Origin of the sequence: Enterobacter cloacae complex sp. 402C9 (assembly GCF_050030745.1) — a bacterium.
In the GTDB taxonomy this organism is placed as follows: Bacteria; Pseudomonadota; Gammaproteobacteria; order Enterobacterales; family Enterobacteriaceae; genus Enterobacter; species Enterobacter intestinihominis.
In genome coordinates this window covers 1,440,481-1,555,296 of sequence record NZ_JBLGUW010000001.1, presented here as the reverse complement: position 1 = coordinate 1,555,296, position 114,816 = coordinate 1,440,481, and the positions used below count along the sequence as shown (strand labels likewise).

Here is a 114,816-nt window from a genome sequence, read left to right as displayed (position 1 = left end):
ATCGCTCTTCTGAAACCGGAATTTATTTAGGTCCCATGTATGCGTTCACATATCGCGTGCAATAGTATTGAGGTTATTGACGGTGGATATCACTACCCTTGCCCGTAAATGGGGCTCAAGACTACTTAAGGCCGTCTGGTTTGTGTTAATTAGCTTCCTGGCAGGACGTATGCTGGGTCCTTCAACAGCTTATATTAACCACGACGTTGCGACTGCTATTTGCGGCTTCATCTATGGTGATATTAATGCGGAGACAATGTACGAAACATATACAAATATTGTTATTTTGATTCTGTTAACATCTGCAACGATCGTCTGTCTCATAACATTGAAGATATTCAACAAAACCAGGAATCATTAATCTTCTAATCCCGCCCTGTCTGTGGCTCAAAGACGACGGCTCAACGTAGTGGTACTTCTCTAAGGGCATTTATTTGCCCTTATTGCCCTTCCCTCACTCGCCACAAACATATATGATTTAGTGTATATGAAAAAAACCACGCAGGATCGCCAGATGCTTCACCCCGTTCAGCTCTTCAAAACCCTCTCCGACGAAACGCGGCTCTCCATCGTCATGCTTCTGCGTGAGGCGGGCGAGTTGTGCGTCTGCGATCTCTGCTCCGCTACCAACGAGCCGCAGCCGAAAGTCTCCCGCCATATGGCATTGCTGCGTGAGGCCGGGCTGGCCATCGACCGTCGCGAGGGTAAGTGGATCTACTACCGTCTCTCTCCCAACATGCCTGCATGGGCGGCAACCGTTATCGACACCAGCTGGAACTGCCTGCGAGAAGAGACACGTATGAAGCTGAAAAACCGCCTCCCGGGCTCGTGCTGACCACAACACATTCACAAAAACAGATATAACGGAGTAAAAGATGTTTCTGGCAGGGGCTATTTTTCTGTTTACGCTGGTACTGGTGATCTGGCAGCCCAAAGGGCTCAGTATCGGCTGGAGTGCCACCATTGGCGCCGCGCTGGCGCTGGCGAGCGGTGTGATCCACGTTAACGATATTCCGGTGGTCTGGAACATCGTCTGGAATGCGACGGCCACGTTTATCGCGGTAATCGTTATCAGTTTGCTGCTGGATGAGTCCGGTTTTTTCGAGTGGGCGGCGCTGCACGTTGCTCGCTGGGGAAACGGTCGCGGGCGGTTGCTGTTTACCTGGATCGTGCTGCTGGGTGCGGCCGTGGCGGCGCTGTTCGCCAATGACGGTGCGGCATTGATCCTGACACCTATCGTTATCGCCATGCTGCTGGCGCTGGGGTTCAGCAAGCAGGCCACGCTGGCGTTCGTGATGGCGGCGGGATTTATCGCCGATACCGCCAGCCTGCCGCTGATTGTCTCCAATCTGGTCAACATCGTCTCAGCGGACTTCTTTAAGCTGGGCTTTAGCGAATACGCCTCGGTGATGATCCCGGTTGATATCGCCGCAATTGCCGCGACGCTGGTGATGCTGCATCTGTTCTTCCGCAAGGAAATACCGCCGGAATATGACCTGGCAAAACTCCGCGAGCCCGCACGGGCCATTCACGACCTGCCGACGTTCAGAACGGGCTGGATCGTGCTGCTGCTACTGCTCGTCGGTTTCTTTGTGCTTGAACCTCTGGGTATCCCGGTCAGCGCTATCGCAACAACTGGCGCGCTGATTTTATTTGCCGTTGCGAAACGCGGGCACGCCATTAACACCGGGAAAGTGCTGCGCGGCGCACCCTGGCAGATCGTTATCTTTTCGCTGGGGATGTATCTGGTGGTGTATGGCCTGCGTAATGCCGGGCTGACGGAGTCTCTTTCAGGCGTTCTTGATCGCTTAGCCGGACACGGACTCTGGGCCACTACGCTGGGAACCGGATTTATCACCGCCTTTCTGTCATCCATAATGAACAATATGCCAACGGTATTGATCGGCGCGCTCTCCATTGAGAGTAGTGCGGCAACAGGTTTGATTAAGGAGGCGATGATTTACGCTAACGTGATTGGCTGCGATCTGGGGCCGAAAATCACCCCCATCGGTAGCCTGGCTACCCTGCTATGGCTTCATGTGCTGGCACAGAAAAACATGACCATTACCTGGGGCTACTATTTCAGGACGGGCATCATAATGACGCTGCCGGTTCTGTTTGTGACGCTCGCCGCGCTGGCGCTACGTCTCTCCTTCACACTGTAATGAGTAACGGATATGAGCAACATCACTATCTACCACAACCCGGCCTGCGGCACGTCGCGCAATACGCTGGAGATGATCCGCAACAGCGGTACGGAACCCGAAATTATTCTCTATCTTGAGAACCCACCGTCGCGTGATGAACTGACCAGGCTGATTGCAGACATGGGGATTCCCGTGTGCGATCTGCTGCGCAAAAACGTCGAGCCTTACGAGCAACTGGGCCTTGCCGGGGGAAATTTCACCGATGACCAGCTTATTGATTTCATGCTGCTATACCCCATTCTGATTAACCGTCCGATTGTGGTGACGCCGCTGGGTACCCGCCTGTGCCGCCCTTCTGAAGTCGTTCTCGACATCCTTCCGGACGAGCAAAAAGGGGCATTTACAAAAGAAGATGGCGAAGTCGTCGTTGACGCCAGCGGGAAAAAAATCTCCTGACATCAGGCGTGGCCGGGGCGAGCGCTATCAGACGGTATCCTCGCCTGCAATCCGTCCCACTATCGCCCGGATCTCCTCCCGGGTTAACGGCGACCGGTCGGTTACAAAATGCAGCGTCATCCCCTCGATAAACGCATCCAGCGCACGGGCGGTGGCCGGATCAAACCACTGCTCAAGCGTAGTCTGGCTCATCTTCATCCAGTCCTGCATCACCGTTTTCAGCGCGGCGCTGCGGTGCATAAAAGCGTACAGCTGATACATCAGCGCCATATTGTGTGGCGTGGTCACGGCTGAACTGTGGATCAGCGTGGTAATGGCCTCGCACGCCCTCTCCCGCCCGGTCACCCCCGCGAAGAAATCCCGGTACTGCTGAGACATCTGCTGCGTAAACCACGTGAACGCCTCCTCCAGAAGCGACTCCATCCCGTCGAAATAGTAGGTCATCGACCCCAGCGGTACGCCTGCACAGGTGGCAATTTTGCGGTGCGTGACGGCATGAATACCGTGCTCAGCAATGGTGTCCAACGTCGCCTGGAGTATCTTCTCGCGGCGGTTAGGGTCGTTTGGTGGTCTGCTCATAAAATCCTCATCCGGTTTATGTACAAATGTACACAAAGTTGCTAGTGTTGTCGCTATTGTTGTACTTCTGGTGCTGATCCCAATGACGCTAACTTCTCCTCGCAAAGCCCTGCATCTGCGCATGTGGGCGCTGTTTATGTTCTTCTTCATCCCCGGGCTGCTGATGGCTTCCTGGGCAACGCGCACCCCGGCAATCCGCGATACGCTATCCGTCTCGACGGCGGAGATGGGGATCGTGCTGTTTGGCCTGTCGATTGGCTCGATGAGCGGCATCCTCTGCTCGGCCTGGCTGGTGAAGCGCTTTGGCACGCGCGCGGTGATCCGTACCACCATGTGCTGCGCCGTGGTGGGAATGTTCGCTTTGAGCGTGGCGCTGTGGTTCGCCTCGCCGCTGATGTTTGCCCTTGGGCTGATGGTATTTGGCGGCAGCTTTGGTGCGGCTGAAGTGGCCATTAACGTCGAGGGGGCCGCCGTCGAACAGGCGATGAACAAAACGGTGCTGCCCATGATGCATGGCTTTTACAGTCTCGGCACGCTGGCGGGCGCGGGCGTGGGGATGGCGCTGACGGCGCTGGGCATTGCGGCCAATGTGCACATTTTGCTGGCGGCGCTGGTCTGTATTATCCCGATCCTCACCGGCATCAGGGCTATTCCCGCAGGCACAGGACAACACGCCTCGGACGAACAGAAGTCTGCGGCAAAAGGGTTGCCCTTCTATCGTGATTTCCAGCTAATGCTGATTGGCGTGGTGGTGCTGGCGATGGCATTTGCTGAAGGCTCCGCCAACGACTGGCTACCGTTGCTGATGGTGGACGGGCACGGATTTAGCCCCACCTCCGGCTCGCTGATCTACGCTGGATTTACGCTCGGCATGACCGTCGGACGCTTTACCGGCGGCTGGTTTATCGACCGTTACAGCCGCGTGGCGGTCGTCCGTGCCAGCGCCCTGCTGGGTGGGCTGGGCATCGCGATGATCATCTTTGTGGATGTGGACTGGATTGCCGGTGTGTCGGTGATCCTGTGGGGGCTGGGCGCCTCCCTTGGCTTCCCGCTGACCATTTCCGCTGCCAGCGATACCGGTCCCGATGCGCCGACGCGCGTGAGCGTTGTGGCGACCACGGGCTACCTTGCCTTCCTGGTGGGGCCACCGTTGCTTGGATTCCTCGGTGAGCACTACGGGTTGCGCAGCGCCATGCTGGTGGTGTTAGGGTTAGTGATTATTGCCGCCCTGGTGGCGCGTGCGGTGGCAAAACCGGAAGCAGAACAAACGACAATGGAGAAGGGATATGAGCGTTAAACTGATTGCAGTCGACATGGATGGCTCCTTCCTGAGCGATGCGAAAACCTATAATCGCGCGCGTTTTCTGGCGCAGTACGCGCGCATGAAAGCGCAAGGCATCCGTTTTGTGGTCGCCAGCGGAAACCAGTACTACCAGCTGATCTCATTTTTCCCCGAGATCGCCCATGAAATCGCCTTCGTCGCCGAAAACGGCGGCTGGGTGGTGGATGCGGGCGAAGACGTGTTTAACGGCGAACTGTCGAAAGAGCATTTTCTGACCGTCGCCACCCTGTTAAACGACGTGCCCGGCATTGAGATAATTGCCTGCGGAAAAAACAGCGCCTACACGCTGAAAACGTATAACGACCTCTTCAAAGAGATTGCGGCGAAATACTATCACCGCCTTGAAAGCGTCAGCAGCTTTGACAACCTCAACGATATTTTCTTCAAGTTCGGGCTTAACGTCTCTGACGACGAAATACCGCGCATTCAGGCGCTGCTGCATGAGAAGCTTGGCGACATCATGGTGCCGGTGACCACGGGTCACGGCAGTATCGACCTGATAATCCCTGGCGTGCACAAAGCTAACGGCCTGCGGATCCTGCAAGCGCGCTGGGGCATTGAGGACAGTGAAGTGGTGGCCTTTGGCGACAGCGGTAACGACGTGGAGATGCTGCGCCAGGCTGGGTTTGGCTTCGCGATGGCCAACGCCAGACCGCATATAAAGGCTGTGGCCCGCTATGAAGCGCCGAACAATAATGACGAAGGGGTGCTGGACGTGATTGATATGGTGCTGGAGGGGAAGGCGCCGTTTAATTGATTCCGTGCGCTCTGGTGCCTTCACCCTAACCCTCTCCCACAGGGCTGAGGGTTCCCCACAAAATAATGCCTGCACAGATGGCCCCCTCTCCCTTGAGGGAGAGGGCTGGGGTGAGGGGGAACATACGGCTCTGGTGGTCATTCCGTTCACTTTATGTTCCTTGCTACTCTGTCACGACATGACCGGTGAACGTGCCAGGGTGGCTCAGTCGCCACCACCCTGGCGACCCGGGCTTCCGGCGGAAAATCGCCGCTTCGCGGTGCCTTCGGCTTATTCCTTCCGGCTTATCGGGGACGGGCGGAGGTAACATCCCTGTAAAGCCCGCCCTCTCGGCGCATCCCTGCGCCTCGCCCCGGCCTACAGGAAACGCCTCAGCGATTTACAGCCGGACCGAGGCATCGCTGAAAGCCCTCAGTTATTCTGAGGCGACGTTATCGCTTTTGCTTTCAAATTACTGGGGATCCCTCAGCCCACAGGGAGAGGGAACTGTCCCGAGCTCGCCCAACGGGGAGAGGGAATAAGGATTACGGTTGCAGTGCGCTTCCGACGCGTTTGTCCTTCAGGAACACCACCATCAGCCCTACCCACAGCACACCGTTTGCGAGGTTGAACAGGCTGAACAGCCCGTTACCGCCGAAAGCATAGGCATGTTTGCTCACCTCAATACCGACGGTGAAAATCAGCATTTGCAGCATCCCCATCGCGGCAGACACCGTGCCTTTACTCATTTCACTGGCGAACAGCGTCAGGCGCACCAGGCCAGCATTCGCCACGCCGATACCAAACGCGTAAACACTCAGCCCCGCCGTCATCCACAGGTACGCATGAGACGAGGCTACGGTCGCCACCGCCGCGATAATCAGCCCTGCCGCTATGGGCCAGCCGCCCAAAATAATCAGCGAACGCACGGTACGGCGCGACGTCAGACGCGCCAGCACCAGGTTACCGATAATCAGCGCGCCAAAAATCGGCACCTGTAACAGGCCATACTCATAGCTGCTAAGCTGTTCGCCGCTGATGATAATGACCGGCGACTGGGCAATCCACGCCAGCAGCGGCAGGCTGACAAAGCCCGTCGCCAATGCGCCCGCGACAAAACGGCCATTTTTCAGCACCGCCTTATAATCCCGCCCCAGCTCTTTAAGCGAGAGCTTTTCGCCCAGGCGGGTGGCGGTTTCCGGCATCGCACGGTGCAGGCCAAAGAAAGAGATAGCCGCAAGCGCGGCAAAGAGGACGAACATCCCCTCCCACGGCGCGACGTGAACCCATGCGGCTCCCACCAGCGGCCCAAGAAGCGGTGCAATCAGCGCCACGTTTGCCATCAGCGCGGTAATTTTGATACACACCGCCTCCTCAAACGACTCCTGAATAGCGGCATAGCCCACGGCGCCAATAAAGCACAGGCTCACGCCCTGAAGGAAACGCAGCAGCGTGAACTGCTCAATACTCTGCGCCAGCAGCGTGGCGAGACAGGTGACGATAAACCACACTACGCCCGTCAGCATCACCGGACGGCGGCCAATACGATCCGACAGCGGCCCTAACAGCCACTGTAAAAACATGCCGCCCGCCAGATAGGCGGTCATGGATGTCGGCACCCACTCAATACCTGCGTTGTACTGCTCAACCACAGCCAGCATGCCGGGCTGGATCATGTCGTTGCCGATGTAGGTAGAGAATTCGTAAAGCACCAGACACAGAGGAAAAAGTAACGCCTGACGACCCAGACGATTACCGGAAGAAGAACGGTTTATCATGCAATCTCTTTAGTATGAAAAAATCGCGATGAGTGTAATGAATTACCGCTGTCTGAGATAGCAAATTAACGTGAAAAAACAGAAATAACGCACTTATCGTTGTTGTTTAAGGTTTCCTTAAGTTGCCCTCCCTATGATAGTGCTATTTCACGTTATTGACCGAAACTATGACACACGCCGTCAGCCCTTCAGAATTATCTAAGTTACCGACAAATAAGACAAAACGTCTTTACCGTTTGCCTGCCCGCTTTTATGGTTATCAACTTTTCGTGCTTATTGCCCTTGCGGTGCTTTTTACCTGGCTTTCGCGCGATGAATCGCTTGACCGATGGATAACCGGTTTCTGGTATGACGCAGCGACGCATCATTTTCCGCTACAGCAAAACCCGCTGCTGGATCTGCTGAACCATCGGCTGGCGAAATATGTGACCATTGTTATCGCTGCCGCATCGCTGATATACGGCGCTTACAAACGCAATGCCCGACTGGTAACGGCCGCGCTTCTGATGGGGCTGGGTGCGCTGGTAGTAGGGGTGCTGAAAAGCATAAGCCACCACAGCTGTCCGTGGGATCTGGTGGAATATGGCGGCAGGTCCGTTTCGTATCCCCTGTTCAGCGCCGTTCCGGCAGACAGCGGACCGGGACGCTGCTTTCCCGGCGGCCACGCCTCCAGCGGGTTTATGGTGATGGGGCTGTTTTTTGCCTTCTGGCGTGAACGTCCGCGCCTGGCATGGTCCTTTGTCGCGTCAGGCGTTGTTATGGGGCTGGTGATGGGCTTCGGGCAGGTCATGCGCGGCGCGCATTTTTTCTCTCACAACCTGTGGGCCGGGTGGTGGGTCTGGTTTTCCCAGGTGCTGGTTTACGGGCTGGTTTCCGCCCGGTTTGCTAAAGAGTAACGAGATTATGTTAGAAAATCTGAACTACGAACTGTTTTACCTGCTCAACGCCACGCCGTCGTCACCGGAATGGATGATCGATCTCGCCACCTTCATTGCGAAAGATTTGATTAGCATTGTACCGGCGCTGGCGGTGATCCTCTGGTTATGGGGACCTCGTACACAGGTCATCGCCCAGCGCCATCTGGTGATCAAAATGGCAATGGCAATTGGCGTGAGCGTGCTGGCAAGCTACGTGCTGGGTCACGCCTTCCCGCACGATCGTCCGTTTGTCGATCGCGTCGGCTACAACTTCCTGCACCATGCGCCGGATGACTCGTTCCCGAGCGATCACGGCACGGTGATCTTCACCTTTGCGCTGGCCTTCCTGTTCTGGCATCGCCTGTGGTCCGGCATGGTGCTGATGGGCGTGGCAGTAGCCATCGCCTGGTCCCGCGTCTACCTGGGGGTGCACTGGCCGCTGGATATGGTCGGCGGTTTCCTGGTGGGGCTGATGGGCTGCGTCAGCGCAGCCATCCTGTGGAGCCTCTTTGGCCCGGCGCTTTATCGTGCATTATCACAGGCCTATCGCGTTCTGTTTGCTCTTCCGATCCGCAAAGGCTGGATACGTGACTAACCCCGGTCCGTCAGGTTACACTTGAGCCCCCGCCCTGCGGGGGCTCACTTTTTTAGCCCGAGGATCTATGGAAACACGTCGCGATGACCGCATTGCTCAGCTGCTTCAGGCGCTGAAGCGCAGCGATAAGCTGCATCTTAAGGAAGCCGCTTCCCTGCTTGGCGTGTCTGAAATGACCATTCGTCGCGATCTGAACAGCGACAGCGCCCCCGTTGTGCTGCTTGGCGGGTATATTGTTCTGGAGCCGCGTAGCGCCAGCCATTATCTGTTAAGCGATCAAAAAACACGCCTGGTGGAAGAGAAGCGCAAAGCCGCGCGGCTCGCCGCCTCGCTGGTGCAGCCGCATCAAACGTTGTTTTTTGACTGCGGTACGACAACCCCGTGGATCATCGAGGCCATCGACAGCACCGTTCCCTTTACCGCCGTCTGTTATTCGCTAAATACCTTCCTGGCTTTGCAGGAGAAACCAGCATGCCGGGTGATTTTGTGTGGCGGCGAGTTTCATGCCAGCAACGCCATCTTCAAGCCGCTGAATATTCAGGACACGCTGAGCAATGTATGCCCTGATATCGCCTTTTACTCTGCGGCGGGCGTGAATGTGAAACAGGGGGCAACCTGTTTTAATCTTGAAGAGTTACCGGTGAAACAGTGGGCGCTCAACGCCGCGCAGCAGCATGTGCTGGTGGTTGATCACAGTAAATTTGGCAAGGTCCGTCCGGCAAGGATGGGAGAACTGTCGCGCTTTGACGCCATCGTCAGTGATTGCCGCCCGGATGACGAGCTGGTGGCATACGCGAAAGCGCAGCAGGTGAAGTTGATGTATTGAGGTTATGCCGGGTGGCGGCTTCGCCTTACCCGGCCTACGTTCGAGCCGTTGTAGGCCGGGTAAGGCGAAGCCGCCACCCGGCAAAAACTTAGCTGAACCAGCTGCCAAACCAGCCGTGGAATTTCATTAACACAAAGTCCCACATCCGGCTGAAGAAGCCGCCCTCTTCCACCGCTTCCATTACCACCAGCGGACGCTGCTCAATAGATTTGCCGTTAAGCTGGAAATCTATCGTCCCGACCACCTGACCTTTTTTCAACGGTGCGGTGAGCTGTGGCTCGGTCAGGGTATAGCTGGCTTTCAGGTTTTTCAGCTGACCGCGTGGAATGGTGACGGAACCCGCTTCACCCGCTCCCAGGTTCACTTCACTTTGATCACCAAACCAGACACGCTGGCTGACGAAGGTGGCGTCCGGCTTAATCGGCGTGACGGTTTCAAAGAAGCGGAAACCCCAGGTCAGCAGTTTTTCGGATTCGTTAAAACGAATACGGTCGGTTTTCGTTCCCAGCACCACTGAGATCAGGCGCATATCGCCCTGCGTCGCAGAAGCCACCAGGTTGTATCCGGCCCCGGCAGTTGTACCGGTTTTCATGCCGTCCACGTTAACGTTACTACTCCACAGCAGACGGTTACGGTTAGGCTGGCGGATATTGTTGAAGGTGAACTCTTTCTCTTTATGGATAGCGTACTCATCCGGCACGTCATGGATCAGCGCTTTGCCCAGCAGCGCCATATCGCGCGCGGTACTGAACTGACCCGGCGCATCCAGGCCGTGAACAGTTTTAAAAGTGGTATTGGTCAGACCCAGTTTTTTCGCGTAGCCATTCATCAGCCCAATAAATGAGTCCTGACTGCCCGCGACGTAATCGGCCAGCGCAATACAGGCATCATTTCCCGACTGAATAATGACCCCTTTATTCAGATCGGACACGGAGACCTGGTCGCCAGGCTTCAGGAACATCACGGACGAGCCGCGCAGCGCCGGATTACCGGTCGCCCAGGCATCTTTCCCGACGGTGACCATGTCATTCAGCTTGATCTTGCCCGCTTTCAACGCCTGGCCGACCACATAGCTGGTCATAATTTTCGTCAGGCTCGCCGGGTCGAGTTTTTCGTCGGCGTTACCTTCCGCCAGCACTTTCCCGCTGGCGTAATCCATCAGGATCCAGGCGCGCGCATCAACAGGCGGCGCTTCGGGCGCTGTCTGTTCCGCCGCATGGAGCGTTGGGGCAAAAAGGAAAAGCAGCGCCGAGCCTGCCGCCAGGCTGCGCAGAGAGGAAGTTTTTTGCGTCATAAATGCCACCCGAGTGTCCATTCTAAAAATCACGTCACAATCACCGTGTCGCAAGAAGCGATGAGTAATAGCGCACTACAGCCTTCAAAGAAACCTGTTCCAGGTAAAGTTTTTAAAGTTTATGCAATAACATTCAGATACGCTTTGATTGCGGTGTTTTTTTTAGCATCTGTTGCGTAATTGTTAGGTTTATCTCACCATGGCGAAAAGCTGACTCGGATTCACATCTCATCGGGAGTAAATATGATTACGCTGTGGGGCAGGAACAATTCGACCAACGTGAAAAAAGTGCTCTGGACGCTGGAAGAGCTGGATTTACCGTTCAAGCAGGTTATGGCGGGCCTGGAGTTTGGCGTGAATAAAGACGCGGACTACCTGGCGATGAACCCAAACGGACTGGTGCCGCTACTGCGCGATGACGAGACAGACGCCACGCTGTGGGAGTCTAACACCATCGTGCGATACCTCGCCGCGCAGTACGGCCAGGGTCGGCTGTGGGTAGAAAATCCAGCCCAGCGCGCGCAGGGCGAAAAATGGATGGACTGGGCAAACCAGACGCTTTCCCCAACGCACCGCGTGATCCTGATGGGGCTTATCCGTACGCCGGAAGCCGATCGTGATTATCCCGCCATTCATGCCGCCCAGGACGCGTGCGAGTCGCTGTTTGCGATGATGGACGACGAACTGGCGAAGCATACCTGGTTCTCCGGCGACACGTTCGGCGTGGGCGATATCGCCGTCGCCCCTTTCGTCTGGAACCTCACTAACATGGGTCTCAGCTGGACCCCGCGCCCTCACCTTCAGCGCTGGATCCAGCAGCTCAGCGAGCGCCCGGCGTATCGCAACGTGGTGATGATCCCGGTGACCTGATTACGACCCGGACGGGCTGACTTTCCAAAGCTGCCCGTCCGTCTCGTCGGTCAGCACGTACAGATAACCATCCGGCCCGACGCGCACATCGCGAATTCGATGATCTTTATCCCCAAGAATGCGCCCGTCCTCCGTCACGGTATTGCCCTTCACGCTCAGCACGATGACGTCTTTCTCCTTCAGCGCGCCGATAAACAGCTTGTTTTTCCATTGCGGGAAGACGTCGCTGTTGTAGAACGCCATGCCGCTGACGGCGGGCGACACTTTCCAGACAAACAGCGGTTTTTCAGTGCCCTCAACGTGCTCGCCTTTCGCTTCCGGGATTTTCAGGCCGCTGTAGTTGATCCCGTGCGTCGCCATCGGCCAGCCGTAGTTTTTGCCTTTTTCAGGAATGTTGATCTCATCCCCGCCGCGAGGGCCGTGTTCATTAAGCCACAGCGCGTCGCTCCACGGGTTCATCGCCATCCCCTGCGGGTTGCGAATGCCGTAAGACCAGATTTCAGGCCGTGCACCGGCGGTGTTCACAAACGGGTTATCCGGCGGCACTTTCCCGTCCTCCGTCAGGCGCACCACCTTGCCCTGAAGCTTATCCAGATCCTGCGCCGTCGGGCGCTGGTTGTTTTCACCCAGGCCAATAAAGAGATGGCCTTTGCCGTCGAACACCAGCCGTCCGCCAAAGTGGTTGCCAGTAGAGAGCTTCGGCATCTGTCGGAACACCACCTGGAAGCCCTCAATGCGCGAGAGGTCATCGCTCAACCGCCCGTACCCCACCGCGGTACCCGCTTTTCCATCATCACCCGCCTCGGCGAAGCTGAGCCAGATCCGCCGTGATTGTTCAAAATCCGGGGCCAGCACCACGTCCAGCAATCCGCCCTGGCCGCTCGCCCAGACCTTCGGCACGCCGACAATCGGATCGGAGAGCCCTTTCCCTGCCTGCCAGTGCTTAAGCTGCCCGTCTTTTAGCGTGATCAGCAGCCCCTTATTATCAGGCAGAAACGCCAGCGACCAGGGGTGATCCAGTTTTGTCTGTAGCACGTCGACCTTAACCGTCTCGGGCGCCGCAAGCAGCGAAAGCGGGAATAACAGTACAGGGAGGAAAAGCAGCGAGGATCGAGGCATAACGCACTCCTTTATCGGCATATGGCTTAAAGATTAGCCACTGTTCCCGGGTGCGTTAACACTTTTACAAAAGCTTAATCAAAAGGGGGAGTTGCCTCCCCCAGGTTCAGTGTCGGGCAAGCGTTTCCGGCTTGTTCAGACACATGATGCAAAGCGCGAGCGTGGTCAGGCAGTTTTCAAGCTTCTCCGCGTTAACGGCAATAAAATTCGGGCAGTCGTGACGTCCGTTCATCAAACAGACCCCTGCGATGGAAAGCACCTCGGCGGCGCGGCGCAGCGCCACTAATTCGTTTTCAGCGCAGTGCGCTTTCAGGATGGGTGCTTTTTCACGCATGAAATTGCAAAGTTCAAAGAAATTTTCACGCAGATTTTCGCTTTCGCTGACTGACATATACCCTTTCGCCTTGAGGAGTTGCAGATATGCAGCCAGGTCGATTCGGGCGTTGATCAGCTTGTTAAGCAGATCGCGTTTCAGTCTGTCAACGGACATGCTATTTCCTCCTCTGTCAGCCATGTTACCCTATTAATAATAAGGTCATTTTTTGTACAATGTGATGCCTGAGATCAATAAACGATAACTGATTAACATTCTTTACAATGTTACAACGATTGCCCGCCTCAACTGCGCCATCAAGAGTGTATAAATCCCCCGCGATACGCTGTAAAATCCCGCCCTGATAACTCCATAATTGATGAATTTTTAACCTATGAGCAATGTTACGCACCCGCCGAAAATCGGCTTTGTCTCCCTGGGCTGCCCGAAGAACCTGGTGGATTCCGAACGCATCCTGACTGAACTTCGCACTGAAGGCTATGACGTGGTGCCAAGCTACGACAACGCCGACATGGTGATCGTCAACACCTGTGGGTTCATCGACAGCGCGGTCCAGGAGTCACTGGAAGCCATTGGTGAAGCCCTGACGGAAAATGGCAAAGTGATTGTCACCGGCTGCCTGGGCGCGAAGGTGGATCAGATCCGCGAAGTGCATCCGAAGGTACTGGAGATCACCGGCCCGCACAGCTACGAGCAGGTGCTGGAACATGTTCATCACTACGTACCAAAGCCAAAGCACAACCCGTTCCTGAGCCTGGTGCCGGAACAGGGCGTGAAGCTGACGCCGCGCCACTATGCTTACCTGAAAATTTCCGAAGGCTGCAACCATCGCTGCACCTTCTGCATCATCCCGTCGATGCGTGGCGATTTGGTGAGCCGTCCGATTGGCGAGGTGCTGGCAGAAGCCAAACGCCTGGCCGACGCGGGCGTGAAGGAGTTACTGGTCATCTCCCAGGACACCTCCGCCTACGGCGTGGACGTCAAACACCGCTCCGGCTTCCATAACGGCGAGCCGGTAAAAACCAGCATGGTTGGCCTGTGCGAGCAGCTTGCTAAGCTCGGGATCTGGACGCGTCTGCACTACGTCTACCCTTACCCGCACGTTGACGACGTGATTCCGCTGATGGCGGAAGGCAAAATCCTGCCGTATCTGGATATCCCGTTACAGCACGCCAGCCCGCGCATTCTGAAGCTGATGAAGCGTCCTGGATCCGTTGACCGCCAGCTGGCGCGCATCAAGCAGTGGCGCGAGATCTGCCCGGATCTGACCCTGCGCTCCACCTTCATCGTTGGCTTCCCGGGTGAAACCGAAGAAGATTTCCAGATGCTGCTCGACTTCCTGAAAGAAGCGCGTCTGGATCGCGTGGGCTGCTTCAAGTACAGCCCGGTTGAAGGCGCAACGGCCAACGAGTTGGCGGACCAGGTACCGGAAGAGGTCAAAGAGGAACGCTGGAACCGCTTTATGCAGCTGCAACAGCAGATCTCTGCTGAACGCTTGCAGGAGAAAGTGGGCCGCGAAATTCTGGTCATTATCGACGAAGTGGACGAAGAAGGCGCGATTGGCCGCAGCATGGCGGATGCGCCTGAAATCGACGGCGCGGTGTACCTGAACGGGGAAACCAACGTCAAGCCGGGCGATATTATTCGCGTGAAGGTTGAAAACGCCGACGAGTATGATTTGTGGGGCAGCCGGGTTTAATCTTTAACCCCTCACCCCGGCCCTCTCCCCAAAGGGGCGAGGGGGAACAGACCGCACCGAGCAGTCCCCTCTCCCCTCAGGGGAGAGGGTTAGGGTGAGGGGTAAGTTCCTGCAAAAACCTACCCCTTAATCCGCGGATCCAGCGCGTCGCGCAGCCCATCCCCCAGCAGGTTAAACGCCAGCACGGTCAGGAAAATCGCCAGGCTCGGGAAGATCGCCACGTGCGGGGCGATCACCATATCCGCCCGCGCCTCGTTCAGCATCGCGCCCCACTCCGGCGTCGGCGGCTGTGCGCCTAACCCCAGAAACGACAGGCTGGCCGCCGAGATAATCGACACGCCTATGCGCATGGTGAAATAGACCACGATAGACGAGACCGTTCCCGGCAGAATATGGCTGAACAGGATAGTGGCATCGCCGGCTCCCATGCTGCGGGCCGACTCGATAAAGGTCTGCTGCTTCAGCACCAGCGTGTTGCCACGTACCAGGCGCGCGAAAGCGGGAATCGTGAATACCGCCACGGCGATGATGACGTTCGCCATGCCGCTGCCCATCACCGCCACCACGGCAATCGCCAGCAGAATACCGGGAAAGGCAAACAGCACGTCGCAGATACGCATGATGATGCGGTCCCACCAGCCTTCATAGTACCCGGCCACCAGCCCAAGCACGGTGCCAATCGCTGCGCCCATCAGCACCGCAAAGACCCCGGCCGCCAGCGAGATCTGCGCCCCTACCAGCACGCGGCTGAAAATATCGCGCCCGAGCGAGTCCACGCCAAACCAGTGCATCATCGACGGTCCATCGTTCAGCCGGTCGTAATCGAAGTAATTTTCCGCATCAAACGGGGCTATCCAGGGGGCGATAATCGCCACCAGGATCAGCAGTAACACAAACAACCCGGCGACCATAGCGACGGGCTGACGACGGAATCGACGCCAGAACTCAACCCACGGGGTGCGAATATGGTCCGGCCTGATCCCCGGCATAGCGTTTAAAATGGCCTGGCGACGCCAGTTCAGTAATCGCATCTTACTTATACCTGATGGCCGGGTTAATGGCGGCGTACAGCACATCCACCACTAAGTTGATAAGAATAAACTCCAGCGAGAAAAGCAGAACTTCAGCCTGAATAACCGGATAGTCACGCATATCGACCGAGTCGACCAGCAGGCGCCCCAGCCCCGGCCAGTTAAAGACCTTCTCAACCACGATAGAGCCGCCCAGCAGGAAGCCGAACTGTAGCCCCATCATCGTGACCACCGGGATCATCGCATTACGAAAACCATGCTTCAGAATGACCCATTTCTCACTCACCCCTTTTGCCCGCGCGGTGCGAATGTAATCTTCGCTCAGCACGTCGACAAAGGAGGCGCGGGTGAAACGGGCCATCACTGCCGCAACGGCTGCGCCAAGCGTCATAGAGGGCAGAATGTAGTGCTTCCAGGTGTCGGCCCCGACGGTGGGCAACCAGCCCAGCTCGACGGAGAAAATCTGCATCAGCAGCATACCCAGCGCAAACGCCGGGAAAGAGATACCGGTGACCGCCAGCGCCATACCGAGCTTATCCGGCCAGCGGTTGCGCCAGACGGCGGCAACGATTCCCGCGCCCAGGCCAAACACAACCGCCCAGCTCATACTGGCAATCGTTAACCAGAAGGTAGGCATAAAGCGGCTGGCAATCTCCTCCGACACCGGACGACGCGACACCATCGAGATGCCGAAATCGCCCTGAAGGACATTGCCAATGTAGCGCAGAAATTGCCGATACAGCGGCTGATCAAGACCGAGCTGTTTACGCACCAGTTCGATAACCGTGGCATCCGCTTCCGGTCCGGCAATCAAACGCGCCGGATCGCCGGGCAGCATGTGGACAAACAAAAACACCAGCACGGCCACAATCAGCAGCGTCGGGATAAGCCCCAGCAGGCGTTTACACACATAATTCAGCATGAGTATTATTTCAAATCCGCGTCATCAAAGCTAAAGCCCGTATCCGGCATGATGTAAAAACCGGTCAGCGCTTTGTTGTGGGCTGAGACCAGTTTTTCCACCACCAGCGGCACCCACGGCGACTCTTTCCAGATAATGTCCTGCGCCTCTTTGTACAGGCGCGCTTTCTCTTCCGGTTTGGTGGTTTTCAGGGCATCGGCCAGATCCTTATCCACCTGCGGATTACTGTAGAACGCGGTATTGAACAGCGTTGGCGGCCAGTTCTGGGAAGCAAACAGCGGCGACAGGGACCAGTCCGCTTCACCGGTTGAAGCCGTCCAGCCGGTGTAGAACATCCGCACGCCGCTCTCTTTCTGTCCTTTGCCTTCCACTTCCGCCGCGCGCTGTCCGGCATCCATCGCCGTGACCCTGGCTTTAATGCCCACCTGCGCCAGCTGCTGCTGGGTAAATTGCAGCACCTTCTGCGCGGTACTGTGGTTATGCGACGACCACAGCGTGGTGCTAAAGCCGTTCGGATAGCCCGCCTCTTTCAGCAGTTCCCGCGCTTTCGCCGGATCGTACGGCCACGGCTGATAGCTCTGCGCGTACTCAATGGTTGGCGGCATTACGCCCGTCGCCGGGGTGGCGTAGCCTGCAAAGGCCACCTTCACCAGTGCCTGGCGGTTAATGGCGTAGTTGATGGCTTCGCGCACCTTCGGGTTATCAAACGGTTTCTGCGTGACGTTCATGCTGATGTAGCGCTGCATAATCGACGGGCTGGCCACCAGCTCCAGCTTGCTGTTTTTCGCCAGCAGCGCTGCCTGTTCGTAGGGGATCGGGAAGGCAAACTGCGCTTCGCCGGTTTGCAGCATCGCGGCGCGGGTATTGTTGTCCACGACCGGCCGCCAGGTGAGGGTATCCAGCTTCGGCAGCCCCGGCTGCCAGTATCCGGCGAATTTCTTCACCTTCACAAAATCGGTCTGGTTCCAGGTAAGCAGTTCGTACGGTCCGGTCCCCACCGGGTGGAAGCCAATCTCTTTGCCGTATTTCTTCAACGCCGCAGGGGAAATCATCACCGTCGCGGGATGCGCCAGGATATTGATAAACGCCGAGAACGGCTCTTTGAGGGTGATCTTCACCGTCGCCGGATCAACCGCCTCGGTTTGGGCGATATTTTTATACAGGTTGTAGCGCTTAAGACCGTTTTCCGGATTGCTGGCTCGGTCCAGGTTGACCTTAACCGCCTCGGCGTTGAAGTCGGTGCCGTCCTGGAACTTCACGCCGGTACGGAGCTTAACGGTATAGACCAGCCCGTCGTCCGACACGGTATAGCCTTCCGCCAGCACGTTTTTCAGCTTCATCTCGCGGTCCAGGCCGAACAGCCCCTGGTAGAAGGATTTTGCCACCGCCTGAGAAAGGGTGTCGTTAGCATCATACGGATCCAGCGTCGTGAAGTTAGACCCCACAGCCACCACCACGTCTTTCGCCGCGATCGCGGGGGCGGCGGCCAGCGCAGCCGTCACGCTCGCGGCAAGCAGCCATTGACGAGCAACAAAAGGAACCATTGTGTTCTCCTGCCTGTTGTAAGTTATAACCGCGAGAATGCATTGCCCTGACGCGGGGGTGCGACAAAATGACCGGGACCGACTTCACGCAGCGCCACGCGCTCCAGAGTTTCGCCCCGTTTACGAATATTGCTCGGCATTTCGTCCTGCAACAGCACGCGCTGGGCGTGACGATGCTCAGGATCGGCAACCGGTACGGCGGCCATCAGCTTGCGGGTGTACGGATGCTGCGGGTTTTCAAATACTGCCCGACGGGGGCCAATTTCAACAATTTGCCCCATGTACATCACCGCCACGCGATGGCTGATCCGCTCAACCACCGCCATATCGTGAGAGATAAACAGAAACGCAATGCCCAAATCCCGCTGTAAATCGAGCAGGAGATTGATGATTTGCGCGCGGATGGAGACATCCAGCGCTGACACGGACTCATCCGCAATCACCACTTTCGGATTCAGGGCCAATGCCCGGGCTATGCAGATACGCTGTCGCTGACCGCCAGAAAATTCGTGCGGATAACGCCAGGCATGCTCCGGTTTCAGGCCCACGCGCTCCAGCAGCCACGCGACGCGGCGCTGCGCGGCTTCACCGTCGAGCAGGTTGTGCACCCGCAGCGGCTCCATAATCGAGTACCCCACCGTATGGCGCGGATCGAGCGACGCATAAGGATCCTGAAAAATAAACTGAATATCCCGGCGTACCGCCTGCAATTTACCATTGGGGAGTGTATCGATGCGCTCACCGTTGAAGGTGATGCTCCCCTCCTGCGACTCAACCAGCCTGAGCAGCGCCCGCCCGGTGGTGGATTTACCGCAGCCGGACTCCCCCACCAGCGCCAGCGTTTCGCCCGGCCAGAGATCAAAACTGACGTATTCAACCGCATGCACTTCGCGCTTCACGCGGTTAAGGATCCCGCTGCGCAGCGGGAAACGGGTCACCAGGTCACGCACTTCAAGGATCGGCCTGCCGGAAACCACCGTGTTCTGCTCGGTTTCGTCTTCCTGCTGGCCCTGTTCGGTCTGAGAGAACAGCGGAAAACGGCGCGGAAAATCACTGCCATTCATGGCGCCCAGACGCGGGACCGCCGCCAGCAGCGCTTTAGTATAAGGATGCACCGGCGTATGAAAGACCTGCTCCACCGAGCCGGTTTCCACGGCATTGCCCTGATGCATAACCAGCACCCGATCGGCAATATCCGCCACCACCCCCATATCGTGGGTGATGAATATCACCCCCATCTCCATCTCCTGCTGCAACACCTTAATCAGTTGCAGGATCTGGGCCTGAATGGTGACATCCAGCGCCGTGGTGGGTTCGTCCGCAATGAGCACCGCCGGACGGCACGACAGCGCCATCGCAATCATCACCCGCTGGCGCATGCCACCGGAAAGCTGATGCGGATAGCGGGACAAAATCGCGTGCGCCTCAGGGATACGTACCAGCTCCAGCATCCGTTTAGCTTCGTTGAGCGCCTCATCACCGCTCAATCCCTGATGCAGGCGGATAGATTCGGCAATCTGCTCGCCCACCGGGAAGACCGGGTTCAGGGAGGTCATCGGCTCCTGAAAAATCATCGCAATATCCGCCCCGCGCACCCCCTGCATCCGGGACGCGCTCAGCTCGTTGAGATCGATAACCTGACGGTTGCGACGGCGCAACAGCATCCGCTCGCTGGTGACCTGCCCGCCCGTCTGCTCAAGCAGACGCATCAGCGCCAGCGCGGTAACCGATTTACCGGATCCGGACTCGCCGACAATCGCCAGCGTCTCGCCGCGCCTGAGCGAAAACGATAAATTCTGTACTGCAGGGATGAACTGCCGCTCTTCCTGAAAGGCAATATTCAGTTGGTGGACAGCCAGCACTTCGCAGTTGTCCAGCTCTTCACTGTGCGGCACGCAATGCCCCCTTATTCACGATAAATGCCTGTGCTGGGCGCATCGCCGGCATACCCCCACGCCCGGTACATCCCTTCACTGTTGAACGGCAGCGCCACGTTGCCCTCCCGATCCACCGCGATTAAGCCACCTTCTCCGCCCAGGGCTGGCAGTTTCTCCATTACCACCCGCTCGCAGGCCTCACTCAGACTTAATCCGCCGTAATCCATTAGCGCGGTAATGTCGTAGGCCGCCAGCGCGCGGATAAACACTTCGCCGGTTCCGGTGCATGACACCGCCGCCGTGGCGTTATTAGCGTAACACCCGGCCCCCGGCAGCGGACTGTCGCCGACGCGTCCGGGAAGCTTGTTGGTCATACCGCCTGTCGACGTCGCGGCGGCGAGGTTACCGGCTTTATCCAGCGCCACCGCGCCTACCGTGCCCATTTTTCTGCGTTCATCGAGCGGCGCGGCATGGTCCAGCTGCGTCATCCCCGCTGTACGGGCCTCCAGCAACTGCCGGTAACGCTCCTCGGTGGAAAAAAGATCGGGCGAGACCGTATCCATCCCGTGCTCGACGGCAAATTTCTCCGCCCCCGCACCGGTCAGCAGCACATGCGGGCTTTGATCCATCACCAGACGCGCGGCCAGTACGGGATTGCGCAGTCGGCTGACGCCCGCCACCGCCCCCGCTTTCAGGGTGATGCCGTCCATCACGCAGGCATCCAGTTCATGCGTTTCATCGCGCGTAAAGACCGAGCCAATACCGGCATTAAACAGCGGACACTCCTCCAGCAGGCGCACCGCTTCGGTCACCACGTCCAGCGCGCTTTCGCCCGCTTCCAGCATGCGCTGGCATGTTTCCACAATGGCGTTCAGCGCATCAATATAACGCTTCTCCTGCTCGGGACTGAGCTGTGCACGGGTGATTGCCCCGGCACCGCCATGAATTGCGATAACCGCTTTACTCATTTCGCATCACCCATCAGCCTGGCTGGCTGCTTTTTCTATAAATATCATTATCGTCGACGAATCTTCAGATGATTTTTGAATATAGAAAGACGCAACTGTGATGTAAAGCGTACACCCATCGGGTCATACAGTTAGCCGCACTTTTCTGCCATAATGAGCGCTTTCGTTGTTACTCCGCAGGAGCCCACCATGGATTTTACCGCCGGACTGATGCCGCTTGAGACGGCACTCTCGCAGATGCTTGATCGTATTACTCCCCTGCACGACGTTGAGACGCTGCCGCTTGTGCGCTGTTTTGGCCGTATTGCCGCGCGCGATATCGTCTCGCCGCTGAACGTGCCGGGGTTCGATAACGCGGCGATGGACGGCTATGCCGTACGTCTGGCGGATTTGCAAACGAGTCAGCCGCTGCCGGTGGCAGGTAAAGCGTTTGCCGGGCAGCCGTTCAACGGTGAGTGGCCAGCGGGCACCTGCGTGCGCATTATGACCGGCGCGCCGGTGCCAAAGGGCTGTGAAGCCGTGGTGATGCAGGAAGAGACCGAACTAACGGACGACGGCGTGCGTTTTACCGCCAGCGTCAAAGCGGGACAGAATATCCGCCACATCGGGGAAGACATTACCCTCGGCGCAACGGTCTTTGCCGCCGGGCAAAAACTGACGGTCGCCGAACTGCCGGTGCTGGCATCGCTTGGCATCGCGGAGATTGACGTTGTCCGCAAGGTACGCGTGGCGGTGTTCTCAACGGGAGACGAGCTACAGCTTCCGGGTCAGCCGCTGAACGAGGGGCAGATTTACGACACCAACCGTCTGGCGGTGCACCTGATGCTTGAGCAACTGGGCTGCGAGGTGATTAACCTTGGCATCATTCCTGACGATCCGGAGAAACTGCGCACGGCGTTTATCGACGCGGACGCCTCTGCCGACGTGGTGATCAGCTCCGGCGGCGTTTCGGTTGGCGAAGCGGATTACACCAAAACCCTGCTTGAAGAGCTGGGTGAAATCGCCTTCTGGAAGCTGGCGATTAAACCGGGCAAACCGTTCGCGTTTGGCAAACTTCCGCACAGCTGGTTCTGTGGCCTGCCGGGTAACCCGGTCTCTGCCGCGCTGACCTTCTACCAGCTGGTGATCCCGCTGCTGGCGAAGCTTTCAGGCAACAATGCCGACCCGCTGCCGGAACGTGTGCGCGTGCGGGCGGCAACGCGCCTCAAAAAATCTCCGGGCCGTCTCGATTTCCAGCGCGGCATTCTGGCGCGCAACGCCGATGGCGAGCTGGAGGTGAGCACCACCGGGCATCAGGGTTCGCACATCTTTAGCTCCTTCAGCCAGGGTAACTGCTTTATCGTGCTGGAGCGCGATCGCGGCCACGTTGAGGCGGACGAATGGGTTGAAGTGGAACGCTTTAACCACCTGTTCGGAGGCTGACATGACGGTGGAACTGAGCGACCCGGAGATGATGCGCTACAACCGCCAGATCGTGCTGCGCGGGTTTGATTTCGAGGGTCAGGAAGCGCTCAAGGCGGCCAGCGTGCTGGTTGTCGGCCTTGGCGGGCTGGGCTGCGCGGCGGCGCAATACCTGGCTGCGGCGGGCGTCGGCCGCATGACGCTGCTGGATTTCGATACCGTGTCGGTGTCGAACCTGCAACGCCAGACGCTACACAGCGACGCGACGGTTGGTCAGCCGAAAGTGGAATCTGCGCGCACGGCGCTGGCGCGAATTAACTCCAACGTTCAGTTCACCCTGATTGACGCGATGCTGGATGACGACGCGCTGTTTGCGCAGATTGCTCGGCATGACCTGGTGCTGGACTGCACCGATAACGTCGCCATTCGCAACCAGCTCAATGCGGGCTGCTTTGCCCATAAAACGCCGCTAATTTCCGGCGCGGCCATCCGCATGGAGGGTCAAATCAGCGTTTTCACCTACGCTGAGGGAGAGCCCTGCTACCGTTGCCTGAGCCGTCTGTTTGGCGAGAATGCGCTGACCTGCGTCGAGGCGGGCGTGATGGCGCCGCTGGTTGGGGTGATTGGTTCCTTGCAGGCGATGGAGGCGATTAAGGTGCTGGCGCATTACGGCACGCCCGCAGCGGGCAAAATCGTGATGTATGACGCGATGACCTGTCAGTTCCGCGAGATGAAGCTGATGCGTAATCCGGGGTGTGAGGTGTGCGGAGGTTAAACCCTGCTGCGGCCTGATGCCCTCACCCCGGCCCTCTCCCACAGGGAGAGGGAGAAAATCGTAGGCCGGGTAAGCGTCAGCGCCACCCGGCAACAGCATCAAATAGACGTCCGCCCAAACGCCCCCTGCCAGTCCTGCTCAAACTTCACAATTGCCGCATCTACTGCCGGAGAGGTAATAAACTGCTGCGCCACGTCCAGCGGCAGCGTGATGGACTCGCACCCTGCCAGCAGGCAGTCCAGCGCCTGGCGCGGCGTTTTAAAGCTCGCGGCGAGCACTTTTGACTGCGGTGCGTGCAGCGTCAGCAATTGTTGCAGTTCAATCACGGTCTGGATCCCGTCCCCGCCCTGCGCGTCCACGCGGTTCACGTAAGGGGCCACATACTCAGCACCCGCCAGCGCGGAGAGCATCCCCTGCGCTGCGCCGTATACCGCGGTACCCAGCGTCGGGATCCCTTCTGCTTTCAGCATCTTGATCGCCGCCAGCCCTTCAGCGGTCACGGGCACTTTCACCACCAGGTCATCGATTATCGCGCGCAGCTTACGTGCGTCTTCCACCATCCCCTCGGCGGTCTTCGCCATCACCTGGGCGAACAGCCGGCCCTTGCCGCCCAGCGCGTCGTGCAGCGCGGGCAGCAACTCTTCCAGGGGGGTTTTACCCGCCGCCACAATGCTTGGGTTAGTGGTCACGCCCGCCAGCGGGAAGATACGCGCCAGCTTTTTGACTGCCGCAACGTCAGATGTGTCGAGATAAAGTTCCATGATGTCACCCTCAAAATTAGCCTGCATTTACCCTATCACGAGAAAACCTGCTCATGAATTGACCCATATCAAGATAACTTTCATTCGAAAGTAATTTAATCTTCATATGTAATTAGAGGGCAAAAAAATGATCTTCAACATACAGCGTTACTCCACCCACGACGGCCCCGGTATTCGAACCGTGGTGTTCCTGAAAGGCTGCTCGCTGGGCTGTCGCTGGTGCCAGAACCCGGAAAGCCGCTCCCGCACGCGGGACGTCCTGTTTGACGCCCGTCTGTGTCTGGACGGCTGTGACCTGTGTCAGCAGGCCGCGCCAGGGTGTGTTGAACGTGCGCTGAACGGGTTGATCATCCATCGTGAAAAATTAAGTGAAAAGACGCTCACTGCCCTCACCGACGGCTGCCCGACGCAGGCGCTTACCGTCTGCGGTGAAGAGAAGCAGGTGGAGGAGATTATGGCCACCGTGCTACGCGACAAGCCCTTCTACGACCGCAGCGGCGGCGGGATCACCCTTTCCGGCGGCGAGCCGTTTATGAATCCTGACCTGGCGCACGCCCTGTTTAAAGCCAGCCATGAACAAGGCATTCATACCGCGGTTGAAACCTGCCTTCACGTACCCTGGCATTATATCGAGCCTTCACTGCCGTATGTCGATCTGTTCCTGGCGGACCTGAAACATGTCGACGGCGAGGTGTTCAAGCAGTGGACCGATGGCTCTGCTAAGCGGATCCTGGACAACCTGAAGCGCCTGGCTACCGTCGGGAAGAAGATCACCATCCGCGTGCCGCTGATCCAGGGCTTTAACGCCGATGAAGCGTCGGTTACCGCCATTACCAACTTCGCCGCCGATGAACTCGGCGTCGATGATATTCATTTTCTGCCGTATCACACGCTGGGCATGAACAAATACACCCTGCTCGGCCAACCCTACTCTGCCCCTGACAAACCGCTGGATAACCCTGCCCTGCTGGACTTCGCGCAGCAGTATGCCTGCCAGAAAGGGTTAACCGCGACCTTACGAGGATAAACTTATGACCACCCTGAATCTCAACACCCTCAGCGAGCGCATCAAGGTGCACAAAACGGCTCTGGTGCATATCGTTAAGCCGCCGGTCTGTACCGAACGCGCGCAGCACTATACCGAAATGTACCAGCAGCATCTGGACAAGCCGATCCCGGTACGTCGCGCGCTGGCCCTCGCCCACCACCTGGCAAAACGCACCATCTGGATCAAGCACGATGAGCTGATTATCGGTAACCAGGCCAGCGAAGTGCGTGCCGCGCCGATCTTCCCGGAATATACCGTCTCCTGGATTGAGAAAGAGATTGACGATCTGGCGGACCGTCCAGGTGCAGGCTTTGCGGTGAGCGAAGAGAATAAACGCGTTCTGCATGAAATCTGCCCGTGGTGGCGCGGCCAGACGGTACAGGATCGCTGCTACGGTATGTTTACCGACGAGCAGAAGGGCCTGCTGGAAACCGGCATCATCAAAGCGGAAGGCAACATGACCTCCGGTGACGCACACCTGGCGGTGAATTTCCCGCTGGTGCTGGAGAAAGGGCTCGACGGCCTGCGCGCGAAAGTAGCCGAGCGCCGCTCGCGCATCAACCTGACGGTACTGGACGATCTGCACGGCGATCAGTTCCTGAAAGCCATTGATATCGTGCTGGAAGCCGTAAGCCTGCACATCAGGCGCTTCGCCGATCTGGCTCGTGAGATGGCCGCCAGCGAAACCCGCGACAGCCGCCGCGACGAGCTGCTGGCGATGGCGGAAAACTGCGACATCATCGCCCACCAGCCGCCAAAAACCTTCTGGCAGGCGCTACAGCTGTGCTACTTCATTCAGTTGATCCTGCAAATTGAGTCCAACGGTCACTCCGTCTCCTTTGCCCGTATGGACCAGTACCTTTACCCGTACTATCGCCGCGACGTGGAGCTGGACCAGAGCCTGGATCGCGAGCACGCCATCGAGCTGCTGCACAGCTGCTGGCAGAAGCTGCTGGAGGTGAACAAAATCCGCTCCGGCTCGCACTCCAAAGCCTCTGCGGGCAGCCCGCTGTATCAGAACGTCACCATTGGCGGCCAGAAGCTGGTCAACGGCGAGCCAATGGACGCGGTCAACCCGCTCTCCTACGCAATTCTGGAATCCTGCGGCCGTCTGCGCTCCACCCAGCCAAACCTGAGCGTGCGTTACCACGCGGGGATGAGCAACGACTTCCTCGACGCCTGCGTGCAGGTGATCCGCTGCGGCTTCGGGATGCCGGCGTTTAACAACGATGAAATCGTCATCCCGGAATTTATCAAGCTCGGCGTGGAACGGGACGATGCCTATGACTATGCGGCGATTGGCTGCATCGAAACCGCGGTCGGCGGAAAGTGGGGCTATCGCTGCACCGGCATGAGCTTTATCAACTTCGCCCGCGTGATGCTGGCAGCGCTGGAAGGCGGTCGCGATGCCACCAGCGGCCAGGTATTCCTGCCGCAGGAAAAAGCGCTTTCGGCCGGTAATTTCGGCAATTTCGACGAAGTGATGGCGGCGTGGGATAACCAGATCCGCTACTACACCCGCAAATCTATTGAAATCGAGTACGTGGTGGACACCATGCTGGAGGAGAACGTCCACGATATTCTCTGCTCGGCGCTGGTGGACGACTGCATCGAACGCGCGAAAAGCATTAAGCAGGGCGGCGCGAAGTATGACTGGGTTTCCGGCCTTCAGGTGGGGATCGCCAACCTCGGTAACAGCCTGGCCGCGGTGAAGAAGCTGGTGTTTGACCAGGGCGTTATCGGTCAGCAACAGCTGGCGGCGGCGCTGGCGGATGACTTCGAGGGGCTGACCCACGAGCAGCTGCGCCAGCGCCTGATCAACGGCGCGCCGAAGTACGGCAACGACGACGACAGCGTGGACCTGCTGCTGACCCGTGCCTACGAAACCTACATTGAAGAGCTGAAGCAGTATCACAACCCACGCTACGGCCGTGGCCCGATTGGGGGTAACTACTACGCGGGCACGTCGTCTATCTCCGCAAACGTGCCGTTTGGCGCAGCAACCATGGCGACGCCGGACGGACGTAAAGCGCACACCCCGCTGGCGGAAGGGGCAAGCCCGGCCTCCGGTACCGACCACCTCGGCCCGACGGCGGTGATTGGCTCCGTGGGTAAACTGCCGACGGAAGCGATCCTCGGCGGCGTGCTGCTTAACCAGAAGCTGAACCCGTCGACGCTGGAAAACGACAGCGATCGCCAGAAGCTGATGGTGCTGCTGCGCACCTTCTTCGAGGTGCATAAGGGCTGGCATATTCAGTACAACATTGTCTCGCGCGAAACGCTGCTGGAAGCGAAGAAACACCCTGATCAGTATCGTGACCTGGTGGTGCGCGTCGCGGGTTACTCGGCGTTCTTCACCGCCCTGTCACCGGATGCGCAGGACGATATTATTGCCCGTACCGAGCATACACTGTAAAAAAACGCCCGGTGGCGCTTCGCTTACCGGGCCTACATTGTCTCCCCGTAGGCCGGGTAAGGCGAAGCCGCCACCCGGCTTTCTGACTTTCATTCGAAATTAAATTTGTGCTCCCCGTCACCTTGTTATTAGAATGTTTCAAAACGCAGTGACCCAGGAGCACAGTATGACCGTAAAAGTTATCGTCACCGATATGGACGGAACTTTCCTTGATGATGCCAAGCAGTACGATCGTGACCGCTTCCAGGCACAGTTTGAGCAGCTTAAAGCCCGTAACATCGAATTTGTTGTCGCCAGCGGCAACCAGTATTACCAGCTCATCTCCTTTTTCCCGGAGCTGAAAGATCAGATCTCCTTCGTCGCGGAAAACGGCGCGCTGGTGTTCGACCACGGCGAACAGATTTTCCACGGTGAGCTAACGCGTCATGAGTCGCAGATCGTCATTGGTGAACTACTGAAAGACAAAGGGCTGAATTTTGTGGCCTGCGGGCTGGAGAGCGCGTACGTCAGCGATAAGGCTCCAGAAGCGTTCGTGAAGCTGATGTCGAAACACTACCATCGCTTAAAACCCATCAGCGATTACCGCGACATTGACGACGTGCTGTTTAAATTCTCCCTGAACCTGCCGGACAGCGATATCCCGAACCTGGTCGATAAACTGCATGTCTCCCTGGACGGCATCATGAAGCCGGTTACCAGCGGCTTCGGTTTTGTCGATTTGATTATCCCGGGCCTGCACAAAGCCAACGGCATCAGTCGTCTGCTGAAACGCTGGAAAGTCTCCCCGCAGGCGTGCGTGGGCATTGGCGACAGCGGCAACGATGCGGAAATGCTGAAGCTGGTGAAATATTCATTTGCGATGGGCAATGCGGCGGAAAGCATTCAAGCGGTCAGCCGTTACACTACCGACGATAACAACCATCAGGGCGCGCTGAATGTGATTCAGGCCGTGCTCGACGCCCACTCCCCGTTCGACGTCTGATCCCCTACCTGCCGGAGCCTCGCTCCGGCCCCTTCACTCTTTTTCCATCCTGTGGCGCCCGTCAAGGTTTTAAACTTGCATTAACTTATTTTTAACTTAAAGTATCACTTGTAGACACTTTTACTTTCGAATGAAAGATGCGAGGCAGTTATGACCTTTACCAGCGAAACGTTGCCAGCGGACCACAAAGCGGCAATTCGTCAGATGAAACGCGCGCTATGGGCCCAGATCGGTGACGTGCAGGCAGTGTTCGACCGGCTTAGCGACAAAATCGCCGCCCGCGTGGCGGAAATTAACGCCCTTAAAAATAAAGGTGAATCCGTATGGCCGGTAATCCCCTTTACGGATGTGAAAAACGGTACGATCACCGCCGAACAGCGCGAAGCGGTTAAACGTCGCGGCTGCGCGGTGATCAAAAGCCACTTCCCGCGCGAGCAGGCGCTGGCATGGGATCAATCGATGCTCGACTACCTCGATCTGAATAAGTTTGACGAGGTTTACAAAGGACCCGGCGATAACTTCTTCGGCACCTTAACGGCCTCTCGCCCGGAGATTTATCCGATCTACTGGTCTCAGGCGCAAATGCAGGCGCGCCAGAGTGAAGAGATGGCACAGGTACAGTCGTTCCTGAACCGTTTATGGACATTTGAGAGCAACGGTAAGCAGTGGTTCGACCCGGACGTGAGCGTAATTTATCCGGACCGCATTCGCCGCCGCCCGCCAGGAACAACCTCGAAAGGACTTGGCGCACACACCGATTCCGGCGCGCTGGAGCGCTGGCTGCTGCCCGCTTATCAGCAGGTCTTTGCCCGCGTGTTTGACGGCAACGTTGAGAAATACGATCCGTGGAATGCTGCGCACCGTACCGAGGTGGAAGAGTACACGGTGGATAACACCACCAAATGCTCCGTGTTCCGCACCTTCCAGGGCTGGACGGCACTGTCGGACATGATCCCCGGCCAGGGGCTGCTGCACGTGGTGCCGATCCCGGAAGCGATGGCTTACATTCTGCTGCGTCCGCTGCTGGACGACGTGCCGGAAGACGAACTGTGCGGCGTGGCGCCGGGGCGCGTGCTGCCGATTTCTGAGAAGTGGCATCCGCTGCTCATCGAAGCGTTGACCAGCATTCCCGCGCTGGAAGCCGGTGATTCTGTCTGGTGGCACTGCGATGTGATCCACTCGGTCGCGCCGGTGGAAAACCAACAGGGCTGGGGCAACGTGATGTATATTCCTGCCGCGCCGATGTGCGAGAAAAACCTCGCCTACGCGAAAAAGGTCAAGGAAGCGCTGGAAACCGGCGCGTCACCGGGAGATTTCCCGCGCGAGGATTATGAGAAAATCTGGCAGGACCGTTTCACCGTGAACGATCTGAACATCCACGGCAAGCGCGCGCTGGGCATGGCTTAACTGTCGTAAAGCCCTTCCCGCTCAACGGCGGTGCGTCGTTTTCCCTGACGTATCCGCCGTACCGATTCCCGCACGGCCAGCGTGCCGTTCAGCAGCAACGTACCCACCGGCGCGTCCGGGCGCATCAGCCGCTGCTGGAGCATATATACCGCTTCTGTTCCCAGCTCATCGCGCGGGACATGCACCGCCGTCAGAGGCACATCCTGAATCGCCGCGAGATTAAAGCCGTCGATGCTCATCACCGAGACATCCTGCGGCACGCGCAGACCGTGTTTTTGCAGGGCGCTGATGGTCCCCGCCGCCATAAAGTCGCCGCCCACCAGGAACGCCGTCGGCAGATCTTTCCCTTTTTGCTGGTGAAGCCACTCACTCACCAGCTGCTCCGTCTCTTTGGCGCTAAAGCTTGGCACCATCAGCAGATCGCGCCGGTCGCTAAACCTGAGGTTATGGCCGTGCCACGCGTCGCGGATCCCCGACAGGCGCAGCTCCATGGTATAGCGACGCAAACACAGCACATTCATCACCTCCCGGTGCCCCATCTCGAACAGGTACTCCGCCGCCCGCTCGCCAATGGCGCGGTGATCCGGCGCGACGGCGGGCAGGCGCATGTGGCGGTCCCGGCAGTTAATCAGCATGCAGGGTTTGCCCACGTCTACCGCCAGATCGTGGATATGCGGATCGTCGATACCGAGGAGGATCGCCGCCTGGGTGTCCACTTCGTTCATGCGGGCCAGAAACAGCTGGGCGTCGCTGTCGTTCTCCTCCAGCGCACAGTAACGCAGGCGAACCTCGTGCGAGGCCAGCCCTTTGCTCACGCTCTGGATGACGCGGTAGTAAAAGATGTCAGACCGCTCGTCAAACGCCCGCTGCGGGGCAAACACCATCAGGCTGTTAAGCAACAGACGCCCCGCCGCCATGCCCTCCATTACCCCCAGCTCCCGCGCGCATGCCAGCACCGTTGCCCGTGCTTTTTCGCTGGTGTTTGCCTTCCCCGCCAGCACGCGGGAAACGGTGCTGATGGAGAGCCGGGTACGGGCGGCGATTTCGGTGATTTTAAGCCTTTTATCCATTTTGTGATCTGGCTCCGGATGTGAAATGAAAAAATTTTCACAACATCTTTATCAGGTAATAACTTGCGAGAAGGCCATAATGCCGAAAATTAAACCTCGGTTATGAGAAAGTTTGCACAAAATCCACTATTTCCTGCTCAATTTCTCTCTTAAGGTGAACCTGTCACACAACTTCCATACTAGTTGTATAGCAGCTTAGCACTCTAAAACAGATAACTTTCAAACGCCTGACGCTGTGTGACACCTGAACCTTTGTCCCTTACCGTCCGTCTTGTGGAGAAGAAAATGAGTCAGGACATCAACAACACCGTTGCGACAAGCAAAACCCGTCGCGTCATTAAGAATCTGCGCTGGTACGTACTGGTGCTGTTTCTTCTTGGCGTGACCGTAAACTACATCACCCGTAACTCGTTAGGTATTCTCGCCCCCGAGCTGAAAGAGAGCCTCGGTATCACCACCGAGCAATACTCGTGGATCGTCGGCGCGTTCCAGATCGCCTATACCATTTTCCAGCCCCTTTGCGGCTGGCTGATTGACGTTATCGGCCTCAAGATTGGCTTTATGGTCTGCGCCGGGATTTGGGCGCTGATGTGTATCTTCCACGCAGGTGCCGGGAGCTGGCTGCATCTCGCGATCCTGCGCTTCTTTATGGGCGCGTCCGAAGCCGCCGCCACGCCAGCGAACGCCAAAACCATCGGTGAATGGTTCCCGAAATCAGAGCGTCCTGTTGCCGCCGGTTGGGCGGGCGTGGGCTTCTCCATCGGTGCGATGCTGGCTCCGCCAATCATTTACTTCGCTCATGCGTCGTTCGGCTGGCAGGGTGCGTTTATGTTTACCGGCGTGCTGGCGCTGCTGTGGGTGATCCTATGGTGGATCTTCTATCACAACCCGGAGCAGCACCCGAACCTGAGCCGCGACGAGCTGGCGTTTATCAAACAGGATAACGAACCCGCACCGGTCAGGCTGCCCTTTCTGACCGCGCTGAAAACCGTCTCGAAGAACAAACGGTTCTACGGTATCGCCATTCCGGCCTTTATGGCGGAACCCGCCTGGGCGGTGCTGAGCTTCTGGGTGCCGCTGTACCTCGCCAAAGAGCACGGCATGGATTTGAAACAGATCGCGATGTTCGCCTGGCTGCCGTTCCTCGCCGCCGACCTCGGCAGCGTGGCGAGTGGCTACCTCACCCGGCTTTATACCCGCTGGTTCGGCTGCACCCGCGTCAACTCGGTGGTGGCAAGTTCAGTGACCGGCGCGTTTCTGATGATTTCTCTGGCCGTTGTGGCCGTGACCCGCGACCCGTATATCACCATCGTGCTGATCTCCATCGGCGGTTTCGGCCACCAGATTATCTCCTGCATGCTGAGCGCGCTGGTCGTGGAGTCGTTCGACAAGGGCCAGATGGCGACGGTTAACGGCATGCGCGGCTCGGCGGCGTGGATCGCCAGCTTCCTGTTCTCCCTTTTGATTGGGGTGACCGCCGACAAAATCGGCTTCAACCCGCTCTTTATCGCCATGGGCTTCTTTGACCTGATTGGCGCTTTCTTCCTGGTGGCATTTATTGCTGAACGTCGCGCCAAGCGCGCCTGATAGTGGATGTATTGCATATGAAAACCCTGAAAAACTGGACCATCGATACGCAGTCAGCGAATCATCTGGAACTGCTGGTGGATAACCAGCACCGTCTGTGCCTGTATGTGCTGGAAGAGAATCTGTTCCGCGTGCTGATCAAGCGTAAAGGCCAGCTGGCGCTGGACCGCACCTGGAGCATCGCGCCGGAACAAGACGTACCGTGGGAAGGCCGCCGTCGTGACGATGTCAGCGGCTTCACCTGCCCGGCCTGGACACTGACGCAGCAGGGCGATGCGTTAACCGTAGCGACCGAAGAGCTGCGCGTCACCGTCCACCAGCCCCTGTGGCTGGAGTGGCACTACCGCAATGAGGCGGGCGAGTGGCAGCCGTTGGTCAATGACCGCCCGACCAGCGCCTACCTGCTGAACGCCCACGGTGACGGCGTGGCGCACTATCTCAGCCGTCGCAAGGATGAACGTTTTTACGGTCTGGGTGAGAAAGCGGGTGATTTACAGCGTAACGGCAAACGCTATGAGATGCGTAACCTGGACGCGATGGGCTATAACGCCGCCAGCACCGATCCGCTTTACAAGCACATCCCGTTCACCCTCACCCGTCGCGATGACGTGAGCTACGGCCTGTTCTACGATAACCTGAGCAGCTGCTGGCTGGATCTGGGTAACGAGATCGACAACTATCACACCGCCTACCGCCGCTGGCAGGCGGAAGCGGGCGATATTGACTACTACCTCTTCACCGGCAAGCGCGTGCTGGACGTGACGAAAACCTTCGTGCGCCTGACGGGGAAAACGCTGTTCGGACCGAAGTGGAGCCTGGGCTACAGCGGCTCAACCATGCATTACACCGACGCGCCGGACGCGCAGGACCAGCTGATGAACTTCATCCGCCTGTGCGATGAGCATGCCATTCCGTGCGACTCGTTCCAGCTCTCCTCCGGCTATACCTCGATTAACGGCAAGCGCTACGTCTTTAACTGGAACTACGACAAAGTGCCGCAGCCGAAGGTGATGAGCCAGGCGTTCCACGACGCGGGGCTGCGGCTTGCGGCAAACATCAAGCCGTGTCTGTTGCAGGATCATCCCCGCTACGGCGAAGTGGCGGAACGCGGCCTGTTCATTCGCGATTCAGAAACCGATGCGCCTGAACGTTCCAGCTTCTGGGATGACGAAGGATCGCATCTCGACTTCACCAACCCGCAGACGGTGCAGTGGTGGCAGAACGGCGTGACCACGCAGCTGCTGGAGATGGGCATCGACTCCACCTGGAACGACAACAACGAGTATGAAGTGTGGGACGGGGAAGCGCGCTGCTATGGCTTCGGCCAGGAGATCGCCATCAAGCATATTCGCCCGGTGATGCCGCTGCTGATGATGCGCGCCTCGCTGGAAGCACAGCAGCGCTTTGCGCCGGATAAACGTCCGTATCTGATCTCCCGCTCCGGCTGTGCCGGAATGCAGCGCTACGTTCAGACCTGGAGCGGCGACAACCGTACCAACTGGGACACCCTGCGCTACAACATCCGCATGGGCCTGGGCATGAGCCTGTCCGGACTGTTCAACGTCGGTCACGACGTCGGCGGTTTCTCCGGCGACAAGCCGGATGCCGAGCTGTTCGTGCGCTGGGTACAGAACGGCGTGATGCATCCGCGCTTTACCATCCACTCGTGGAATGACGATCGCACCGTGAACGAACCGTGGATGTACCCGGGCGTGACCCCTGCGATTCGCAGCGCCATTGAACTGCGCTATCGCCTGCTGCCGTATCTCTACACCCTGCTCTGGCAGGCGCACGCCGACGACGAGCCGATGCTGCGCCCGACCTTCCTCGATCATGAACACGATGCGCAGACCTTTGAAGAGTGCGACGACTTCCTGCTGGGCCGTGACCTGCTGGTGGCCAGCGTCGTCGAAGCCGGGCAGCGCGAGCGCCGCGTCTGGCTGCCGGATAACGAAACCGGCTGGTACGATTTTTACACCCACACGTGGTATGCGGGCGGGCAATCGATCGTCCTTGATGCGCCGCTGGAAAAGCTGCCGCTTCTGGTGCGCGCAGGGGCCGGTTTGCCGCTCAGCGAACGCATCCGTCACGTGAGCGCCGATAAAGACGATACCCGTGAGCTAAAACTGTTCCCGGTGAAAGGCGTCGGCACCACCTCCGGGCTGCTGTTTGAGGATGACGGCGAAAGCTGGGGCTACCTGAACGGCAATGCGCTGTGGGTGGAATGGGAGATGGTGTGCGACGGCGCAAGTATCAACCTGAAGGTGAATGCGCGCGGCGACTATCGTCCGGCATGGAAGGCACTGAAGGTGTCATTACCGACGGGGGAAAAACGTACGCTGCGGGTGAACGGGGTTGAAGTGGGCGAGTGGGTGGTTTAGTGCGGCCTGATGCCCTCACCCTAACCCTCTCCTACAGGGAGAGGGGATAGAACGTAGGCCGGGTAAGGCGAAGCCGCCACCCGGCTATTTTTTTAACTCTCGATACCTTTACTGCGCAGGTAATCTTCGTAGTTACCGGTGAAGTCCACCACGCGCTCTGGCGTGATTTCGATCACGCGGGTCGCCAGGGAGCTGACGAACTCACGGTCGTGAGAGACGAAGATTAGGGTGCCCTGATACATCTCCAGCGCCATGTTCAGGGATTCGATCGATTCCATATCCAGGTGGTTGGTTGGTTCGTCCATCACCAGGATATTCGGTTTTTCCATCATCAGCTTGCCGAACAGCATACGGCCCTTTTCACCACCGGAGAGCACTTTGGCGGGCTTTTTGATGTCGTCCTGGCTGAACAGCAGACGCCCCAGAATGCTGCGTACCGCCTGCTCGTCGTCGCCTTCCTGCTTCCACTGGCTCATCCAGTCGAAGACGGTCAGATCGTTTTCGAACTCATATTCATGGTCCTGCGCGTAGTAACCAATCTGCGCGTTTTCAGACCATTTCACGGTACCGTTATCCGGTTGCATTTCGCCCACCAGAGTTTTCAGCATAGTGGATTTACCCACGCCGTTGGCACCCAGGATAGCAATCTTCTCGCCCACTTCCAGCAGCAGGTTGAAGTTTTTGAACAGCGGGCCTTCATCGAAGCCTTTGGTGAGGGCTTCCACTTCCAGCGCGTTACGGAACAGCTTCTTGTCCTGCTCGAAGCGAATGAACGGGTTCTGACGGCTGGAGGCTTTTACCTCTTCCAGCTTGATTTTGTCGATCTGACGGGCACGCGACGTTGCCTGGCGCGATTTAGAGGCGTTAGCGCTGAAGCGGCTCACGAAGGATTGCAGGTCCGCAATCTGCGCTTTCTTCTTGGCGTTGTCGGCAAGCAGACGTTCACGCGCCTGGGTTGCCGCCGTCATGTACTCATCGTAGTTGCCCGGATAAACGCGCAGCTCGCCGTAATCCAGATCCGCCATGTGGGTACACACCATGTTCAGGAAGTGACGGTCGTGCGAGATGATGATCATGGTGCTGTCGCGATCGTTCAGCGTCTGCTCCAGCCAGCGGATGGTGTCGATGTCCAGGTTGTTGGTCGGTTCGTCGAGCAGCAGGATGTCTGGATTAGAGAACAGCGCCTGCGCCAGCAGCACACGCAGCTTCCAGCCTGGCGCAACTTCGCTCATCGGACCATAGTGCTGTTCAACAGGAATGCCGACGCCCAGCAGCAGTTCGCCCGCACGCGCTTCCGCAGAGTAGCCGTCCATTTCGCCATATTGCGTTTCCAGGTCGGCCACTTTGTAACCGTCTTCTTCGCTCATCTCAGCGAGACCGTAGATACGATCGCGCTCCTGCTTCACTTCCCACAGCTCCGCATGCCCCATGATCACGGTGTCGAGCACGGTGAACTCTTCGAAGGCGAACTGATCCTGACGCAGCTTACCGATACGCTCGTTCGGGTCGAGCGACACGTTGCCCAGCGTCGGCTCCAGGTCACCGCCGAGGATCTTCATAAAGGTGGATTTTCCGCTACCGTTGGCACCAATCAGGCCGTAACGGTTGCCGCCGCCAAATTTGACGGAAATATTTTCGAACAGCGGCTTACTGCCAAACTGCATAGTGACGTTGCTGGTAACTAACACGGAGAGATTCCTGCGAAAAGTGTGATAAACGCGGCATTATGCCACAATTCCGAATTGAGATCCTGTGTTGCGGTAATCCACTAAACTTTAACAAAATCAAAAAAAATGTGATTTCGTACACATCTGAATTCCCAGTTAACGGGAATGCACATATAATGCGCTCCCATTACAGATTCAGACTTCTCAACTCATCGCCAGAATGGCTTAGATACCTCGCATAACATGAACATGAAATTAACAACGCTTTTTGCGGCGGCGTTAGCCGTAGTAGGTTTTTGTAAGACCGCGTCTGCGGTGACGTATCCCCTGCCGACAGACGGAAGCCGTCTGGTGGGTGAAAACCAGGTGGTGACGGTTCCGGAAGGTAACACTCAGCCGCTGGAATACTTCGCGGCGCAGTATCAGCTCGGCCTGTCTAACATGCTGGAAGCGAACCCGGGCGTTGACCCGTATCTGCCGAAAGCGGGTACCGTACTCAACATTCCACAGCAGCTGATCCTGCCGGATACCGTGCACGAAGGTATCGTGATTAACAGCGCCGAAATGCGTCTGTATTACTACCCGAAAGGCACCAACACCGTGATCGTGCTGCCTATCGGTATCGGTCAGCTGGGTAAAGACACCCCGCTGAACTGGACCACCAAAGTGGAGCGTAAGAAAGCGGGCCCAACCTGGACGCCGACCGCCAAAATGCACGCTGAGTACATTGCTGCCGGTGAACCGCTGCCGGCCGTTGTGCCTGCTGGCCCGGATAACCCGATGGGTCTGTACGCGCTGTACATTGGTCGTCTGTATGCCATCCACGGTACTAACGCCAACTTCGGTATCGGCCTGCGCGTAAGCCACGGCTGCGTACGTCTGCGTAATGAAGACATCAAATTCCTGTTCGATAACGTGCCGGTCGGTACGCGCGTGCAGTTCATTAACGAACCGGTGAAAGCGACGTCAGAGCCGGACGGCAGCCGTTACATTGAAGTGCATAACCCGCTGTCCACCAGCGAAGATCAGATCAACAACAACGAAATCGTACCGATTAAGCTGACCAGCGCGGTGCAGTCCGTTACCTCTCAGGCGGATGTTGACACGACCATCGTTGACCAGGCGATTCAGAACCGTTCCGGTATGCCGGTGCGTTTGAACTAATCGCGAGCACGAACAAAGCGGGCCTCGAGGCCCGCTTTTTTTTATCCGTTATTCACAATTACGATGCCGCCATGATCATAGCGATAGTGACAATGGGCGTACTCCAGCGGCGTACCATCTTCCAGATAGATCACCTGCTCGACCTCCAGCACCGGGTCGGTTGGCTCACAGACCAGATGCTGCATATCCAGCGCACTGGGCTTCAGCGCCCGCACCACACGATACGATCCCATGATCTTCAGCCCCAGCGTCTCCTGCACATACCGGAATACCGAACTTTCAAGATGGGTTTTGTTCAGCCCGGGCACCAGATTGAGCGGCATCACCGTGGCGTCCAGGGACATCGGCTCACCGTTGAGTAAACGCAGACGGATGAAGTCATAGATTGGCGTATCCGGATTTATCATCAGCGAGGCCTGCTCTTTCTCGTTCGGGAAGCGAAGTTCGAAGTGCACCACCTGGCTCGTCACCGTGCCTAAATGTTCCCAGGTTTTGGTCGCCCCAAAGTAGTCGCTGCCGGAGAGATCCCACTGGGAAAGCTGGAGGAAATTTTTGCGGATAAACGTGCCCTGTCCCTGCCGGGTATAGACCAGCCCTTCTACGATCAGCTGACGCATCGCCTGCTGAATGGTCATCCGGCTGGTGCTGAATTCCGCCGCCAGCGCGAACTGGTCCGGCAACGGTTCATTGGCGGCGTACTGCTGGGTAATAATGCGTTTCTTAATTTCCCGCGCTATGGTGATGTACTTCGCCGCCATCTTCCTTCCTTAAATTAGTTTTCTGTCCCGCTGTTTTTCACGGCCACTCGCTCGGCCACCTTGAGGAAAGGCAGGTAGAAGAATACACCAAATACGATGATTGCCAACTGCACCACCACCGCCCGCCAGTCCCCCGCCGTCGCCAGCCAGGCGCTGAGGATCGGCGGCGTGGTCCACGGGATCATCACCACGCAGCGCGACATCAGACCCAGCGTGGTACAGAGCCACGCAAAGTAAATCCCGATGGCGGGCAGCAGCACAAACGGGATCATCAGCGGCAGGTTAAAGACAATCGGCAGGCCGAAAATCACCGGCTCGTTGATGTTGAACAGACCCGGCGCCAGTGACAGACGCGCCACCTGCTTCGCTGATTTCTGTCTTGAGAAGATGAAGATAGCGATCAGCAATGAGATAGTGCTGCCCGTCCCGCCCACCATGCCAAAGGTCGGCACAAAAATGTTGTTGATGATGTGTGGGATCGGCTGGCCGTTGGCAAAGGCCAGCATGTTCTCGTTGGTGTTGATCAGCAGAAACGGCTCCAGCACCACGCTGTTGACTACCGACTGATGAATACCGAGCGTGAACAGGAAGTTACCGAAGCTGTAAATGAAGATCGTCCCGGGCAGACTGGTGTTGATCAGCCGCAGCGGCTGCTGAATGAATGTCGTAATGAGATGGATCAGATCCGTATGCAGCACGTTCGCCAGTATGGCCGCCAGCACCGCAAACAGGGAGAGCGTAAGGATTGTCGGGATCAGCGCGGTAAAGGATTTGCTCACCGCCGGAGGCACGTTCTCCCCCAGCGAAATGTGCAGCGCCTTCAGCCGTGAAATGGCGATAAACAGCTCGGTTGAGAGCAGCCCAATCAGCACCCCGGCGAAAATCCCGGTGGAGCCGATATTGGCGAACGTCAGCACCTGGGTGACGTTCACCGTGGCGTCGCTGCCGACAGGCGTAATCTGTAAGCGCATCGGCATCATGATGATGAAGCTGCTGACGGCGATAACCACTGCCGAGACCGGATTGTCGAAATCTTTGTTGCGCGCCAGCGACCAGGCGATCATCGGTGCCAGCAGCAGCGCGGCGATGTTCAGCGTGCCGTTGATAATCGCCTCGCCCCACACCTTAAACTGCGTGAGCGTGTCGCCTTCCAGCACCCATGGAAACACGACGTTGTTCACCAGCACCGCCAGACCGGCGAGGATGAAAATCGGCATCACCGTGGCGAAAGCGTCCCGCAGGGATCGCAGGTGTACCTGGTTTGCCAGGCGCGCCGAGAACTCAACAAATTTATCGACAAAAGACTGCATGTGCGGTGTTATTTTTGTTTCAGACATAGCGGAGTATTCCCATCAATCAGTCACAAAAACGGCCCGGCAGCGTACGGCTTACATCTCGCGTCCGTTAGTATGGATAACCTGTTTTAACCACGCGTAGCTCTTCTTCGGCACGCGCTTAAGGTCTTTCAGGTCGTGATTTTCACGGTTGACGTAGACCACGCCGTAGCGCTTACGCATGTCACCCTGCGAGCTGAGAATGTCGATTAAGCCCCAGCCGAGGTAGCCCATTACCTCTGCCCCGTCCTCGAATATTGCCGCTTTCATCGCCTCGATGTGCGCCCGGTGGTAGTCGATGCGGTAGGTGTCCTCGATCGGGTTTACCCCGTCCCAGGACTCGATCACGCCGATGCCGTTTTCAATCGGGAATACCGGCATCCGCCAGTCGTTGGCATAGCGGGTGATGATGGTGCGAAAGCCCAGCGGGTCGATCTGCCAGTTCCACTCGGTGGCTTTCAGGTACGGGTTATTTTTCTCGCCATGCAGCAGGTAATGGTTCACCGGCGTGCCTTCCGGGATGGCATCGCTGTCCAGCGTTTTGCTGGCGTAATAGCTGAAGGCCAAAAAGTCGTTCTTCGTGCGCGCAAACAGCGCGAGATCGTCTGCGCGGTAGATATCACCGAAGCCCTCCTGCTCCACCACCGCCATCACCGCCGGGCTGTAGCCCTGTCCCGCGAAGACGCGCAGCAGGTTCTGGTTGAGGAATTCGTCGTACTGCTGGGCGCAGAAGATATCACGCGGTTTGCAGGTGGCCGGATAAATCAGCTGGTGCGCCAGCATGCCGCCCATCAGCTTGCCTGGCTTAGTCTGGTGCAGGTATTCGGTCAGAGTCATGTGCGCCACCATCGCATGGTGCTGAAGCTCATACAGCTCGCGCAGGGTTTGCTCGCCTTTCATGTAACCGGAAATGCGAAAAGCTTCCGGCATATGGAAAATGTTCTGCTCGTTGAAGGTCAGCCAGTACTTCACGCGATCGCCGTAGCAGTCGATCATCTTCTTGCCGTAGCGGATAAAGGCCTCCATCACCCGGCGGTCGTTGAAGCCGTTGTACTCCTGCGCCAGCGCCAGCGGCATATCGAAGTGGTAGAGGCAGACCATCGGCTCAATACCGCGGGCGAGCAGATCGTTAATAAAGCGGTCGTAAAACGCGATACCTTCGGCGTTGAACTCGCCGTCACCCTGCGGGCAGACGCGGCTCCAGGAGATCTGGAAGCGGTAGCAGTTCATGCCCAGATCCTGCATTAGATCGAAATCTTCCCGGTAGCGGTGATAGGAGTCGGTCGCCACTTTCCAGTCGGAGATGTTTTCTCCTGCTTCCCGAATGTCATATACCGACATCCCCTTCCCGCCCTCATTCCATGCCCCTTCCGTCTGCATGCTGGATACCGAGTTGCCCCATAAAAAGTTGGCTTGCAGTGATTTGTTCATGGTCTCTCCCTATATGACTAGTCATTTAAATTTCATGACTAGTCATATAGATCGAGATCAAACATCAGGCAAAGAGAAGGAGTATTTTTTGTGAGGTGGGTTGAAATAAAGACCAGAGATAGTAGCCCCGGTAGGCGAAGCGCCACCGGGGAAAAGGAAGGTTACTGCTGCGCGAGCTGACTACGACGGTATTCCCCCTGCCGCTCCAGCATCCAGCCTGGATATTCGCGCGGCAGCGCGCTGACGGCATCAAGCTGTTTAAGCTCGTCTTCGCTTAAGCGGATCCCGGTGGCGGCAATATTATCGTCCAGCTGATCGACGCGTTTCGCACCAATAATGACGCTGGTCACCGCTTTTTGATGCAGCAGCCATGCCAGCGCGATTTGCGCCACGGAGACGCCCTTACGCTCGGCAATGACGCGCATTACGTCCACGCAGTCGAAGGCGCGATCTTTATTCACCGGCGGGAAGTCAAATTCCAGACGGCGGCCTCCGGTTTCGCTCTGCCCGTCACGACCGTATTTTCCGCTCAGCAGGCCGCCCGCCAGCGGGCTCCAGACCATCAATCCGACGCCTTCGCTCTGCATCATCGGCACCAGCTCGCGCTCCAGGTCACGTCCGGCAATGGTGTAATACGCCTGCAACGATGCGAAACGCGCCAGCCCAAGACGTTCAGAAATACCGAGCGCTTTGGCAATCTGCCACGCAGTCCAGTTCGAGACGCCGATGTATCGCACGTGACCGTGCTGCACAAGGTTATCCAGTGCATAAAGCGTCTCCTCGATGGGGGTCGCGGGGTCGAAACCGTGCAGCTGATAGAGATCGATATGATCGAGCTGCAGGCGGCGCAGGCTCTCCTTTACGCTGTCGATAATGTGATAGCGCGAGCCGCCGCGTGAGTTCACTCCCGCCGTGCCCGTTTCACCAAACACCTTTGTGGCGACCACCACGTTTTCACGTGGAACGTTCAGGTTTTTCAGCGCCTGCCCGAGGATCTCCTCCGAGCGTCCTTCCGAATAGACGTCGGCAGTGTCGATAAAGTTGATGCCCGCGTCCAGCGCGCGGCCCACCAGCTGCTCGGCTTCGTTTTGCCTTAGCTGGCCAATCTTGCCCCACATGCCGCCCTCGCCGCCGAAGGTCATGGTGCCGAGGCAGAGTTCAGAAACAAACAGTCCGGTATTGCCCAGTTTTTGATAACGCATAACGCTTTCCTCGCATGTCGATTGGGTGTCTGTTAGTTATACCCGCCCCCCAGCCATCGCGAATGTGGCGTTCCTGTCCGTTTCTTGCCCAATCCTCTGAATCTATCCGCGCAGGGCATCGCCAAAGACGCTGTAGTCTGGCAGCTGAACCTGCTGATACGGCTCCCAGCCGCCGCCGAGGGCTTTGTAGAGCGCCACCAGGTCAAGCGCGCTCTGCACCTGCGCCTGCGCCCGCTGCTGTTCGGCCTGAGCGAGCTGACGCTGGGCGTCCAGCACGTCAATAAAACTGGCGATCCCCTGTCGGTAGCTGTCGCTGGCGAGATCAAAAGCGTTTTGCAGCGCGTCGATGGTTTTCGCCAGGCCCGCCTCACGCTGCTGGTCGGTGCGATAGCTCACCAGCGCGTTTTCAACGTCGCCGAGCGCCGTCAGCACCGTCTGACGATAGTCCAGCACCGCCGCCCCTTGCTGTGCGCGGGCCACCTTGACGCTGGAGACCAGCCGACCGCCCTGGAAGATGGGGATGGAGACCTGCGGACCGAAGCTGTAAAAGTGGCTGCTCCAGTCGGTCAGCCAGCCGGATTCGCTGTTACGCAGGCCAAACTGCCCGGAGAGGGTGAAGCTTGGGAACAGTTCGGCTACCGAGACGCCAATTTGCGCCGTAGCGGCATGGAGGTTCGCCTCAGCTTCGCGCACGTCCGGGCGACGACGCGCCAGCGTTGACGGAATGCCGGTTTGCACAATATCCGGCAACGCTGGCATCGGCTGCACGGATTGTAATTCGGCATCCAGCGCCCCCGGCGGTTTGCCGAGCAGGATGGCCAGCCCGTTCATCGCCTGGCGTTCCTGCGCCTGATACTGCGGCAATTGGGCTTCAAGATTGCCCAGCTGCGCCCGGGCGTTTTCTACGTCCATCTGCGGTGACAGCCCGCCCCGCTGGCGGCTTTCGGTCAGATCCAGCGTCTGCTGCGCGCTTTGAATTTGCGTATTAAGCGTGGCAATGATGCTCTGCGCCCCTCGCAGCTGTAGCCACGCCCGCGCCACTTCGGCTTCCAGCGAGACCAGCGCATCGTTACGCTGCTCGATCGCCGCCCGCTGCTGCGCCTCGGCCGCTTCTACCTGACGGCGCACCTTGCCCCACAGGTCGATTTCCCACTGAGCGTCGAAGCTGCCCTGATAGAGGTTAATCGGCTGCGTCAGCGGGCCTAACGCGCTTCGCAGCTGCGGATCGACATTATTCAGCTGGTCATACACGCCGTGGGATTTCAGCTCCCCTTCCAGCCCAAGCTGCTGGCGCGTCGCCTGCACATTGCCATTCACCGACGGGAAAAATGCCCCGCCGGCCTGGTTAATCTGTTCGCGCGCGCCGGCAATGCGCAATACCGTTTGCTGTAGCGTCAGATTTCCGGCGATGGCGCGTTCAATCAGGCTGTCGAGCTGCGGCGAGCCGAAGGTTTTCCACCAGCGCGGGTTGGTGGCGGCGGAGGACGTTTGTGATTTCACCGCGCCGTCGCCCTTATCGTTCCAGTGCGTGGTGGCGGGCGGTGCAGGCTGTTGGTAGTCCGGCCCGACGGCGCAGCCCACCAGCAGCATCATTATCATCAGGGGGTGTAAACGTCTGTGTATCATCAGTGTGCTCCTGCACTCCCCTCGCTCTTAACCGGCGAGAGCAACAAACAAAACGGAATCAGTAAGAAGGCCACCGCGCTCAGAATGGTGAAGACGTCGATGTAGGCCAGAAAGCGCGACTGCTCGATCATGGTCTGGTACATCCGCCCGGTGGCAATGCCGGTCGGATCGCCCACCTGAGTGGTGAAGTTCTGGATCGCCTGGGCGCTTTCGCGTATCGCCAGCTGGAACTGCTCATTAAACGGCGAAGCGTGGTAAGCCAGATGCGCGCTGTGCGCCTGTGAGCGCTCGGTGATCGCCGCCGTCGAGAGCGAAATCCCAATCGAGCCAGCCACGTTGCGGAACATGGTAAACAGCGCCGCCGCGTCGGCGTTAAGCCGCCTCGGGATCGAGATAAAGGCGATGGTGGTGAGGGGCACAAACAGGAACCCGAGTCCAATCGACTGGGCGCTGCGGAACAGCACCAGCGTTTCGAAATCGATATCCGGTGTCAGCGTCCGGGACCAGAAGAACGACACCGCCAGGCAGGTAAAGCCGAAGGCGATGATCCAGCGCGTCTGCACCACCGGCATCAGCTTCAGTACCAGCGGAATAGTCAGCACAATCAGCACCGCGCCGGGCGAGAGCACCAGCCCGGACCAGGTGGCGGTATAGCCCAAATCCTGCTGCGCCAGTTGCGGAATAACCACCGAACTGCCGTACAGGATCATCGCCATCCCCGCCATCAGCAGGCTGGAGATCGCAAAGTTGCGATCCTTCATACAGTGCAGATCCACCACCGGCTTTTTGGCATACATCAGCCAGTAGATCGCGCCGATAATGCCGACCAGCGTCAGTACCGCGAAGGTGCGGATAAAGTTCGAATAGAACCAGTCATCATCTTCGCCCCGGTCGAGCATCACCTGCAAACAGCCAAGTCCGAGAGCGATCAGGCCGATCCCCGTCCAGTCGACGGTGAGCTTCTCTTCCGACTTTTTCTCCCACGGCGGATCTTCCAGCAGCTGATAGATGGCCAGCACCGTCACAATCCCTACCGGAATATTGATAAAGAACACCCAGCGCCAGGAGTAGTTATCGGTGATCCAGCCTCCCAGCGTCGGGCCAAGGACCGGCGCGACGATAATGGCAATGGATGAAAGGCCAAAGGCTTTGCCCCTGTCCTCCGGCTTGAAGTAATCGAGCAGCACCGATTGCTGCGTGGGCTGCAACCCGCCGCCAAAAAAGCCCTGCATCACACGGAACAGGATGATTTGCCAAAGCTCGGTGGCGATGCCGCACAGGAACGAGCAGATGGTGAACATCACAATGCAGATCAGGAAGAACTGCTTGCGGCCAAACAGCCGGCTCAGGAAGGCCGAGATCGGCAGCACGATGCCGTTCGCCACCAGGTAGCTGGTGAGCACCCAGGTAGATTCGTCATAGCTGGCCGAGAGCGACCCCGCGACGTGGGGCAGCGCCACGTTGACGATGGTGGTGTCCAGAATTTCCATAAACACCGCCAGGGTGACCACAATCGCCACCGCCCACGGGTTACTGGCGGGCTTCCAGTTTTCGTGGCTGCTGTCCGTCATTCCACGGTGACCTTCGGTTCAACCGACAGCCCCAGCGGCAGCGGTTTGTTCGGATCCAGCCCCTTATCAATGACGATTTTCACCGGCACGCGCTGAACGATCTTCACAAAGTTACCGGTGGCGTTTTCCGACGGGAAGGCGGAGAAGCGCGAGCCGCTGCCCTGCTGGATGCTGTCAATATGGCCTTCGAGCGCCATATCCGGCCAGGCATCGACGGACACGGTCACTTTGTCGCCCGGCTTCATACGTTCAAGCTGCGACTCCTTGAAGTTCGCCACCACCCACACGTTCGGGGAAACCAGCGAGAACAGTGCCGTGCCTGCCTGCACCAGCGTACCAGGCTGGACGTTGCGTTTGGTGACAAAACCGTCGAACGGGGCGCGGACTTCGGTATAAGAGAGGTTCAGGTTGGCGGTTTCCAACTGCGCTCTGGCCTGATCGACCTGCCGTTCGCGGGCTTCGACGTTAGTCTCCTGCTGGCGGATTTGCAGCTGGACCTGCTCCGCCACCTCCAGCTGCGCCTGCGCGCTGGCCAGACCCGCCTGTGCACTCCGCAGTTGAGCGTTCGCGGCATCGATGCTTTGTTGTGTGGTCGCGCGGGGGTCAACGCCGCGCTGACGGCGGTACTCCGCCTGAGCGTTGGCCATATCCGCCTGGGCTTTCAGTACCTGGGCTTTGGCTTCATCGCGCTGGGCGGGATATTGCACCTTCGAGAGCGCCAGCTGCGCCTGCGCCTGATGCAACTGCGCAACCGCCAGCCCAAGCTGGGCCTGAGCCTGATCGCGCTGGGCGGTGGTATCACGCGGATCGATCACCACCAGCACATCCCCTTTCTTTACACGCTGGTTATCCCGCACGCGAAGTTCGGTAACGTAGCCTGCCGTTTTTGGGGCAATGGTCACTACGTCGCCGTCGGTGAAGGCGTCGTCGGTGGTCTCTTCGTTACGGGTTAAAAACCACCAGACCAGCGCCACGATCACCATCACGATGACCACGATGCCAAGGATAATTAACGGTTTTTTGCCCGGGCGCTTGCGCTCGTTATTGTTTTGATCCTGCTCGTCAGCAGGTGGATTTTGATCTTCTGCCATAGTTCAGCAACGGTCCTGTCAGTGAGCGGCATCACACTATGCCGTTCACTAAAGCTAGGACGTTGCTATACATTTGCCAGGAAAAACTGACAAATTGCGCACTATATGAGAAGGAATAGTCCGAAACCGACCGCCGCAGACCAGAGCAGCATCGGGATTGACCATAAATGGAAGCGCCACCAGATGCGGCGATCGTTGGCCATCCGCAGGGCGATGAGGTTGGCCAGCGAGCCGGGCAGCAGCCCAAAGCCGCCGACGTTGACCGCCCACGCCAGCAGAACCGTTGGGGGAACATAGTTAAGCAGCAAAATGGTGGACGGCACGTTACTGATCACCTGCGAGAGACCAATCGCCGTCAGCCATAGTCCCGGTTGCGACAGACCGCTGACGCTATGGAGAACGGTCTGCAATACCGGGAGCTGGATCAGCAGATGCACGTCAATAAACATCGCCATAAACACCAGCAGCAGCGTCCAGTCAACACTCACCAGCACCCGCCGGGCGAGGAACAGGAAGCCACACGCCACCAGCAGCGCGCCCGCCAGCGCCTGGTTTAACTCCAGCGCGGTAATGAAAACGATATACAGTCCCAGGCAGCTCCAGACGAGACGCGGCTGCCACTGGGGGCCGGTGGTACCGCTGTGGTACTGCAACGCTTTATTCGGGAAAGCAAACCAGCCCACCACCAGCAGCGTCGCCACGATCGCCAGCGCCAGCGGCGCCATCTGCCAGGTAAATGCGGTAAACGACAGGCCGGAGCGTCCCCACAGCAGAATGTTCTGCGGGTTACCGATCGGCGTGAGCAGCGAGCCTGCATTGACGGCCAGCGCTTCAAAGATAATCAGACGGGTAACCGGTATTTCGCACAGCTTACGCAGCGTGAGCGTAAGCGGCACCACGATAAACAGCGCTACGTCATTAGTGAGGAACGTCGACAGCAGCGCCGCCGAAAAGACCATGAACAGAGCCAGCTTGCGCTCGGTGGCGAAGCGGCGCACCATTTTGCGCCCCAGCACGTCAAAATAGCCGCTCAGCTCCACGCCTTTGGTGAGCATCATCAAACCGCTCAGGGTAATAATGGTGCGCCAGTCTATGGCCGCCGGCCAGGTGTGCGGCGTGAAGGGCACAAAGACGCTGAGCCCAACGCCAGTGATAAGTAAAAGATGGAAAAAACGATCGCGTTTCAGGGCCTGCAAGCCGGGGATGTTCATTCAGCGGCGGGGCCATATTTGAGCGTAAATTCGCGGAACTTCACCAGCGTCTCTTCGCTGACGTGGTGTTCCATACCTTCGGCATCCCGACGGGCAATTTCCGGGCTGACGCCCAGCACCAGTAAAAAATTCTCGACGATCTGATGGCGCTCGCGGCTCTCCTGCGCCAGCTTTTCGCCTTCAGCGGTGAGAAACACCCCGCGCCAGGGGATCATCTCGATCAGCCCGACCGACGCCAGACGTTTTAACATTTTGGCAACGGTTGGCTGCGACACCCCCAGGCGTGCGGCCATATCCACCTGGCGCGCTTCTCCAACTTCACGAATCAGATCGGAGATCAGTTCGACATAATCATCAATCAGCTCCCGGCGGTGCGCCTCACGCACCTGACGGAAGCCTTCCACATGCTCTTCAACGTTCACCAGTTGCGTCGTTTTTTTTGTTGTTGGCTTACCTGCGCGACGGTTCATTGTGCTTCCTCAATGGGTTGACGCTTCCAGCGCCCTGTAACGGAGCGCACATTGTAAACCATAGCTCTACAAGCACAAAAAATTAACGAATTAGCCATAGCTATACAATATAGCCTGTGCTATATCTGTATGTAATGCAGTCACCCTTCACGGATCGAAGGGATCATGAATCAGGAGGTCTTATGAATGAATTCAAGAGGTGTATGAACGTGTTTACTCACTCTCCTTTTAAAGTGCGTCTAATGCTGTTGAACATGCTGTGCGATATGTTTAACGCCAAACCGCATCAGGACGACAAATCTTCTCACTAAGCGGCGTCGCGGCACGCCGCTTCATTTTCCTGTCACACTTTCGTTGTAAACTCGCTTTTTCCTGATTATTTTTGCGGATTTGCAGCCCCCTTCGCAAAACATCTGTTTAGCAACTGTTGACCTTGATTCACGCTCGCACTATCTTCTTGCAGCCCTGCACAATTTGCGGCTCGCTGAAGCGGACCTCCATTCCCTTTCCTCGCACTGTCCGGCAGGCTTTGACCCTTGACGCCAGGGTGAGCACATGGCGTTTTCGTGATAGTGATCTATGAACGTAACCCTGATTGATACACTTGTTACCCGCAGCCGGGCCCTAAGCCCGTGGACGGGATTCTATTTTTTGCAATCGCTGTTGATTAACTTTGCTCTTGGCTACCCCTTTAGCCTGCTTTATGCCGTCGGGTTCACCTGCATTCTTCACCTGCTATGGCGAAGCGCACCGCGCATGCAGAAAGTGCTTATCGGGATCTGTTCTCTGGTGGCTGCCGCCTATTTCCCGTTCGGCCAGGCCTATGGCGCGCCGAACTTTAATACCCTGCTGGCGCTCCACTCCACCAATATGGAAGAGTCTACAGAGATCCTGACGATCTTCCCGTGGTACAACTACGTGGTTGGCCTTTTCATTTTTGCTCTCGGCGTGATTGCGGTTCGCCGTAAGCAGGTCGGGAAAAAAACATGGGGTAAAATTGAAAGCCTGTGCCTGGCCTTTAGCGTAGTGACGTTTTTTGTTGCGCCGGTACAAAATCTGGCCTGGGGCGGCGTGTTTAAGCTTAAAGATACCGGGTATCCGGTGTTTCGCTTCGTTAAAGACGTGGTAGTGAATAACGAGGAAGTGCTCGACGAGCAGGCGCGTATGGCCGAGCTATCCACCATGAAAGATACCTGGAACGTGCTGGCGGTGAAACCGAAGTATCACACCTATGTGGTGGTGATCGGTGAAAGCGCGCGTCGCGATGCGCTCGGCGCGTTTGGCGGTCACTGGGATAACACGCCATTTGCCAGCTCCGTCAACGGTACGCTGTTTACCGATTACGTGGCGGCCAGCGGTTCGACGCAGAAATCTCTCGGTCTGACGCTCAACCGTGTCGTGGATGGAAAACCGCAGTTTCAGGATAATTTTGTCACCCTGGCCAACCGGGCAGGTTTTCAGACGTGGTGGTTCTCCAACCAGGGGCAGATCGGCGAGTATGATACCGCCATTGCCAGCATCGCGAAGCGTGCCGACGAGGTACAGTTCCTGAAAAGCGGTGATTTCGAAGCCGATAAAAACACAAAAGATGAAGCGTTGCTAAAAATGACCGCGCAGGTCTTTGCCACTCAGCGCACCCAGCCGCAGCTGATCGTCCTGCACCTGATGGGGTCACACCCGCAGGCATGCGATCGTACCGGGGGAAAATATGCGGAGTTTGTGCAATCCAAAGAGACCTCGTGTTATCTGTACACCATGACGCAAACCGACGATCTGCTCAGCAAGCTGTACGCGCAGCTGCGCAACAGCGGCGATAGCTTCTCGATGGTCTATTTCTCTGACCACGGTCTGGCGTTTAAGGAGCGCGGTAAAGAGGTGCAGTATCTGGCCCACGATGACAAGTTTCAGCAGAACTTCCAGGTACCGTTTATGGTGCTGTCGAGTGATGACAAAACGCATCGCATCATCAAAGCGCGCCGTTCCGCGAACGATTTCCTGAAATTCTTCTCACAGTGGACGGGGATTAAGGCGAAAGAGATAAAAAATGATTACCCGTTTATCTCCGGGAAGAAGGGCCCGCCAGTTTACATTACCAACTTCAGGTTACAGAAAGTTGACTATAACCATCTGGGGACGGATATTTTCGATATTAAGAGTAAGTGATCTCTGCCGTCTCGTGCAGGCTGATGCCCTCACCCTGGCCCTCTCCCACGGGGAGAGGGTACAAACAAAAAAAATCCGCCACATTGGGCGGATTTTTTACTGGCTCACCGAAGTGATTAGAAGCGGTAACCTACGCCCGCGATCCAGGTGCCAACGTCAACGTTGCGGATACGGCTCTGCTCATAGGAGAAGTCCAGAGCAACGTTTTCGATTGGGTTGAACTGCATACCTGCGCCATAGGAGAAACCATAGTCGCTGTTGCTTGCAGTACGGTTCAGACCCTGGTTTTCGGTCTGCTGGAATTTACCGTAGCCAACACCTACAACACCGTAGATGCTTGCCCAGTCATTCAGGCGGTAAGCAGGACCCGCGGTGATGCCGTAGTACTGACCTTTATTGTAAGAGCCATTTTCAGTACGATCTTTCTCGGTGTAAGTGAAAGAACCGATCACACCCAGCGGGTTGTTGTCTTGCTCGTAACGGTACTTCAGGTTGAAACCGTTGGTTTTGTTCATCACGCCCTGCATATCGCTCTGAGCGTAACCACCAGTTACAGTAGAAGTTGCCGCTACAGCGGTACCTGCGGAAACAGCCAGAACAGCTGCCAGTGCTGAAAGACATGCAATTTTTTTCATAACCACCTCAAATGTGCTTCAAGTAAGTCCGTAAGTTTTAAATATATCAAAAAAATCTGTGAAACTCTTTGTCATTCACGATGTCTAATGCGACCTTTCCTGTAACAGAACATTTCCAGCACCAGCTATCTCGTTCAAATAACTCCAGATTTTCACCTGTAAATGCTAATAGTGCGCGTCATCGCCATTTAGTTCATCCAGATTATTCCTAATCTTTCAGGCGATAAAATCAGCAACGTTTTCTCATTTTACGGATTTTCCCTGGATTTTTTTCAACAGTAGCTCAACCGTTGCAGGTTATTTCCATTACACTGCGACTTTTACCTCTTTTGACAAAAATTGACAGGAGAAAGGATGCCAGGTTTACCTCGTAAATCGTCGGTCTGGATGCCGGTGGCAGTCATACTTATCGCGATGATGTCCATACAAAGCGGCGCGTCGCTGGCAAAATCGCTGTTTCCGCTGATTGGTGCGCCCGGCGTCACGGCGCTGCGTATCGCATTAGGCACCCTGATCCTCGTGGTTGTCTTTAAACCCTGGCGGCTACGGTTTAAAAAGGAGCAGCGACTGCCTCTGCTTTTTTATGGGCTGGCGCTGGGAGGGATGAACTACATGTTCTACCTCTCTATTCAGACTATCCCGCTGGGGATCGCGGTCGCGCTTGAATTTACCGGCCCGCTGGCGGTTGCCCTCTTTTCTTCTCGTCGCCCGGTAGACTTTATCTGGGTCATACTGGCCGTGCTGGGGCTATGGTTCCTGCTGCCGCTCGGCCAAAGCGTTTCACAAATCGATTTGACAGGGGCCGCTCTGGCGCTAGGCGCAGGGGCGTGCTGGGCGGTGTATATTCTCACTGGCCAGCGTGCGGGCGAAGAGCACGGCCCCGCGACGGTCGCCTTAGGCTCGCTGATTGCCGCGGTTATCTTTGTCCCGATCGGCATGGCACAAGCAACGGACTCAATATGGCAGTGGTCAATCCTGCCGGTTGGGCTGGCGGTCGCCATTCTTTCCACGGCGCTGCCCTACTCTCTGGAGATGATCGCCCTGACGCGTCTGCCTACGCGTATTTTTGGTACGCTCATGAGCATGGAGCCCGCGCTGGCTGCCATCTCTGGAATGATGTTCCTCGGCGAAACCCTGACACTGGTGCAGACGCTGGCGCTCTGTTCCATTATCGCGGCGTCAATGGGCTCTACATTGACCATGCGCCCGGAACCAAAAGTACATAAGATTGACCTCAACTAGCCCTTAAATTCTGCATGGCTTACCGGCCATGCAGAATATAGGTCTCGTCAGCCCTTCAAATAATTTCTTACAAACTCTCTTATATTGCCAAAATATTTCACCTGCCCGCCTTGTCACTTAACGAATTAAGATTGATCTGCATCAATTTATATAAATAACTTTAAAATCATTAAGTTAAAACTTCAACCATCCTTTCGCTATTAAACCGATAGGCAGCGCCAAACCGCAGAGAAAAAATCCGGTGCTATACTTAATCCCGTAATTACCTGGGACACAAACATCAAGAGGATATGAGATTATGAGTACCGCTAAACTGGTGAAAACGAAAGCGTCTAATCTGCTTTATACCCGTAACGATGTATCGGATAGCGATAAAAAAGCGACCATTGAGCTGCTGAATCGCCAGGTGGTCCAGTTCATCGATCTTTCGCTGATCACCAAACAGGCCCACTGGAATATGCGCGGTGCAAACTTTATTGCCGTTCATGAAATGCTGGATGGCTTCCGCACAGCACTGGTGACTCATCTGGATACCATGGCCGAACGCGCCGTACAGCTGGGCGGTGTGGCTCTGGGTACCACGCAGGTGATCAACAGCAAAACGCCACTGAAAAGCTATCCGCTGGATATCCATACCGTTCAGGATCACCTGAAAGAGCTGGCGGACCGTTATGCGATTGTCGCGAACGATGTTCGTAAAGCGATTGGCGAAGCAAAAGATGAAGACACCGCTGATATCTTCACTGCCGCGTCACGCGACCTGGATCAGTTCCTGTGGTTCATTGAGTCAAACATCGAATAATCCCTGCGGATTGTCTGAATAACCCTCGCCCCTGGCGGGGGTTTTGCACATTTATGGTGCACACTTTTGTCCGCAACGGCCGCAAAAGTGAATAAAATGTAATAATCACCTCACACAACCGTTAACGGAAGATTGTTTTTTCGTCAGATTCTGCGCTAAATATCCCCCTGTCAGAAGACCTTAACGAAGCGCACCAAAACGGTGCTCCATTCTGGTGCAACCTGACAGAATTGCCACGCTTTTTGTGCAATGCGTGACATTATCCCCTTTGCAAAACAACAGCTTGTAAAACTGGCACGATTTTTTCATTGTGCCTGAGGTTCTCGCAGGGGATCGCCCCGTGGATATAAAAGGAAATGCTATGAAGTCTGTATTAAAAGTTTCACTGGCTGCACTTACCCTGGCGTTTGCGGTGTCCTCGCAGGCTGCCGACAAACTGGTTGTGGCGACTGACACGGCGTTCGTACCGTTTGAATTCAAACAGGGTGATAAATACGTTGGTTTTGACGTTGATCTGTGGGCCGCTGTCGCAAAAGAACTCAAACTGGATTACACCCTGAAGCCAATGGATTTCAGCGGCATTATCCCGGCACTGCAAACCAAAAACGTTGACCTGGCGCTGGCGGGCATCACCATTACCGAAGAGCGTAAAAAAGCTATCGATTTCTCTGATGGCTACTACAAAAGCGGCCTGCTGGTGATGGTGAAAGCGGATAACAACGACGTGAAAAGCGTGAAAGATCTCGACGGTAAAGTGGTCGCCGTGAAGAGCGGCACCGGTTCCGTTGATTACGCGAAAGCCAATATCAAAACCAAAGACCTGCGTCAGTTCCCGAACATCGACAACGCTTACATGGAACTGGGCACCAACCGCGCAGACGCGGTGCTGCACGACACGCCTAACATCCTTTACTTCATCAAAACCGCCGGTAACGGCAAGTTCAAAGCGGTAGGTGATTCCCTGGAAGCTCAGCAGTACGGTATTGCGTTCCCGAAAGGCAGCGACGACCTGCGTAATAAAGTTAACGGCGCGCTGAAAACCCTGAAAGAGAACGGCACCTATAACGAAATCTACAAAAAATGGTTCGGTACCGAGCCTAAATAATTTCACCTGACTTCAGGTTTGTAACGCCCGGTGGCGCTACCGCTTACCGGGCCTACGTTTTTCGTTTTTCACCACGGTATACAGGAATACATCATGCAGTTTGACTGGAGCGCCATCTGGCCTGCCATTCCTCTCTTGCTTGAAGGCGCTAAAATGACCTTGTGGATTTCGGTCCTCGGTCTGGTTGGCGGGTTAATTATCGGTCTGGTGGCCGGTTTCGCCCGCACCTACGGCGGCTGGATTGCAAACCACATCGCGCTGGTTTTCATCGAAGTGATCCGCGGCACCCCCATTGTGGTGCAGGTCATGTTTATCTACTTCGCCCTGCCGATGGCCTTCAACGATCTGCGCATTGACCCGTTCAGCGCAGCTGTCGTCACCATTATGATCAACTCCGGCGCCTACATTGCGGAAATCACCCGCGGTGCGGTGCTGTCGATTCATAAAGGCTTCAGCGAAGCCGGTCTGGCGTTAGGTCTTTCCCGTCGCGAAACGATCCGTCACGTGATCCTGCCGCTGGCGCTGCGCCGCATGCTGCCGCCGCTGGGCAACCAGTGGATCATCAGCATTAAAGACACCTCGCTGTTTATTGTTATCGGCGTGGCCGAGCTGACCCGTCAGGGCCAGGAGATCATCGCGGGTAACTTCCGCGCCCTGGAAATCTGGAGTGCGGTCGCCGTTGTCTACCTGATTATCACGCTTGTCCTGAGCTTTGTTCTGCGTCGTCTTGAAAGAAGGATGAAAATCCTGTGATTGAATTTAAAAATGTTTCCAAGCACTTTGGTCCAACCCAGGTGCTACACAATATCGATTTGAACATCAGGCAGGGTGAAGTGGTGGTGATCATCGGGCCGTCGGGTTCCGGAAAATCCACCCTGCTGCGCTGCATTAACAAGCTCGAGGAGATCACCAGCGGCGATTTGATCGTCGATGGTCTGAAGGTGAACGATCCGAAAGTGGACGAGCGCCTGATCCGCCAGGAAGCGGGCATGGTGTTCCAGCAGTTCTACCTGTTCCCGCACCTGACGGCGCTGGAAAACGTGATGTTCGGTCCTTTGCGCGTGCGTGGGGCCAGCAAAGCGGCGGCAGAAACGCTGGCAAAAGATCTGCTGGCGAAAGTGGGTCTGGCGGAGCGTGCCCACCACTATCCTTCCGAGCTGTCCGGTGGCCAGCAGCAGCGCGTGGCCATTGCCCGTGCGCTGGCGGTGAAGCCAAAGATGATGCTGTTTGATGAGCCAACGTCCGCACTCGACCCGGAGCTGCGTCACGAGGTGCTGAAAGTGATGCAGGATCTGGCAGAAGAAGGCATGACGATGGTGATCGTTACCCACGAAATCGGCTTTGCCGAAAAAGTGGCGTCCCGTTTGATCTTCATTGATAAGGGCCGCATCGCGGAAGACGGTAATCCGCAGGCGCTGATTGAGAACCCACCTAGCCAGCGCCTCCAGGAGTTCCTGCAACACGTCTCCTGATAGCCATACACAGAGCCGGGCATGCCCGGCTTTTTTATGCCGGATTGTTCCCAAAAACTCCCCTCCGCTCCGCGCGCTCTATACTTATCATTTTGCACGATATTTTTGTCGGAGGACGCCGTGCCGTGGATCCTGTTGCTACTGTTTACCCTGTTTAGCGCGCCATCACTTGCTGTAACCATTCCCGGCGTCACCACCGGAGCCACCGCCACCCAGCAAAATGCGCCGCCAGAACCCGACGCTGAAAAGAAAAAAGCCGCTTACAGCGCACTTGCCGACGTGCTTGAGAACGACACGTCCCGGCAGGAGCTTATCGATCAGCTGAGGAAAGTGGCCGCCACACCGCCTCAGGATCCGGTTCCGACTATCGCGCCGCCGGAAGTCGAAGACGAAAAGACGGTACTGGAAAACGTCACCGATATCAGTCGCCGCTACGGGGAAGCCCTGTCGTCGCGTTTTGCCCAGCTCTATCGCAACCTTGTTGGCACCTCGCATAAGCCTTTTAATCCCCACACCTTTTCTGCAGCCGCGACCCAGTTTTCTATTCTGGCCGCCGCGGTATTCATTTTTTACTGGCTGTTGCGCCTGTCTGTCTGGCCGCTTTACCGGAAGATGGGCCACTGGGGACGTAAAAAGAATCAGCATAAAAGCAGCTGGCTGCATCTTCCGGCAATGATTACCGGGGCCTTTATCATCGATTTGCTGCTGCTGGCGCTGACGCTGTTTGTCGGCCAGATGCTGGCCGACCGTCTTAATACCGGGAACAAAACCATCGCCTTTCAGCAGGGGCTGTTCCTGAACGCCTTTGCCCTGATCGAGTTCTTTAAGGCGCTCCTGCGGTTAATATTCTGTCCGCGCGTGCCGGAACTTCGCCCGTTCGCCATTTCGGATCGGAGCGCCAAATACTGGGCGGTTCGGCTCAGCGTGCTGAGTGGGTTAATCGGCTATGGCCTGCTGGTTGCCGTCCCGATTATTTCCAACCAGGTTAACGTGCAGTTCGGGGCCCTGGCGAACGTGCTGATCATGCTCTGTATTACCGTCTGGGCGCTGTACCTCATCTTCCACAATAAAAAAGCGATCACCGACAGTCTGCTTCACCTGGCCGATCGCTCCCTCTCCTTTTTCAGCCTCTTTATTCGCGCCTTTGCGCTGGTGTGGCACTGGCTGGCCAGCGCCTATTTTATTGTGCTGTGTTTCTTCTCGCTGTTCGATCCGGGCAACAGCCTGAAATTTATGATGGGGGCGACGTTCAAAAGCCTGGCGATTATCGGCATCGCGGCCTTTGTTTCTGGCCTGCTCTCCCGCTGGCTGTCGAAGACGATCACCCTGTCGCCGCAGGTTCAGCGTAATTACCCCGAGCTGCAAAAACGGGTAAATGGCTGGACATCGGTGTCGCTGAAGGTGGCGCGTATTTTGACGGTCTGCGTGGCAATTATGCTGCTGCTGAATGCGTGGGGACTGTTTGATTTCTGGAACTGGCTGCATAACGGTGCGGGAGAAAAGACCGTCGATATTCTTATTCGTATCGCGCTGATCCTGTTCTTCTCCGCCGTCGGCTGGACGCTGCTGGCAAGCCTTATCGAAAACCGTCTGGTGTCGGATGTCCACGGCAGGCCCCTGCCAAGCGCCCGCGCCCGCACACTGCTGACGCTGTTCCGCAACGCGCTGGCGGTGATCATTAGCACCATTACCATCATGATTGTGTTGTCGGAAATCGGCGTAAATATCGCCCCACTGCTGGCGGGTGCCGGTGCCCTGGGACTGGCGATCTCCTTTGGTTCGCAGACGCTGGTGAAGGATATTATCACCGGCATTTTTATCCAGTTTGAGAACGGGATGAACACCGGGGATCTTGTGACCATTGGACCGCTCACCGGCACGGTGGAGAGGATGTCCATTCGCTCCGTCGGCGTACGTCAGGATACCGGGGCGTACCACATTATTCCGTGGTCATCGATCACCACCTTTGCCAACTTTGTGCGCGGCATTGGTTCGGTGGTGGCGAATTATGATGTCGATCGTCACGAAGATGCAGATAAGGCGAAACAGGCGCTGCGGGATGCGGTGAGCGAACTGATGGAGATGGAGGATATTCGCGGGCTGGTAATTGGTGAGCCGTCGTTTGCGGGCATCGTCGGGCTGACGAACACTGCCTTTACCCTGCGCGTATCGTTCACCACCCAGCCGCTTAAGCAGTGGACGGTGCGCTTTGCTCTCGACAGCATGGTGAAAAAACACTTCGATCTGGCGAACGTGAGAGCGCCGGTGCAGACGTATCAGGTATTGTCGCCGCCCGCTTCGCCGCTCCCTCCACAGGAGCCGACGCTGTAACCGAGCCGGGTGGCGGCTTCGCCTTTCCCGGCCCGAGAAACGATTATTTGCGACGTTTGTTATCGTCCATAAAGGACCAGGCAATAAAGCGGCTCTGCTTCTGACCCTGCGCCATCTCTTTTTTGACCACCTTCACCGCGCCGGCTTCGGTCAGCGCGCGGTAAAGCGGCGGCAGGTTATCGCCACGAGAGACCAGCGTGGTAAACCATTTCACCTGACGACCGAAGCCTTTACTCTCGGCAATCATGCGCAAAATAAAGGCCACTTCCCCGCCCTCGCACCACAGCTCCTGCTGCTGGCCGCCAAAATTCAGCGCGCCATCTTCGGCCTGGCCCAGGTTACGCCGCTTGCGTTCACTTCCCGCACGCGCGGAGGCGGCGGAGTCATGGAATGGCGGGTTGCACAGGGTGGCATCATATTGTTCGTTCTTATGAATTATGCCGTTGAAAATAGCAGCGGCATCCTTCTGACGACGCAGACGAACGGCCCGGCTTAACCCCGGGTTAGCGTTGATAATGGCCTGCGCGCTGGCGAAGGCCTCATCACCGATCTCGCTGCCGGTAAATCGCCACTGGTACTCATGTGCGCCTATCAGGGGGTAGATCAGGTTCGCGCCCGTACCGATATCAAGGACGGTAGCCTGTTTCGGCACTACGCCATCGTGGTCATCCGCCAGCAGATCGGCAAGATGATGGACGTAATCCGCACGGCCCGAGACCGGCGGGCAGAGAAAGCCATCAGGGATGTCCCAGTGCGTCACACCATAAAAATGGGCCAGCAGCGCTTTGTTCAGCGTTTTAACCGCCAGCGGATCGGCAAAGTTTACCGACGGTTCACCGGCTGGTGTCTGAACGATAAAACCCTGCAATTCAGGGCAGCTCAGACACAGGGCTTTCATATCGTAGCGGCTACGGTGGCGGTTACGCGGGTGCAATCCCGGCTTGTGGGAAGTCATGGCATTCTCCTTTAAACAGCCGCATAAGATACCCTGTGACGGCGCGGGGGTAAATATCTGTCTGAGTCGCACAAAAAAACGACAAAAATCAGCGACCTGTATGTCTATGATCTGTCAACAAATTGTCAGAATTTATCGTTCAAAAAATAAGCAGATCATCATCAAATTTTTGCGCTAAATCACACGCATCAGGCTTCTAAACTTAACAGGAATCACCTGTTGTTTCCCCTGAGGATGTGATTATGAAAAAGTATCTGACCTTTATTATTGCGGGTGCGCTGGCAGGCGCATCATTCTCTGCCTTGTCCGTTCAACCTCTGACCGACAGTACCGACACCAGCCAGCTACGCGCGGCCGGGACGGTCTCTGTCAGCCGGGCAAGCAACCTTGATGACCTTCAGGACAAGCTGGCCGAAAAAGCCCGTCAGGAAGGCGCTAAAGGCTTCGTGGTGAACGCCGCCGGTGGCGATAACCATATGTACGGTACCGCGACTATCTATAAATAACTTACCGCCTTCCAAACTGCATCTGCCCGGCAGATGCAGTTCTCTCTGCCTGCGCCTTGACTGTGCGTTTTTTCACCCCATATTAAAATGCATGACTTGATCCTTTCAGGAGAACATCATGGCTTCCGGCTGGGCGAATGACGACGCCGTTAACGAACAGATCAACAGTACCATTGAAGATGCGGTTGCGCGTGCTCGCGGTGAAATTCCGCGCGGCGAAAGTTTGACGGAATGCGAAGAGTGCGGGGATCCCATTCCTGAGGCACGACGTAAAGCCATTCCCGGAGTACGGCTTTGCATCACCTGTCAGCAGGAGAAAGATTCAAAAAATGCTTCACATTCAGGATATAATCGTAGAGGATCGAAAGACAGCCAGTTACGTTGACTTTCCTTTACCGTAGTTAACCGCACCAACAGTTTACTTTACGCTCACGACTTTCAGCGAAGCGCGTAGCAAAACGTGCCCTTCTGATTGTGTCTGTAAAGCGTATCCGCAAGAAGTGTCAATTGCGCTTCTGATTTTATTAGTAATCAATAAGTTATTTGTCATTCAATTTTTTTGACCAACCACGTCAATTCTCTTCGATTTTATCTTCCGCTAAAAAGCGTGATACTTATCACATCGACGGAACATCGTCCCCTTAACAGAATAACCTGCGAGAATTGACCTATGAAAACCATCAAATATGCTGTTGCCGCTGTTGCCCTGTCCGCTCTGTCTTTCGGCGCTTTCGCTGTAGAGCCAGTCTCCTCTACTCAGGCACAGGATCTGAACAAAATCGGTGTGGTGAGTGCTGAAGGCGCGACCACGCTGGACGGTCTGGAAGCAAAACTGGCTGAAAAAGCTGCCGCCGCGGGCGCAAGTGGATACACCATCACTTCCACTAACGGTAATAACAAACTGAGCGGTACTGCGGTTATCTACAAGTAATCGAACAAATTATGCTCCACCCTCGCCATACCCTCTGGTGAGATGCTCCAACCCTCATTGACCCTGTTGTTGTTACCCTTGTTTGCCCGTCCGCCACTGGACGGGCTTTTTTTTGCTTAAAATGACTGCGCCACGCGCTGCAACCCGGCTTCCACGGACTCGACTTCCCCTGCTGCCATCAGGCAGCAGGCCATTTGCAGCTTGATTGACTGCGGAACCGGCACCTTCCCGGCCAGACACTGCACAATCCAGTGCGCGGTGACCTGCGGATCTTTCGACTCAGGCAGGATCGCATCTCTGTTCTCTTCCCCACGTTCAACAACGACCCGCGTCCCGGCGGGCTCAATCAGCATCAGCTGTGGACAACGCTGCGGGTTGGCGTAAACCTCGCCTTCTGTCCCGTGCATCAGCAGCGCGCGTCCACCGATTTCGGCAAAGAATTGCCCGACTCGCGTCACGTATTCCGGATGTGAGACGCTGGAAAGACGCAGCGCGGCGTCTTCGGCAAACGGCGTCGCCAGCTTCGCCAGGGTGTGAGCACTGTTACGTACGCCCATGCGCCAGCGCATGTCCAGCTGCTTTTCCAGCGGTGGGCAGAGCGCGCTAACGGGGATATAGACCGGCTGATTCCCCTCCAGCTTTGCCTGTGCCTGACCGGCATGGAGGGTCGGTTCAATACCTAACAACGCCAGGATGGTTTCTGTCAGCACGCGCGTCGGATCTTCGCTCACGCCATGCACTACTACCGGGAAACCGAGTTTCTGCAACAGAATAGCCAGCAGCGGCGTGAGGTTTGCCTGCTTACGCGCGCCGTTGTAGGTCGGGATCACAACTGGCATCGGCTTCGTGACGGGCGGGGTTAAGCGCATGGTCTGCGACTGCATGGCCTCATAAAAGCCGCGCATCTCCGCCTCACCTTCCCCTTTAATACGCAGCGCAATCAAAATGCCGCCCATTTCCAGTTCCGGCACGTCGCCATTCAGCATATGCGTGTACAACGCGCGGGCTGTTTCCTGGTCCAGATCGCGAGCGTGGTTTTTCCCACGCCCTACCTCTTTGATAATTTTGCGGTAATCCACGACATTTCTCCTGACTGCATTATCTTGTTAACAATATAGCCCGATGAACACAGACCCGATAGTGTTTTGTGATCATTATCAACCTGCTGTTTTCATATAAAAAAATTAAACTCAAGCACTATTTGCATTATTTGTGATTGGGACAAAAGATCCGCAGCGACCCTTTTTTTGATTAAATAAACATCGAAAAATCATTAAGGGTCAACGGTAAAAACGTCCAGGCAACGCTTTTACCAGAATCACATCAGGATTAACTATGAACAAGGTTGCATTAGGTTTTTTTATCGCCGCAACGGTGGGATGTTCTGCATCCGCATTTGCGGCAACTAACGGTGAAGGCCAGATTAATTTCACCGGTGAAATTATCGATTCTGCTTGCCAGGTCGTGAATGGATTAAGTAATCCATTAAACGTTCAGTTGGGTAAGGTGTCTAAAACGGTATTTACCGGCGCAGGCTCTACCAGCACATCAACGAAGTTTGATATTAAGTTAACCAATTGTCCGGAAACAGTGACCTCGGCTGCGATTAACTTCGGCGGTACGCCGGATGCGGATAATAATGCCGCGCTGGCATTAACGCCAGATACCGATGCGGCAACCGGTGTAGCCATTCAGTTGATGGATGCTTCCGGGCAGCCTGTCACTCTGTATACGCCTTCGCAGCAATATCCTTTAGCCTCCGGCACGGCAGTTAACGACCTGGAATTCGGTGCGCGTTATATTCAAACTCAGGCCGCCATTACCGCAGGCCCTGCCAACTCTGTATCGACTTTCACCGTTATTTATAACTGATCTTATCAATCCTGAGATATTAATGCTTTTGCGGGCATTAATATCTCTTCTATTTATTGAGAAATCTTTATGCGCCACGGTTATTTACTGAGCACTCTTTTACTGATAGCAGCCTCTGCACATGCGGGCGTCGTGATTAATGGTACCCGGCTGGTCTATCAAGGAGATAAAAAGGAATCATCTCTTGGCCTGTCAAACCCGGATACGACGGATTATCTGGTACAGTCCTGGGTCGATTCTGGCGGTAAAAACCCGGCCAAAGCCCCATTCCTGATCACCCCGCCGCTTTTCCGTCTGGATGCAAAAGAAGATAACGTTCTGCGCGTGGTACGCACGGGCGGAAATTTACCGGAAGACAGGGAATCTCTGTACTGGTTGAATATCAAAGCGATCCCTTCCTCAAAACACGTTGAGGGAGTAAATACGCTGCAAATTGCCATTAATACCCGCATTAAATTGCTGTATCGCCCGTCCTCGGTAAAAGGCCGACCAGAAGATGTGGCGGATAAGCTTGAATGGCATCGCGAAGGTAACGACCTGGTGGTGAATAACCCTACGCCTTTCTATATGAATTTCCAGACCGTCACGCTTAACGGTCAGAAAGTCACAAAAGCGACCTGGGCTGTTCCGAAATCAGAAACACATTTTGCCATACCGGGTAATGTCGGGGGCTCAAACGTGACGTATTCCATTATTAATGATTACGGCAGCATCAGCCATTCCTGGTCGAAATCCGTTCATTAATTGTTCCGGTAATAAAATAATCATGTACAGCCACAAAAAGCCGTTCACCTGCCGAATGTCTTCATTGCTGGTCATTCTCTTTGGCCTGGCAATAGCCATCTTTGCGCAGCAGGTTATGGCTGATGATTATTTTAACCCCGCCCTGCTGGATATTGATAATCCCCAGCAGGGTAAAACCGATCTGTCCGTCTATGAAAAAGGTCCCGGCCAGGCACCGGGGAAATATGAGGTCGCGGTGTTTATCAATAATAATAAAATTGATACCCGCAACGTGACCTTTACGCTTGAGAAAGATTCGCAGGGCAACGACACGTTACAACCTTGCTTTAGCATGGGTGAATTAAAAAGCCTCGGTATCAAGACCCAAAAGTTTCCTCAGCTCATGGCCAAAGGCCAGTGTGCCGATCTAGGTGTCATCCCTGCTTCATCTGCAATCTTTCACGTTCGCAACCAGCAGCTGCTGCTGAGCATTCCGCAAAAGGCGCTCGGACAGGTGCCACGCGGTTACATCGACCCGAAAGAGTTTGACGAAGGGATCAACGCGGGCCTGCTTAATTACAGCGTCAACGCCAGCCAGAGCCATGCGCGCCAGCAGGGTGAAGAGGATAGCAGTAGCCAGTACGTGAACCTGCGTCCGGGTTTAAACGTTGGCGCATGGCGCCTTCGCAACTATTCCACCTGGAATCGCAGCACCACAGGCAATGAGGAGGAACAGAAATTCACCTCCGTTTATACCTATGCGCAACGCGATATTGTGGCGATGAAAAGCGATATCACCGTTGGCCAGAGCTCATCACCTGCTGATGTTTTTGACAGTGTCCCTTACACCGGCGTGGAGCTGAAATCCGATAACGACATGCTTCCCGACAGCGAAAAAGGCTATGCGCCTATTATTCGTGGCACCGCCCACAGCAACGCGCTGGTGATGGTGCGCCAGAACGGGTACGTGATTTATCAGAACACGGTCGCGCCGGGGGCCTTCGAAATTAACGATCTCTACCCCACCGGCAGCAGCGGCGACCTCCAGGTCACGGTGAAAGAAACTGACGGCAGCGAAAGCCATTTCGTGGTGCCGTTTGCCTCCGTTCCGGTATTGCAGCGTGAAAAAAACCTGCGCTACAGCGTAACTGCCGGGCGTTATCGTTCTTATGACAAAGATGTTGAAAAGACCCCGTTTGCTCAGGGGAGCGCCATCTATGGTTTACCCCACGGCTTCACGGCCTACGGCGGCGTACAGCAGAGCAGTCATTATCAGTCGCAGGTGATAGGCGCCGGGAAAAACATGGGTGATTTAGGGGCGTTCTCCATTGACGTGACTCGCGCCAGAGCCCTGCTGAAAAAACAGCAGTCCAGCACAGGCAAATCGTGGCGCGTACGCTACAGCAAAGATTTCGCCGGTTCAGGCACCAACTTTTCGCTTGCGGGCTATCGCTACAACAGCAAGGGGTTTTACACCCTGGACGACACCATGGAGTCGTATACCCGCGCCGACAACTGGTCTGCGCCACAGCAGCGCCGCGCCCGTACCGAAGCCACCATCGACCAGACGCTACCAGAAGGCTGGGGATCGGTCACGCTGAGCATGGTGAAGGAAACCTACTGGAGCCAGAACCAGGACATGACCTCCATGAGCGTCAGCTACAACAACAGCTGGCACGGCGTTAGCTACAGCCTTAGCTACAGCATGAATAAAAACACTCACGACAGCGATCTGGACGGTAATGCGGTGACGAACGACAACCAGTTCTCGCTGAGCGTTTCGGTTCCGCTGGATCGCTGGATGCATAACACCTGGGCCACGTACAACCTGAACAACACGAAAGATGGCACCACGCAGAACATCGGCCTGAACGGTACGGCCCTGAAAGAAGACAACCTGAACTGGAATCTCCAGGAGGGGCTGAGCAGCACCGGCAGCGGTAACTCCACCAGCGTTAACGCCGACTACAAAGCGACATACGGTGAAGTGAGCGGTGGCGTCAGTCAGGATAAATATCAGCAAACACTGAACGTCGGCTTGCAGGGAGGCGTGATTGCCCATGCAAACGGCATCACGCTAAGCCAGCCGCTCGGTGAGACCATTGCGCTCGTGAAAGCCCCGGGTACGCACGGCACGCATATCACTAACCAGACCGGCGTTGAAACCGACTTCCGCGGCTACACCGTCGTACCGTTCGTCACCGCGTATCGCCACAACACTATTGCGCTGGATACGGAAACGCTGCCGGAGGACGCCGACGTCACCCATGCGGCACAAATTGTGACGCCAACCCGCGGAGCCATTGTGCGCGCCAGCTTCACGACGCGCGTGGGCAATCGCGTCCTGATGACGCTCACGCAAAACGGTAAACCGCTGCCGTTCGGCGCAACGGTTACCACCGAGGACAAGGACAGCGAATTTATCGTCGGGAATGACGGCCAGACCTATCTCTCCGGTCTGCCACAGCAAGGGCATCTCCGCGTTTCCTGGGGACAGGAGGCAAACGAGCATTGCGTCGCTGACTATGTGCTCACGGATGAGAAAGCGAAAACCAGCATCATTAACGCTGCCGCGCAGTGTCACTGATCTCCCCTAAAGGCAAAACATTATGCAAATGATTAAACAGTGCTTTTTCTTACTGATTCTGGGAACCGCTGCGTTATTCATGCCGCATGCGAAGGCGACCTGCACCACGCCGGATCTCCCCAAAATGATCAACGTGGCATCCATTTCTGTCCCGACGACGCTGGCAGTTGGCGCAACTATCCCGGGTACAGAGCAGAGCGTTCATGTTGCCGGGCATTGCGATCAGAATACCGACAGCGGCCTGGAGATTGTCTCCTGCTACTACGGCACCGGAGCGGAAATGCCAGGGCTCAGGGGGGTATACGAATCCGGCGTGCCGGGGATTGGCGTAGCATTGATGAATGATCACGGGCAGCGAATTAGCGGCGCTGGCGGCGTGCAGTGCGATTCACGTGGAACGCCTGTTGGCTACGTCTCTACCGATGGAACACAGACTTTTAGCTTTGAAATAACGCTTGAGCTGGTTAAAACGAGTGACACCGTGACATCCGGTACGCTGGTGCAGTCTCAAACCGAATTTGGCATTGGCGTTTTCGGCCATGAAGGGATCGGCAACCCTAACCACATCGCCTATGCAGGTAATGTTATTCTTCATCAGGTCACCTGCTCCGTTTTACCGAAAAATCTCACCGTTAATTTGGGCGATTTTCCCGTCAGTGATTTCATCAGCGTAGGTTTTTTATCCAGCCCTGCTCAAAAATTTAATATCACCGTCAACTGTGACACAACCGTACAGCCTGAGCTAAAAATCACCAGCGCGAATGGATATGACACAGCATTTGAGGGGGTGATCAAACTCACGCAGCAGACCGGCATGGCTACAGGCGTCGGAGTAAGAATGCTATTTGATGACCATCTCGCCACCTTCGGTACCTATGTAAGTACCCAAAATCAGGCCGTAGCCAACGAAACGCTGGTGATCCCGTTTGAGGTTCGCTACGAGCAGGTCAGCAATGTAGTCACCCCCGGGCCAGCCAATACTGTGGCAACCATCACCCTCGCTTATAAGTGAACGTCATGAAAAAAACCGCATTGATTCTCGCGCTGGGGCTGATCGCCCAGGCCCACGCCGATGATATACAGATCCAGATGACGGGTAACATTTACGCCAACACGTGCGTCATTGACAGTGCCAGCCGCAACCTGACGGTGGACTTAGGCCAGGCGGCATCGGGTAGTTTTAAAGACGTGGGCGATACCGGCGAGTGGAAGGACTTTTCCCTTTCGGTGTCGCACTGCCCGGCCACGCTGGCGCTTGCCACCGCCTTTTTCTACGGTCAGGCCGACAGCACCCATCCCACCAAATTTGCCAATCTCGGTAGCGCAAAGGGGCTGGCACTGGAGCTGGCAGATCGTCAGGACAAGATACTGATTGCCCCGCAGGCCGCCTTTAACGCTGCCATAAACCCGTCAGACCACACGGCCACGTTCCCGCTGGCCGCACGCTATTACGCCACCTCGATGCCCATCTCTGCCGGCACGTTCAGCAGCGTGATCCAGGTGACCTTCACTTACCAGTAGGACCGCGCCCCTTAGCACGGAAGCTTTTTCGACGCCCGGCAGCCAGTTTTGTCGGGCGTTTTTTTACTTCCGGCACGTCCGGCTGCTCAATCGGGAAGATCGGCAGCGCATTCAGCAGCCGCTGGCCGTAGTTTTTGGTGAGCAGTCGTTTGTCATAAATCACCACCTCGCCCCAGCAGCCGTGGCTACGGATCAAGCGCCCGACCTGCTGAATCAGGTTAAACGACGCTGCAGGCAGGCTTTGCACTTCAAACGGATAACGGTTAAGGCTTTTCAGCCATTCGCCTTCGGTGATCACCACCGGGCTGTCGATGGGCGGGAAGGCGATTTTATGGATATGCACCTGCGTCAGGTAGTCGCCTTTCAAATCAAGCCCTTCCGCAAAGGACTGTAACCCCACCAGCACGCTGCGCTCGCCGTTATCAATGCGTTTACGGTGGGTTTCCACCAGCCGATAGCGCGGCTGATCGCCCTGCACCAGCAGGAGTAAGCGCAGATCGGTGACGTGCTCCAGGAAGCGTTGCATCGCCCGACCGCTGGCAAACAGCACCAGCATACCGGGGTATTTTTTACTCTCAACCTGCTCGCGGAAGTAGGCCGCCATTTCCTCAATATGCTGCTCTTCGTTATCGATAAGCGGCTCATAATTCATGCGCGGAATGACCAGCTTTCCCTGCTCACAGTGGTTGAACGGCGAGTCCAGGGCCACAAAGCGGTCGCCCGCTTTCTCTTTCAGGCCGCTCATCTCCTGCAACCTTGAGAAGCTGTTCAGGGAACGCAGAGTCGCTGACGTCACTACCACGTGCGGAACGCTGCGCCAGATCAGCTTTTCCAGCTGATCGGCCACGCGGATGCCCACGCAGTGGAAGAAGAGATGTCCCTGCCCGTCTCGTACTTCGCGGGTGGCCCACTTAGTCACCGGCGCGCCGGACGCCTGCGCCATCGAAGCCAGCCGCCAGAGTTTGCTCTGCGCTTCAAACATCCCCAGCGCACGATTCATTTGCAGCAGAATGCGGTGCAAACGCACCACGTCGTGAGTACCGGTTTTCTCGCTGAGATCGTTTAAGAACATCTCCGCCAGCCCGCGCAGCTTTTCCAGGTGCTTCGCCAGCTGCTGGCAAATCTCCATCACTTCCTGCGGCAACTCACCCATCGCAAAGCGATGTTCCGCCTCCTGGGTGGCGGGGAGATACAGGTTAAAGATGTTATTCAGCGAGGCGATGAGGCCGTACACCTCTTCACAGTGCTCGCTCAACCGCTCCGGGACCGCCAGCGGCGGCGTGGTTTTCGGGCGGAACTGCTCCATGCAGGTTGCCACCAGTTTGCAGAACAGATCCAGTTGCAGGCGAAACCACGGGGCGGTAATTTCCGCGCTCATCTCCAGCGCATCTCGCGCCACGTCGGGCAGATGATGACCTTCATCGAGCACCAGCAGCAGGTTTTTGGGCTCCGGCAGGACCGCTTCACTCTCCAGTGCAGCCATGACCAGCGCGTGGTTGGCGACAACCACCTCCGCTTCCTGAATCTCACGCCGGGCGACAAAGAACGGGCACTCGCGATAGTAGTGACAGTTACGGTTCAGGCAGCTTGCTTTATCGGTGCTGAGCCTGCGCCACAGGTCGTCGCCGATCGCCTGGTTGGTGTGATCCCGCAGGCCGTCCCACTTGTAACCGTCGAGATCGGCCTTCAGCTTTGCGCACTGCTCCTGCTCCGCCTTGTTGTTTGGCGTCAGCTCGTCATCAAGAAACGCGAGCAGATCCTGTTGGGAGGGTTCACTGCTGGCCAGTGCCGCCAGATTGCGCGGACAGACGTAGCGCCCGCGACCAAAGGCGGCGGTAAACCGTAAATCGGGGATAATTTTGCGCAGCAGCGGCAAATCTTTGCTGAAGATCTGATCCTGCAAGGCCACGTTAGCGGTACTGACCACCAGCGTTTTATCTTCTTCCCGCGCGATGGCAATGCCGGGAATAAGATACGACAGGGTTTTCCCGACGCCGGTCGGGGCTTCAATCGCCAGATGTCGCCCGTCGTCCCCGGCGAGCGTTTTTGCCACGTCGGCAATCATCTGCCGCTGCGGGGCTCGGGGAATAAAATCGGGGATCTGCTGTTGTAGCGCCTTATACCATGCGCCAATTTGCGCCTTGAGCGCAGCGGTTAAAGCCATCGGAAACCTGAAATACTGTATAAACAGCCACTATTGTGGCACTTTCTCTCCGCTGCCGCAAAAAGAAAAGCCCGGCTTTACGACCGGGCTTCCAGATTACTGCGGGTTAGCAGGCTTACGCGGGCGGCGTCGGCGCTGCCCCTCGCCTGCCGGTTTCCCTTCGCCGCTACGCCATGGGTTTTCACCGGCCGGTTTGCTGTCGTTATTACGACGCGGCGGTTTGCCCGAAGATTTCGGCGCGCCGCCTTCGGCACGACGCGGCTGCTGACCGCGACCACCGCCGCCCTGACCGCGCCCGCCACCCTGACGACCGTTCTGAATTGGCTCGGCTTTGATTGACGGGTCAACTTCATAGCCCGGGGTTTCAATGCGCGGGATCTCTTTCTTCAGCAGGCGTTCGATGTCGCGCAGCAGCTTGTGCTCATCCACGCAAACCAGAGAGAGCGCTTCCCCGGTTGCCGCCGCGCGTCCGGTACGGCCGATACGGTGAACGTAATCTTCCGGCACGTTTGGCAGCTCGTAGTTCACCACGTGCGGCAGCTCTTCGATATCCAGACCGCGTGCGGCGATGTCGGTTGCCACCAGCACGCGTATGTCGCCGGACTTGAAGTCTGCCAGTGCGCGGGTACGCGCGCCCTGGCTCTTGTTGCCGTGAATGGCCGCGCTGCGGATGCCATCTTTATTCAGCTGTTCCGCCAGGTGATTGGCGCCGTGCTTGGTGCGGGTAAACACCAGCACCTGCTGCCAGTTGCCCTGGCCGATCATCTGGGAGAGCAGTTCCCGCTTGCGCTTCTTATCTACAAAGTGCACGTGCTGCGTCACCTGCTCGGAGGCGGTGTTGCGGCGCGCGACTTCCACTTCCAGCGGGTTATGCAGCAGCTTTTCTGCCAGCGCCTTGATCTCGTCGGAGAAGGTCGCGGAGAAGAGCAGGTTCTGACGACGCGTCGGCAGCTTCGCCAGCACGCGACGAATGTCGTGGATGAAGCCCATGTCCAGCATACGGTCGGCTTCGTCCAGCACCAGAATTTCGATGTTATCGAGCTTCACCGCGTTCTGGTGTTCGAGATCCAGCAGACGCCCCGGCGTTGCCACCAGCACGTCCACGCCGCCGCGCAGCTTCATCATCTGCGGGTTAATGCTTACCCCGCCGAAAACTACCAGCGAACGAATGTTGAGATAGCGGCTGTATTCACGCACGTTCTCACCAATCTGGGCCGCCAGCTCGCGGGTTGGGGTGAGGATCAGCGCACGCACCGGACGACGGCCTTTGGCGTGTGGCTGGTTTTTTACCAGCAGCTCCAGCAGCGGCAGGGTAAAGCCCGCGGTCTTACCGGTACCGGTCTGCGCGCTTGCCATCAGGTCACGGCCCTGCAAAACGGCCGGGATAGCCTGCTGCTGAATAGGGGTTGGCTCAACGTAGCCCTGCTCTGCGATGGCGCGCAGAATTTCCGGGTTCAGACCAAGGGAATCAAAAGACATAAAAACTCCGAACCGCCCCGACCATCACAGGTGTAGTTTTCAGGGAGATATAGCGAATAGAAGGACAAAAACCACAATGTCGCGAAGGTGCGGAGTGTAGCAGCTTTTGTGACGTGGCGCATAAAATATCCCCGGCGATGACTCGACGTATGCTGGAATCAGGCATAATCTTAATCAATCGATTGATTAATTTTTAGTGCTGCTATGAATACAACCCCAACGACAACCAAAGGCGAACAGGCGAAAAGTCAGCTTATCGCCGCCGCGCTGGCGCAGTTTGGCGAGTATGGTCTGCATGCCACCACGCGGGATATCGCCGCGCAGGCCGGGCAGAATATTGCGGCCATTACCTACTATTTTGGCTCAAAAGAGGATCTATACCTCGCCTGCGCCCAGTGGATCGCGGATTTTATCGGCACCAGCTTTCGCCCACACGTGGAAGAAGCGACCGCGCTGTTCAGCCAGACAGAACCGGACCGGGTTGCCATCCGCCAGCTGATCCTTAACGCCTGTCACAACATGATCCGCCTGCTGACGCACGACGATACGCTGAACCTGAGCAAATTTATCTCCCGCGAGCAGCTCTCCCCCACTGCCGCGTACCAGCTGGTACACGATCAGGTGATCGCCCCGATGCATAGCCATCTGACCCGGCTGATCGCCGCCTATACCGGACGGGACGCCAGCGATACGGACACCATTTTGCATACCCACGCCCTGCTGGGCGAAGTGCTCGCCTTCCGTCTGGGGCGCGAGACCATCCTGTTACGTACGGGCTGGACACAATTCGATGAGGATAAAGCCGCGCAAATTAGCCAGGTCATTACCTGTCACGTTGATCTGATCCTGCAAGGCTTAACGCAAAGGAGCCAGAAGTCATGAAAAAACCTGTCGCCATTATTCTGGTGGTTGTTGTCTTGCTTGCTGCGGGAACAGGCGGCTGGCTGTGGTATCAGAGCCAGCAGGATCGTGGCCTGACGCTGTACGGCAACGTGGATATCCGCACCGTGAACATGAGCTTCCGCGTCGGCGGACGGCTGGCCTCGCTGAGCGTTGACGAAGGCGATGCCATCAAAACCGGGCAGACGCTGGGGATGCTGGACAAAGCCCCGTTTGAAAACGCGTTGATGCAGGCAAAAGCGGGCGTCGCCGTCGCACAGGCGCAGTACGACCTGATGCTGGCGGGCTATCGTGATGAAGAGATCGCCCAGGCGGCCGCTGCAGTTAAGCAGGCAAAAGCCGCCTATGACTATGCGCAGAATTTCTATAACCGTCAGCAAGGCTTATGGAAAAGCCGCACTATTTCCGCCAACGACCTGGAAAACGCGCGCTCATCCCGCGACCAGGCGCAGGCGACGCTGAAATCTGCCCAGGATAAGTTAAGCCAGTACCGCACCGGTAACCGCGCGCAGGACATTGCCCAGGCGAAGGCCAGCCTTGAGCAGGCGCAGGCGCAGTTAGCCCAGGCGGAGCTGGATCTGCACGACACCACGTTAATCGCCCCGTCTGACGGTACGCTGATGACCCGCGCCGTGGAGCCGGGCAGCATGCTCAGCGCGGGCAGCACCGTGTTAACGCTCTCCTTAACCCGTCCGGTGTGGGTGCGCGCTTACATTGATGAGCCGAATCTTGGCCAGATGCAGCCGGGCCGCGAACTGCTGCTCTACACCGATGGTCGCCCGGACAAGCCGTATCACGGCAAAGTGGGCTTCATCTCCCCAACGGCCGAGTTCACGCCAAAAACCGTTGAAACCCCGGATCTGCGTACCGACCTGGTGTATCGCCTGCGCATCATCGTCACCGATGCGGACGACGCGCTGCGTCAGGGCATGCCTGTTACCGTGACCTTAAACGACGGGGAACAACATGAATGATGCGGTTATCGAGCTCAATAATCTGGTCAAACGCTTCCCGGGAATGGCTAAACCGGCGGTCGCGCCGCTGAACTGTACGATTCAGAAAGGCTATGTGACCGGGCTGGTGGGGCCGGACGGCGCGGGTAAAACCACGCTGATGCGGATGCTGGCGGGATTGCTGAAGCCGGATGAAGGCAGCGCCAGCGTGCTTGGCCTCGATCCCATCAAAGACGACGCGGCGCTCCACGGCATACTCGGCTATATGCCGCAGAAGTTTGGTCTGTATGAAGATCTGACGGTAATGGAAAACCTCAACCTGTATGCCGATCTGCGCAGCGTTACCGGCGAAACCCGGCAGAAAACCTTCGAGCGTCTGCTGGCGTTTACCTCCCTCGGCCCGTTCACCGATCGGCTGGCGGGCAAACTTTCCGGCGGGATGAAGCAGAAGCTGGGGCTGGCCTGCACGCTGGTGGGCGAACCGAAGGTGCTGTTGCTGGATGAACCCGGCGTCGGCGTGGACCCGATTTCCCGCCGCGAGCTGTGGCAGATGGTGCACGAGCTGGCGGGTGACGGCATGCTGATCCTCTGGAGTACCTCTTACCTTGATGAAGCAGAGCAGTGCCGTGACGTGCTGCTGATGAACGAAGGCGAACTGCTCTATCAGGGCGAGCCCACCGAGCTGACGCAAACCATGGCCGGGCGCAGTTTTCTGCTACATAGCGCGCAGGAATCCAACCGCAAGCTGCTGCAACGGGTGCTGAAGCTGCCCCAGGTGAGCGACGGGATGATTCAGGGCCGTTCGGTGCGCGTGATCCTCAAAAAAGAGGCCACCGCCGACGATATCCGGCGTGCGCAGGGGATGCCTGAAATCGACATGACAGAGACCGCGCCGCGCTTTGAAGATGCGTTTATCGATCTGCTGGGGGGGGCGGGAACCTCAGAATCACCGCTTGGCGCCATTCTGCACACGGTGGAAGGCACGCCGGGCGAAACGGTCATTGAAGCGAAATCGCTCACCAAAAAATTTGGCGATTTCGCCGCCACCGATAACGTCAATTTTGCCGTGAAGCGCGGCGAGATATTTGGCCTGCTCGGGCCGAACGGTGCGGGGAAATCCACCACCTTTAAAATGATGTGCGGCCTGCTGGTACCGACCTCCGGCAAAGCGCTGGTGCTGAACATGGATCTCAAAGTCAGCTCCGGCAAGGCGCGCCAGCACCTGGGCTATATGGCGCAGAAGTTTTCGCTCTACGGCAACCTGACGGTGGAGCAAAATCTGCGATTTTTCTCCGGCGTCTACGGCCTGCGGGGACGGGCGCAGAACGAGAAGATCGGCCGCATGTGCGACGCCTTTGGCCTGACCGATATCGCCTCACACGCTACCGACGCGCTGCCGCTTGGCTTCAAACAGCGGCTGGCGCTGGCCTGTTCGTTGATGCACGAGCCCGACATCCTCTTTCTTGATGAACCTACGTCAGGCGTGGACCCCCTCACCCGCCGTGAATTCTGGTTGCATATCAATAGCATGGTGGAAAAAGGCGTGACCGTGATGGTCACCACCCACTTTATGGACGAGGCAGAGTACTGCGACCGCATCGGGCTGGTCTATCGCGGCAAGCTGATTGCCCACGGCACGCCGGACGACCTGAAAGCGCAGGCCGCCGACGACGCACAGCCGGACCCAACCATGGAGCAGGCGTTTATCACCCTCATCCACGACTGGGATAAGGAGAATCCTCATGCGCAGTAACGCCCTCTCCTGGCGCCGGGTGCGCGCCCTGTGCGTCAAAGAGACGCGGCAGATTGTGCGTGACCCCAGCAGCTGGCTGATTGCGGTGGTGATCCCCCTGCTGCTGCTGTTTATTTTTGGCTACGGGATTAACCTCGATTCCAGCAAGCTGCGGGTCGGGATCCTGCTGGAGCAGCAGAGCGAAGAGGCGCTGGACTTCACCCACGCCATGACCGGCTCGCCCTACATCGATGCCACCATCAGCGACAACCGGCAGGAACTGATCCAGAAAATGCAGGCCGGTAAAATTCGCGGTCTGATCGTCATCCCGGTCGATTTCGCCGCCAACATGGCACGCCCGGGCGCCGATGCGCCAATTCAGGTGATCACCGACGGCAGCGAACCGAACACCGCCAACTTCGTGCAGGGCTATGCGGAGGGGATCTGGCAGCTCTGGCAGATGCAGCGCGCCGAAGACCGGGGGGAGAAGTTTGAACCGCTGATTGACGTGCAGACGCGCTACTAGTTTAACCCCGCCGCCATCAGCCAGCATTTTATTATCCCGGGTGCAGTCACTATCATCATGACGGTGATTGGCGCGATCCTCACCTCGCTGGTGATCGCCCGCGAATGGGAGCGCGGCACCATGGAGGCGCTGCTCTCCACCGAAGTGACGCGCGTCGAGCTTTTGCTCTGCAAGCTGATCCCCTACTACTTCCTCGGCATGCTGGCGATGCTGCTCTGTATGCTGGTCTCGGTATTTATTCTTGGCGTGCCGTACCGCGGTTCGCTGGTGGTGCTGTTCTTTATTACCAGCCTGTTTTTACTCAGCACGCTGGGAATGGGGCTGCTGATCTCCACCATCACCCGCAACCAGTTTAACGCCGCGCAGGTGGCGCTTAATGCCGCCTTCCTGCCGTCGATCATGCTCTCCGGCTTTATCTTCCAGATTGACAGTATGCCGGCGGTGATCCGTGCCGTGACCTACATCATTCCGGCACGCTACTTTGTGAGCACCCTGCAAAGCCTGTTTCTGGCGGGGAACATCCCGGTAGTGCTGATTATCAACACCCTGTTTTTGCTGGCGTCGGCGGTGATGTTTATCGGGCTGACGTGGATGAAAACGAAAAGAAGATTAGATTAGCCATCGGATTTTGTAGGTCGGGAAAGCGCAAGCGCCACCCGACAGGAGGACGACGCGATGTTTCACCGTTTATGGACATTGATCCGCAAAGAGCTGCAATCCTTGCTGCGCGAGCCGCAGACCCGCGCCATTCTGGTGCTGCCGGTGCTGCTTCAGGTTGTACTGTTTCCGTTTGCCGCCACGCTGGAGGTCACCAACGCCACCATCGCCATTTACAACGAAGACAATGGCAAGCATTCCGTCGAGCTGACGCAGCGTTTCGCCCGCGCCAAAGCCTTTACCCATGTCCTGCTGCTGCAAAGCCCGCAGGCGATCCAGCCCACCATCGACACGCAGAAAGCATTATTGCTGGTGCGCTTCCCGGCGGATTTCTCCCGCAATCTGGACACCTTCCAGACCGCGCCGATGCAGCTGATCCTCGACGGACGTAACTCCAACAGCGCCCAGATAGCGGCGAACTATTTGCAGCAGGTAGTGAAGGACTACCAGCAGGAGCTGATGGCGGGCAAACCCAAACCCAACAACAGCGAGCTGGTGGTGCGCAACTGGTACAACCCGAATCTGGACTACAAGTGGTTTGTGGTGCCGTCGTTAATCGCCATGATCACCACTATTGGCGTGATGATTGTCACCTCGCTGTCCGTGGCACGCGAACGTGAGCAAGGTACGCTGGATCAGCTGCTTGTCTCGCCGCTCGCTACATGGCAGATATTTGTCGGCAAGGCGGTGCCGGCACTGATTGTCGCGACGTTCCAGGCCACCATCGTGCTGGGGGTGGGAATATGGGCGTACCAGATCCCGTTTGCCGGATCGCTGGCGCTGTTTTACTTCACGATGGTGATTTACGGCCTGTCGCTGGTGGGGTTTGGGCTGCTGATTTCCGCGCTCTGCTCAACGCAGCAGCAGGCGTTTATCGGGGTGTTTGTCTTTATGATGCCGGCGATTTTGCTTTCAGGGTACGTGTCGCCAGTGGAGAACATGCCGGTGTGGTTACAGGATCTGACATGGATAAACCCAATTCGTCACTTCACGGATATCACCAAGCAAATCTATCTGAAGGATGCGAGTCTGGATATTGTGTGGGGAAGTTTGTGGCCGCTACTGGTCATCGCGGCCACAACGGGCTCAGTGGCCTATGCGATGTTTAGACGAAACATCGCGTAGCTTTTTCTCTTTGGTGAGCAACGACACCACCGCAGGCCCTGCGAGGATAGCCAGACCCGCCAGGGCCAGCAGCAGGTTGTTTTGCAGCACGCGTGACAACAGCCACAGGACGATCATTGCCGCACCAAAATACCAGGTGGTGGTGAGCTCTTCGAGCACATCACCCACTTCACGCCAGCGCGCGTCGTGGTGACGCTGTAAAAACAGCATCGACAGCACGGTCACGCCGTAAACCACACATAACCCTAAGCCGACACGCACCAGCGTGCCGCTCATCCAGCCCATCACCAGTACGGCCACGACCAGTAAATGCAACATTATCTGCCAGCAACTTAAACCGGTTGCGACACGAACGCGTTGTTGCCACTTCATGGCTTCTCTCCTGAAGGATTTTTCTCTGCTAATTCAGACTACCGCACTTTACGGAAAATTCCGTAACGCCGCATCTTTTTGTGACGCCTACTACACTTTATTTTCATCGGGATAGTCACCCAGGAAGGTGTTTATGAGCAAAAGAACGCAGCATTTCTCGCTTAAGGTGCTGACGATAAATATTCATAAGGGCTTCACAGCATTTAACCGCCGCTTCATTTTACCGGAGCTGCGCGACGCGGTACGCACCGTCAGCGCCGATATTGTCTGCCTCCAGGAGGTCATGGGCGCGCACGAAGTGCACCCGATGCATTTCGAAAACTGGCCCGACACGCCCCATTACGAGTTTCTGGCGGATACCATGTGGAGCGATTACGCCTACGGGCGCAATGCGGTCTACCCGGAGGGGCATCACGGTAACGCAGTGCTGTCGCGTTTTCCTATCGAGCATTATGAGAACCGGGACGTCTCCGTTGGCGAGAGCGAAAAACGCGGGTTGTTATACTGCCGCATCACGCCACCGGCGCTCGATTTTCCCATTCATGTGGGCTGCGTTCATCTTGGCCTGCGTGAGGCCCACCGTCAGGCTCAGCTACAGATGCTGGCAGACTGGACCAATGCGCTGCCGGAGGGCGAGCCCGTGGTGGTGGCCGGTGATTTTAACGACTGGCGACAGCGGGCCAACCATCCTCTGAAGGTGAATGCGGGGCTGGAGGAGATTTTTACCCGCTCACGCGGTCGTCCCGCGCGGACGTTTCCGGTGCGCTTCCCCCTGCTGCGCCTTGACCGCATCTACGTAAAAAATGCCCACGCCAGCAGCCCGACGGCGCTGGCTTTACTCAACTGGCGACATCTCTCCGACCATGCCCCACTCAGCGCGGAGATCCACTTATGAAATGCACATGGCAGGAAGGTAACCGTATTACGCTGCTGGAAAATGGCGATAACTTTTATCCGGCAGTCTTTGAGGCGATTAGCCACGCACAGCAGAAAGTCTTTCTGGAAACGTTTATCTGGTTTGAAGACGACGTGGGCAGGCAGTTGCACAGCGCGCTGCTGCAAGCCGCTCGTCGCGGTATAAAAATCGAGGTCCTGCTCGACGGATATGGTTCGCCGGATCTCAGCGACGAATTTGTTAACGAGCTCACCGCCGCAGGGGTGGTATTCCGCTATTACGATCCCGGCCCGCGTCTGTTCGGGATGCGCACCAACCTGTTCCGCCGAATGCACCGCAAAATTGTGGTGGTGGACGAAACGGTGGCCTTCGTGGGCGGCATTAACTACTCCGCCGAGCATATGTCGGATTACGGTCCCGAAGCGAAACAGGACTACGCGATCCGCATTGAGGGACCGGTGGTTCAGGACATCCAGCTGTTCGTGCTGGAAAACTTACCCGGCAAAGAGGCCGCTCGCCGCTGGTGGCGACGCCGCCATCGCCCGGAAGAGAACCGCAAGCCCGGCGAGGCGCAGGCGCTGTTCGTCTGGCGGGATAACGAGGAGCACCGGGACGATATCGAACGTCACTACCTGAAGATGCTGGCGAACGCGAAGCGCGAGGTGATTATCGCCAACGCCTATTTCTTCCCCGGTTACCGGATTTTGCACGCCATGCGCAACGCGGCCCGACGCGGCGTGAGCGTGAAGCTCATCGTCCAGGGTGAGCCCGATATGCCGATTGTGAAGGTGGGCGCGCGTCTGCTCTATCGCTATCTGGTCAAAAGCGGCGTGCAAATCTATGAATATCGCCGCCGCCCGCTGCACGGCAAAGTGGCCGTGATGGATGACCACTGGGCGACCGTTGGCTCAAGCAACCTCGATCCGCTGAGCTTATCGCTCAATCTGGAAGCGAACCTGATCATCCACGATCGCCAGTTTAATCAGACCCTGCGCGATAACCTTCAGGGTCTGATCAATAAAGACTGCGTGCGTGTGGATGAGTCCATGGTGCCGAAACGCAGCTGGTGGAACGTTGGCATCGGCGTGGTGGTGTTCCACTTCCTGCGCCACTTCCCGGCCATGGTGGGCTGGCTGCCCGCGCATACACCGAAACTGGCGCTGGTGGATCCGCCAGTGCAACCCGAAATGGAAACCCAGGACCGCGTAGAGGCGGAAGATGGAGGGAAAACCTGATGTCGAAATCTCATCCTCGCTGGCGGCTGGCGAAAAAAATCCTGACCTGGCTGTTCTTCATTGCCGTCGCGGTCCTGCTGGTGGTGTATGCCCAAAAGGTGGACTGGGAAGAGGTGTGGAAGGTTATTCGCAACTACAACCGGACAGTCCTGCTGGGGGCGGTTGGCCTGGTGATTGTGAGCTACCTGATGTACGGCTGCTATGACCTGTTGGGACGCGCCTACTGCGGGCATAAGCTTGCCAAACGGCAGGTTATGCTGGTGTCATTCATCTGCTACGCCTTTAACCTGACGCTGAGCACCTGGGTTGGCGGGATTGGCATGCGCTATCGCCTGTACTCCCGCCTTGGCTTACCGGGCGGCACCATCACGCGTATTTTCTCGCTGAGTATCACCACCAACTGGCTGGGGTATATCCTGCTCGGCGGGGTGATCTTCACCATTGGCGTGGTGCAGCTGCCTGCGCACTGGTACATCGATGAGGCCACCCTGCGCATTCTGGGCATCGTACTGCTGCTGATCATCGCCGCCTACCTGTGGGCCTGCGCCTTTGCCAAACGTCGTCATATGACCATTAAAGGGCAGAAGCTGGTGCTGCCGTCATGGAAGTTTGCCGTCCTGCAAATGGTGGTTTCCAGCGCCAACTGGATGGCGATGGGGGCCATTATCTGGCTGCTGATTGGCGAAGATGTGAATTACTTCTTCGTGCTGGGCGTGCTGCTGGTAAGCAGTATTGCCGGGGTAATTGTGCATATTCCGGCGGGGATCGGCGTACTGGAAGCGGTGTTTATCGCGCTGCTTGCAGGGGAGCATGTGTCTCACGGGACGATTATCGCTGCCCTGCTCGCGTACCGCATGATCTACTACTTCCTGCCGCTGGCGCTGGCAACGATCTGTTATCTGGTGCTGGAGAGTCGGGCGAAGAAGCTGCGCGCCAAAAACGAGAAGGCGATGGCAAAATAAAAGCAAAACGGCAACTTCGTTGCCGTTTTTAGGGTTTGTTCCCTCTCCCTGTGGGCTGAGGGATCCCCAGTAATTTTTTTATGCAGAAGCAATAAAGTTGCTTTCTAAATGACTGAGGGCTGTCAGCGATGCCCTGGTCCGGCTGTAAATCGCTGAGGCGTTTGCCTTCCGGCCGGGGCGAGGCGCAGGGATGCGCCGAGAGGGCGGCTTTACAGGGACGTTGCCTCCGCCCGTACCCGATAAGCCGGAAGGAATAAGCCGAGGGCACCGCGAAGCGGCGATTTACCGCCGGGAGCCCGGGTCGCCAGGGTGGTGGCGACTGAGCCACCCTGGCACGTTCACCGGTCATGTCGTTACAGAGTAGCAAGGAACATAAAGTGAACGGAATGACCACCACCGCCGTATGTTCCCCTCACCCTAACCCTCTCCCCGGAGGGGCGAGGGGATTGCTCAGTGCTCGCATTAATTTGTGGGGAACCCTCAGCCCTGTGGGAGAGGGTCAGGGTGAGGGCATCAGACAGCGCCACCCTCACTAGCGACGGTTGCCGAAGATACGCAGCAGCATCAGGAACAGGTTGATGAAGTCCAGATACAGCGTCAGTGCGCCCAGAATCGAGTATTTGCGCAGGTTTGAACTGTCGCGAACATCAATTTGTTCACCGATGTTTTTCAGTTTCTGGGTGTCGTAGGCGGTTAAGCCCACGAAGATCACCACCCCGATATAGGTCACCGCCCACATCAGCGCGTCACTCTTCAACCACAGGTTCACCAGCGACGCCAGCACAATCCCTATCAGCCCCATAAACAGCATGTTGCCGAAGCCGCTCAGGTCACGTTTGGTGGTGTAACCGTACAGGCTCATCACACCGAACATCCCGCCGGTCACCACAAAGGTGCTGGCGATGGAGGAGTAGGTGTAAACGATGAAAATACTGGAGAGCGTCAGCCCGGTCAGCGCCGAATAGAGCATAAACAGCGTGGTCGCCATGCCCGCGCTGAGCTTGTGCACCAGCCCGGAGAGCACGAATACCAGCGCCAGTTGCGCAATAATCAGCCCAAAGAAGGTGATTTTGCTGGAGAAGATAAACATCATCAGTTCAGGCGTGTTTGCCGCATACCACGCGATAAACGCGGTAAGCAGCAGGCCAACCGTCATCCAGCCATATACCTGAGCCATGTAGGTTTGCAGCCCGCTACGGGTCTGCTGAACTATCGAATCGGAACGCGGAAATCGGTCCATGATTCACTCCTGATTAAGTAAACACACACGTTAAGACTAACACATCCACGTAAACCTGTTACCAGCGGCTGGCAGCCTGTTTGTCGCTGTCCCGCGATTCCACCCAGCGCTCACCTTCCGGCGTCGCTTCACGCTTCCAGAACGGCGCTTTAGTTTTGAGGTAATCCATGATGAACTCCCCCGCCGCAAAAGCACTCCCGCGATGGGCGCTGGTGACGCCGACAAACACAATTTCTTCGCCGGGCCACATTTCGCCGATGCGATGGATAACCGTAACGCGCCCCAGCGGCCAGCGGCCTCGCGCCTCTTCGACAATGGCCGCCAGCGATTTTTCGGTCATTCCCGGATAGTGCTCCAGCGTCAGCGCTTTTACGCTGTCGCCGAGATTATGATTACGCACTTTCCCGGTAAAGGTCACGACCGCGCCGTCTTCGTCGCGCCCGGCCAGCCAGTCATATTCCGTGCCCACGTTAAAACGCTCATGGCCAACCAGAATTCGGGTTTCCGTCATCTCAACCCCCTGTGACCGGCGGGAAGAAGGCCACTTCATCCCCATCAGCCAGCGGGTGGGTCAACTCCACCAGCGTCTGATTCACGGCGGCCAGCAATTTGCCTTCATCCAGCGCCAGCGCCCAGCGGTCGCTTTGCGCCGCCAGATGCGCACGCAGGGCGGCGACGTTTTCGAAAGAGCCGTCCAGCGTCAGGCTGTCGGTATTGATCAGCTCACGGACCTGGGCAAAAAAGAGCACCTTAATCATGGCTTTCCACCTTAAAATCACCGGATTTGCCGCCGCTTTTTGCCAGCAGACGCACCGGGCCAATCACCATATCTTTCTGCACCGCTTTACACATGTCGTAGATGGTCAGTGCCGCCACGGAGGCTGCCGTCAACGCCTCCATCTCCACGCCGGTTTTCCCGGTTAAGCGGCACAGGGACTCGATACGCACGCGGTTATGCTCCGGCTGCGCCTGCAAATTTACCTCCACTTTGCTAAGCATCAGCGGATGGCAGAGCGGGATGAGGTCCCAGGTACGTTTAGCGGCCTGAATACCGGCGATGCGGGCGGTGGCAAACACATCACCCTTGTGATGGCTACCGTCGATAATCATCGCCAGCGTCTCCGGTAGCATGGTGACGAACGCTTCAGCACGCGCCTCGCGCACCGTTTCGGCTTTGGCGGAGACATCCACCATATGCGCTTCGCCAGCGGCGTTTATGTGGGTCAGTTGTGACATAGCTTATTTCTTTAAATGGGGATGGAAATTACACGGACGGGTACGGGCATCCAGCTGCGGGGCAATAATGTTTTCCCACGCGGTGCGGCAGGCTTTGGTCGAGCCCGGCATGGCGAAGATCAGCGTCTTGTTCGCTACCCCCGCGACGGCACGGGACTGGAGCGTAGAGGTGCCAATCTCTTCAAATGAGAGCATGCGGAACACTTCGCCGAAGCCTTCTACTTCGCGATCGAACAGCGGAAGCAGCGCTTCCGGCGCCTGGTCGCCTGCGGTAAAGCCGGTGCCGCCAGTGATCAGTACAACCTGGACGTCATCACTCGCAATCCACTGTGAAACCTGAGCGCGAATGGCGTAACGGTTCTCTTTGACGATCGCTTTATCAACAATCTGGTGCCCGGCTTCGTGTGCCGCCTCGTGCAGCCAGTGGCCGGAGGTATCATCCTCTTCACCACGACGTTCGGCAACGGTAAGAATAGCAATGCGTGTCGGGATAAATTCCGCGCTTACCTGACTCATCTTCTGGTTCCTTCTAAAGCCTGATTACCCGCCGATATAGGACAGGTTCTGAGTAATGCCGGTGTTGCCCTGATGCAGGAAATGGGTCTGCTTTTTGTGCGTCAGCGCCTCGGAAATGCGTGCTTCAAGCGCGTCCTGTTGGGCGTCGTCTTCCAGCAAATCGCGCAGATCGACGCCGCCATCCCCGAACAGGCAGAGGTGCAGCTTGCCGACAGAGGAGACGCGCAGGCGGTTGCAGCTGGCACAGAAGTCTTTTTCATAGGGCATGATCAGGCCGATTTCGCCTTCATAATCCGGATGACAAAAGACCTGCGCCGGGCCATCGCTGCGCTGGCGGATCTGGTGGATCCAGCCGCGTTTCAGCAGTTCGTCACGCAGGACCATGCCGGAGATGTGATGGCGACGGAACAGCTCGCTGCCCTCCCCGGTCTCCATCAGCTCAATAAAACGCAGTTGAATGCGGCGCGGTTTGATCCACGCCAGAAAGGTGTCCAGCTGATGGTGGTTCACATCACGCATCAACACGGTATTGACTTTGACCTTGTCGAAACCGGCGGTGAACGCGGCATCGATGCCGTCCATTACCTGCTGGAACTTATCCTGGCCGGTAATGGCGTGGAACTGACGGGCGTCCAGGCTATCGACGCTGACGTTGATCGCCGTCAGCCCCGCATCGCGCCAGTTCGCCACGTCACGCGCCATGCGGTAACCGTTGGTGGTCACCGCTATCTGGCGGATACGTTCGTTTTCACGCACGGCGGCAATGATGTCAGGGAAATCACGGCGCAGGGAGGGCTCTCCCCCGGTAAGACGCACTTTTTCCGTACCGAGTTCAGAGAACGCGCGCGTGACGCGGCGTACTTCTTCCACGGAGAGAAAGCCGTTGTTGGTGACGCTGCCCGGCTTGTAGCCATCGGGCAGGCAGTAGGTGCAACGGAAGTTACACACGTCGGTAATCGACAAACGTAAGTAGAAAAACTTACGCGCGAAAGCATCAGTAAGTTGTGAAGCCATGTACACCTTTCCAGATCGGGAGGCACAGTCATTTCTTTCTGTACCCTGGTGGCAAATCCGCCACGGCCAGGGCGCCATATCTCTCGACACAGGCGCCAGGGCTAGAGTGTATGTTTTCAGTTTTGAAAACGTGGTTATGGCGATAGTAGCGTGGAAATCGCCACTTCGCCATTGTCGCTTTTCGCTATATAAATTTATACATAACGATGTTATCGTGCATTTTCACTACAGAATACGCAAAAACAGCGCTTTCGCATTGATATACGTCATTATGGTTTGTGAGAGGCATCGTCTTTTAGGAGTAGTTGCGTTACTGTGACGCAAGCTTAACAGGATAAGGAATAGGTATGCGCAATCGCACTTTTGCGGATCTGGACCGCGTGGTCGCTCTTGGAGGAGGTCACGGTCTGGGACGGGTTATGTCGTCGTTATCGTCACTGGGCTCACGCCTGACGGGCATCGTGACAACAACGGACAACGGCGGCTCAACCGGGCGGATCCGACGTGCTGAAGGCGGGATAGCCTGGGGTGATATGCGCAACTGCCTCAACCAGCTCATCACTGAGCCAAGCGTGGCCTCGGCGATGTTTGAGTACCGTTTTGGGGGAAATGGCGAACTTTCAGGCCATAACCTTGGAAATCTGATGTTAAAGGCGCTGGATCACCTGAGCGTGCGCCCTCTGGAAGCGATCAATTTAATTCGTAACCTGCTAAAAGTGGATGCGTTCCTGATCCCGATGTCCGAACAGCCGGTAGATTTGATGGCGATCGATGCTGACGATCACGAAGTGTATGGTGAAGTGAATATCGACCAGCTTCTCCTTCCGCCAAAAGAGCTGATGACCTACCCCAGCGTACCCGCAACGCGTGAAGCGGTTGAAGCGATTGGCGAGGCCGATCTGATCCTGATTGGGCCGGGGAGTTTTTATACCAGCCTGATGCCGATCCTGCTGGTGAAAGAGCTGGCGCAGGCGCTGCGCAGAACGCCTGCGCCCATGGTCTATATCGGTAATTTAGGCCGCGAACTCAGTCCGGCGGCGGCAAGCCTGTCGCTGGCGGATAAGCTGGACCTGATGGAACAGTATGTTGGTAAGAAAATTATCGATGGTGTCGTGGTCGGGCCAAAAGTAGATGTGTCGGGGATTGGCGATCGCGTGGTGGTGCAGGAGCCGCTGGAAGCCAGCGATATTAAATATCGCCACGACCGCCATCTGCTGCGCGAGGCGCTGGAGAAGGCGATTCAGGCATTAGGTTAGGTTCGTTTTGTGCGGCCTGATGCCCTCACCCCGGCCCTCTCCCACAGGGCTGAGGGTTCCCCACAAATTAATGCGAGCACTGAGCAATCCCCTCGCCCCTCCGGGGAGAGGGTTAGGGTGAGGGGAACATACGGCGGTGGTGGTCATTCCGTTCACTTTATGTTCCTTGCTACTCTGTAACGACATGACCGGTGAACGTGCCAGGGTGGCTCAGTCGCCACCACCCTGGCGACCCGGGCTCCCGGCGGTAAATCGCCGCTTCGCGGTGCCCTCGGCTTATTCCTTCCGGCTTATCGGGTACGGGCGGAGGCAACGTCCCTGTAAAGCCGCCCTCTCGGCGCATCCCTGCGCCTCGCCCCGGCCTGCAGGAAACGCCTCAGCGATTTACAGCCGGACCAGGGCATCGCTGACAGCCCTCAGTCATTTAGAAAGCAACTTTATTGCTTCTGCATAAAAAATTACTGGGGATCCCTCAGCCCACAGGGAGAGGGAGAAAACCCCACCGGGCAAAAAACTACGATGCCGCAATAAACAGATCCCGCAGCTGATGCAGCTGATCGCGGATTTGCGCAGCCTCTTCGAACTCCAGATTCTGCGCGTGCTGCATCATCTGCCCTTCCAGCTCGTGGATCTTTTGCTGCAACGCTTTCGGTGTCAGCGCGACGGTATCCTCCTCCACCACTGAACGGGCCTTGCCGCGCCCTTTCGCTTTGGTCTTCGCAATGTTCTGACCCAGCGCCAGGATATCCACCACCTTCTTGTTCAGCCCCTGCGGCGTGATGCCGTGCTCTTCGTTATAGCGCTGCTGCTTCTCGCGACGACGTTCCGTTTCGCCAATCGCTTTGGCCATCGACGGGGTGATTTTATCCCCGTACAGAATCGCCTTCCCGTTGACGTTACGCGCGGCACGGCCAATGGTCTGGATCAGCGAGCGCTCGGAACGCAGGAAGCCCTCTTTGTCCGCGTCCAGAATCGCCACCAGCGACACTTCCGGCATATCCAGACCTTCTCGCAGAAGGTTGATACCCACCAGCACGTCGAACTCGCCCAGGCGCAGGTCGCGGATGATCTCCATACGCTCCACGGTATCAATATCCGAGTGCAGATACCGCACCTTCTCGCCGTGTTCTTCCAGATACTCCGTCAAATCCTCCGCCATACGTTTGGTGAGCGTGGTCACCAGTACACGCTCGTTGATGGCGGAACGGGCACGTATTTCCGAGAGCAGATCGTCCACCTGCGTCGCCACCGGACGCACCTCGATAATCGGATCCAGCAGCCCGGTCGGACGCACAACCTGGTCCACCACGTCATCACCGGATTTCTCCAGCTCGTAGTTGCCCGGCGTCGCCGATACGTAGATGGTCTGCGGAGCAAGCGCCTCAAATTCTTCAAACTTCATCGGACGGTTGTCCAGCGCTGACGGCAGTCGGAATCCGTACTCCACCAGCGTCTCTTTACGCGCGCGGTCACCGCGGTACATCCCGCCGATCTGGGGGATCGTAACGTGGGATTCGTCGATCACCAGCAGGCCGTCCGCCGGAAGGTAGTCAAACAGCGTCGGCGGCGCTTCGCCCGGCCCGCGCCCGGAGAGGTAGCGTGAGTAGTTTTCAATGCCGGAGCAGTAGCCCAGCTCGTTCATCATCTCCAGATCGAACTGGGTACGCTGGCTCAGGCGCTGCTCTTCCAGCAGCTTGTTGTTCGCCAGCAGCACCTTGCGGCGGTCTGCCAGCTCAATTTTAATCTCTTCCATCGCCTGTACGATACGCTCGCGTGGCGTCACGTAGTGCGTTTTTGGGTAGATGGTGAAGCGCTGGATCACCGACTCCACGTGACCGGTCAGCGGATCGAACAGCGACAGGCGTTCAACCTCTTCATCGAACAGCTCCACGCGCAGCGCCATGTCGTCCGATTCCGCCGGGAAGATATCAATCACCTCACCACGTACGCGGAAGGTCCCGCGCTGGAACGCCTGATCGTTACGGGTGTACTGCAACTCCGCCAGACGGCGCAAAATTGCCCGCTGATCGATGATCATCCCCTGCGTCAGGTGCAGCATCATCTTGAGATAGAGATCCGGATCGCCCAGGCCGTAGATCGCCGACACCGAGGCCACCACCACCACATCACGACGCTCCAGCAGCGCCTTGGTCGCCGACAAACGCATCTGCTCGATATGTTCGTTCACCGAGGCATCTTTCTCGATAAACGTGTCGGAGCTGGGAACGTAGGCTTCCGGCTGGTAGTAGTCGTAGTAGGAGACGAAATACTCCACCGCGTTTTCCGGGAAGAACTCTTTCATCTCACCATACAGCTGCGCCGCCAGCGTTTTGTTCGGCGCAAGAACCATCGTAGGACGCTGGAGATCGGCGATGACGTTGGCAATAGTGAAGGTTTTACCCGAACCGGTTACCCCCAGCAGGGTCTGGTGCGCCAGCCCGTCTTCCAGCCCCTCTTCCAGGCGACGAATGGCCTCGGGCTGATCCCCGGAAGGACGGAAAGCAGAATTCAATTTGAACGGTTTACTCATGGGCGACGACCTGATGACAGAATAAGCGGCAGGTGAGTAATTTTACTCGTTGTGGCCAGGATTGCCAGTAAAAAACACTGGATGGAAAACCAGTAGCGTGTCAGGATATTTAGCGTAGCGCAGAGAGGATTAGTGCGTTCGCGAGCTAAATTTCAACTGTGACAATATAAAACACCAGCCTCAGGGGGTTATCCCCAGAACTATTACTTTTTTAACATTTGTCAAGGGCGGTTATGAAAGTTTTATGGCAACAGGTGTCGCTGGCGCTGAGGGAATTGCTTTTATCTAATTCGTTAAAAAATATAGACTATTTCCTAAAGCCGCGTTTCGCATCAATTTGGGCGTAACCCGCGTATTCTCTCGCTTATCGCGTGTTTTCTAACTCTAATGCACAAGGTTATCCACAGGAATAGTGGATAACTGCCTCCAGCCCGTACAGCATGCACTCCAGCAAATTCCCGGTTTTTCCCACGAAGCGGCAGTAAAAAATTTTTATCACTCTTTTTTGCCTGGAAAACGTTCATTTTTTCATAAGTAACCGGCGAGATCTTAATCACAATTCCGTCATTTTCCCTGCACCACGATTCGACACGCACGGCACCGGTAGCGTGCAATTCGAACAAACGTTAAGCTTTTAGCAGTGGGTTATTCCTAAAAATGGCTCTTTTTTAATCATTATTTTGTTTCTGGCAGGCGTTTTGCAGATATCAGCCTGAGCATTACCCCACACATTTTTAAGGAGAGAAAGATGTTGAGTCTGCGTGCTGTAAATCAGTTTTACGGAAGCCAACATACGCTATGGAACGTGAATATCGATTTCCCGCAAGGAATCTGTACGGGCATTGTTGGCCTGCCTGGCATGGGTAAATCCACGCTCATGAACTGCATTACCGGAAAGGTGCCCGTTGAAAGCGGCACCATCATATGGCATGAGGCTGGCGCGCCGCCGCGTAATTTGCTCGGCCCTGCGTCAGCATTAACGGCGCCGCCAACGATAGGCTACGTCCCGCAGGATCGGCGGATATTTTCCCAGCTGACCGTCGATGAAAATCTGCATATCGCTATGCGGGCGACGGGGAAATCCGACCCGACATCAAAAAATGACGTGTACGCCCTGTTTCCGGAGCTCTATCCGCTGCGACAGAGCCGTGCCTCTGCGCTGTCCCCCGACGACCAGTATCAGCTGGCCCTCGCCAGTGCGCTGGTTAATCGCCCGCGCGTGTTGATTCTGGATGAGCCCATGTATGGCGCAGGGCAAGGCTTCGCCCGCAGGCTGGGTCAACTGCTGGTACGGTTGAATCGGGAGCTGGGAATGACGGTGCTGTTAGCGGAGCAACAGCTGTCGTTTATCCGCCGGGTAGCGGATCGTTTCTGCATGCTCTATCGCGGGCGTAACGTGGCACAGGGCCACGTTAACGAGCTGGATGACGACCTTATTGCGCACTGGATGGCGCGGGACATAAGGCGCTGAGGTCAAGATAGCGTCCGGTTTCCGCCTGCTCTGCGCCGTCGGCAAGCCACGGGATCTCGCCGAGAAACGGCGCAGGCAGCACCCGCTTCAGCGTCGCCAGATACTCAGCATGACGTTTACCCGGCGCAACCACGTCATTGGCAATCCACCCTGCCAGACGCAACCCGGCCTGCTGCACGGCATGAGCGGTCAGCATGGCGTGATTGATACAGCCAAGCTTCACGCCGACCACCAGAATGACCGGAAGCTGTTCGGCCTGCACCCAGTCAGCAAATGTCTGCTCGTCGGACAGCGGGGTAAACCAGCCGCCAGCCCCCTCCACCAGCACCCAGTCGGCCTGCGTTTCCAGGTCGCGTAATCCGGAAGAGAGCACCGAAAAATCAATCGGACGATCTTCATCGGCGCTAACGATGTGCGGCGAGGTGGGTTCAGCAAAGGTATAGGGGTTCACCGCAGAATAGGCCAGCGCAAGGCTGCTGTTACGCTGTAGCGCCAGCGCATCAGTATTGCGTAAGCCTTCCGGCGTCATCTCGCTGCCGGAGGCTACGGGCTTATACCCGGCCGTTGTTTTCCCCAGCAGACGCGCCGCCTGCAACAGCGCAGCGCTGGCAACCGTTTTACCGACCTCAGTGTCCGTACCGGTAACAAAATAACGTTCAGTCACGTTCAATAATCCCATGAAAAAGATGATAAGAGAGCGGGAACCGGCCCCGATCCTGCGGCCAGGCCAGCCCGAGACGCTGGAGTTGTCCGCGGGTAAGGGGTTTCTTCTCCCGACCGGCGTGCAGGTGCGTCGCGCCTATGCCCTTAAGAGAGCGCATGGCGCTTAACGCATCGCTAAATTCGAGGGTGACGGTCTGGACCTCACTGCGATAGCGCCAGCCTGCCAGCGCCTGAGTGACCTGTTCGTGCGAGAGAAACCGGTTGGCGTGCGGCTGCGCATCCACCGCCCTCCACGCCTGATTCAGCTCCGGCAACGAACTTTCCAGCAGGGTGGTAAAGGCCACCGCTCCGCCGGGCCGTGCCACGCGGTAAAGCTCGCGTAGCGCCTGCGACAGGCTGGTGCACCACTGCACCGCCAGATGGCTCCAGACGAGGTCAAACAGGGCATCCTCCAACGGGATGGCCTCGATATCGGCCACCAGATAACGGTCTGCTGACTGCTGCTGGCGGGCTTCATCCAGCATCTGCGCGGATAAATCCAGCGCCGTGACGTGGCTGCCCGTTGCGCGCCAGTAGCGGCTATTGCCGCCTGGCCCGCAGCCCGCGTCCAGCACCTGCATAAAATGCCCCTCACCGAGCGCGGCCAGCAGCCCGCGCGCGCTCAGGCGTTGCAGCTCATCGTGCTGTGAATAGCTTTGCGCTGCCCGGCCAAACGCGGCGGCAACGGCCTGTTTATTGACGGGAGACATACAGTGCCTCCAGAAGCGTATCGATATCCTGCGGCTCGTGCGCTGCCGTAAGCGTCAGACGCAAGCGCGCGGTGCCTGGCGGCACGGTGGGTGGGCGGATCGCCGTGACCCACTGCCCGCGTTCTCGTAGCGCCTGTGCCAGCATCAGCGCCCGATGGTTTTCACCCACAATCACGGGCTGAATGGCGCTGTGCGAGTCGGTAAGCCGGTAAGGCAGTTCGCTTACCCCCCGGCGAAAACGCTGAATATGGTCGGCCAGGCGAGCCCGGCGTTCAGCGCCGTCTTCGCCGCGGATCACCGCAAGCGACGCTGAGAGTGCCACGGCCTGCGCCGGGGGCATGCTGGTGCTGTAGATCAGGTGCCGGGCGAACTGTACCAGGTAGTCGGCCACCGGCTCGCAGCACAACACCGCGGCACCGCTGACGCCGAAGCCTTTGCCGAAGGTGACCACCAGCAGTTCCGGCCTGACGCCCTGCTGATAAGCGCTTCCGCGCCCCTCCTCGCCGGTGACGCCAATGCCGTGGGCATCGTCGACCAGCAGCCAGGCGTTCTGTTGTTTTGCGGCGTCGTGCAACGCGGCCAGGGGCGCGCTGTCGCCGTCCATGCTAAATACCCCTTCCGTGACCGCCAGCTGAAGCCCTGAACAGGGTTTACCCAGCAGGACGTTCAGCTGAGAGGCATCGTTATGGGCAAAACGCCGCAGCTGTGCCGGGCTGAGACTGGCGGCTTCAAGCAGGGAGGCGTGGCTCAGGCGGTCCGCGATGATGCGGTCGTCTTTGCCCATCAGGGCGGCAATCACCGCCTGATTCGCGGCAAAACCGGAGATAAACAGCAGCGCCCGCGGGTAGCCCAGCCAGTCGGCCAGCTCTTCCTCCAGCGCCTGATGGGCCGTGGTGTAGCCGCTGACGTGCCCGGAGCCACCGCTGCCCACGCCGTAACGATCCGCGCCCTGCTGCCAGGCACGAACGATCTGCGGGTGCTGGCTCAGGCCCAGATAATCGTTGCTGGAGAAATTACAGAACCGCTCTCCTTCCCGGGTGAGAAAACGGCCTGCACCGTTTTCCACTACCCTGCGTACCCGAAATGCATCTGCCGCCCGCCGCTCGTCGAGCGCGGTCCTGATACGTGCCTGCCAGGTCATACGGCTGCCGCGTTGTAGAACTGGTCAGTGTCGGCGTTGAAAATCTGCTGCTCCAGCTGCTGCTGTTGCTCGTTATCCCCCGCCTGTACCCCGGTCTGGTGTGGGTTCAGCCCCAGCTTGCGGAACAGCTGAACGTCTTTGTCCTCTTCCGGGTTTGGTGTGGTCAGCAGTTTGCAACCGTAGAAGATGGAGTTGGCCCCGGCCATAAAGCACATTGCCTGGGTCTGCTCGCTCATCTGCTCGCGACCGGCAGAGAGGCGAACGTAAGAGGTTGGCATCATGATGCGCGCCACCGCGATGGTGCGGATGAAATCGAAGGCATCCACGTCCTCATTATCCGCCAGCGGCGTACCTTTTACCTTCACCAGCATGTTGATGGGCACGCTTTCCGGCGGGGTCGGCAGGTTCGCCAGCTGTAACAGCAGGCCGGCACGATCTTTTACCGTTTCGCCCAGTCCCACGATCCCGCCGGAACAGACCTTGATCCCCGCATCACGCACTTTATCCAGCGTATCCAGACGCTCCTGATAGGTGCGCGTGGTGATGATGTTGCCGTAGAATTCCGGCGAGGTATCGAGGTTGTGATTGTAGTAATCCAGCCCTGCCGCCGAGAGGCGCTGCGCCTGCTCCTCGTTAAGCGTACCCAGTGTCATGCAGGCTTCAAGCCCCATCTCCTTCACCCCCTTCACCATCTGCTCCAGATAGGGCATGTCGCGCTCATGGGGGTTTTTCCACGCCGCGCCCATGCAGAAGCGGGTTGAGCCAGCGTTTTTGGCCTTGCGCGCTGAGTCGAGCACCTGCTCGACTTCCATCAGGCGCTCGGATTCGAGACCGGTTTTATAGCGCGCGCTTTGCGGGCAATATTTGCAGTCTTCCGGGCAAGCCCCGGTTTTAATCGACAGCAGCGTGCTGACCTGAACATGACGCGGATCGAAGTGCTGGCGGTGCACCTGTTGCGCCTCAAACATCAGCTCCAGGAAAGGTTTGTTGAATAATTCAGTGACTTGCGACATCGTCCAGCTTACGTGGTGAGCCATCGGGCTTCTCCAAAGGGTTTTGTTAATTGTCGGTTCGGTTTATACTTGTAAACCTAAAACTTTTCAAAATGGTTTACAAGTCGATTATGACCCAGGACGATCTCACCTTCGACAAGCAGCATATCTGGCACCCTTACACCTCCACGACCCGCCCCCTTCCCGTCTATCCGGTAGCCTCGGCCCACGGCTGCGAGCTGCATCTCGCCAGCGGCGAGCGGCTTGTTGACGGGATGTCCTCCTGGTGGGCGGCGATCCATGGCTACAACCACCCGCGTCTGAACGCGGCGATGAAAGCGCAGATTGACCAGATGTCACACGTGATGTTTGGCGGGATCACGCATCAGCCCGCGGTGGATTTATGCCGTCGCCTGGTAGCGATGACGCCTGAATCGCTGGAGTGTGTTTTCCTGGCTGATTCCGGCTCGGTGGCCGTGGAAGTGGCGATGAAAATGGCGTTGCAGTACTGGCATGCGAAGGGCGAAGCGCGCCAGCGGTTCCTCACCTTCCGCAACGGCTATCACGGCGACACCTTCGGGGCGATGTCGGTGTGCGATCCGGACAACTCCATGCACAGCCTGTGGAAAGGCTACCTGCCGGAAAACCTGTTTGCGCCAGCCCCGCAGAGCCGCTTCGACGGCGAATGGGACGAGATGGACATGGTGGGCTTCGCGCGGTTGATGGCGGCCCATCGCCACGAGATTGCCGCCGTTATTCTCGAACCGATTGTGCAGGGCGCGGGCGGAATGCGGATGTATCACCCCGAGTGGCTGAAGCGCATTCGGAAGATGTGCGACCGCGAAGGAATTTTGCTGATTGCCGATGAGATCGCCACCGGCTTTGGTCGTACCGGGAAGCTGTTTGCCTGCGAGCATGCGGGGATCGCGCCGGATATTCTGTGCCTGGGGAAAGCGCTCACCGGCGGCACCATGACGCTCTCCGCCACGCTCACCACCCGCCAGGTTGCCGACACCATCAGCGACGGCGACGCGGGCTGCTTTATGCACGGCCCGACGTTTATGGGCAACCCGCTGGCCTGCGCCGTGGCAAGCGAAAGCCTCGCCATTCTGGAGAGCGGCGAGTGGCAGACGCAGGTGGCGGCGATTGAGGCGCAGCTGAAGCAGCAGCTAAGCGCGGCGGCGGATGCGGAATACGTCGCGGACGTCCGCGTGCTGGGCGCCATCGGGGTGATCGAGACAACGCATCCGGTGAACATGGCCGCGTTGCAGCGCTTCTTCGTTGACCAGGGCGTTTGGGTGCGACCTTTCGGTAAGCTGATTTACCTCATGCCGCCGTACAGCATTTCTCCGGATCAGCTCCACAAGCTGACCGGAGCAGTGGTTAAAGCCGTTAACATATCAGCGCATTTCACGATTTAACCCCATGCGTTACACTTTCTGAATGAGTGAGTAACGAGGGAAATAGGATGAAAATCATCAGTAAAGATTTGCGCGACGGCGAAAAGCTGCCGGAACGTCACGTGTTTAACGGGATGGGTTATCAGGGAGATAATATCTCTCCCCATCTGGCGTGGGACGATGTACCAGCGGGAACTAAAAGTTTTGTCGTAACCTGCTACGATCCGGATGCGCCAACCGGCTCGGGCTGGTGGCACTGGATCGTGGCAAACCTGCCCGCCGACACCCGCGTGCTGCCGCAGGGTTCCGGTTCCGATCTGGTTGCCCTGCCCGACGGTGCGATTCAGACCCGCACGGACTTTGGCAAAGCGGGCTACGGCGGCGCGGCGCCGCCAAAAGGGGAAACGCACCGCTATATCTTCACGGTGCACGCGCTGGATGTGGACAAGATTGAGGTTGACGAAGGGGCGAGCGGGGCAATGGTAGGCTTTAACGTCCATTTCCATTCGCTGGGCAGCGCGTCGATTACGGCGATGTATTCATAATCGTGCGGGCTGATGCCCTCACCCCGGCCCTCTCCCACAGGGAGAGGGAGAAAACCTAACAATTCCCTCTCCCTGTGGGAGAGGGTTAGGGTGAGGGTAAAAATCACAGCACGGAAGGTAGCAATCCTGCAAGGGTTTCTTCTTCCAGAAGCTGTATCGCCTTATCAATATCCGGCGCAAAGAAGCGGTCCTCATCGTAGTGCGTAACGTGCTCGCGCAGCGTATGACGCGCCTGCTCCAGCAGCGGGCTGGATTTTAGCCCTTCGCGTAAATCAATACCCTGACACGCCGCCAGCCATTCCACCGCCAGCACGCCGCGGGTGTTGGAGGCCATCTCCCACAGTCGACGCCCGGCAGCCGGGGCCATCGAAACGTGATCTTCCTGATTTGCTGACGTTGGCAGGCTGTCCACGCTGTGCGGATGCGACAGGGCTTTGTTTTCGCTTGCCAGTGCTGCGGCGGTGACCTGGGCGATCATAAAGCCCGAGTTCACGCCGCCGTTGCGCACCAGGAATGGCGGCAGCTGGGACATGTGTTTATCCATCATTAGTGCGATTCGACGCTCGGACAAGGCTCCGATTTCGGCAATCGCCAGCGCGATATTATCTGCGGCCATCGCCACCGGCTCGGCGTGGAAGTTGCCGCCGGAGACCACCTCGTTTTCCTGAGCAAACACCAGTGGGTTGTCGGACACCGCATTGGCCTCCACCAGCAGCACTTCTGCCGCCTGGCGAAGCTGTGTCAGGCATGCGCCCATCACCTGCGGCTGGCAGCGCAGAGAATACGGATCCTGCACCTTCTCGCAGTTGTGATGCGAATCGGCAATGTCGCTGGTATCGGTAAGTACGTGGCGGTACATGGCTGCGGCATCAATCTGACCACGCTGGCCGCGCACCTCGTGGATGCGGGCATCGAACGGACGACGCGAGCCGAGCACCGCTTCAGTGGTCAGCGCACCACACACCACCGCGGAGGCGAACAGATCTTCCGCTTCAAACAGGCCGCGCAGCGCAAAGGCCGTCGACGCCTGCGTGCCGTTGAGCAGCGCCAGCCCTTCTTTTGCCGCGAGGGTGATCGGCGCTAAGCCGGCTTTTTTCAGCGCCTCTTTCGCAGGCAGCCACTCCCCTTGCCAGCGCGCCTTGCCTTCACCCAGCAGGAGCAGCGACATATGCGCCAGCGGTGCCAGATCGCCGGAAGCTCCGACGGAGCCCTTCGCCGGGATCCACGGATAAACTTCAGCATTCACCAGCACCATCAGCGCCTGGATCACGCTCAGACGAATGCCGGAAAACCCACGCGCCAGGCTGTTGATTTTCAACACCATCATCAGGCGGACGATCTCATCGTCCAGCGGCTGGCCAACGCCCGTCGCGTGCGAGAGCACCAGCGAACGCTGTAAATTCTCCAGATCGTGCGTGGCAATGCGGGTCTGTGCCAGCAGGCCAAACCCGGTATTGATGCCGTAGGCGGTGCGCCCCTCCGCTACAATCGCCTCCACGCAGGCCACGCTGTCATTAATGGCACGGTGGGCGCTTTCATCAAGGGCGATTGTCACCGGCTGACGCCAGACGTGACGCAGCTGTTTGAGCGACAAAGAGCCGGGAGTAAGTGTTAACGCGTTCATGCAGGCTTTCCTTGTGTGGCGGGGATCATCGGCAGGTTCAGGCCCTGCTCTTTGGCACAATCAATGGCAATCTCGTAACCCGCATCCGCGTGGCGCATCACGCCGGTTGCCGGGTCGTTATGCAGCACGCGAGCAATACGTGCCGCCGCTTCGTCGGTACCGTCACAGACGATGACCATCCCGGAGTGCTGGGAGAAGCCCATCCCGACGCCGCCGCCGTGGTGCAGCGACACCCAGGTTGCGCCGCTGGCGGTGTTCAGCAGGGCATTCAGCAGCGGCCAGTCGGAGACCGCATCCGAGCCGTCGCGCATGGCTTCGGTTTCACGGTTCGGACTGGCGACAGAGCCGGAGTCCAGGTGGTCGCGGCCAATGACGATCGGCGCGGAGACTTCGCCGCTGCGCACCATTTCGTTAAAGGCGAGGCCGAGTTTTTGCCGCCACTCCAGCCCGACCCAGCAGATACGCGCTGGCAGGCCCTGGAAATTAATGCGCTCGCGCGCCATGTCCAGCCAGCGGTGCAGATGTTCGTCGTCGGCGACAATCTCTTTTACTCTGGCGTCGGTTTTGTAGATATCCTCCGGGTCGCCGGAGAGGGCAACCCAGCGGAACGGCCCGATGCCGCGGCAGAACAGCGGACGAATATAGGCGGGCACGAAGCCGGGGAAATCAAAGGCGTTATTCACCCCCATCTCTTTCGCCATCTGGCGGATGTTATTCCCGTAATCAAAGGTCGGAATCCCCATCTTACTGAAGGCGAGCATCGCGGAGACGTGTTCCGCCATGGCGCGTTTAGCCGCCAGTACCGTGCCCTCAGGATCGGTTTCCGCTTTTTGCTGGTAATCTTCCCACGTCCAGCCTTTTGGCAGGTAACCATGAAGCGGATCGTGAGCGCTGGTCTGGTCGGTGACCAGATCCGGACGCACGCCGCGCGCCACCAGTTCCGGTAGAATATCCGCCGCGTTGCCGCACAGGGCAACCGACACGGCTTTGCCTTCAGCGGTGTACTTTTTGATGCGCGCCAGCGCGTCATCGAGGTTGTCGGCCTGTTCATCAACATAGCGGGTACGCAGACGGAAATCGATGCGGCTCTGCTGGCACTCAATGTTCAGGGAGCACGCGCCCGCCAGCGTCGCGGCCAGCGGCTGCGCGCCGCCCATGCCGCCCAGTCCGGCGGTGAGCACCCAGCGGCCTTTCAGTGAGCCGTTATAGTGCTGTCGGCCCGCTTCCACGAAGGTTTCATAGGTGCCCTGCACAATCCCCTGGCTGCCGATGTAGATCCAGCTACCCGCGGTCATCTGGCCGTACATGGCCAGCCCTTTTGCGTCCAGCTCGTTGAAGTGTTCCCACGTCGCCCAGTGCGGCACCAGGTTGGAGTTGGCAATCAGCACACGGGGCGCATTTTTATGGGTTTTGAATACGCCAACCGGCTTGCCGGATTGCACCAGCAGCGTTTCGTCGTTTTCGAGATTCGTCAAAGACTCGACAATCGCGTCATAGCACGCCCAGTTGCGTGCGGCGCGACCAATGCCGCCGTAGACCACCAGCTCATGGGGATTTTCTGCTACCTCAGGATCAAGGTTGTTCATCAACATGCGCAGCGGTGCTTCGGTGAGCCAGCTTTTTGCGGTGAGCGTGGTGCCGCGCGCGGCGCGGACATCCTGCTTGCGGTATTTATCTGACGACATTGTGTGTTCCTCATAAGGGACAGGTGATGCATTTAGATATACTTGTATAGACAAGCACACACAAGGTCGGATTTAACAAAAAAGATACAATTTTGCTATATTGCGTTAGCGATCACGCTTATAAAACTTATGACATAAAGTGGCCCTGCAACCGGTAGCGATTCCCCGGGAATAGCAGCTTCGCATGCGACACAATTTGCGAGGACGACCAGGTACGACGGCGGATCAGCAGGCAGGGATCGTGCTCTTTAATACGCAACAACTCGCACTCCTGAGGCGTGGCGCGCACGGCCTCCACGATATGCTCCCCTTCCGTCAGCGGGGCGACGAGCGAGAGATACGCATGCGGTGTGGTTTGGGTGTAATCCTGGTTCAGGTAGTCCGGGATCCGCTCCGCGTTGACGCAGCGATCTTCAATCTGGACCGGAATATCGTTCTCATAATGCACCATCACCGAATGGAAGATCCGGGTGCCCTCATTAACGTTCAGCTCAATGGCCTGTTCGGCGCTGGCCTGCGTCTCTTCAAGCACCAGCACTTCGCAGTGGTGCTGATGGTTGCGGGCGGCAATTTCATCGGCAATGCTGCGGATTTCAAACAGCGCCGACTGTCCTTTTGGCTCGGCGACAAAGGTTCCGACACCCTGCAAACGCACCAGCAACCCTTCATCGGTCAGTTCCCGCAGCGCCCGGTTAATGGTCATTCGACTAAAGCCAAACTGCGCGACCAGTTCAGCTTCGGAGGGAATACGGTCGTGCGGACGCCAGACGCCGGCAGCAATTTTTTCGCTGATCGCCTGCTTCACCTTTTCGTAAAAAGGCGCGGGAGGGCTCGGCTGCGGCAGGGGCGAGCGTGAAAACATCATGACTCCTTGAATGTTGTTATGCCCACCAGTGAGCAATTTGCCAGGCCAGTTGGGCGGCAAGCTTCGCCCCCTGACCGTCCCGGTCGTAGTGCGGATTATATTCCACCAGATCCGCCGCCTGTAGTTTACCGCTTCGGCAGATACGCTCAATCACCGGGAACAGATCCAGCGCCGGGATCCCCAACGCCGCAGGGGCGGATACGGCGGGCATTTCTGCGGCGGGCAGCACATCAAGGTCTATGGTGAGATAAACCCGGTCTGCCTGCGCAAGCACGCTATCCAGCGCGGATAGCGCATCCCGGCGAAAATCGAGATCTTCAACCAGCATCACGTTCAACCGTTCAGCTTCCTCCCACAGCGCCTGGGTATTCGCCGCACGGCTTACCCCCAGGCAGGCGTAGTGAAACGACCGCGACTGCGACGCGCAGTAGTGCGCCAGCTGGCGGAACGGCGTGCCGGACGTAGCCCGTTCAGCCTTACGCAAATCGAGGTGCGCATCCAGGTTGATCACCGCAATGCGATCGTTCGGAAAGGCATCCAGCACGCCGCGCCCGTGCGCCCAGGCGGTTTCATGTCCACCGCCGAAAACCAGAGTACGCATCCCGGATTGCTGGCACGCGGTAATGGCCTCGCTCAGCGCCTGCTGTGCCGCCTCCAGCGCATTGCCTTCAACAAAAATGGAGCCCATATCCACGAGGCGCGCATGCCCCTGATGGCTCGCCATATTCGCCAGCGCGCCGCGCAGCACATCGGGAGCCTGTGCAGCACCGGGCCTGCCCTGGTTACGCTTAACCCCTTCATCACATTCAAAGCCCAGCAGGGCGATGCCTGACGGCACGGGTGCAAAGTGTTCGCGCTGCTTTATGGTCTGGAAGAGACGTTTCGCGGTGCTGGATTCGGCGCTGTCGTCACGACCCTGCCAGACGTGCGGGGAAACGGGATGCCACAATTTCACGCTACCTGCCCCCGAAACACGCGTTGATATAAAGGATTCCGCCCCGGCTCGTAAACCATCTCAACCGGATGATTCGCCTCCCAGACGACGAAATCAGCCACATAACCGGGCTTTAACTGCCCGTGCGTCGCGCCACGACCTAGCGCCTGCGCCGCATGCCGCGTCACGCCAGCCCAGGCCTCTTCCGGCGTGAGGCCAAACTGGACGCAGGCCATGTTCATTGCCAGATGCAGGCTGGCAAACGGGCTGGTGCCCGGGTTGTAGTCGGTAGCCACCGCCATCGGCACGCCCTGCTCTCTGAGCTGCGCCACCGGTGGACGCTGGCGCTCCTGAAGAAAATAGAACGCGCCGGGGAGCAATACCGCCACCGTGCCGCTTTGCGCCATCGCCTGAATACCTGCATCATCGAGATACTCAATATGATCGGCCGACAGCCCCTTATACTGGCTGACCAGCGCCGCGCCGCCCAGATTCGACAGCTGCTCTACATGCCCTTTAACCGGTATCCCGAGCGCGGCGGCGGCCTGAAACAGGCGCTCGGTTTGCGCCGGGGTAAAGCCGACGTTTTCACAAAACACGTCCACCGCTTCAAATAACTCTTTTTGCCACAGCGTGGGCATGATCTGCTCACAGACCAGCGTGAGATAGGCATCCGGATCCTGTCGGTACTCGGCAGGAACGGCGTGCGCGGCCAGCAGCGTCGGGCTGATATCGACCAGATTGTTCAGGCTGAGCTGGCGGGCAACCAGCAGCATTTTCTCTTCGGCCTGGGCATTCAGTCCGTATCCCGATTTGATTTCAACGGTCGTTACGCCTTCATTCATCAGCCGCTGGAGCCGCTGCTGTGCCACCGTCAGGAGCATTTCCGGCGAACTGTTGCGGGTCGCCGTGACCGTGGCGTTAATACCGCCGCCCTGCGCGCTGATGGTCTGATACGACACGCCGTTAAGCCGTTGTTCCCATTCCGCTGCGCGATCGCCGCCGAACACCAGATGGGTGTGGCAATCGATCAGGCCGGGAGTAACCAGACGCCCGTCGAGATCGACACACTGACGATGCCCGGAGGGGATCTCGGCTTCAGGAATAACGGCCGCAATCGTCTGGCCGCGCACGACGAGGGCATGTTGTTCTTTCAGGCCGTAGGGTTCCGGCTCACCTGTCGCCAGGGTCGCCAGTCGCGCATTTCGCCATATCACATCATCGGGATGAAGCTGCTGCATGTGCCTTCCGCTTGTCATGGGTTGTATAGACATTTATTTTCATCTGTCACCTGCTGTCAACCGCCTTGCAGGAAAATGTTATTTATTTGTGATGACTTTCCCGTCGCCTGCGGGCAAAAATGCAACTTTTCCCGTTTTTATCTTCCCGTTTCGCTCAACTTAGTATAAAAAAGCAGGCTATTTCGTCTATTCAGATAAGACTTGCATACCCAGGAGCATTACCTTGAATATTTCCAGGATTTCCCGTCTGGCGTTGGCACTCGCCTTTGGCGTGACTTTATCCGCTTGCAGTTCAACACCACCGGATCAGCAACCTTCTGAGCAGGTTGCTCCGGGCACCGCTTCCCGTCCGATCCTGTCAGCGGCTGAAGCGAAGAACTTCACCCGTGCGCACTATTTCTCGGCGATGGATCCCAATGCAGCCCCATGGACGCCTTCTTCTATTAACCTGCCGAAACAGCCAGACTTCGTTGTCGGCCCGGCCGGAGCAGAGGGCGTTACGCACACCTCAATTCAGGCAGCTGTTGATGCCGCAATCACCAAACACAGCGCATCTCGTCAGTACATTGCCATCCTGCCGGGTGAATACGAAGGAACCGTTTATGTTCCGGCTGCACCGGGAAGCATTACGCTTTACGGACTTGGCGAAAAAGCGGTCGACGTGAAAATTGGCCTGGCGATTGATTCAGAGATCGACAGCACCACCTGGCGCCATCTGGTGAACCCGGCCGGTAAATACATGCCAGGTAAACCGGCGTGGTATATGTTTGATAACTGCCAGCGCAAACGTGCCGCCACCATTGGCGTGATGTGCTCGGCAGTATTCTGGTCACAGAACAACGGCCTGCAATTGCAGAACCTGACCATTCAGAACACCCTGGGCGACAGCGTTGACGCCGGTAATCACCAGGCCGTGGCGCTGCGTAGCGATGGCGACAAGGTACAGATTAACAACGTCAATATCCTGGGCCGCCAGAATACCTTCTTCGTGACCAACAGCGGCGTGCAGAATACCCTTCAGAACAATCGTCTGACGCGTACTCTGGTCACCAACAGCTACATTGAAGGCGACGTGGATATGGTCTCCGGTCGCGGCGCGGTGGTATTTGATAACACCGACTTCCGCGTGGTGAATTCACGTACGCAGCAGGAAGGTTACGTCTTTGCCCCGGCCACGCAGTCCAATCTGTTCTATGGCTTCCTGGCCGTGAATAGCCGCTTTACTGCTGCTGGCGATGGCGTGGCGCAGCTTGGCCGCTCTCTGGACGTGGACTCCGCCACTAACGGCCAGGTCGTGATCCGCGACAGCGTGATTAACGAAGGCTTTAACATGGCGAAACCGTGGGCGGATGCGGCGATCTCGAAACGTCCTTTCTCCGGCAACACCGGCACGGTGGATGATAAAGACAACGTGCAGCGTAACCTGAACGACGCTAACTTCAACCGCATGTGGGAATACAACAACCGCGGTCTGGGTAGCAAAGTGGTTGCTGAACCGAAGCAGTAAAATACCTGCTGCCGGGTGGCGGCTACGCCTTACCCGGCCTACCTCATGCATTAACCACGCATAAAAAAACCTCGCATGTGCGAGGTTTTTTTTTCGTCTACGGATCAGTGAGCGTTCATTACAACCCACATCGGCCCTTGTCCGACCGCATAGCGTCCTTTCTCTTCCAGTAGACCCTGCACGCCTTTGATTTCATAGAGCGCGATGTGGTGGGATTTCTGCCCCGCCGCAATCAGGTATTTGCCGCTGTGGTCGACATTAAAGCCGCGCGGCTGGGTTTCTGTCGGCTGGAAGCCCTCAACTGCCAGAACGCTGCCGTCTTCAGAGACGCTGAAGATGGTGATCAGACTGGAGGTACGGTCACAGGCATACAGGTGGCGGCCATCCGGCGTGATGTGAATGTCTGCCGCCCAGCGTGTGTCGGAGAAATCTGCTGGCATCATGTCCAGCGTCTGTACGCACTCGATCTGCCCGTTAGGATCGTTCAGCTCCCAGACATCTACCGAGCTGTTCAGCTCGTTAACGACATAGGCATACTGCTGATTCGGGTGGAAGACCATATGGCGCGGGCCTGCGCCTTCCACGGTGGTGACTTCCGCCGGGCTCTGCGCGACCAGATGACCGTCATCGCTCAGGGTAAACAGGCAGATGCGATCCTGCTTCAGCGCTGGCACCCACAGCGTGCGGTTATCCGGCGAAATGTTGGCGGAGTGGCAACCTTCAAGCCCTTCTACCACGTCGACGGTTTCAACGGGAATACCGTCTTCCAGGCGGGTGACGCTCACGCAGCCTGCATTGTAGGAGCCGCTGAAGATAAAGTTGCCTTTATGGTCGGTAGAAATATGGGTCGGGCTGCCCGGCAGCGGCGCTTCTGCGGTATAGGTCAGCGCGCCGTCATCCGGGGAGATGCGGTATGCGAGTACGCGGAATTCCGGGCGTACCCCGACATAAAGAAAACGTTTATCCGGGCTGACGACCATCGGCTGCACCTGGCCTGGCACATCAACAACCTGAACCAGCGTAAGCGAACCTTCTGTATTCAAACGCCAGACATGGATCTGCTGACTTTCAGGACTGGCGGTATAAACGGTTTGTTTCATGAATACTCCTGATTATTTTTAACGGTGAATGCTGAATTGTAGTCCGGGATTTTGCAGGGTTCCGCTCTCGGTGTACCATCCCGACAGACCTTAAATTCAACATTAACCCGGAAGAAAAAATGACCTCGCGAGTGATTGCCCTGGATTTAGACGGAACACTGCTTACCCCTCAGAAAACCCTGCTCCCCTCTTCTCTTGAGGCCCTCAAACGAGCCCGGGAAGCGGGGTATCAACTTCTCATCGTAACGGGTCGACATCACGTAGCCATTCATCCTTTTTATCAGGCACTGGGCTTAGATACACCTGCAATTTGTTGTAATGGCACTTATTTGTATGATTATCAGGCAAAAAAGGTTTTAACCTCTGATCCGCTTCCCGTTCCGCAGGCGCTGCAATTGATTGATTTACTGGATGAGCACGCGATTCATGGCCTGATGTATGTGGATAACGCCATGCTGTATGAACGCCCTACCGGCCATGTGATCCGCACCAGCAACTGGGCCCTGTCTTTGCCGGAAGCGCAGCGACCGGTGTTCACTCAGGTTTCCTCCCTGCGCCAGGCGGCGGAAGACGTCCAGGCAATCTGGAAATTTGCCCTGACCGATGAAGACACCGCCAAACTGAACACCTTCGCAAAACATGTCGAGCATACGCTGGGTCTGGAATGTGAATGGTCCTGGCACGATCAGGTGGATATCGCCCGTAAAGGCAACAGCAAAGGAAAGCGTCTGACCCAGTTCGTTGAGTCACAGGGCTGGTCAATGCAGGACGTGATTGCCTTCGGCGATAACTATAACGACATCAGCATGCTGGAAGCGGCCGGAACGGGCGTGGCGATGGGCAACGCCGATGATGCGGTGAAAGCGCGTGCTGACGTGGTGATTGGCGATAACACCACCGACAGCATCGCGCAGTATATTTATACCCACCTGCTGTAATCAGGCGGTGATAGAGACGCTCTTGATTTGCGCGTAAAGCCACAGGCCAGGCTTGATGCCTAACTCATCCCTGGCCCACGGGCTGATGCGCGCCCACAGCGTTCTGTTGCCCACTTCCAGTTGCACTTCCACCTGGCCGTTATCATCAAAACACTGCGCCACTTTTGCGCGCAAAATATTGCGGATACTGGTTTGCAGCGGCGGTTGCAGCACCAGGGAGACATCCGACGCCTGAATACGGATCCGTAACGTGGACTGAATCGGCGTATCGATTTTATTCACCCACAAATGCTGGTCACCCAGCGCCAGCGCGGTCATCGCATAATGTGGATGGTGCTCCAGCACGCTCACCTTCAGAATGCTGCTCTGCTGCTCCTTTGGCAGCCACGGATGCATAACGCTGCTGCCCCATACCTCTTCCAGATTGCCGAATGCCTTCACCCTGCCCGCCTCCAGCACCAGCACTTTGTCGGCCAGATGTAAGATCTCATCCAGCGAATGGCTGACGTACAGCATGGGCACGTTGATTTCCCGCGCCAGACGTTGCAGATACGGCAGCAACTCGCGCTTGCGCGGAATATCCAGCGAGGCCAGCGGCTCATCCAGCAGCAACAATTCCGGCGCGGTTAACAGGGCGCGGCCAATCGCCACGCGCTGTTTTTCACCACCCGACAGCGAAGACGGGAGACGATCGAGCAGCGGTTCGATGCCCAGCAGCGCCACCAGCTTATCGAACTGTCCGGCCATGCTTTTTGCCATGCCATAGCGCAGATTTCCGCGCACGCTGTAGTGCGGAAACAGGCGCGCATCCTGAAACACATAGCCGATGCGGCGCTTATCCGGTGACAGGCAGACCTTCTTCTCCGCGTCGTTTAAGACGCGGTTATTTAACACAATTCTGCCAGACTGGGGACGCGTCAGGCCGCTAATCGCATTAATCAGCGACGTTTTCCCTGCCCCGGAAACGCCAAAAATGGCGGTGATACCGCTGGCAGGCAGCGTTTCGTTAAGCGTCAGAGTGTGGCTGCCCAGGGTTTGCGTAAAGTTGAGTTCCAGCATCACGGTTTCCCCATCCGTTCACGGCTGAGGCGCGCCAGCCATTCAGACACCAGCAGCGAGACCAGGGCGAGTACAATCGAAATAATACACAGCCGGGCCGCCGCACCTTCGCCACCCGGGGTTTGAATCAGGGTATACATGGCCGACGGGATGGTCCGCGTCTCGCCGGGAATGTTGGACACAAAGGTGATGGTCGCGCCGAACTCACCCAGTGAGCGGGCGAAGGCTAACACCGTACCGACGATAATGCCCGGTAAGGTGAGCGGAAGCGTAATGGTCAGGAATACCCGCCAGCGGCCTGCGCCCAGCGTGCGGGCGGCCTGCTCTAGCCGGATATCCACCCCTTCCAGCGCCAGGCGGATAGCGCGCACCATTAGCGGGAAGGACATTACTGCCGCGGCCAGAACCGCGCCGCGCCAGCTGAAAGCAAAGGTCAGGCCGAACCAGTCGTACAGCCATTCGCCGATAAAACCGCGTCGCCCCATGGAGATCAGCAGCAGATAGCCGACCACCACAGGCGGTAACACGAGCGGAAGATGGAGAACACTGTCGAGCAGGGCTTTGCCTGGAAACTTCACGCGAACCAGTAACCAGGCAAAGAACACCCCAAAGGGCAAACTCAGCGCAACCGCCAGGGAAGAGACTTTCAGGCTCAGCAGCACGGCCTGCCATTCAGGTTCGGTCAATATCATTCGTGAGTCGTAAATCCGTAACGTTTAAAGATAGCGGACGCTTCAGGCCCCTTCAGGTAGTCAACGAAGGCCGTCACGGTCGCATTTTTATGTCCATCAACTATCGCAACAGGATATTCTACTTTCTTATGCGAGTCTTCCGGGAAGGTACCGACCACCTTCACACCTTTACTGGCGACGGCATCGGAGCCGTAAACGATCCCGAGTGGGGCTTCGTTACGCTCCACCAGCGCCAGCGCGCCGCGCACATCTTCTGCGGGAGCCAGCTTCGGCGATAAGGTCTCCCATGCGCCCAGTTTTTGTAGCGCTTCTTTCGCATAAATCCCGGCAGGAACATGCTCCGGATCGCCTACCGCCAGACGGCCACCGTTGAGCAGACGGGTCCAGTCCGTCTGTTTGTTGATGGCGATGTCGCCCTGCTTGCTGTTTGCGGGCGCGACCACCACCAGGCTATTTCCCAGCAGGGTTTCGCGGCTAGCCGTATCAACAGATTTTTTCTCCACCGCGTAGTCCATCCATTTCTGATCGGCAGAGATGAACAGATCAGCCGGAGCCCCCGCTTCGATCTGGCGGGCCAGCGTGGACGAGGAGGCAAACGACGAAACGACCTCGACGTTTTTCTCTTTTTTGTATACCGCAGCAATATCCTGCATCGCGTTAGTCAGCGACGCCGCCGCAAAGACCGTGATTATTCCTTCATCCGCCAGCGCGTGGCCGGTGAGTGAGAGAGTCAGCGTTGCCCCTGCGAAAAGGCGTACCCATGAACGTGCCATTTGAAGCTCCTGTGCGTATCGTTATATACAAACAAATATAACGACATATCGCAGGCGTTCCTAGCGCTAAATCGTACCCATTAATGCGTAAACTCAAGGAACGTTGTAAAAGATATCGGCGGGAGAGGAATAAACTTGAGAGCAAAACGCCCGGGTTGGCCGGGCGTTTTGGAGGAAATCATTGCTGCTTTTTAGGCTGGTCACGACGATGACCAATGTTCGAAAAGACGTTGAACACTTCACCCAGGCCGTAGATGGCACCGAGGATGATAGCCATCACTACTGGCACCATGATTACCGCGAATACCAGACTTTTCAACAACTCTAACATGGTTTTCTCCAGATCTTGTGAACGGCTTATTCTACCCTGAAAAGTAAGAAAAACATCCCCTTTTGTGCGGTGCGCTTTCCGCACCCGGACATTTGGGTCACAATAACCTTTTTGCCGGGACATTGTTATGCAGGCCGAAATTCTCCTTACCCTACGACTTCAGCAGAAGCTTTTCGCCGATCCGCGACGCATCGCCCTGTTAAAACAAATAGAACAAACTGGCTCGATTAGCCAGGGAGCCAAAAACGCCGGCATCAGCTATAAAAGCGCCTGGGATGCGATTAACGACATGAACACCCTGAGCGAACAAACGCTGGTAGAGCGCGCCACCGGCGGAAAAGGCGGCGGCGGTGCCGTGTTGACGCGTTACGGGCAACGCCTGATCCAGCTCTATGACTTACTGGCGCAGATCCAGCAAAAAGCATTTGATGTGCTGAGCGATGACGACAACCTGCCGCTGGACAGCCTGCTGGGCGCCATCTCCCGTTTCTCTTTGCAGACCAGCGCCCGCAACCAATGGTTTGGTACGGTGACGGGGCGCGATCATTCGCAGGTGCAGGAGCATATTGAGATCCTGCTCGCGGACGGCACAACGCGCCTGAAAGCCGCCATCACCGCGCAAAGCGGTCAACGCCTCGGGCTGAACGAAGGTCAGGAAGTGCTGGTATTACTCAAAGCGCCCTGGATCAGCATCACGCTTAACCCTGAGCAGGCCGCCGAGGCCGACAACCAGCTACGCGGGCGTATCAGCCACATCGAGCGCGGCGCAGAACAGTGTGAAGTGCTGATGACCCTGCCGGATGGACAGTCGCTCTGCGCCACCGTTCCGGTGAACGACGCGACCGAATTAGATGAAGGTGCTGTGGTGACCGCATATTTCAATGCAGACCGGGTAATTATCGCCACATTGTGCTAAGCGCATTGACAACCCCACCAACACTGAGTATCCCTGACATCTGTTGCTGCAAAAAATGGGATAACACATGTCATCATTGCATATTTCGCAAGGCACGTTTCGTCTTAGCGATACCCGTACCTTATTGTTGCCAGAATTAACCTTACGCGCCGGAGAAAGCTGGGCGTTTGTGGGCACGAACGGCAGCGGAAAATCGGCGCTGGCCCGCGCCCTGTCGGGTGAATTAACCCAGCTGAAGGGTGAGCGTCAGTGCACCTTTACCCGCCTGACGCGCCTTTCCTTTGAACAGCTGCAAAAGCTTGTCAGCGATGAGTGGCAGCGTAACAATACCGATTTGCTCAGCCCCGGCGAAGAAGATACCGGCCGCACGACGGCGGACATTATCCAGGATGAGATAAAAGATCCTGCCCGCTGTCAGCAGCTGGCGGAGCAATTTGGCATTACCGCCCTGCTTAACCGCCGCTTTAAATATCTCTCTACCGGCGAGACGCGCAAAACGCTGCTTTGCCAGGCGCTAATGAGCGAGCCGGAACTCCTGATTCTGGATGAACCGTTTGACGGACTGGATGTGCAGTCCCGCGCGCAGCTGGCAGCGTTGCTGGCGTCGCTTAACCAGCAGGGATACACCCTTGTGCTGGTCCTTAACCGCTTTGATGAGATCCCGGATTTCGTACATTACGCGGGCGTGCTGGCGGACTGTAGCCTGACCGAAACCGGCGAGAAAGCCGTACTGCTCCGGCAGGCGCTAATTGCACAGCTGGCCCACAGCGAGAAACTGGACGGTATTGCGCTGCCGGAGCCGGATGCCCCTTCGGCACGCCACGGGCTGGATCCTGACCAGCCGCGCATTGTGCTGCGCGATGGGGTGGTTGCTTACGACGATCGCCCTATTCTTAATCATCTCAGCTGGACGGTTAATCCTGGTGAGCACTGGCAGATCGTCGGCCCCAACGGGGCGGGTAAATCCACGCTGCTAAGCCTGATCACTGGCGATCACCCGCAGGGTTACAGCAACGATTTGACCCTCTTCGGCCGCCGCCGCGGCAGCGGGGAAACCATCTGGGATATCAAAAAGCATATCGGTTATGTTAGCAGCAGCCTGCATCTGGACTACCGGGTGAGCACTACGGTGCGAAACGTGATCCTCTCTGGCTTCTTCGACTCCATTGGTATTTATCAGGCGGTATCCGACAAGCAGCACAAGCTGGCGCAGCAGTGGCTGGATATTCTGGGTATGGACAACCGGGTAGCCGATGCGCCATTCCACAGCCTGTCGTGGGGGCAGCAGCGGCTGGCATTGATCGTCCGCGCGCTGGTTAAGCATCCTACTCTGCTGATTCTTGATGAACCGTTGCAGGGGCTGGATCCCCTCAACCGTCAGCTGATCCGCCGCTTTGTGGATGTCCTGATTAGCGAAGGTGAAACCCAGCTGCTGTTTGTCTCCCACCATGCTGAGGATGCCCCATCCTGCATCACCCATCGGCTGGAATTTGTGCCTGACGGCGAGCATTACCGCTACCTGCTGAGCAAAATCGATTAACGCGTGGAGGGCGCTGCCCTCCGCTTTTCAGACAACCTGCAACAATACATCTCTATCTCTTTGATCTACAATGCACTCAGTCTGTGAAAAAGCGCCTGTGAAAACCAGTGTAAACGATACCACTATTTTATCCCATGTCACACTTTTCGCGTCTCTGATATGCTATGGTTAATTCATACCATAAGCCTAATGGAGCGAAATATGCGAGTTCTGGTAACAGGTGGTAGCGGTTACATAGGAAGTCATACCTGCGTACAACTTCTGCAAAGCGGCCACGATGTCGTCATTCTTGATAACCTGTGCAACAGTAAGCGCAGCGTGCTGCCGGTCATTGAACGCCTTGCGGGTAAACAGCCGACTTTCGTGGAAGGCGATATCCGCAATGAAGCATTGATGACTGAAATCCTTCACGATCACGCGATTGAAACCGTTATCCACTTCGCGGGCCTGAAAGCGGTGGGCGAATCGGTAGCAAAACCGCTTGAGTACTACGACAACAACGTCAACGGTACCCTGCGTCTGATCTCCGCCATGCGTGCGGCAAACGTGAAAAACTTTATCTTCAGCTCTTCCGCGACCGTCTACGGCGATCAGCCAAAAATTCCTTACGTTGAAAGCTTCCCGACCGGTACGCCACAAAGCCCGTATGGCAAAAGCAAGCTGATGGTAGAGCAGATCCTGACCGACCTGCAAAAAGCCCAGCCTGAGTGGAGCATCGCGCTGCTGCGCTACTTCAACCCGGTTGGCGCGCATCCGTCAGGCGACATGGGTGAAGATCCGCAGGGCATTCCAAATAACCTGATGCCGTATATCGCGCAGGTTGCCGTAGGGCGTCGCGACTCCCTGGCGATTTTTGGTAACGATTATCCCACCGAAGACGGCACCGGCGTGCGCGATTACATTCACGTGATGGATCTGGCCGACGGCCACGTGGCGGCGATGCAGCAGCTGGCGGATAAACCGGGCGTGCATATTTACAACCTCGGCGCCGGCGTCGGCAGCAGCGTGCTGGATGTGGTGAATGCCTTCAGTAAAGCCTGCGGCAAGCCAGTGAAGTATCACTTCGCGCCGCGTCGTGATGGCGACCTCCCGGCTTACTGGGCCGATGCCACCAAAGCGGATAAAGAGCTTAACTGGCGTGTTACCCGCACGCTTGATGAAATGGCACAGGATACCTGGCACTGGCAGTCACGCCATCCGCAGGGTTATCCGGATTAAGGATTTGTCATGACGCAATTCAATCCCGTCGATCACCCGCATCGTCGTTTTAACCCGCTCAGCGGGCAATGGATTTTAGTTTCACCGCATCGCGCCAAGCGCCCCTGGCAGGGGGCGCAAGAGACGCCTGCAAAACAGTCGCTGCCACAGCACGATCCGGACTGCTTCCTCTGTCCGGGCAACACGCGCGTGACGGGCGATACAAACCCGACCTACAAGGGCACCTTCGTTTTCACTAACGATTTTGCGGCGCTGATGACCGATACGCCGGACGCGCCGGAAAGCCATGACACGCTGATGCGCTGCGAAAGCGCCCGCGGCACCAGCCGCGTGATCTGCTTCTCTCCCGATCACAGCAAAACGCTGCCGGAGCTGAGCGTTGAGGCGCTGAAAGAGGTGGTCAGCACCTGGCAGGCGCAAACGGCGGAGCTGGGCCAGACCTATCCGTGGGTGCAGGTATTTGAAAATAAAGGCGCGGCGATGGGCTGCTCTAACCCGCACCCGCACGGTCAGATCTGGGCGAACAGCTTCCTGCCGAACGAAGCCGAACGTGAAGACCGGCTGCAAAAAGCCTATTTCGCCCAGAACGGTTCGCCGATGCTGGTGGATTACACCCAGCGTGAACTGGCGGACGGCAGCCGCACTGTGGTGGAAACCGAGCACTGGCTTGCGGTAGTCCCTTACTGGGCGGCGTGGCCGTTTGAAACGCTGCTGCTGCCAAAGGCCCATGTTCAGCGTATTACGGACCTCAGCGACGCCCAGCGAGACGACCTTGCCCTGGCGCTGAAAAAACTGACCAGCCGCTACGACAACCTGTTCCAGTGTTCCTTCCCCTACTCCATGGGCTGGCACGGTGCGCCGTTTAACGGCGAAGAGAATCAACACTGGCAGTTACATGCACACTTCTATCCGCCGCTGCTGCGTTCTGCGACGGTACGTAAATTCATGGTGGGCTATGAAATGCTGGCGGAAACCCAGCGCGACCTGACGGCGGAACAGGCGGCAGAACGCCTGCGTGCCGTTAGCGACGTCCATTACCGCGAATCAGGAGTTTAAAAATGAGTCTGAAAGATAAAACACAATCCCTGTTTGCTGAAAAATTTGGCTACCCTGCCACCCATATTATCCAGGCGCCAGGCCGCGTTAATCTGATCGGCGAGCACACCGACTATAACGACGGTTTTGTCCTGCCGTGTGCCATCGACTACCAGACGGTGATCGCCTGCGCGAAACGTTCAGATCGTAACGTGCGAGTGATCGCCGCGGATTACGGCAACGAAATTGACGAATTTTCCCTTGATGCACCGATCGTGACCCACGACAGCCAGCAGTGGTCGAACTATGTTCGCGGCGTGGTGAAGCATCTTCTGAAGCGTAACAAGAATTTCGGCGGGGCCGATCTGGTGATCAGCGGCAACGTGCCGCAGGGCGCGGGATTAAGCTCTTCCGCATCGCTGGAAGTGGCGGTCGGCACCGTGTTCCAGCAGCTTTATCATCTGCCGCTGGACGGGGCGCAGATCGCCCTCAACGGTCAGGAAGCGGAAAACCAGTTCGTGGGCTGCAACTGCGGCATTATGGATCAGCTGATTTCCGCGCTGGGCAAGAAAGAACATGCTTTGCTGATTGACTGCCGCTCCCTCGGGACCAAAGCGGTTCCACTGCCAAAAGGTGCGGCTGTGGTGATCATCAACAGCAACTTCAAACGCACCCTGGTGGGGAGCGAGTACAACACCCGCCGCGAGCAGTGTGAAACCGGCGCGCGCTTCTTCCAGCAGCCAGCCCTGCGTGATGTCTCACTTGACGAATTTAACAAGGTTGCCCACGAACTGGATCCGGTTGTCACTAAGCGCGTGCGTCACGTGCTGACGGAAAATGCCCGTACCGTAGAAGCCGCCTCCGCGCTGGCGAAAGGTGACCTGAAACGGATGGGCGAGCTGATGGCCGAATCGCATGCCTCCATGCGCGACGATTTTGAAATCACCGTGCCACAAATCGACACCCTGGTTGAAATTGTGAAAGCCACGATTGGCGACAAAGGCGGCGTGCGTATGACCGGGGGTGGATTTGGCGGCTGTGTCGTCGCCCTGGTGCCGGAAGAGCTGGTCCCTGCCATTCAGGACGCGGTGGCTAAACAGTACGAAGCCAAAACGGGCATCAAAGAAACTTTCTATGTCTGCAAAGCATCACAAGGAGCCGGACAGTGCTAAACGAAACACCTACTCTCGCACCGGATGGTCTGCCGTATCGCCTGTTGACCCTGCGCAACAGCGCCGGGATGGTGGTTACGCTGATGGACTGGGGCGCAACGTTACTTTCTGCCCGCGTACCAATGCCTGACGGCAGCGTGCGCGAAACCCTGCTCGGCTGCGCATCGCCCGAGCAGTATATCGAGCAGACCGCTTTTCTGGGCGCATCCATAGGCCGCTACGCCAACCGCATCGCCAGAAGCCGGTTTACGCTGGACGGCGTAACCTATTCCCTGCTTGCCAGCCAGGGTGAAAATCAGCTGCACGGCGGCCCGGAAGGGTTTGATAAACGTCGCTGGAAGATTGTGCAGCAAAATGACCGTGAGGTCTGGTTTTCTCTGGACTCCCTCGACGGAGACCAGGGCTTCCCGGGCAATCTCACCGCAACCGCACGCTTTACCCTGACCGAAGATAATCGTATCGCCATTGAGTACCGCGCGACCGTCGACAAGCCGTGTCCGGTCAACCTGACTAACCACGCCTATTTCAACCTTGACGGCAATCAGACCGATGTCCGCAGCCACAAACTCCAGATCCTGGCGGACGCGTATCTGCCGGTCGATGAGATGGGGATCCCTTATCAGGGGCTGAAACCGGTAAGCGGTAATAGCTTTGATTTCCGTCAGCCGAAAACCATCGCCCAGGATTTCCTGAGTGATGACGATCAGCGCAAGGTGAAAGGCTACGACCACGCTTTCCTGTTGCAGGCGAAAGGCGATCTTTCTCAACCTGCCGCACAGGTCTGGTCTGCGGATGAGAAGTTACAGATGACGGTCTACACCACCGCCCCTGCCCTGCAGTTCTACTCCGGTAACTACCTGGAGGGGACCACGGCGCGTGAACATAACGACTACGCCGCCTGGCAAGGTCTGGCGCTGGAGAGCGAGTTCCTGCCGGACAGTCCTAACCATCCTGAATGGCCGCAGCCTGACTGTGTGCTGCGTCCGGGTGAAGAGTACGTAAGCGTCACAGAGTATCATTTCATTCCGCGCGCATAATGTCCGGCGGCGCTACGCGTGCACGGGCCTACGAATGTAGGCCGGATAAGCGAAGCGCCATCCGGCAAAAAGCCTGGCCCTCACCGCGAGGGCTTTTTTCCGCTCAGCTTGCTGAAAATAGCGGCGATCGCAGACAAAATCATAACCCTGGATTCACATGCATC

The 114,816-nt window shown here is 57.2% G+C and carries 103 protein-coding genes, 1 pseudogene and 1 riboswitch; of the genes and pseudogenes, 55 read left to right on the top strand and 49 right to left on the bottom strand.

Going from position 1 to position 114,816, the window contains the following annotated elements; translation table 11 throughout:
• The first annotated feature begins 514 nt into the window (after positions 1-514).
• From ACQG1K_RS07385 to arsC, 3 genes are read left to right on the top strand one after another with little or no spacing between them, the layout of a single operon-like run.
• Complete coding sequence (locus ACQG1K_RS07385) at positions 515-835, top strand: metalloregulator ArsR/SmtB family transcription factor (protein WP_015571018.1); 321 nt, start codon at positions 515-517, stop codon at positions 833-835.
• A gap of 40 nt (positions 836-875) precedes the next feature.
• Positions 876-2,165, top strand: a complete 1,290-nt coding sequence (locus ACQG1K_RS07380; protein ID WP_063149647.1) for an arsenic transporter — start codon at positions 876-878, stop codon at positions 2,163-2,165.
• Positions 2,166-2,177: 12 nt separating this feature from the next.
• Positions 2,178-2,603, top strand: coding sequence for a glutaredoxin-dependent arsenate reductase (gene arsC / locus ACQG1K_RS07375; RefSeq protein ID WP_105322590.1), 426 nt, complete (start codon positions 2,178-2,180; stop codon positions 2,601-2,603).
• A 27-nt stretch (positions 2,604-2,630) separates the two neighbouring features.
• Here the strand turns inward: arsC and ACQG1K_RS07370 are convergent, their stop codons facing one another.
• Entirely contained in the window at positions 2,631-3,182 is a 552-nt protein-coding gene (locus tag ACQG1K_RS07370) for a TetR/AcrR family transcriptional regulator (RefSeq protein ID WP_032624580.1), read from the bottom strand.
• Positions 3,183-3,264: 82 nt separating this feature from the next.
• On the opposite strand from ACQG1K_RS07370, the gene ACQG1K_RS07365 reads away from it, so the two are divergent.
• Both ACQG1K_RS07365 and ACQG1K_RS07360 read left to right on the top strand, forming a co-directional pair.
• Positions 3,265-4,479, top strand: coding sequence for an MFS transporter (locus ACQG1K_RS07365; protein ID WP_023299676.1), 1,215 nt, complete (start codon positions 3,265-3,267; stop codon positions 4,477-4,479).
• Positions 4,469-5,281: a Cof-type HAD-IIB family hydrolase gene (locus ACQG1K_RS07360; RefSeq protein WP_022647558.1), complete on the top strand. Its 813-nt coding sequence runs from the start codon at positions 4,469-4,471 to the stop codon at positions 5,279-5,281. The genes ACQG1K_RS07365 and ACQG1K_RS07360 overlap by 11 nt, the downstream gene beginning before the upstream one ends.
• A 524-nt stretch (positions 5,282-5,805) precedes the next feature.
• On the opposite strand, the gene ACQG1K_RS07355 is transcribed toward ACQG1K_RS07360, so the two are convergent.
• Positions 5,806-7,038, bottom strand: coding sequence for an MFS transporter (locus ACQG1K_RS07355; RefSeq protein ID WP_022647557.1), 1,233 nt, complete (start codon positions 7,036-7,038; stop codon positions 5,806-5,808).
• Between the two features lie 167 nt (positions 7,039-7,205).
• Between ACQG1K_RS07355 and ACQG1K_RS07350 the strand changes: the two genes are divergently transcribed.
• The 3 genes from ACQG1K_RS07350 (at position 7,206) to deoR (ending at position 9,376) form a co-directional block, all read left to right on the top strand.
• On the top strand, positions 7,206-7,934 hold the full coding sequence (locus ACQG1K_RS07350) for a phosphatase PAP2 family protein (RefSeq protein ID WP_032624581.1): 729 nt from the start codon (positions 7,206-7,208) through the stop codon (positions 7,932-7,934).
• Between the two features lie 7 nt (positions 7,935-7,941).
• Complete coding sequence (gene ybjG, locus ACQG1K_RS07345; protein WP_367074676.1) at positions 7,942-8,550, top strand: undecaprenyl-diphosphate phosphatase; 609 nt, start codon at positions 7,942-7,944, stop codon at positions 8,548-8,550.
• 67 nt (positions 8,551-8,617) lie between these two features.
• Entirely contained in the window at positions 8,618-9,376 is a 759-nt protein-coding gene (gene deoR / locus ACQG1K_RS07340) for a DNA-binding transcriptional repressor DeoR (RefSeq protein ID WP_022647554.1), read from the top strand.
• Positions 9,377-9,464: 88 nt separating this feature from the next.
• Here deoR and dacC read toward each other — a convergent pair whose 3' ends face one another.
• Positions 9,465-10,670: a serine-type D-Ala-D-Ala carboxypeptidase gene (gene dacC, locus ACQG1K_RS07335; protein WP_367074675.1), complete on the bottom strand. Its 1,206-nt coding sequence runs from the start codon at positions 10,668-10,670 to the stop codon at positions 9,465-9,467.
• 243 nt (positions 10,671-10,913) lie between these two features.
• On the opposite strand from dacC, the gene ACQG1K_RS07330 reads away from it, so the two are divergent.
• The gene (locus tag ACQG1K_RS07330; RefSeq protein ID WP_022647552.1) at positions 10,914-11,540 is read left to right on the top strand and encodes a glutathione S-transferase family protein; all 627 of its coding nucleotides are present in this window, start codon (positions 10,914-10,916) and stop codon (positions 11,538-11,540) included.
• Here ACQG1K_RS07330 and ACQG1K_RS07325 read toward each other — a convergent pair whose 3' ends face one another.
• Complete coding sequence (locus ACQG1K_RS07325) at positions 11,541-12,659, bottom strand: PQQ-dependent sugar dehydrogenase (RefSeq protein WP_063148416.1); 1,119 nt, start codon at positions 12,657-12,659, stop codon at positions 11,541-11,543. It abuts the gene before it with no gap.
• A gap of 106 nt (positions 12,660-12,765) precedes the next feature.
• On the bottom strand, positions 12,766-13,149 hold the full coding sequence (bssR, locus tag ACQG1K_RS07320; RefSeq protein WP_367074673.1) for a biofilm formation regulator BssR: 384 nt from the start codon (positions 13,147-13,149) through the stop codon (positions 12,766-12,768).
• A gap of 217 nt (positions 13,150-13,366) precedes the next feature.
• Here bssR and rimO point away from each other — a divergent pair, with 217 nt between their 5' ends.
• The gene (gene rimO, locus ACQG1K_RS07315) at positions 13,367-14,692 is read left to right on the top strand and encodes a 30S ribosomal protein S12 methylthiotransferase RimO (protein WP_022647549.1); all 1,326 of its coding nucleotides are present in this window, start codon (positions 13,367-13,369) and stop codon (positions 14,690-14,692) included.
• Between the two features lie 119 nt (positions 14,693-14,811).
• Here rimO and gsiD read toward each other — a convergent pair whose 3' ends face one another.
• From gsiD to iaaA, 5 genes are read right to left on the bottom strand one after another with little or no spacing between them, the layout of a single operon-like run.
• Positions 14,812-15,723 carry a glutathione ABC transporter permease GsiD gene (gsiD, locus tag ACQG1K_RS07310; protein WP_032624585.1) on the bottom strand — a complete coding sequence of 304 codons (912 nt, stop codon included), beginning with the start codon at positions 15,721-15,723 and terminating at the stop codon, positions 14,812-14,814.
• A gap of 1 nt (position 15,724) precedes the next feature.
• Positions 15,725-16,645 carry a glutathione ABC transporter permease GsiC gene (gsiC, locus tag ACQG1K_RS07305; protein ID WP_006809475.1) on the bottom strand — a complete coding sequence of 307 codons (921 nt, stop codon included), beginning with the start codon at positions 16,643-16,645 and terminating at the stop codon, positions 15,725-15,727.
• A gap of 5 nt (positions 16,646-16,650) precedes the next feature.
• Positions 16,651-18,189: a glutathione ABC transporter substrate-binding protein GsiB gene (gsiB, locus tag ACQG1K_RS07300; RefSeq protein WP_045621928.1), complete on the bottom strand. Its 1,539-nt coding sequence runs from the start codon at positions 18,187-18,189 to the stop codon at positions 16,651-16,653.
• Between the two features lie 23 nt (positions 18,190-18,212).
• Complete coding sequence (gsiA, locus tag ACQG1K_RS07295) at positions 18,213-20,084, bottom strand: glutathione ABC transporter ATP-binding protein GsiA (RefSeq protein WP_058676915.1); 1,872 nt, start codon at positions 20,082-20,084, stop codon at positions 18,213-18,215.
• An 11-nt stretch (positions 20,085-20,095) separates the two neighbouring features.
• Positions 20,096-21,034: a beta-aspartyl-peptidase gene (gene iaaA / locus ACQG1K_RS07290; protein ID WP_180243877.1), complete on the bottom strand. Its 939-nt coding sequence runs from the start codon at positions 21,032-21,034 to the stop codon at positions 20,096-20,098.
• Between the two features lie 189 nt (positions 21,035-21,223).
• Here iaaA and moeA point away from each other — a divergent pair, with 189 nt between their 5' ends.
• Together moeA and moeB are read left to right on the top strand one after the other, a co-directional pair.
• On the top strand, positions 21,224-22,456 hold the full coding sequence (moeA, locus tag ACQG1K_RS07285) for a molybdopterin molybdotransferase MoeA (protein WP_320679102.1): 1,233 nt from the start codon (positions 21,224-21,226) through the stop codon (positions 22,454-22,456).
• 1 nt (position 22,457) lies between these two features.
• The gene (gene moeB, locus ACQG1K_RS07280) at positions 22,458-23,210 is read left to right on the top strand and encodes a molybdopterin-synthase adenylyltransferase MoeB (RefSeq protein WP_367074669.1); all 753 of its coding nucleotides are present in this window, start codon (positions 22,458-22,460) and stop codon (positions 23,208-23,210) included.
• A 98-nt stretch (positions 23,211-23,308) separates the two neighbouring features.
• On the opposite strand, the gene fsa is transcribed toward moeB, so the two are convergent.
• Positions 23,309-23,971, bottom strand: coding sequence for a fructose-6-phosphate aldolase (fsa, locus tag ACQG1K_RS07275; RefSeq protein WP_022647542.1), 663 nt, complete (start codon positions 23,969-23,971; stop codon positions 23,309-23,311).
• Between the two features lie 127 nt (positions 23,972-24,098).
• Between fsa and ACQG1K_RS07270 the strand changes: the two genes are divergently transcribed.
• From ACQG1K_RS07270 to ACQG1K_RS07255, 4 genes are all read left to right on the top strand, one after another.
• On the top strand, positions 24,099-24,998 hold the full coding sequence (locus ACQG1K_RS07270) for a glycyl-radical enzyme activating protein (protein ID WP_320679101.1): 900 nt from the start codon (positions 24,099-24,101) through the stop codon (positions 24,996-24,998).
• Positions 24,999-25,002: 4 nt separating this feature from the next.
• Positions 25,003-27,435, top strand: coding sequence for a formate C-acetyltransferase/glycerol dehydratase family glycyl radical enzyme (locus ACQG1K_RS07265; protein ID WP_426760317.1), 2,433 nt, complete (start codon positions 25,003-25,005; stop codon positions 27,433-27,435).
• Positions 27,436-27,601: 166 nt separating this feature from the next.
• Positions 27,602-28,417, top strand: a complete 816-nt coding sequence (locus tag ACQG1K_RS07260; protein WP_032624595.1) for a Cof-type HAD-IIB family hydrolase — start codon at positions 27,602-27,604, stop codon at positions 28,415-28,417.
• 150 nt (positions 28,418-28,567) lie between these two features.
• Positions 28,568-29,824 carry a DUF1479 domain-containing protein gene (locus ACQG1K_RS07255; RefSeq protein WP_367074666.1) on the top strand — a complete coding sequence of 419 codons (1,257 nt, stop codon included), beginning with the start codon at positions 28,568-28,570 and terminating at the stop codon, positions 29,822-29,824.
• Here ACQG1K_RS07255 and ACQG1K_RS07250 read toward each other — a convergent pair.
• Complete coding sequence (locus tag ACQG1K_RS07250; protein WP_063850241.1) at positions 29,821-30,894, bottom strand: LacI family DNA-binding transcriptional regulator; 1,074 nt, start codon at positions 30,892-30,894, stop codon at positions 29,821-29,823. The genes ACQG1K_RS07255 and ACQG1K_RS07250 overlap by 4 nt on opposite strands.
• A 285-nt stretch (positions 30,895-31,179) precedes the next feature.
• On the opposite strand from ACQG1K_RS07250, the gene ACQG1K_RS07245 reads away from it, so the two are divergent.
• Together ACQG1K_RS07245 and ACQG1K_RS07240 are read left to right on the top strand one after the other, a co-directional pair.
• Positions 31,180-32,481 (top strand): MFS transporter, encoded by a 1,302-nt coding sequence (locus tag ACQG1K_RS07245; RefSeq protein WP_023299659.1) that lies wholly within the window; start codon positions 31,180-31,182, stop codon positions 32,479-32,481.
• Positions 32,482-32,498: 17 nt separating this feature from the next.
• Positions 32,499-34,862 carry a glycoside hydrolase family 31 protein gene (locus ACQG1K_RS07240; RefSeq protein ID WP_367074664.1) on the top strand — a complete coding sequence of 788 codons (2,364 nt, stop codon included), beginning with the start codon at positions 32,499-32,501 and terminating at the stop codon, positions 34,860-34,862.
• A gap of 92 nt (positions 34,863-34,954) precedes the next feature.
• Here ACQG1K_RS07240 and ACQG1K_RS07235 read toward each other — a convergent pair whose 3' ends face one another.
• A complete protein-coding gene (locus tag ACQG1K_RS07235; RefSeq protein WP_022647534.1) occupies positions 34,955-36,550 on the bottom strand; it encodes an ABC-F family ATPase in 1,596 nt (531 codons plus the stop codon).
• A gap of 222 nt (positions 36,551-36,772) precedes the next feature.
• Here ACQG1K_RS07235 and ldtB point away from each other — a divergent pair, with 222 nt between their 5' ends.
• Positions 36,773-37,693 carry a L,D-transpeptidase gene (ldtB, locus tag ACQG1K_RS07230; RefSeq protein WP_003858435.1) on the top strand — a complete coding sequence of 307 codons (921 nt, stop codon included), beginning with the start codon at positions 36,773-36,775 and terminating at the stop codon, positions 37,691-37,693.
• 41 nt (positions 37,694-37,734) lie between these two features.
• On the opposite strand, the gene ACQG1K_RS07225 is transcribed toward ldtB, so the two are convergent.
• The 9 genes from ACQG1K_RS07225 to mntR form a co-directional block, all read right to left on the bottom strand.
• A complete protein-coding gene (locus ACQG1K_RS07225; RefSeq protein WP_015571043.1) occupies positions 37,735-38,451 on the bottom strand; it encodes a GntR family transcriptional regulator in 717 nt (238 codons plus the stop codon).
• A gap of 14 nt (positions 38,452-38,465) precedes the next feature.
• The gene (locus ACQG1K_RS07220; protein ID WP_023299655.1) at positions 38,466-39,788 is read right to left on the bottom strand and encodes a PTS sugar transporter subunit IIC; all 1,323 of its coding nucleotides are present in this window, start codon (positions 39,786-39,788) and stop codon (positions 38,466-38,468) included.
• Between the two features lie 51 nt (positions 39,789-39,839).
• On the bottom strand, positions 39,840-41,216 hold the full coding sequence (locus ACQG1K_RS07215) for a glycoside hydrolase family 1 protein (protein ID WP_063148408.1): 1,377 nt from the start codon (positions 41,214-41,216) through the stop codon (positions 39,840-39,842).
• A 161-nt stretch (positions 41,217-41,377) separates the two neighbouring features.
• Entirely contained in the window at positions 41,378-42,418 is a 1,041-nt protein-coding gene (locus tag ACQG1K_RS07210; RefSeq protein ID WP_063152790.1) for an aldo/keto reductase, read from the bottom strand.
• Between the two features lie 102 nt (positions 42,419-42,520).
• Entirely contained in the window at positions 42,521-44,044 is a 1,524-nt protein-coding gene (locus ACQG1K_RS07205) for an efflux transporter outer membrane subunit (protein ID WP_426720888.1), read from the bottom strand.
• Positions 44,044-45,615 carry a DHA2 family efflux MFS transporter permease subunit gene (locus ACQG1K_RS07200; RefSeq protein ID WP_022647529.1) on the bottom strand — a complete coding sequence of 524 codons (1,572 nt, stop codon included), beginning with the start codon at positions 45,613-45,615 and terminating at the stop codon, positions 44,044-44,046. Before ACQG1K_RS07200 ends, ACQG1K_RS07205 begins: the two co-directional genes overlap by 1 nt.
• The gene (locus ACQG1K_RS07195; protein WP_022647528.1) at positions 45,612-46,706 is read right to left on the bottom strand and encodes an HlyD family secretion protein; all 1,095 of its coding nucleotides are present in this window, start codon (positions 46,704-46,706) and stop codon (positions 45,612-45,614) included. Before ACQG1K_RS07195 ends, ACQG1K_RS07200 begins: the two co-directional genes overlap by 4 nt.
• 101 nt (positions 46,707-46,807) lie before the next feature.
• Positions 46,808-47,917 carry an anion transporter gene (locus ACQG1K_RS07190; protein WP_063138204.1) on the bottom strand — a complete coding sequence of 370 codons (1,110 nt, stop codon included), beginning with the start codon at positions 47,915-47,917 and terminating at the stop codon, positions 46,808-46,810.
• A complete protein-coding gene (mntR, locus tag ACQG1K_RS07185) occupies positions 47,914-48,387 on the bottom strand; it encodes a manganese-binding transcriptional regulator MntR (protein WP_022647526.1) in 474 nt (157 codons plus the stop codon). The genes ACQG1K_RS07190 and mntR overlap by 4 nt, the downstream gene beginning before the upstream one ends.
• 182 nt (positions 48,388-48,569) lie before the next feature.
• Here mntR and mntS point away from each other — a divergent pair, with 182 nt between their 5' ends.
• Together mntS and ACQG1K_RS07175 are read left to right on the top strand one after the other, a co-directional pair.
• Positions 48,570-48,698 (top strand): manganase accumulation protein MntS, encoded by a 129-nt coding sequence (gene mntS / locus ACQG1K_RS07180; protein ID WP_022647525.1) that lies wholly within the window; start codon positions 48,570-48,572, stop codon positions 48,696-48,698.
• Between the two features lie 268 nt (positions 48,699-48,966).
• Positions 48,967-50,550 carry a phosphoethanolamine transferase gene (locus ACQG1K_RS07175; protein WP_022647524.1) on the top strand — a complete coding sequence of 528 codons (1,584 nt, stop codon included), beginning with the start codon at positions 48,967-48,969 and terminating at the stop codon, positions 50,548-50,550.
• A 116-nt stretch (positions 50,551-50,666) separates the two neighbouring features.
• Here the strand turns inward: ACQG1K_RS07175 and ompX are convergent, their stop codons facing one another.
• Positions 50,667-51,185, bottom strand: a complete 519-nt coding sequence (gene ompX / locus ACQG1K_RS07170; RefSeq protein ID WP_003858450.1) for an outer membrane protein OmpX — start codon at positions 51,183-51,185, stop codon at positions 50,667-50,669.
• Positions 51,186-51,539: 354 nt separating this feature from the next.
• Between ompX and rhtA the strand changes: the two genes are divergently transcribed.
• From rhtA to ybiO, 6 genes are all read left to right on the top strand, one after another.
• Entirely contained in the window at positions 51,540-52,427 is an 888-nt protein-coding gene (gene rhtA / locus ACQG1K_RS07165; RefSeq protein ID WP_023305742.1) for a threonine/homoserine exporter RhtA, read from the top strand.
• 298 nt (positions 52,428-52,725) lie between these two features.
• On the top strand, positions 52,726-53,229 hold the full coding sequence (dps, locus tag ACQG1K_RS07160; RefSeq protein ID WP_000100801.1) for a DNA starvation/stationary phase protection protein Dps: 504 nt from the start codon (positions 52,726-52,728) through the stop codon (positions 53,227-53,229).
• A 361-nt stretch (positions 53,230-53,590) separates the two neighbouring features.
• On the top strand, positions 53,591-54,334 hold the full coding sequence (gene glnH / locus ACQG1K_RS07155) for a glutamine ABC transporter substrate-binding protein GlnH (protein ID WP_003858455.1): 744 nt from the start codon (positions 53,591-53,593) through the stop codon (positions 54,332-54,334).
• Between the two features lie 93 nt (positions 54,335-54,427).
• Positions 54,428-55,087, top strand: a complete 660-nt coding sequence (gene glnP / locus ACQG1K_RS07150) for a glutamine ABC transporter permease GlnP (RefSeq protein WP_010428919.1) — start codon at positions 54,428-54,430, stop codon at positions 55,085-55,087.
• Positions 55,084-55,806, top strand: coding sequence for a glutamine ABC transporter ATP-binding protein GlnQ (gene glnQ / locus ACQG1K_RS07145; protein ID WP_367074656.1), 723 nt, complete (start codon positions 55,084-55,086; stop codon positions 55,804-55,806). The genes glnP and glnQ overlap by 4 nt, the downstream gene beginning before the upstream one ends.
• A 120-nt stretch (positions 55,807-55,926) precedes the next feature.
• Positions 55,927-58,137: a mechanosensitive channel protein gene (gene ybiO / locus ACQG1K_RS07140; RefSeq protein ID WP_022647521.1), complete on the top strand. Its 2,211-nt coding sequence runs from the start codon at positions 55,927-55,929 to the stop codon at positions 58,135-58,137.
• A gap of 43 nt (positions 58,138-58,180) precedes the next feature.
• On the opposite strand, the gene rlmF is transcribed toward ybiO, so the two are convergent.
• On the bottom strand, positions 58,181-59,092 hold the full coding sequence (rlmF, locus tag ACQG1K_RS07135; protein ID WP_426720889.1) for a 23S rRNA (adenine(1618)-N(6))-methyltransferase RlmF: 912 nt from the start codon (positions 59,090-59,092) through the stop codon (positions 58,181-58,183).
• Between the two features lie 242 nt (positions 59,093-59,334).
• On the opposite strand from rlmF, the gene mcbA reads away from it, so the two are divergent.
• From mcbA to ybiJ, 3 genes are all read left to right on the top strand, one after another.
• The gene (mcbA, locus tag ACQG1K_RS07130) at positions 59,335-59,598 is read left to right on the top strand and encodes a DUF1471 family periplasmic protein McbA (RefSeq protein WP_022647519.1); all 264 of its coding nucleotides are present in this window, start codon (positions 59,335-59,337) and stop codon (positions 59,596-59,598) included.
• Between the two features lie 118 nt (positions 59,599-59,716).
• Entirely contained in the window at positions 59,717-59,983 is a 267-nt protein-coding gene (locus ACQG1K_RS07125; protein ID WP_022647518.1) for a DksA/TraR family C4-type zinc finger protein, read from the top strand.
• 285 nt (positions 59,984-60,268) lie between these two features.
• Positions 60,269-60,529: a DUF1471 family protein YbiJ gene (gene ybiJ / locus ACQG1K_RS07120; RefSeq protein ID WP_003858474.1), complete on the top strand. Its 261-nt coding sequence runs from the start codon at positions 60,269-60,271 to the stop codon at positions 60,527-60,529.
• A gap of 116 nt (positions 60,530-60,645) precedes the next feature.
• On the opposite strand, the gene ybiB is transcribed toward ybiJ, so the two are convergent.
• On the bottom strand, positions 60,646-61,608 hold the full coding sequence (gene ybiB / locus ACQG1K_RS07115) for a DNA-binding protein YbiB (protein WP_108367323.1): 963 nt from the start codon (positions 61,606-61,608) through the stop codon (positions 60,646-60,648).
• A 256-nt stretch (positions 61,609-61,864) separates the two neighbouring features.
• On the opposite strand from ybiB, the gene ACQG1K_RS07110 reads away from it, so the two are divergent.
• From ACQG1K_RS07110 to ACQG1K_RS07090, 5 genes are all read left to right on the top strand, one after another.
• Positions 61,865-62,401, top strand: a complete 537-nt coding sequence (locus ACQG1K_RS07110) for a fimbrial protein (RefSeq protein ID WP_022647516.1) — start codon at positions 61,865-61,867, stop codon at positions 62,399-62,401.
• 69 nt (positions 62,402-62,470) lie between these two features.
• Positions 62,471-63,145, top strand: a complete 675-nt coding sequence (locus tag ACQG1K_RS07105; protein WP_045308539.1) for a fimbrial biogenesis chaperone — start codon at positions 62,471-62,473, stop codon at positions 63,143-63,145.
• A 22-nt stretch (positions 63,146-63,167) separates the two neighbouring features.
• The gene (locus ACQG1K_RS07100) at positions 63,168-65,711 is read left to right on the top strand and encodes a fimbria/pilus outer membrane usher protein (protein WP_367074653.1); all 2,544 of its coding nucleotides are present in this window, start codon (positions 63,168-63,170) and stop codon (positions 65,709-65,711) included.
• Positions 65,712-65,733: 22 nt separating this feature from the next.
• Entirely contained in the window at positions 65,734-66,723 is a 990-nt protein-coding gene (locus ACQG1K_RS07095) for a fimbrial protein (protein WP_280005853.1), read from the top strand.
• A gap of 5 nt (positions 66,724-66,728) precedes the next feature.
• Positions 66,729-67,232: a fimbrial protein gene (locus ACQG1K_RS07090; protein WP_023299643.1), complete on the top strand. Its 504-nt coding sequence runs from the start codon at positions 66,729-66,731 to the stop codon at positions 67,230-67,232.
• Here the strand turns inward: ACQG1K_RS07090 and dinG are convergent.
• Together dinG and rhlE are read right to left on the bottom strand one after the other, a co-directional pair.
• Positions 67,219-69,396: an ATP-dependent DNA helicase DinG gene (gene dinG, locus ACQG1K_RS07085; RefSeq protein WP_367074651.1), complete on the bottom strand. Its 2,178-nt coding sequence runs from the start codon at positions 69,394-69,396 to the stop codon at positions 67,219-67,221. The genes ACQG1K_RS07090 and dinG overlap by 14 nt on opposite strands.
• Before the next feature lie 96 nt (positions 69,397-69,492).
• A complete protein-coding gene (gene rhlE, locus ACQG1K_RS07080; protein WP_017693771.1) occupies positions 69,493-70,875 on the bottom strand; it encodes an ATP-dependent RNA helicase RhlE in 1,383 nt (460 codons plus the stop codon).
• Positions 70,876-71,079: 204 nt separating this feature from the next.
• On the opposite strand from rhlE, the gene cecR reads away from it, so the two are divergent.
• The 5 genes and pseudogenes from cecR to ACQG1K_RS07055 all read left to right on the top strand — a co-directional run bounded on the left by cecR (position 71,080) and on the right by ACQG1K_RS07055 (position 76,768).
• Entirely contained in the window at positions 71,080-71,757 is a 678-nt protein-coding gene (gene cecR, locus ACQG1K_RS07075) for a transcriptional regulator CecR (protein ID WP_022647510.1), read from the top strand.
• Positions 71,754-72,749, top strand: a complete 996-nt coding sequence (gene hlyD, locus ACQG1K_RS07070) for a secretion protein HlyD (protein WP_063146198.1) — start codon at positions 71,754-71,756, stop codon at positions 72,747-72,749. Before cecR ends, hlyD begins: the two co-directional genes overlap by 4 nt.
• Positions 72,742-74,481 carry an ATP-binding cassette domain-containing protein gene (locus ACQG1K_RS07065; protein ID WP_367074648.1) on the top strand — a complete coding sequence of 580 codons (1,740 nt, stop codon included), beginning with the start codon at positions 72,742-72,744 and terminating at the stop codon, positions 74,479-74,481. Before hlyD ends, ACQG1K_RS07065 begins: the two co-directional genes overlap by 8 nt.
• A pseudogene (locus tag ACQG1K_RS07060) lies at positions 74,471-75,604 on the top strand (ABC transporter permease). Before ACQG1K_RS07065 ends, ACQG1K_RS07060 begins: the two are co-directional and overlap by 11 nt.
• A gap of 57 nt (positions 75,605-75,661) precedes the next feature.
• Positions 75,662-76,768 (top strand): ABC transporter permease, encoded by a 1,107-nt coding sequence (locus ACQG1K_RS07055; protein ID WP_022647506.1) that lies wholly within the window; start codon positions 75,662-75,664, stop codon positions 76,766-76,768.
• Here ACQG1K_RS07055 and ACQG1K_RS07050 read toward each other — a convergent pair.
• Positions 76,730-77,140: a YbhQ family protein gene (locus ACQG1K_RS07050; RefSeq protein ID WP_003858499.1), complete on the bottom strand. Its 411-nt coding sequence runs from the start codon at positions 77,138-77,140 to the stop codon at positions 76,730-76,732. The two genes, ACQG1K_RS07055 and ACQG1K_RS07050, sit on opposite strands and share 39 nt — an antisense overlap.
• 133 nt (positions 77,141-77,273) lie before the next feature.
• Between ACQG1K_RS07050 and ACQG1K_RS07045 the strand changes: the two genes are divergently transcribed.
• From ACQG1K_RS07045 to ACQG1K_RS07035, 3 genes are read left to right on the top strand one after another with little or no spacing between them, the layout of a single operon-like run.
• The gene (locus ACQG1K_RS07045) at positions 77,274-78,035 is read left to right on the top strand and encodes an endonuclease/exonuclease/phosphatase family protein (RefSeq protein ID WP_022647505.1); all 762 of its coding nucleotides are present in this window, start codon (positions 77,274-77,276) and stop codon (positions 78,033-78,035) included.
• Positions 78,032-79,270, top strand: a complete 1,239-nt coding sequence (gene clsB, locus ACQG1K_RS07040; protein ID WP_022647504.1) for a cardiolipin synthase ClsB — start codon at positions 78,032-78,034, stop codon at positions 79,268-79,270. The genes ACQG1K_RS07045 and clsB overlap by 4 nt, the downstream gene beginning before the upstream one ends.
• Positions 79,270-80,232: a lysylphosphatidylglycerol synthase domain-containing protein gene (locus ACQG1K_RS07035; protein ID WP_023299637.1), complete on the top strand. Its 963-nt coding sequence runs from the start codon at positions 79,270-79,272 to the stop codon at positions 80,230-80,232. Before clsB ends, ACQG1K_RS07035 begins: the two co-directional genes overlap by 1 nt.
• Positions 80,233-80,764: 532 nt before the next feature.
• Here ACQG1K_RS07035 and ACQG1K_RS07030 read toward each other — a convergent pair.
• The 6 genes from ACQG1K_RS07030 to moaA all read right to left on the bottom strand — a co-directional run bounded on the left by ACQG1K_RS07030 (position 80,765) and on the right by moaA (position 84,238).
• Positions 80,765-81,472, bottom strand: coding sequence for a Bax inhibitor-1/YccA family protein (locus ACQG1K_RS07030; RefSeq protein ID WP_015571081.1), 708 nt, complete (start codon positions 81,470-81,472; stop codon positions 80,765-80,767).
• Between the two features lie 58 nt (positions 81,473-81,530).
• Complete coding sequence (moaE, locus tag ACQG1K_RS07025; RefSeq protein WP_022647503.1) at positions 81,531-81,983, bottom strand: molybdopterin synthase catalytic subunit MoaE; 453 nt, start codon at positions 81,981-81,983, stop codon at positions 81,531-81,533.
• 1 nt (position 81,984) lies between these two features.
• Entirely contained in the window at positions 81,985-82,230 is a 246-nt protein-coding gene (moaD, locus tag ACQG1K_RS07020; protein WP_022647502.1) for a molybdopterin synthase sulfur carrier subunit, read from the bottom strand.
• Positions 82,223-82,708, bottom strand: a complete 486-nt coding sequence (gene moaC / locus ACQG1K_RS07015; protein WP_006809528.1) for a cyclic pyranopterin monophosphate synthase MoaC — start codon at positions 82,706-82,708, stop codon at positions 82,223-82,225. The genes moaD and moaC overlap by 8 nt, the downstream gene beginning before the upstream one ends.
• Positions 82,709-82,711: 3 nt before the next feature.
• Positions 82,712-83,224, bottom strand: a complete 513-nt coding sequence (moaB, locus tag ACQG1K_RS07010) for a molybdenum cofactor biosynthesis protein B (RefSeq protein ID WP_367076653.1) — start codon at positions 83,222-83,224, stop codon at positions 82,712-82,714.
• Between the two features lie 24 nt (positions 83,225-83,248).
• Positions 83,249-84,238: a GTP 3',8-cyclase MoaA gene (gene moaA / locus ACQG1K_RS07005; RefSeq protein ID WP_022647500.1), complete on the bottom strand. Its 990-nt coding sequence runs from the start codon at positions 84,236-84,238 to the stop codon at positions 83,249-83,251.
• Positions 84,226-84,359, bottom strand: a riboswitch (molybdenum cofactor riboswitch). Its footprint overlaps the gene before it by 13 nt.
• 226 nt (positions 84,360-84,585) lie before the next feature.
• Here moaA and yvcK point away from each other — a divergent pair.
• On the top strand, positions 84,586-85,494 hold the full coding sequence (gene yvcK / locus ACQG1K_RS07000; RefSeq protein WP_023299636.1) for a uridine diphosphate-N-acetylglucosamine-binding protein YvcK: 909 nt from the start codon (positions 84,586-84,588) through the stop codon (positions 85,492-85,494).
• Positions 85,495-86,008: 514 nt separating this feature from the next.
• Here yvcK and uvrB read toward each other — a convergent pair.
• Entirely contained in the window at positions 86,009-88,024 is a 2,016-nt protein-coding gene (uvrB, locus tag ACQG1K_RS06995) for an excinuclease ABC subunit UvrB (protein WP_003858519.1), read from the bottom strand.
• A 748-nt stretch (positions 88,025-88,772) separates the two neighbouring features.
• On the opposite strand from uvrB, the gene ACQG1K_RS06990 reads away from it, so the two are divergent.
• Complete coding sequence (locus ACQG1K_RS06990; RefSeq protein WP_367075620.1) at positions 88,773-89,495, top strand: ABC transporter ATP-binding protein; 723 nt, start codon at positions 88,773-88,775, stop codon at positions 89,493-89,495.
• Here the strand turns inward: ACQG1K_RS06990 and bioD are convergent.
• From bioD to bioB, 4 genes are read right to left on the bottom strand one after another with little or no spacing between them, the layout of a single operon-like run.
• A complete protein-coding gene (bioD, locus tag ACQG1K_RS06985; protein ID WP_074143867.1) occupies positions 89,458-90,159 on the bottom strand; it encodes a dethiobiotin synthase in 702 nt (233 codons plus the stop codon). The genes ACQG1K_RS06990 and bioD overlap by 38 nt on opposite strands.
• Positions 90,152-90,907 carry a malonyl-ACP O-methyltransferase BioC gene (bioC, locus tag ACQG1K_RS06980; protein WP_022647496.1) on the bottom strand — a complete coding sequence of 252 codons (756 nt, stop codon included), beginning with the start codon at positions 90,905-90,907 and terminating at the stop codon, positions 90,152-90,154. Before bioC ends, bioD begins: the two co-directional genes overlap by 8 nt.
• Positions 90,891-92,048 carry an 8-amino-7-oxononanoate synthase gene (gene bioF / locus ACQG1K_RS06975; protein WP_367075623.1) on the bottom strand — a complete coding sequence of 386 codons (1,158 nt, stop codon included), beginning with the start codon at positions 92,046-92,048 and terminating at the stop codon, positions 90,891-90,893. The genes bioC and bioF overlap by 17 nt, the downstream gene beginning before the upstream one ends.
• A complete protein-coding gene (bioB, locus tag ACQG1K_RS06970) occupies positions 92,045-93,085 on the bottom strand; it encodes a biotin synthase BioB (RefSeq protein WP_367075625.1) in 1,041 nt (346 codons plus the stop codon). The genes bioF and bioB overlap by 4 nt, the downstream gene beginning before the upstream one ends.
• Before the next feature lie 86 nt (positions 93,086-93,171).
• On the opposite strand from bioB, the gene bioA reads away from it, so the two are divergent.
• Positions 93,172-94,461 carry an adenosylmethionine--8-amino-7-oxononanoate transaminase gene (gene bioA / locus ACQG1K_RS06965; RefSeq protein WP_426720891.1) on the top strand — a complete coding sequence of 430 codons (1,290 nt, stop codon included), beginning with the start codon at positions 93,172-93,174 and terminating at the stop codon, positions 94,459-94,461.
• Between the two features lie 47 nt (positions 94,462-94,508).
• Positions 94,509-94,985, top strand: coding sequence for a kinase inhibitor (locus ACQG1K_RS06960; protein WP_003858531.1), 477 nt, complete (start codon positions 94,509-94,511; stop codon positions 94,983-94,985).
• A 103-nt stretch (positions 94,986-95,088) separates the two neighbouring features.
• On the opposite strand, the gene hutH is transcribed toward ACQG1K_RS06960, so the two are convergent.
• The 5 genes from hutH to hutI all read right to left on the bottom strand — a co-directional run bounded on the left by hutH (position 95,089) and on the right by hutI (position 101,334).
• A complete protein-coding gene (gene hutH, locus ACQG1K_RS06955) occupies positions 95,089-96,609 on the bottom strand; it encodes a histidine ammonia-lyase (protein WP_426720892.1) in 1,521 nt (506 codons plus the stop codon).
• Entirely contained in the window at positions 96,606-98,294 is a 1,689-nt protein-coding gene (gene hutU / locus ACQG1K_RS06950) for a urocanate hydratase (protein WP_003858533.1), read from the bottom strand. Before hutU ends, hutH begins: the two co-directional genes overlap by 4 nt.
• Positions 98,295-98,421: 127 nt before the next feature.
• Positions 98,422-99,156, bottom strand: a complete 735-nt coding sequence (locus ACQG1K_RS06945; protein ID WP_032624629.1) for a histidine utilization repressor — start codon at positions 99,154-99,156, stop codon at positions 98,422-98,424.
• A gap of 19 nt (positions 99,157-99,175) precedes the next feature.
• A complete protein-coding gene (gene hutG / locus ACQG1K_RS06940) occupies positions 99,176-100,114 on the bottom strand; it encodes a formimidoylglutamase (protein WP_367075632.1) in 939 nt (312 codons plus the stop codon).
• Positions 100,111-101,334, bottom strand: coding sequence for an imidazolonepropionase (gene hutI / locus ACQG1K_RS06935; protein WP_180243570.1), 1,224 nt, complete (start codon positions 101,332-101,334; stop codon positions 100,111-100,113). The genes hutG and hutI overlap by 4 nt, the downstream gene beginning before the upstream one ends.
• Positions 101,335-101,557: 223 nt before the next feature.
• On the opposite strand from hutI, the gene ACQG1K_RS06930 reads away from it, so the two are divergent.
• Positions 101,558-102,841 (top strand): putative acyl-CoA thioester hydrolase, encoded by a 1,284-nt coding sequence (locus ACQG1K_RS06930; RefSeq protein ID WP_017384948.1) that lies wholly within the window; start codon positions 101,558-101,560, stop codon positions 102,839-102,841.
• Positions 102,842-102,945: 104 nt separating this feature from the next.
• On the opposite strand, the gene pgl is transcribed toward ACQG1K_RS06930, so the two are convergent.
• Positions 102,946-103,941 carry a 6-phosphogluconolactonase gene (gene pgl / locus ACQG1K_RS06925; RefSeq protein WP_367075634.1) on the bottom strand — a complete coding sequence of 332 codons (996 nt, stop codon included), beginning with the start codon at positions 103,939-103,941 and terminating at the stop codon, positions 102,946-102,948.
• Positions 103,942-104,060: 119 nt separating this feature from the next.
• On the opposite strand from pgl, the gene ACQG1K_RS06920 reads away from it, so the two are divergent.
• Entirely contained in the window at positions 104,061-104,879 is an 819-nt protein-coding gene (locus ACQG1K_RS06920) for a pyridoxal phosphatase (protein ID WP_232934292.1), read from the top strand.
• On the opposite strand, the gene modC is transcribed toward ACQG1K_RS06920, so the two are convergent.
• The 4 genes from modC to ACQG1K_RS06900 all read right to left on the bottom strand — a co-directional run bounded on the left by modC (position 104,880) and on the right by ACQG1K_RS06900 (position 107,734).
• Positions 104,880-105,938, bottom strand: a complete 1,059-nt coding sequence (gene modC, locus ACQG1K_RS06915; protein ID WP_017384950.1) for a molybdenum ABC transporter ATP-binding protein ModC — start codon at positions 105,936-105,938, stop codon at positions 104,880-104,882.
• Complete coding sequence (modB, locus tag ACQG1K_RS06910; protein WP_006809548.1) at positions 105,938-106,630, bottom strand: molybdate ABC transporter permease subunit; 693 nt, start codon at positions 106,628-106,630, stop codon at positions 105,938-105,940. The genes modC and modB overlap by 1 nt, the downstream gene beginning before the upstream one ends.
• Positions 106,627-107,403, bottom strand: a complete 777-nt coding sequence (gene modA, locus ACQG1K_RS06905) for a molybdate ABC transporter substrate-binding protein (protein ID WP_367075636.1) — start codon at positions 107,401-107,403, stop codon at positions 106,627-106,629. The genes modB and modA overlap by 4 nt, the downstream gene beginning before the upstream one ends.
• 178 nt (positions 107,404-107,581) lie before the next feature.
• Positions 107,582-107,734 (bottom strand): AcrZ family multidrug efflux pump-associated protein, encoded by a 153-nt coding sequence (locus tag ACQG1K_RS06900; protein ID WP_003858549.1) that lies wholly within the window; start codon positions 107,732-107,734, stop codon positions 107,582-107,584.
• Positions 107,735-107,861: 127 nt separating this feature from the next.
• On the opposite strand from ACQG1K_RS06900, the gene modE reads away from it, so the two are divergent.
• The 6 genes from modE to galM all read left to right on the top strand — a co-directional run bounded on the left by modE (position 107,862) and on the right by galM (position 114,652).
• A complete protein-coding gene (modE, locus tag ACQG1K_RS06895; protein WP_022647484.1) occupies positions 107,862-108,650 on the top strand; it encodes a molybdenum-dependent transcriptional regulator in 789 nt (262 codons plus the stop codon).
• A 67-nt stretch (positions 108,651-108,717) separates the two neighbouring features.
• Positions 108,718-110,190 carry a molybdate ABC transporter ATP-binding protein ModF gene (gene modF / locus ACQG1K_RS06890; protein ID WP_108367312.1) on the top strand — a complete coding sequence of 491 codons (1,473 nt, stop codon included), beginning with the start codon at positions 108,718-108,720 and terminating at the stop codon, positions 110,188-110,190.
• A gap of 201 nt (positions 110,191-110,391) precedes the next feature.
• Positions 110,392-111,408, top strand: coding sequence for a UDP-glucose 4-epimerase GalE (galE, locus tag ACQG1K_RS06885; RefSeq protein ID WP_022647482.1), 1,017 nt, complete (start codon positions 110,392-110,394; stop codon positions 111,406-111,408).
• 9 nt (positions 111,409-111,417) lie between these two features.
• Positions 111,418-112,464 carry a galactose-1-phosphate uridylyltransferase gene (galT, locus tag ACQG1K_RS06880; RefSeq protein WP_367075640.1) on the top strand — a complete coding sequence of 349 codons (1,047 nt, stop codon included), beginning with the start codon at positions 111,418-111,420 and terminating at the stop codon, positions 112,462-112,464.
• 2 nt (positions 112,465-112,466) lie between these two features.
• Positions 112,467-113,615 carry a galactokinase gene (gene galK, locus ACQG1K_RS06875; RefSeq protein WP_023305717.1) on the top strand — a complete coding sequence of 383 codons (1,149 nt, stop codon included), beginning with the start codon at positions 112,467-112,469 and terminating at the stop codon, positions 113,613-113,615.
• The gene (gene galM, locus ACQG1K_RS06870) at positions 113,609-114,652 is read left to right on the top strand and encodes a galactose-1-epimerase (RefSeq protein WP_058677412.1); all 1,044 of its coding nucleotides are present in this window, start codon (positions 113,609-113,611) and stop codon (positions 114,650-114,652) included. Before galK ends, galM begins: the two co-directional genes overlap by 7 nt.
• Positions 114,653-114,816 lie beyond the last annotated feature (164 nt).

Excerpts from the sequence above, each read along its gene's own strand:
- ACQG1K_RS07385 (WP_015571018.1), top strand. The coding sequence starts at position 515 with ATGCTTCACCCCGTTCAGCTCTTCAAAACCCTCTCCGACGAAACGCGG.
- ACQG1K_RS07380 (WP_063149647.1), top strand. The coding sequence starts at position 876 with ATGTTTCTGGCAGGGGCTATTTTTCTGTTTACGCTGGTACTGGTGATC.
- arsC (WP_105322590.1), top strand. The coding sequence starts at position 2,178 with ATGAGCAACATCACTATCTACCACAACCCGGCCTGCGGCACGTCGCGC.
- ACQG1K_RS07370 (WP_032624580.1), bottom strand. The coding sequence starts at position 3,182 with ATGAGCAGACCACCAAACGACCCTAACCGCCGCGAGAAGATACTCCAG.
- ACQG1K_RS07365 (WP_023299676.1), top strand. The coding sequence starts at position 3,265 with ATGACGCTAACTTCTCCTCGCAAAGCCCTGCATCTGCGCATGTGGGCG.
- ACQG1K_RS07360 (WP_022647558.1), top strand. The coding sequence starts at position 4,469 with ATGAGCGTTAAACTGATTGCAGTCGACATGGATGGCTCCTTCCTGAGC.
- ACQG1K_RS07355 (WP_022647557.1), bottom strand. The coding sequence starts at position 7,038 with ATGATAAACCGTTCTTCTTCCGGTAATCGTCTGGGTCGTCAGGCGTTA.
- ACQG1K_RS07350 (WP_032624581.1), top strand. The coding sequence starts at position 7,206 with ATGACACACGCCGTCAGCCCTTCAGAATTATCTAAGTTACCGACAAAT.
- ybjG (WP_367074676.1), top strand. The coding sequence starts at position 7,942 with ATGTTAGAAAATCTGAACTACGAACTGTTTTACCTGCTCAACGCCACG.
- deoR (WP_022647554.1), top strand. The coding sequence starts at position 8,618 with ATGGAAACACGTCGCGATGACCGCATTGCTCAGCTGCTTCAGGCGCTG.
- dacC (WP_367074675.1), bottom strand. The coding sequence starts at position 10,670 with ATGACGCAAAAAACTTCCTCTCTGCGCAGCCTGGCGGCAGGCTCGGCG.
- ACQG1K_RS07330 (WP_022647552.1), top strand. The coding sequence starts at position 10,914 with ATGATTACGCTGTGGGGCAGGAACAATTCGACCAACGTGAAAAAAGTG.
- ACQG1K_RS07325 (WP_063148416.1), bottom strand. The coding sequence starts at position 12,659 with ATGCCTCGATCCTCGCTGCTTTTCCTCCCTGTACTGTTATTCCCGCTT.
- bssR (WP_367074673.1), bottom strand. The coding sequence starts at position 13,149 with ATGTCCGTTGACAGACTGAAACGCGATCTGCTTAACAAGCTGATCAAC.
- rimO (WP_022647549.1), top strand. The coding sequence starts at position 13,367 with ATGAGCAATGTTACGCACCCGCCGAAAATCGGCTTTGTCTCCCTGGGC.
- gsiD (WP_032624585.1), bottom strand. The coding sequence starts at position 15,723 with ATGCGATTACTGAACTGGCGTCGCCAGGCCATTTTAAACGCTATGCCG.
- gsiC (WP_006809475.1), bottom strand. The coding sequence starts at position 16,645 with ATGCTGAATTATGTGTGTAAACGCCTGCTGGGGCTTATCCCGACGCTG.
- gsiB (WP_045621928.1), bottom strand. The coding sequence starts at position 18,189 with ATGGTTCCTTTTGTTGCTCGTCAATGGCTGCTTGCCGCGAGCGTGACG.
- iaaA (WP_180243877.1), bottom strand. The coding sequence starts at position 21,034 with ATGAGTAAAGCGGTTATCGCAATTCATGGCGGTGCCGGGGCAATCACC.
- moeA (WP_320679102.1), top strand. The coding sequence starts at position 21,224 with ATGGATTTTACCGCCGGACTGATGCCGCTTGAGACGGCACTCTCGCAG.
- moeB (WP_367074669.1), top strand. The coding sequence starts at position 22,458 with ATGACGGTGGAACTGAGCGACCCGGAGATGATGCGCTACAACCGCCAG.
- fsa (WP_022647542.1), bottom strand. The coding sequence starts at position 23,971 with ATGGAACTTTATCTCGACACATCTGACGTTGCGGCAGTCAAAAAGCTG.
- ACQG1K_RS07270 (WP_320679101.1), top strand. The coding sequence starts at position 24,099 with ATGATCTTCAACATACAGCGTTACTCCACCCACGACGGCCCCGGTATT.
- ACQG1K_RS07265 (WP_426760317.1), top strand. The coding sequence starts at position 25,003 with ATGACCACCCTGAATCTCAACACCCTCAGCGAGCGCATCAAGGTGCAC.
- ACQG1K_RS07260 (WP_032624595.1), top strand. The coding sequence starts at position 27,602 with ATGACCGTAAAAGTTATCGTCACCGATATGGACGGAACTTTCCTTGAT.
- ACQG1K_RS07255 (WP_367074666.1), top strand. The coding sequence starts at position 28,568 with ATGACCTTTACCAGCGAAACGTTGCCAGCGGACCACAAAGCGGCAATT.
- ACQG1K_RS07250 (WP_063850241.1), bottom strand. The coding sequence starts at position 30,894 with ATGGATAAAAGGCTTAAAATCACCGAAATCGCCGCCCGTACCCGGCTC.
- ACQG1K_RS07245 (WP_023299659.1), top strand. The coding sequence starts at position 31,180 with ATGAGTCAGGACATCAACAACACCGTTGCGACAAGCAAAACCCGTCGC.
- ACQG1K_RS07240 (WP_367074664.1), top strand. The coding sequence starts at position 32,499 with ATGAAAACCCTGAAAAACTGGACCATCGATACGCAGTCAGCGAATCAT.
- ldtB (WP_003858435.1), top strand. The coding sequence starts at position 36,773 with ATGAACATGAAATTAACAACGCTTTTTGCGGCGGCGTTAGCCGTAGTA.
- ACQG1K_RS07225 (WP_015571043.1), bottom strand. The coding sequence starts at position 38,451 with ATGGCGGCGAAGTACATCACCATAGCGCGGGAAATTAAGAAACGCATT.
- ACQG1K_RS07220 (WP_023299655.1), bottom strand. The coding sequence starts at position 39,788 with ATGTCTGAAACAAAAATAACACCGCACATGCAGTCTTTTGTCGATAAA.
- ACQG1K_RS07215 (WP_063148408.1), bottom strand. The coding sequence starts at position 41,216 with ATGAACAAATCACTGCAAGCCAACTTTTTATGGGGCAACTCGGTATCC.
- ACQG1K_RS07210 (WP_063152790.1), bottom strand. The coding sequence starts at position 42,418 with ATGCGTTATCAAAAACTGGGCAATACCGGACTGTTTGTTTCTGAACTC.
- ACQG1K_RS07205 (WP_426720888.1), bottom strand. The coding sequence starts at position 44,044 with ATGATACACAGACGTTTACACCCCCTGATGATAATGATGCTGCTGGTG.
- ACQG1K_RS07200 (WP_022647529.1), bottom strand. The coding sequence starts at position 45,615 with ATGACGGACAGCAGCCACGAAAACTGGAAGCCCGCCAGTAACCCGTGG.
- ACQG1K_RS07195 (WP_022647528.1), bottom strand. The coding sequence starts at position 46,706 with ATGGCAGAAGATCAAAATCCACCTGCTGACGAGCAGGATCAAAACAAT.
- ACQG1K_RS07190 (WP_063138204.1), bottom strand. The coding sequence starts at position 47,917 with ATGAACATCCCCGGCTTGCAGGCCCTGAAACGCGATCGTTTTTTCCAT.
- mntR (WP_022647526.1), bottom strand. The coding sequence starts at position 48,387 with ATGAACCGTCGCGCAGGTAAGCCAACAACAAAAAAAACGACGCAACTG.
- mntS (WP_022647525.1), top strand. The coding sequence starts at position 48,570 with ATGAATGAATTCAAGAGGTGTATGAACGTGTTTACTCACTCTCCTTTT.
- ACQG1K_RS07175 (WP_022647524.1), top strand. The coding sequence starts at position 48,967 with ATGAACGTAACCCTGATTGATACACTTGTTACCCGCAGCCGGGCCCTA.
- ompX (WP_003858450.1), bottom strand. The coding sequence starts at position 51,185 with ATGAAAAAAATTGCATGTCTTTCAGCACTGGCAGCTGTTCTGGCTGTT.
- rhtA (WP_023305742.1), top strand. The coding sequence starts at position 51,540 with ATGCCAGGTTTACCTCGTAAATCGTCGGTCTGGATGCCGGTGGCAGTC.
- dps (WP_000100801.1), top strand. The coding sequence starts at position 52,726 with ATGAGTACCGCTAAACTGGTGAAAACGAAAGCGTCTAATCTGCTTTAT.
- glnH (WP_003858455.1), top strand. The coding sequence starts at position 53,591 with ATGAAGTCTGTATTAAAAGTTTCACTGGCTGCACTTACCCTGGCGTTT.
- glnP (WP_010428919.1), top strand. The coding sequence starts at position 54,428 with ATGCAGTTTGACTGGAGCGCCATCTGGCCTGCCATTCCTCTCTTGCTT.
- rlmF (WP_426720889.1), bottom strand. The coding sequence starts at position 59,092 with ATGACTTCCCACAAGCCGGGATTGCACCCGCGTAACCGCCACCGTAGC.
- mcbA (WP_022647519.1), top strand. The coding sequence starts at position 59,335 with ATGAAAAAGTATCTGACCTTTATTATTGCGGGTGCGCTGGCAGGCGCA.
- ACQG1K_RS07125 (WP_022647518.1), top strand. The coding sequence starts at position 59,717 with ATGGCTTCCGGCTGGGCGAATGACGACGCCGTTAACGAACAGATCAAC.
- ybiJ (WP_003858474.1), top strand. The coding sequence starts at position 60,269 with ATGAAAACCATCAAATATGCTGTTGCCGCTGTTGCCCTGTCCGCTCTG.
- ACQG1K_RS07110 (WP_022647516.1), top strand. The coding sequence starts at position 61,865 with ATGAACAAGGTTGCATTAGGTTTTTTTATCGCCGCAACGGTGGGATGT.
- ACQG1K_RS07105 (WP_045308539.1), top strand. The coding sequence starts at position 62,471 with ATGCGCCACGGTTATTTACTGAGCACTCTTTTACTGATAGCAGCCTCT.
- ACQG1K_RS07100 (WP_367074653.1), top strand. The coding sequence starts at position 63,168 with ATGTACAGCCACAAAAAGCCGTTCACCTGCCGAATGTCTTCATTGCTG.
- ACQG1K_RS07095 (WP_280005853.1), top strand. The coding sequence starts at position 65,734 with ATGCAAATGATTAAACAGTGCTTTTTCTTACTGATTCTGGGAACCGCT.
- ACQG1K_RS07090 (WP_023299643.1), top strand. The coding sequence starts at position 66,729 with ATGAAAAAAACCGCATTGATTCTCGCGCTGGGGCTGATCGCCCAGGCC.
- dinG (WP_367074651.1), bottom strand. The coding sequence starts at position 69,396 with ATGGCTTTAACCGCTGCGCTCAAGGCGCAAATTGGCGCATGGTATAAG.
- rhlE (WP_017693771.1), bottom strand. The coding sequence starts at position 70,875 with ATGTCTTTTGATTCCCTTGGTCTGAACCCGGAAATTCTGCGCGCCATC.
- cecR (WP_022647510.1), top strand. The coding sequence starts at position 71,080 with ATGAATACAACCCCAACGACAACCAAAGGCGAACAGGCGAAAAGTCAG.
- hlyD (WP_063146198.1), top strand. The coding sequence starts at position 71,754 with ATGAAAAAACCTGTCGCCATTATTCTGGTGGTTGTTGTCTTGCTTGCT.
- ACQG1K_RS07065 (WP_367074648.1), top strand. The coding sequence starts at position 72,742 with ATGAATGATGCGGTTATCGAGCTCAATAATCTGGTCAAACGCTTCCCG.
- ACQG1K_RS07055 (WP_022647506.1), top strand. The coding sequence starts at position 75,662 with ATGTTTCACCGTTTATGGACATTGATCCGCAAAGAGCTGCAATCCTTG.
- ACQG1K_RS07050 (WP_003858499.1), bottom strand. The coding sequence starts at position 77,140 with ATGAAGTGGCAACAACGCGTTCGTGTCGCAACCGGTTTAAGTTGCTGG.
- ACQG1K_RS07045 (WP_022647505.1), top strand. The coding sequence starts at position 77,274 with ATGAGCAAAAGAACGCAGCATTTCTCGCTTAAGGTGCTGACGATAAAT.
- clsB (WP_022647504.1), top strand. The coding sequence starts at position 78,032 with ATGAAATGCACATGGCAGGAAGGTAACCGTATTACGCTGCTGGAAAAT.
- ACQG1K_RS07035 (WP_023299637.1), top strand. The coding sequence starts at position 79,270 with ATGTCGAAATCTCATCCTCGCTGGCGGCTGGCGAAAAAAATCCTGACC.
- ACQG1K_RS07030 (WP_015571081.1), bottom strand. The coding sequence starts at position 81,472 with ATGGACCGATTTCCGCGTTCCGATTCGATAGTTCAGCAGACCCGTAGC.
- moaE (WP_022647503.1), bottom strand. The coding sequence starts at position 81,983 with ATGACGGAAACCCGAATTCTGGTTGGCCATGAGCGTTTTAACGTGGGC.
- moaD (WP_022647502.1), bottom strand. The coding sequence starts at position 82,230 with ATGATTAAGGTGCTCTTTTTTGCCCAGGTCCGTGAGCTGATCAATACC.
- moaC (WP_006809528.1), bottom strand. The coding sequence starts at position 82,708 with ATGTCACAACTGACCCACATAAACGCCGCTGGCGAAGCGCATATGGTG.
- moaB (WP_367076653.1), bottom strand. The coding sequence starts at position 83,224 with ATGAGTCAGGTAAGCGCGGAATTTATCCCGACACGCATTGCTATTCTT.
- moaA (WP_022647500.1), bottom strand. The coding sequence starts at position 84,238 with ATGGCTTCACAACTTACTGATGCTTTCGCGCGTAAGTTTTTCTACTTA.
- yvcK (WP_023299636.1), top strand. The coding sequence starts at position 84,586 with ATGCGCAATCGCACTTTTGCGGATCTGGACCGCGTGGTCGCTCTTGGA.
- uvrB (WP_003858519.1), bottom strand. The coding sequence starts at position 88,024 with ATGAGTAAACCGTTCAAATTGAATTCTGCTTTCCGTCCTTCCGGGGAT.
- ACQG1K_RS06990 (WP_367075620.1), top strand. The coding sequence starts at position 88,773 with ATGTTGAGTCTGCGTGCTGTAAATCAGTTTTACGGAAGCCAACATACG.
- bioC (WP_022647496.1), bottom strand. The coding sequence starts at position 90,907 with ATGTCTCCCGTCAATAAACAGGCCGTTGCCGCCGCGTTTGGCCGGGCA.
- bioF (WP_367075623.1), bottom strand. The coding sequence starts at position 92,048 with ATGACCTGGCAGGCACGTATCAGGACCGCGCTCGACGAGCGGCGGGCG.
- bioB (WP_367075625.1), bottom strand. The coding sequence starts at position 93,085 with ATGGCTCACCACGTAAGCTGGACGATGTCGCAAGTCACTGAATTATTC.
- bioA (WP_426720891.1), top strand. The coding sequence starts at position 93,172 with ATGACCCAGGACGATCTCACCTTCGACAAGCAGCATATCTGGCACCCT.
- ACQG1K_RS06960 (WP_003858531.1), top strand. The coding sequence starts at position 94,509 with ATGAAAATCATCAGTAAAGATTTGCGCGACGGCGAAAAGCTGCCGGAA.
- hutH (WP_426720892.1), bottom strand. The coding sequence starts at position 96,609 with ATGAACGCGTTAACACTTACTCCCGGCTCTTTGTCGCTCAAACAGCTG.
- hutU (WP_003858533.1), bottom strand. The coding sequence starts at position 98,294 with ATGTCGTCAGATAAATACCGCAAGCAGGATGTCCGCGCCGCGCGCGGC.
- ACQG1K_RS06945 (WP_032624629.1), bottom strand. The coding sequence starts at position 99,156 with ATGTTTTCACGCTCGCCCCTGCCGCAGCCGAGCCCTCCCGCGCCTTTT.
- hutI (WP_180243570.1), bottom strand. The coding sequence starts at position 101,334 with ATGCAGCAGCTTCATCCCGATGATGTGATATGGCGAAATGCGCGACTG.
- pgl (WP_367075634.1), bottom strand. The coding sequence starts at position 103,941 with ATGAAACAAACCGTTTATACCGCCAGTCCTGAAAGTCAGCAGATCCAT.
- ACQG1K_RS06920 (WP_232934292.1), top strand. The coding sequence starts at position 104,061 with ATGACCTCGCGAGTGATTGCCCTGGATTTAGACGGAACACTGCTTACC.
- modC (WP_017384950.1), bottom strand. The coding sequence starts at position 105,938 with ATGCTGGAACTCAACTTTACGCAAACCCTGGGCAGCCACACTCTGACG.
- modB (WP_006809548.1), bottom strand. The coding sequence starts at position 106,630 with ATGATATTGACCGAACCTGAATGGCAGGCCGTGCTGCTGAGCCTGAAA.
- modA (WP_367075636.1), bottom strand. The coding sequence starts at position 107,403 with ATGGCACGTTCATGGGTACGCCTTTTCGCAGGGGCAACGCTGACTCTC.
- ACQG1K_RS06900 (WP_003858549.1), bottom strand. The coding sequence starts at position 107,734 with ATGTTAGAGTTGTTGAAAAGTCTGGTATTCGCGGTAATCATGGTGCCA.
- modE (WP_022647484.1), top strand. The coding sequence starts at position 107,862 with ATGCAGGCCGAAATTCTCCTTACCCTACGACTTCAGCAGAAGCTTTTC.
- modF (WP_108367312.1), top strand. The coding sequence starts at position 108,718 with ATGTCATCATTGCATATTTCGCAAGGCACGTTTCGTCTTAGCGATACC.
- galE (WP_022647482.1), top strand. The coding sequence starts at position 110,392 with ATGCGAGTTCTGGTAACAGGTGGTAGCGGTTACATAGGAAGTCATACC.
- galT (WP_367075640.1), top strand. The coding sequence starts at position 111,418 with ATGACGCAATTCAATCCCGTCGATCACCCGCATCGTCGTTTTAACCCG.
- galK (WP_023305717.1), top strand. The coding sequence starts at position 112,467 with ATGAGTCTGAAAGATAAAACACAATCCCTGTTTGCTGAAAAATTTGGC.